Raw genomic sequence first — 113972 nt, forward strand, 5'->3', positions numbered from 1 at the left:
CGATCAGCGGCGACGAGTTGCCGTAGTTGAACAACTCCACGCGCGCGTAGCCGAGCAGTTCCCGGCTGGCCACGGTGGCCCCGGCGAACGCCAGCAGCGACGTGTCCTTGATGAGGAGCACGAGTTCGTTGGTCAGCGGTGGGATGACGATGCGGAAGGCCTGGGGCAACACGACGGAGATCATCGCCCAGCCCGGAGACATGCCCAGCGAACGCGCGGCTTCGACCTGGCCGCGGGGGACGGCCTCGATGCCGGCACGGATCGTCTCGGCCATGTACGCGGCGGCCACGACCACCAGACCGATGACACCGGCCCCGGTCACACCGCCGGGAGCGCGCCAACCGAAGGCGATCGGGATGCCGAACGCGAACAGGAAGATCGTCAGCAGGGCCGGCAGCGCGCGGAAGACCTCGATGTAGAAGGTCGCGACCCAGCGGTAGGGCGCGATCGGCGACAGCCGCATCAGCGCGAGCAGGAGGCCGCCGAGGAGGCCGAAGAAGAAGGCGACGGCCGTATAGACGACCGTGTTCTTCGCGGCGATGGTGACGATGCCCGGGAACATCGCCCGCGAGATCTCGGGATCGAAGAACTGGCTGGCGATGCGCCCCCAGTCCGCAACCAAGAGCAGACCGGCGATCGCGAGGACGAAGACGGCGTAGAGCGTGCCGCGGAAAGCACGTTGGCGTTGGCGGCGGGTCACCGGCGCGCTCCTCCCTCAGTTCGAACGGGGGGCCCGTGCATGGGCCCCCCGTTCGGATCCGGTGCGGCTCCCGACCAGATTATTCCTCGACCGCGAAGTACCGGTCGTAGATCTCGTCGTAGGTGCCGTCGTCGCGCATCGCGGCGAGCTGCTCGTTGACCGCCTCGATCAGCGAGTCGTTGCCCTGCGCGGCGGCGAAGCCGTACTGCTCGCCGGTGTCGTACTCCTCGACGATCTCGAACGACGGGTCGTTGTTGACCTGCTCGACGTTCACCGGCAGGTCCTGCAGCCCGGCGACGATCTGGCCGGCCTGCATCGCGGTGAACAGGTCGGGTCCGGAACCGAACTCGACGATCTCGGTGCCCTCGGGCGCGTTCTCCTGCGCGTACTCGGCCCCGGTCGTGCCCTGCTGCACGCCCAGCGCCTGGCCGGCGACGTCCTCGAGCGACTGGACGTCGCTGTCGGCGAGCACGATCAGGCTCTGCAGCGAGTCGTAGTACGGCTCGGAGAAGTTGAGGTTCTGCTGCCGTTCCTCGGTGATGGTCATCGCCGAGGCGGCGATGTCGCACTGGCCGGCGGCCAGGGTCGCGCCCGACTGCAGACCGTCGAAGCCCACCTCGAGGACCTCGAGCTCCAGACCGAGGCGGTCGGCGGTCTCCTGCATGAGGTCGATGTCGAAGCCGCTGTAGCCGCTGGGGGCGTCGGCGTCTTCGAACTCGAACGGCGGGTAGGGAATGTCCGAGCACACGCTCAGCGTGCCCTCGTTGATCAGTTCCAGGTCAGCGGCCGCCTCGCCGTCGGCATCGGCGCCACCGTTGGTGGGCTCGGCGCCGGTGTCGTCGGTCGTGCCGCCGTCATCGCCACAGGCGGTCAGGACGAGGGTCAGCGCCGCGACGGCCGCAGCGGCCCGGCGGGTGGTGAAGCGCATTCGTTCCCCTTCAGGCTCCAGGGTGGGGGTGCCGCGGCGGATCGCCGGACACGCTCCGCCGTGGTCGCGTCCCCGGCTACGACCGCGGTCGGAGACCGTGCAACCTACGCCACGCGACGCGCCACGGCACGCGGGACGCGCGCGATGTGCGCCCGCTGGCGGGCGGGTCGAGGGCGACGGTCACGCCTCGTAGCGCTCGATGACCTGTTCCGCGACCTGGCGCATCGTGACCCGGCGCTCCATGGCCTGACGCTGCACGAACCGGAACGCCTCGGCCTCGGACATGCGCTCGTGCTCCTGGAGCAGGCCCTTGGCGCGCTCGACGAGCTTGCGGGCCTCGAGGCGGCCCTGCAGGTCGTCGACCTCGCGCTCGAGCCCGGACATCTCGCGGAAGCGGCCGGCCGCGATCTCCACCGCCGGCAGCAGGTCGTGCTTCTGGAAGGGCTTGACGAGGTAGGCCATCGCGCCGGCCCGGCGGGCCTTCTCCACCAGGTCCCGCTGGCTGAAGGCGGTCAGGATCAGGATGGCCGCCAGACGTTCCTTGGCGATCTCCTCGGCGGCCTGGATGCCGTCCATGACCGGCATCTTCACGTCGAGGATCACCAGGTCCGGCTCGAGCTCTCGCGTCAGACGCACCGCGGAGGCGCCGTCGGCGACCTCGGCGACGACCTCGAAGCCCTCCTCCTGGAGCATCTCCTTGAGGTCGAGGCGGATCAGGGCCTCGTCCTCCGCGATCAGCACGCGGGTGGGGCGGCGCTCGGTGTCCGTGGGCTGCTGGCCCGGCGTCGTCTCGCTCACGTGTGATCCCTTCCAGGCCGGGCGGCCTCCAGCTCGAAGAGGCGGTCGAGGAGGGCGTCGCGCTGGTCGATCAGCGCCTGCACCTCGGTTCGGGCTTCGTCGAGCAGTCCTGCGTGTCGGTCCAGGTCCGTGCGGGCTTCGCGCCACTCGCGATCGGCGAGCGGCGTCTGCGCCACCAGCTTCCGGGTCTCGGCGTCGGCGGCGACCTCGGAAAGGTAGGCAACCTGCTCGGCCAGGACGCGCTCGGTCGCACGGACCCGCTTGAGGTCGTCCTGGATCCGGGCGAGGCGCTCACGCACCCGGTTGGTCTCGCGCTCCGTGCCCGTGGTGGCTCCCGTCGTCGTGTCACCGGTGTCGGCGTGCCCGGCGGCGCGACGGCCAGGGTGGCCACCCGGTCACGCGTGCACGCACGCGCGCCCGAGCCGGCCGCTGGGCCACCAAACGGTAGTCGTCGACGCGAAACCGGCCAAACAGCCCACCGTGCGAACCGGTCGATCGTCAGCGGTACCCCCGGTGGGATTCGAACCCACAAGCCCTTGCGGGCAACGGTGTTTGAGACCGTCCTGTATGCCGGTTCCAGCACGGGGGCGCGGAGCTTCAACTGCGAGGCGGACTGTACCCGTTGCCCACGTTGCGACCGGCGAACGTGCCGGTCTGCGAGTGACAGTTGGGGCACAGCAGCCGCAGGTTCTCCAACCGGTTGTCGCAGCGGTCCCCGTTCACGTGGTCGAGCTGCAGCGCGATCGGACGCCCCAGCCAGCGCTCCAGCCCGCAACGGGCACAGCGCCATGCGAGCAGGCCTTCCCGGACCAGGCGCTGCTTCAGCCACGTCGTGTTCAGCGCCGGCGCGCCGACGACGAGGAGCTCTGCCAGCGGCCGGCCGCGGGAGCTCGCGACCACCTCACCGCGTGCCCAGGCCTGCCCGCGGAACCCGTCGGGATCGACACCGACGTCACGGAGGCGACGCTCGACCGCAGCACGCCCCCGTTTGCGTTTCGGGTCGAGTCCGAGCCGTCCCATGACCTGCGCCACCGAGCGCGCGCCCCGTGCGGCGGCCAGTACCTGTTCGTCGCTCCACTGGAAGGAGGGACGAAGCGCGCGCTGCGCCGGCACGGGCCGGTCCCAGTGTGAGGTGTCCAACGCGAGTCTTCGGATGTGGTCCTGCATCGCCAGCCAGGAGCTGCCGCCCACCGTCAGCTCGAGCGCCGTGAAGACCTGACGCAGGTTGGTCGACGCGGTGACCGCCTCGTCGAGCTGTGCGTCGGTCCAGCGCCGCCGGCCGGGCGAAGCCTCGAGGTGGGCGTACTCGAGCCCCAGCTCTGCGCATCGCCGCCGGAGCATCGCCGTCGTGCCACCGCGGTGCGTGAGACCGAGGGCACGACAGACGTCGCTCCACGTCGCGGACGTTGCGAGGGCGTCGCGAAGTTGGGCGTCGGTCCAGCGTCGCTTCGGCATGGGGGTGTCCCGTTTCGTCACCGCCCCCACGGCGACGCACAGGTTGCCATCCGAGCCCACGGCTGCCTGATCCCGGATGCGTCGCGCTGTGGACGACGATCCCCCCGGCGTCCCGCGCGCGCCCCGGACACTGGCGCGCGCAGCTGAAGGCGGGCTGAGAGTTCCGGCGGCTCTTCCCCAACGGACAGGATCTTCGTCACGTACGAGCGACCACTGGCCTCCTAAGGTCTCGCTGTTCACCCGATGTGCGAACGTGCCTCAGTTCGCGGTCTTCACCGGCTCGGGACGGCCGGTGTCTTCCCCGGTAGGGCAGCCGGAACCCACGGTCACGCCTGGTGCGCACGCACGTCGTCCACCCGCCCCTGCGACGAGACCGGACCGTGGCCTTCCTCGACTACCTCGCGGACCCCTCCACCCGCGACGTGCTGATCCAGCAGACCCTGGAGCACGTCGTGCTGGTCGTGGTGCCGCTGCTGCTGGCGCTCGTCGTCAGCCTGGGCCTCGGCATCGCGGCACACCGCGTGCCGCGACTGCGCGCTCCCATCCTCACGACCGTGTCGACGTTCCTCACCATCCCGTCGCTCGCGCTGTTCGCCCTGTTCCTGCCCGTCATGGGCATCGGCGACGGCGCGGTCATGGTGGCCCTGACCCTGTACGCCTTGCTGCCGATCGTGCGCAACACCGTCGCCGGCCTGGGCGGGGTCGACCCGGCGATCGTGGAGGCCGCGCGCGGCATGGGGATGAGTGGGACGAAACGCCTGGTGCGCATCGAGCTGCCGACGGCCTGGCCCGTCATCCTCGCCGGCATCCGCGTGTCGACGCTGATGATCACCGGCATCGCCGCCATCGCTGCCCTGGTCGGCGGCTCCGGCCTCGGCCAGGAGATCTACCGGGGCATCCGCCGCATCGGCAGCGCCGGCGCCCTGGAATCCCTGCTCGGCGGGACGCTCGCCATCGTGCTGCTCGCCCTGCTCTTCGACCTGTTCTACCTGGGTCTCGGCCGCCTGACGATCTCGCGAGGACTCCGTGACTGACGCCATGATCCAGCTCGACGAGCTGACCAAGCGCTACCCCGGTTCGGACACGCCGGCGGTCGACCGGCTCACCCTCGACGTCCCGCGCGGTGAGATCGTCGTCTTCGTCGGCCCCTCCGGGTGCGGCAAGACGACCAGCCTCAAGATGATCAACCGGATCATCGAGCCGACCTCGGGACGGATCCTGCTCGACGGCGAGGACGTGACCCGAAGCGACGCGAACGAACTGCGGCGGCGCATCGGCTACGTCATCCAGCAGATCGGCCTGTTCCCGCACCAGACCATCGCCGACAACGTCGCGACGGTGCCCCGCCTGCTCGGCTGGGACAAGGACCGCGTCCGCGACCGTGTCGACGAGCTGCTCGAGGTGGTCGGCCTCGACCCCGCCCAGTACCGGGACCGCTACCCGAAGGAGCTGTCCGGCGGCCAGCGCCAGCGCGTCGGCGTCGCCCGCGCCCTGGCCGCCGACCCGCCCGTGCTACTCATGGACGAGCCGTTCGGTGCCATCGACCCCATCACGCGCAACCGGCTGCAGAACGAGTTCCTGCGCCTGCAGGCCGACCTGCGCAAGACCATCGTCTTCGTCACCCACGACATCGACGAGGCGATCAAGATGGGCGACCGGATCGCCATCCTGCGCGAGCAGTCGCACATCGCCCAGTTCGCCACCCCGGAGGAGATCCTCACCGCCCCGGCCGACGACTTCGTCGAGGACTTCGTCGGCGCCGGCGCCACCCTCAAGCGGCTCAAGCTGTCCCGCGTGCGCGACGTCGAGTGGCTGACCGACTGCCCCACCGGCACGGTCGACGAGGAGGCCGCCACGCTGCGCCGGCGGCTCGACGCCTCGGACTGGACCGCACTGCTGCTGCTCGACGAACAGCGGCGCCCGGTGCGCTGGCTGCGGGCCCCCGACTTCCGCCACGAGCGGCCGGTCCGCGAACTCGGCCTTCCGGCCCGCGCCACGGTCGAGCCACAGGCCACCCTGTCCGACGCGCTCGAGGAGATGCTGCTCGGCTCCGCGGGCGTCGCCATCGTGGTCGACGGGCGCGGCACCTTCCAGGGCATCCTCGACGTCGACGCGCTGATCACCTCGATGCAGACGCTGCGTGACGCCAACGTCGACTACTACCGGGCCGCCAAGCTGATCGATCCGGCCACGACGGTGACGCCGTCATGAGCGCCCCCGCCCCACCCGACATCGCGGCGCCCGGTCCCACGACCGCCGTCGGGTCCGACGACGCGCCCGGCCGCAGCCGGCTCGGCACCGCCCTGCACTACCTCGGCATGCCGGTGTTGCTCGCGCTGGTGCTGCTCGCCCTGTACGTGTGGGTACAGGGCCTGGAGCTCGACGCCATCGAGGCGCGCCAGCTGCGGCGCGCGGTGCTGGTGGGCCAGACGACGCAGCACGTGCGGCTGACCGTCTACTCGACGCTGATCGTGCTGGCGCTGGCGATCCCGCTGGGCATCATCGCCACCCGGCCCGGCACCCGCCGCCTGGCGCCGGCCATCATCGGGCTCGGCAACGCCGGGCAGGCGATCCCGTCGCTCGGTCTGCTGGCGCTGATCTTCTTCATCGCCCGCCAGACCCCGCTGCTGCCCAGCACCGGCACCGTGCCGGTCGTCGCGGCCCTCGTCGGCTACTCGTTCCTGCCCATCCTGCGCAACACCATGGTCGGCCTCGAACAGGTCGACGCGTCCGTGCTGGAAGCCGGGCGCGGCATGGGCATGTCGTCGTGGCTGGTGCTGCGCCGCCTCGAGCTGCCGCTGGCCGTACCGGTCATCCTCGCCGGCGTGCGCACCGCCCTGGTGCTCAACGTCGGCACCGCCACGCTCGCGTTCCTGTTCGGCGGCGGCGGGCTCGGCCGGACCATCTTCCAGGGCTTCGGGCTGCAGCGCCTGCCGCTGCTGGTCACCGGCGCGGTCCTCGTGTCCGTGCTGGCCCTGTTCGTCGACTGGCTCGCCGGGCTGGTCGAGGAACGCCTCACCCCCCGCGGGCTCTGAGGCCCCCACGACCCGTCCCGCCTCCGCCGACCGCTCCCCCACCACGTCACGATGTCACCGAGACGAAGGAAATCCGTGCGACACCTGCCACGCATCACCGCCGGCGCTGCCGGCCTGGCCCTGCTCCTGACCGCCTGCGGCGCCGACGACTTCGACGACGGCGGCGGTGACGACGCCGCCAGCGGCGAGGCGACCGACACCGGCGGCGCCGACACCGACGGCGCCGACGCCGCCGCCGAGGGCGTCGAACCCGGCACCGAGAGCCTGGACGGCGCCACCATCACCGTCGGGTCCAAGGACTTCGACGAGCAGTTGATCCTCGGCGAGATCTCGAAGCTGCTGCTCGAGGACGCCGGCGCCTCCGTCGTCGACGAGATCGACCTCGGCAGCACCTTCGCCGCCCGCGAGGCGCTGACCGGCGGTCAGATCGACCATTACTGGGAGTACACCGGCACGGCCTGGATCGAGTTCTACGGCGAGACCGAGCCGATCCCGGACCGCGTCGAGCAGTACGAGGCCGTTCGCGACCTCGAGGTCGGCGAGGGCCTGTACTGGCTGGACCCGTCCCCGTTCAACAACACCTACGGGCTCGCGATGTCACGTGAGGCGCACGACGAGTTCGGCGTCGACACCCTGAGCGAGCTCGGCGACTTCATCGAGTCCAACCCCGACGACGCCACCCTGTGCGTGGAGTCGGAGTTCGAGGCCCGCAGCGACGGCCTTCCGGGCATGGAGGCGCACTACGGCTACGAGTTCGATCCGTCCAACGTCAGCGTGCTCGACACCGGCGTGATCTACGGCGCCACCGCCGACCGCGACCCCTGCACGTTCGGCGAGATCTTCACCACCGACGGGCGCATCGCCACCCTCGACCTCGTCGTGCTCGAGGACGACCAGGCGTTCTTCCCGCTGTACAACGTCTCACCGGTGTTCGTCGAGGACGTCTACGAGCAGTACGGCCAGACGCTGGCCGACCTGTACGCCCCGGTCACCGAGGCGCTCGACGACGAGACCATGGCCGAACTCAACGCCCGTGTCTCGTCCGAGAACGAGCGGCCGATCGACGTGGCCCGCGACTGGCTCACGGAGAACGGCTTCATCGGCTGACCCGCCCCGCCACGAAGCGACGCCCTGCGGTCCGACCGCGGGGCGTCGTCGTGTCCGGGGACGGTGGCCGGGTTCAGCCGCGTTCCACGCCGGCCCGCAGTTCGCGGACCAGCGCCGCCACCCGCTCGGGCGCACCGGCCGGGTCGCCGTCGGCCACGGCCTTCACGACCGACGAGCCGACGATCACCCCGTCGGCGTAGGCGGCCACCTCGGCGGCCGAGGCCCGGTCCTTCACGCCGATGCCGACCGCGACCGGCACCGACGTGCGCGGCCGGAGGCGCTCGACGAGGTGCCGGGTGACGTCCTGCGACACGCCCTTCACGCCGGTGACCCCGAGCAGGCCGGTGGCGTACACCCAGCCCTGCGAGGCCGCGCCGATGGCGTCCAGGCGCTCGTCGGTCGACACCGACGAGGCGAGGAACACGGTCGCGAGCCCCGCCCGCTGCGCCTCGCCGCGCCAGGCGTCGGCCTCGGGCACGGGCAGGTCCGGCAGGATCACGCCCGACAGCCCCGCGGCCGCGCACTCGTCGGCGAAGTTCGCGTACCCGCGCGTGTCGGCGATGGTCACGTAGGTCATCGCCAGCTTCGGGACGTCGAGGTGCTCCAGCCCGCGGATGAGGGCGAGGTGGTCGGCGACACGGGTGCCGGCGTCCAGCACGTGCTGGTTGGCGGCCTGGATGATCGGCCCGTCCATCATCGGGTCGCTGAACGGGATGCCGACCTCCAGGACGTCCGCGCCGGCCTCGACGGCCGCCTCGAAGCACGCCCGGGACGTGTCCGGGTCGGGGAAGCACGACGTCAGGTAGACGATCAGCGCCGCGCGCTCCTGCTCGCGGGCGCGGTCGAACGCGGCCTGGATGCGTTGGGCGCCGGCGACGGTCACGGTGCTCACGGCGTCACCTCCGTTGCGGCTTCGCTGCCGCCTTGGCCAGCGGGCGCACGGTCGCCGCCGGAGGTGCCGAACGCCTTGGCCACCCCGAGGTCCCAGCCGGCCACCTCGACGACCTCGTCCACGTCCTTGTCGCCGCGGCCGGACATGGTCAGGATCACCCGCGCGCCGTCGCCGAGCGCTTCACGCCCGTGGCGCAGCAGCCACCCGACCGCGTGCGCCGGCTCGAGCGCGGGGATGATGCCCTCCAGTTCGCAGGTGCGGCGGAAGCCCTCGAGCGCGTCCTCGTCGGTCGCCGCCACGTAGGTCGCACGGCCGGTCGAGGCGAGCCATGCGTGCTCGGGGCCGACGCCCGGGTAGTCCAGCCCGGCCGACACCGAGTGGGCGGGCCGGACCTGGCCGTCGTCGTCGACGAGCACGATGGAGCGCGACCCGTGCAGGACGGCTTCGCGGCCCTCGCTGATGGTGGCGGCGGAGCGGCCGGAGCCGACGCCCTCACCGGCGGCCTCCACCCCGATCAGGCGGACCTCCGGCACCTCGATCCACTCCGCGAACGACCCGATCGCGTTGGAGCCACCGCCGACACAGGCCAGCACGGCGTCCGGCACGCCACCGGCCTGCTGCGCGAACTGTTCCTTGGCCTCCACGGAGATGACCTTCTGCAGCTCGCGCACCATGGTCGGGAACGGGTGCGGCCCCATCGCCGAGCCGATCAGGTAGTGCGTGTCGTCGACGTTGGTCACCCAGTCGCGCATCGCCTCGTTGATGGCGTCCTTGAGGGTGCGGGTGCCGGATTCGACGGGCACGACCTCGGCGCCCAGCAGCTGCATGCGCACGACGTTCAGGCGTTGGCGCCGGCAGTCCTCGGCACCCATGTAGACGGTGCACCTCAGGCCGAACAGGGCGGCGGCCGTCGCCGTGGCCACGCCGTGCTGGCCGGCGCCGGTCTCCGCGATGACGCGGGGCTTGCCCATGCGGGTGGCCAGCAGCGCCTGCCCGACGACGTTGTTGAGCTTGTGCGAGCCGGTGTGCGCGAGGTCCTCGCGCTTGAGCCACACGTCGAGGCCGGCCGCCTCGGACAGCCGCGCGGCGTGGTACAGGGGCGTGGGGCGGCCGCCGTAGTCTCGGCGCAGTGCATCGAGCTGTTCGCCGAAGGCGGGGTCGGCCTGCGCGTCGTGCCAGGCGTCGACGAGCTGCGCGAGCGCGTCGGACAGCGACTCGGGGACGTACTGGCCCCCGAACGCGCCGAAGTAGCCCTCGCGCACAGCTTCGGTCGTGGCGGCGGTGGAGAGGTCGGACGCGGTCATCGTGGCTCCGATCCGACGGCGTCGGTGCTGCCGGACGCCGGCGTGGTCGTCGGCTGACGGCCGGCCGCCACGAGCGCGGCGGCGGCGGCCTCGGGGTCGTCGGCGCGGACGAGTGACTCGCCGACGAGGACGGCGTCGGCACCCTCGGCGGCGGCGCGGCGGACGTCGTCGGGGTCCCGCACCCCGGATTCCGCGACGGCCAGCACGCCGTCGTCGAGGTGCCCGCGCAGGCGGGCGAAGCCATCGCGGTCGAGTTCGAAGGTGCGCAGGTCACGGGCGTTGACACCGACGATGCGGGCGTCGATGCGTGACGCCGCGGCGGCCTCGGCCGCGTCGTGGACCTCCACCAGCACGTCGAGCCCGGCCACCAGCGCCTCCTCGTGCAGCAGCGCGAGGGTGGGCTCGTCCAGCGCGGCGACGATCAGCAGGACCGCGGCGGCACCGGCCGCCCGCGCCTCCCACACCTGGTAGGCGTCGACGAGGAAGTCCTTGCGCAAGGCCGGCACGCCCAGCGCGGCGACGTCGGCGAGGTCGAGCAGGCTGCCGTCGAACCGGTCCGGTTCGGTCAGCACCGACACCGCCGCCGCGCCGCCCGCGACGTAGGCCGCGGCCTGCGTCGGCGCGTTCAGGTCGGGGGCGAGCGCCCCCTTGGACGGCGAGGCCCGCTTGATCTCCGCGATCAGGGACACGCCCGGGCCGGCCAGGGCATCGTGGAACGACGGCCCGCGTGGGGCGTCGACGGCCCGCTCGCGCAGCGCCTCCAGCGGCTCGCGCGAGCGCGCCTCGTCCACGCGGCGGCGGGCTCCGGTCAGCAGTGCGTCGAGGTAGGTCGCCATGTCAGGCCTCCGGCGTCGCGGCCGCGGTGGCGGCGTCCACGGTCAACTGCTCGGCGGCGTGCACGGCCGCCAGGACGGCGCCCGCCTTGCTGCGCGTCTCGCGTTCCTCGGCGTCTGGTCGGGAGTCGGCCACGATCCCGGCGCCCGCCTGGACGTGGGCGCGGCCGTCCTGCAGGACGACCGTGCGGATCGTGATGCAGGTGTCGAGGTTGCCGGCGAAGTCGACGTAGCCGACCGCCCCGGCGTACGGACCGCGGCGGGTGGGCTCGAGTTCGTCGATGATCTCCATCGCGCGGACCTTCGGCGCGCCGCTGACCGTGCCGGCCGGGAACACCGCCCGCAGCACGTCGACGGGACCGAAGCCGTCCTTCAGCGTGCCGGTCACCGAGCTGACCAGGTGCATGACGTGGCTGTAGCGCTCGATGTGCATCAGGTCGTCGACCCGGACGCTGCCGACGTCACAGACCCGCCCCAGGTCGTTGCGGGCCAGGTCGACGAGCATGACGTGCTCGGCGCGTTCCTTGGCGTCGGCCAGCAGCTCCTGCTCGTGCTGGCGGTCCTCGGTCGGCGTCGCCCCCCGCGGCCGGGTGCCGGCGATGGGCCAGGTCTCCACGTGGCGGCCCTGGACCTGTACCAGCGCCTCGGGCGAGGAGCCGACGATCTGGGTCGGTGCGGTCCCATCGGAGCCGCCGATCGGGCCGAGGTCGAGCAGGTACAGGTACGGCGAGGGGTTGATGACCCGCAGCACGCGGTAGATGTCGAAAGCGGAGGCGCTCGTCGGCACGGAGAAGCGTTGGCTGACGACGGTCTGGAAGGTGTCGCCGGCGGCGATGTGGTCCTTCACCGCGTCGACCATCCGCTGGTAGCCGCCCGCTTCGAGGTTGCTGGGCGCGTCCGCCGGCCTGACGTCGGCGGCCGGTGGCGTCGCCGCGGGCAGTGGCGTGGCGGCCTCGGAGAGCCGGGCGACGACCGCGTCGGTGGCCTTGGCGGCCGTGTCGTACGCGGCTTCGAGCTCGTCCGCCGTCAGGCCGTCGACCACGACGTTGGTCACGACGGTGAGCACCTGACGCAGGTGGTCGAGCGCGACCACGTGACGCGGGAACATCATGGCCAGGTCGGGCAGGTGCAGGTCGTCGTGGCCGGTGTCGGGGATGCGCTCGACCTCGCGCACGGCGTCGTAGCCCACGTAGCCGACGGCGCCCCCGTGGAGCGGCACGTCGAGGAGCGACGGGGCCCGCAGCGCGGCGGTCACCCGCGCCAGCGCGTCCAGCGGCCCGCGCGCCTCACGGACGGCCGCCGGCGGTGTGCCCTGCCAGCGCACCTCCCCGTCACGGCCGTGCAGCACCAGGAACGGGTCGACGCCGACGAACGAGTACCGACCCCAGCGCTCGCCGTGCTCGGCCGACTCCAGCAGGAAGCTGGGGCCGTCCCCGGCGAGCCGGGCGTGGACCGACAGCGGCGTGTGAAGGTCGGAGAGCACCTCGCGCCAGACCGGCACCACCCCGTACTCGGCGGCGAGACGGACGAACTCGGCACGGGCGGGTCGCACGGTCACTGCGGTTGGCTCCTGGCGGACGGGAGTCGGCGGTGGAAGCAGCTGCGTTCACCGGTGTGGCAGGCGACGCCGTCGCCGCCCTGGTCGACCAGCACGAGGAGCGTGTCACCATCACAGTCGACACGCAGGTCCACGACGCGCTGGGTGTTGCCGGAGGTGGCGCCCTTGTGCCACAACTCGCCGCGCGAGCGGCTGAAGAAGACGGTCTCGCCCAACTCACGGGTGCGCTGCAGCGACGCGGCGTTCATCCAGGCCACCATCAGGACCTCACCGGTGTCGTGCTGCTGCACGACCGCGGGCAGAAGTCCCTGCTCGTCGAAGCGCAGGTCCGCGTCCGAGGCGTCGGGCAGCATGGGCAGTTCCTTGTCGGATCGGCGTCACGGCGCGGGATCGCGGTGGTCGGCGTGACGGGCGTCCGGTTCGGGCGGGACCGTCGAGCCTACCCCCGGGCAACGGGGCACCCCTGTCGGCCTCGCGAAGGACGCCGGTCGTCTAGCGTCTCGGGTAGACGCGAACCACCGCCGGAGGACGACACACGCATGAGCAGCCCGGCCGCCTGGCACCCCGATCCCACGGGCAAGCACGACCACCGCTGGTGGGACGGCACCAACTGGACCGAACACGTGGCCGACGCCGGCGAGGCGAAGGTCGACCACCTCGCTCCCGGCGAGTCGCCCGCGCCGCCGGCCGGCGAGCCGCTCGCACCCGGCGGCGACCAGACCCAGCGCCTGGACACCGGTGGCAGCACCCCCGCGGGTGACGACGCCACGGCCGGCACCGGCGGTGACGAGGGTGCGGGTGGGTTGTCCGGCGGCGGTGCGTGGGAAGGCACCGCGAGCCCCGACCAGGGCCAGTGGCAGCAGCCCGGGGGCGGCACCGGCGCCGCGGGCCAGCCGTCCTGGCAACAGGGCGGGTCCGGCCAGCAGGGCGGGTCCGGCCAGCAGGGCGGCTACGGCCAGCAGGGCGGCTACGGCCAGCAGGGCGGCTACGGCCAGCAGGGCCAGCAGGGCGGCTACGCCCAGCAGGGCGGCGAGCCGGGGCAGTACGGCCAGCAGCCCGCCTGGGAGCAGGGCCAGTACGGCCAGCAGGGCGCCTACGGGCAGCCGGGCCAGTACGGCCAGCAGCCGGCCTGGGAGCAGGGCAACCAGTACGGCTACCAGCAGCAGACCGGCGCCACGGACGGCGTGGCGATCGCCGCGCTGGTCATCGGCATCTTGTCGCTGCTGACGTCGTGGTTCGTGCTCGGCGGCCTCGGCGGCATCATCGCCCTGGTGCTCGGCTTCATCGGCCTCGGTCGGGTGAAGCGCAACCGTTCCAAGGGCCGGGGCATGGCGATCACCGGCATCGTCACCGGCGCGCTGTCCATCGTCGTCGCGATCGTGGTCGTCGCCGTCGGTTTCACGATGTTCGGCGACATCTTCGGCGACGCCCAGCAGCGCTACGAACAGTGCCTGGAGGACAACCCGCGCGAGGTCTGCGACCAGCAGCTCGAGCAGGACCTGCGCGAGCAGTTCGGCGGCTGACGCGTGGACTGTCCGACGTGCGGGGCCGGGATGTCGCCCGACCCCGCGCCGGGCGGTGAGGCCACCAACGGGACCGTCGCCGCGGTGCTCGAGTCCCGACCACGCTGGCGCTGTGTCAACGGACACGACGCCGGGCCGGTGATCGACCACGAGCGGGCTCGCCAGCAGGTCGAGACGGCGGTGCCGGTGGCACGGCGCCGCCGCCTGCGGGGTGGTGACGTCTGCGTCGCCTGCGGCAGCGTCCTGTCGATGCCGGTCCGGCGCACGGTGTGGCCGGTGACGCTGACCGACCCGGCGCGGCGCGCCGCCGTCACGCTCACCTACGACGTCCCGGTCACCCGGTGCCCGTCGTGCGGCAGCAGCCAGGTGCCCACGCGGTCGGCGGACGACCTGCTCGCCGTCGTCGACGAACTCGTGCCCCGCGAGTGACGCGGGAACGACGACACCGCCGGCCGATGGCTTCGGCCGGCGGTGTCGCTTCCCCCAGGGGTCAGCCCAGCTCGGCGATCAGGGCCGCGATGGCGTCGCGGACGTCGTCGGCGTCGGTCGCACCGAGGTCACGCTCGGCGTTGCGCAGCTGCGTGACCGCCTGCTTGGCCTTGCCGCCCTGCGCGAAGTCCTCCGCCCGGTCCAACGAGCGGGTGACCTGCGTCAGGGTGCGCTGGTCGATGCCCTCGCCACGCACGAGCTGGTCGAGGTAGGCCCGGACCAGCACGAAGGTCGCCGGGTGGTCGTAGCGCGCCTGCGTCTGCGGGTTGGTCTGGTCCTCGCGGACCGTCCGAGCCGCGTCGACCTCGTTCTGGGTCAGCTCGTCGCTGCCCGAGAGCTCGAGCACGTCGAACCCACGCGTGATGTCCGTGCCGTAGATCAGTCCGTCGTACCAGTAGGTCGACCAGAAGCCGCCGCGCTGCTGCGCACCCTCCGGGTCGGTCTGGATGGGCCCGCGGTCGAACCATGCGAGCTCCACCGGGTTGGCGGAGTCCGTGAAGTCGAACACCGTCATGCCGCCCTGGTACCAGGCCTGCACCATGATGTCGCGACCCGGCACCGGGATCAGGTTGCCGTTGTGGGCGACACAGATCTCGTTCCACTCCTGGTCGGGCGGGATCTTGTAGTAGCTGCGGAAGACCAGGTCGACCGAGCCGTCGTCACCGCGCTGGATGTCGTAGATGCCGTTGGCACCCCACTCGGGCCGCTCGGCCTCCGTGCAGTAGCCCTGACCGCCGCCGCCCCACTCGTCGGTGAAGACGACCTTGGTGCCGTCGTTGTTGAACGTCGCCGAGTGCCAGTAGGCGAAGTTGCCGTCGGCGGCCGCCGCGACGCGGACCGGGTTGCGCGGGTCCGTGACGTCGATCAGCAGGCCGTTGCCCTCGCAGGCACCGGCGGCCAGGCCGATCTCCGGGTAGACGGTGATGTCGTGGCAGGAGTCCGACACGGGCCGAGGCGACCAGATGCCCCCGCGACGGTGCTCCGGGCCCGAGGGGTGCAGCGGCGTCGGCGGTGCCTGCTGGAGGCCGTCGATCCGGTCGCCCTCGGCCATCAGCCGCGGACCGTCGTCGAGCAGCACGGCGTCCTGCGGGCGCTCGAGCGGTACCTCGACGATGTCGATACGCCAGCGGGCGTCGTTCTCCAGCGGCTCGGCGCCCGAGGCGGCCGTGGCACAGCCGAGCGCCTGCCCGGGTGCGTCACGCCGGACCGACGAGGTCCCCGACACGTAGATGAACGCGCTCTCGCCCGCCGGGTCCGGGACGAGCGTGTGCGTGTGCGAGCCGCGGCACGTCTGCACCGCCGCGACCTGCTGCGGACGGGCCTTGTTGCTGATGTCGAACACGCGGATGCCGGCGAACGGCTCGTTGGTCGCGTTCGCCGAGGTGGTGCAGTCGTCGAAGCTGGTGTTGTAGGTCTGCACCGACACGAACAGCAGGTCGCCCTCGACCGAGACGTCGTGCTGGTTACCGGGGCAGCTGACGGTGGTCACGAGCCGCGGGTTGTCCGGGTTGGCGACGTCGTAGATGTTGAAGCCGCCGTAGTTGCCGACGATCACGTGACCGTCGGTGAACGCCATGTCGGAGTTGGTGCGGTCCGGCGCCTGCTCCGTCCGCGGCGTCGTGGACAGGTGCGCCACGTTCGGCGTCATGGCCGACTCGGCGTCGAAGATGCCCGGCGCGAGCCCGCGGCGCGTCGGCTCGTCCTGCGCCGTGGCGGCCGGCGCGAGCCCCGCCAGCAACGAGGTGGCGGCGAGTGCGACGGCCGCGGTGCGCAACCGCGACCGGCCTCCCTTCGGTGTGTTCATCGAGGAACAGCCTCCCAGATCTACCGGACGGACCCGACTGGCCGGCCCGGTGGTACTAGTACCTTAGACCCGGTACGAAGGGACTACCTCACCTTCCGTGTCTGGGCGTGCGCTGTGTGCGCCGACGCCGACGGGCACCGTCGGGCCTCGACCGCACGGTCGATCCAACGCCGCACCGGTGCGCCCACCGGTTCGACCGTGCGTCAGTTCGCCGACCTCGTGACCGGCTCCGGCATCTCGGGCACCTCCCGGATGGTGACGCCGCGCTGCGCCATGTGGGCCTTGACATCGCGGATGCGCAGCTCGCCGAAGTGGAAGATCGACGCGGCCAGCACCGCAGAGGCGTGGCCCTCGAGGACCCCCTCGGCGAGGTGGTCCGCGGTGCCCGCGCCGCCCGAGGCGATCACCGGCACGTCGACGACGTCCGTGACGGCCCGCAACAACTCGAGGTCGAAGCCCGCCTTGGTGCCGTCCCGGTCCATCGAGGTCAGCAGGATCTCGCCGGCGCCGCGGTCGGCGACCTGCCGGCACCACGCCACCGCATCGGCACCCGTCGGGGTCCGGCCGCCGTGGATGAACAGCTCCCAGCCGGCGTCCGGGTCGTCGGCGACGCGGCGGCGTGCGTCCACCGCGGCCACGACCGACTGTGACCCGACCGCCGCGGCGCACTCGGCCAGCAGGTCCGGGCGCTGGACCGCGGCCGTGTTGAAGGCGATCTTGTCCGCGCCGGCGTGCAGCATCCGGCGGGCGTCGGCGACGCTGCGCATCCCACCGCCGACGGCGAACGGGATGGAGATCTGCTCGGCCACCCGCGCGACGACGTCGACCATGATGTCGCGATCGTCGCTGGAGGCGGTGATGTCGAGGAAGACCAGTTCGTCGGCACCTTCCGCGTCGTACAGTCGCGCGAGTTCGACCGGGTCGCCCGCGTCCCGCAGGTCGACGAAGTTGACGCCCTTCACGACCCGGCCCGCGGTGACGTCGAGGCACGGGACGACCCGCGCCGCCAGCGTGCTGGCGACCGGCGCGGCGGGCACCGTCATGCCGCGCCCTCGCCATCGACCGTCGCCAGCGCCTCCTCGAGGGTGAACGCGCCGCTGTAGAGGGCCTTGCCCACGATCGCCGCGTCGACGCGCGGGTGGCAACCCGCCAGCGTGCGCAGGTCGTCGAGGGTGCTGACCCCGCCGGAGGCGGTCACGTGGGCGTCGGTGGCGTCCGCGACGCGGGTCAGCATCTCCACGTTCGGGCCCTGGAGCATCCCGTCCCTGGCGACGTCGGTGTAGACGAACCGGGGCACGCCCATCTCCGTGAACCGCTCCAGCGCGGCGAACAGGTCGCCGGCCTCCTCGGTCCAGCCGCGGGCCTGCAGGACGGTGCCACGCGCGTCCAGCCCGACCGCGATGCGCGGCCCGACCCGGTCGAGCACCTCCGCGACGAACGCCGGCCGCGACAGCGCCATCGTGCCGATGACGACACGCTCGGCGCCATAGCCGAGCGATGCCTCGACGTCCGCGAGGGTGCGCACACCACCGGAGGCCTGCACGCGACAGCCGGTGGCCTCGACGATGCCCTCGATGAGGTGCCGGTTGCGGGGCTCCCCGGTGAAGGCGGCGTCGAGATCCACGACGTGCAGCCAGCCCGTGCCGGCATCGGCGAAACGGCGCGCCGCGGCGACCGGGTCGGCGTCGTAGACGGTCTCCTCGTCGGCCCGCCCCTGGGTGAGGCGAACGGCACGGCCGTCCTTGATGTCCACGGCCGGATACAGGGTCAGCACGGTGTTCTCACGCTCCTGGTCGGTGAGGGAACGGTCGCACGCGGCGGAGGCCGCGTCGTACCGTCGCCGGGTCCGGTGCGGCCGGTGGTCAGGCCGCCAGTGTGGCGACCCAGTTCGCCAGCAGGCGCCGGCCGATCTCGCCGGACTTCTCCGGATGGAACTGGGTCCCGACGACGCTGCTCTGGCGCACGAGACTCGGGAAGTCGACGCCACCGTACGCGGTGCGTCCCACGACCGGCGTCTCGTCGGTCGGGACGGCGTAGTAGGAGTGGACGTAGTAGACCCGCTCCCCCGCCACGCCGCGCAACAACGGGTCGTCGTCGTGGCCGTCGGCAGCGTGCAGCACGTCCCAGCCCATGTGGGGCACGACCGCGCCGGTCGGGAACCGCTCGACCCGTCCGGCCAGCAGCCCGAGGCCGGGCTCGTCGCCCTCGTCCGAGGACTCGTAGAGCAGTTGCATGCCGACGCAGATGCCGAAGACCGGCTTCTGCGCGGCGATCCAGTCCTCCAGCAGGCCGTGCAGGCCGCTCCGGCGCAGCGAGGCCAGGCAGGCGCCGAAGTGGCCGACGCCGGGCACCACCAGCCCGTCGGCCTCGGCCGCTGCGTCCGGGTCCGAGGTGATGAACGGGTCGGCCCCGGCCGCCTCGAAACCGTGCTTGGCCGACCGCACGTTGCCGGCGTCGTAGTCCAGCACCGCGATCTTGTGGCGCCGTGCGTGCTCGCTGCGCTCCGCGCCACCGGCGACCCTGGAGCGCAGTGCGCCGTCGGTCACTGGAGGACGCCCTTCGTGGATGGCACGGTGCCGGCGCTGGTCACCGCCACCGCCCGGCGCAGCGCGACGGCGACCGCCTTGAACACCGACTCGTAGACGTGGTGGGTGTTCTCGCCCGACACGTTGTGCACGTGCAGGGTGATGCGGGCGTTGGCCACCACCGCCTCGAAGAAGTGCTTGAGCAGGTGGGCCTCCATCGTGCCGATGAACGGCACCGGCGGGGTCACGTCCCACACCAGGAACGGGCGGCCCGACAGGTCCAGCGCGACCCGGGTGAGCGCCTCGTCGATCGGCACCTGCGAGTCACCGAACCGTTCGACGCCCGCCCGGTCGCCCCAGGCCTCGGCGAGCGCCTGACCGAGCGCGATGCCGACGTCCTCGACGGTGTGGTGCTCGTCGATCTGCAGGTCACCCTGGGCCCGGACGGTGAGGTCGAGCCGGCCGTGACGCCCGAGCTGGTCGAGCATGTGGTCGAAGAACGGCACGCCCGTGTCCACCTCGACGGTGCCGGTGCCGTCGAGATCGACCTCGACCTCGATCTTGGTCTCCTTGGTGTCGCGGGTGACGCGACCGACACGGCTGCTCACGGGAGGGCTCCTTCGGGAAACGGGTGACGGCGGCAGGTGGACGTCGGGGCGGATCGAGGAACTTCGTCAGGCCAGGCTGGCGTGCAGGGCGGCGAGGAAGGCGTCGTTCTCCACCGGCGTGCCGATGGTGGCGCGCAGGCAACCGGCCAGACGCGGCTTCGTCGAGAAGTCGCGCACCAGGACGCCGTGGTCGAGCAGCCGCGAGAACAGGTCCGGCACCGCGGTGCGGAACAGGACGAAGTTCGCGGCCGACGGCCACACCTCGACCCCGTCCAGCGCCTGCAGCGCGGCGGCGACGCGGTCACGTTCGTCGGCGACCCGTCGGCGGTGCTCGAGGAACACCTCCTCGTGCTCGAGTGCCACCAGCCCGGCCGCCTGCTTGACGGCGTCGAGGTGGTAGGGCAGCCGGACCTTCTGCACGTCCTGCACGACCCAGGGCTGTGCGACGAGGTAGCCGAGGCGCAGCCCCGCCAGCCGGAAGGCCTTCGAGAAGGTGCGCACCACGACCAGGCGCGGCAGCCCGGCCAGCGACGGCAGCGCCGAGGCGTCCGCCGGGCCGAACTCCACGTAGGCCTCGTCGACGACGACCAGCGCACGCGTGGTGTCGTGCAGTCGGCGCAGGACGTCGCGCGCGACCGGCGTACCGACGGGGTTGTTCGGGCTGGGGACCAGCACGAGGTCGGGGTGCGCGGCCGTGATGGCGTCGGCCACCTCGGCGGTGAGCTGGAAGTCGTCGTCGAGGTCGACCTCGACCGCTGGCGTCAGCGCGGTGCGACACAGCTCGGGGTACATGGAGTAGCCGGGCCGGACGTGCACGGCGCGGCGCCCCGGCCCGCCGTAGGCCTGCAGCAGCTGCAACAGCACCTCGTTGGAGCCGTTCGCGGCCCAGACCTGCTCCGCGGATACACCGTGGCGCGTGCCGAGCGCCGTGCGCAACGCGCGGTGGGGCCGGTCCGGATAGCGGTTGAGCTCCAGCGACTGGATCCGCTGCGCGAGGGCCGGCAGGAACGCCGCCGGCGGCGGCTCGGCCGTCTCGTTGGTGTTCAGACGCACCGGCACGTCGAGCTGCGGGGCGCCGTAGGGCTCGACGTCCGCGAGTTCGGGGCGCACCGGCAGCCGGTCGGCGGCCGTGCGCTGCGGCGATCCGGTCGTCATCCGGCGTCGCCGTCCGCGAGCGGCGCCTCGAAGCGGACGTCGACGGCCCGCGCGTGGGCCGGCAGGTCCTCGCTGTGCGCAAGCGCGTCGACCGCGTCGGCGAAGTCGCGCAACTGCTGCTCGGTGTACTCCACGTAGTTGACCGGCACCAGGAACGACGAGGTGGACAGCCCGCCCGTGAACCGGGCCGTGCCCGACGTCGGCAGCGTGTGGTTGGGGCCGGCGCCGTAGTCGCCGACCGACACCGGCGTCCAGGGACCGACGAAGGTGGTGCCGGCGTAGCGCACGCGCTCGGCGACCTTACCGGCGTCGGCGGTGTGGACCTCGAGGTGCTCGGCGGCGAACGCCTCCGCCACCTCCACGGCGTGGTCGAGGTCGTCCACCACGGCCACGGTCCCCTGGTTGCGCAGGGCGGTCTCGATGCGCTGGGCGTGCCGGGCGCGCGGGACCTCGCGCTCCAGCGCGGCCTCCACCGGGTCGACCAGCCCGGGTTCGGTCGTGATCAGCAGGGCGACGACCAACTCGTCGTGCTCGGCCTGTCCGACGAGGTCGGCGGCGACGAGGCGCGGGTCGGCCGTGTCGTCGGCGATGATCGCCACCTCGGTCGGCCCGGCGTAGCCGTCGATGCCGACGAGGCCCTGCGCGGCCAACTGCTGCTTGGCGAGGGACACGTAGAGGTTGCCCGGACCGACCACCATGTCGCAGTGCGGCACCGACTCGGTGCCGTGGGCCATGGCGGCGATCGCCTGAGCGCCCCCGACCCGCACGACCCGGTCGACGCCGAGCAGCGCGGCCGTGGCGAGGACGGTGCGGTTGGGCCAGCCGTCGCGCTCACCGGTGGTGATGTCGTCGAAGCCGGTGCCCGTCGGTGGGGTGCACAGCACGATCTCGTCCACGCCGGCGACCTGCGCCGGCACGACCGTCATGATCACGGTCGACGGGTAGGCGGCCTTGCCGCCGGGCACGTAGACGCCGGCCCGGGACACCGGGCGGTGCCAGACACCCATGCGCACGCCGTCGAGGCGGTCCTCCCAATCCTGCGGCCGGCAGCGCTCGTGGTACCAGCGGACCTGGGCGATGGAGCGCTCGAGCGCCGCACGCAGGCGCGGGTCGAGCCGCTCGAGGGATTCCTGCAGGACCTCGCGGGGGACGACCAGCTCGTCGACCTGCTGCCGGTCGAATCGGGCCGTCAGTTCGCGCAGCGCGGTGTCGCCGTGGTCCCGGACCGCATGCAGGGTCGCGTCGACGCCCTCGCGGGCGGCGGCGAGGTCGGTGCGGGGGCGGGGCAGCCGGTCACGGGGATCGGACCGGTCGCCACGCAGGTCGAGGACCGTGAGCCTGGACATGCGGCTGCACCTTGCGGCGGGGACCACCGGAGCGTACCCACGCGCGCTGCACGCCCGGTCGCCCCCGCGGACCGAGGTCCCGGGGATCCGCCATCGGCGGCGTCAGTTGCCGATGATGCCGCCGCCGACGAGCGCGTAGACGAGCAGACCGAGGACCAGGGCGCCGACGATGATCCACATCGTGCCCTTGGAGGCGGTCCCCGACCGCTGCGCCTCGGGGTGCATACCCGGACGGCGGCTGGCGTCCTCACGGTGCTCGGGACGGTCGACGGGCGCGTTGCTGCGGCCGTCCTCGGGTTCGTTCTGGTGCGGGATGGCCATCTCGGACTCCGACGGTTCGCGTACGGGCGACCAGCCTTGCGCGTCCCGCCTCCCCGTGGTCGTGCCCTCCGTCCGTCGTCGGGACGGGGTCGTGGCCGGATCCGAACCAACGGCCGTGACCGCCGGTGGGTGCCGGCGGCCACCGGGTGGTGCGCGTTCGCGGCAGCCGGCGGCGGGCCCGGCGACGCGACGCCGGTCAGGCCACGGACACGATCGTGGTCCCGGAGGACACCAGGTCGTACAGCTCGATCACGTCGGCGTTGTACATCCGCACGCAGCCGTTGGAGGAGGCGCTGCCGACCGAGGCTTCGTTGGGCGTGCCGTGGAACCGGATCAGCGTGTCCCGACCCTGCTTGGTGTTCCAGTTCAGGGCCCGCGGGCCGAGGGGGTTGTCCGGGCCCGGGCCGATGCTGGCCGGCATGTCACGGCCCCAACGGTCCGGCGCCGGGTTCACCCAGGTGGGCTCGAAGCGCTTCGCGCCGATCACGAACGTGCCCGTCGGCGTCGGGCTGTTGTTCGTGCCGACGGCGACCGGCCAGCTGCGCTGCCGCTCGGCACCTCGGTACAGGTGCAGCTCGCGGGCGGACTGGTCGAGCAGCAGCACCGTCCCGAACGAGTCCGCGGTCACGCTCGGGCGGGTCGTGACGAGTTCGAGGGAGACCTCGTCCGTGTCCCCGCGCAGCGCCGCGGCCAGCCGTTCGCGGGCCTGGCTGCGGTCGACGGCGATGCCGGTGCGCTCGGGGACCACCGTGAACTCACCGTTCGCGAACGTGATCTCCGCGTCGCGGCCCGCGACCTCCTTGCCGGCCGCGAGCGAGTCGACGACGGCGGTGAGCGAGCCGTCGGGGAACGCGAGCTCGACGCCGTCGACGGTCACGTCGCCGGAGCCGGCGGCCCGCTCGAGTGCCGCGGCCAGCACGGCCTCGGCGTCGTTGGTGGCACCCACGTCCCGCGGCGTCAGCCGCTGCGTGACGTCCTCGAGGCCGACCGTGACGGTGTGGTCGTAGGCGTCGCGGACAGCGGCCTCGACCGCGTCCGCGACCTCGCGGACGAGCTCGGTGCGGACCCTCGGCGCCACCTCGGTGACCGGGAGCTCGACCGTGTCGGCGTCCGCGGTCAGCAACTCGCGCACGGCGTCGGCGGCTGCGTCGTGGTCGACCGCGCGACCGATCACCTCGTCGGCGACGACGACGTGGTCGCCGGCCCAGGTCGCGTCGGCGTCCACGGGTGCACGATCCACGTCGGTCGCGATGCCGGCCACGAAGGCGTCGATGCCCTCGTCGGGCACCTCGACGCCGACCTCGGCCGAGACGTCGGCGGTGCCGTTGGCCCAGCGCATGCGGGCCAGGTCACCGAAGCCGGCGGACTCCGTGTGGTCGAGGGCGGCGGCCACGGCGGCGGCGACGTCGGCCGTGCCACCCAGCTCCCGGGCGGTCGTCGTCCAGCGGTCCTGACCGTGGGTGACGACCAGGTCCCGGTCGAGGCGCTGCGCGAGGTGCGCCTGGACCGCCTCGACGGCTTCGTCCTCGGTGCTGCCGCCGACGTCCACGGTCGCGACCGTCGTCCCTGGTAGCAACCGGCCCTCGGTGCGCAACTGGTCGCCCCAGGCGACGGTCGCGGCACTCATCGCCGCGGCCACCGCGAGCAGCACCACCAGCAGGCCGCTGAGCACCAGCGCGCGTGCGCCCGGTCGTGACCTCGCGTGGTCCGTGTCCGTGGTCATCCCCATGCCCCCGTCGATCTGATCTCTTTCAACGCATACCAAACAGCATGCGCTGGCTCCGAGGATAACCCGGTCGTGCGACCATGCATCGGACGCGCGTTGCGGCCACCGGACGCAGTCCGATGCAACCTCGCGGCGGTCTCATGCGTCCGCCGTCAGGTCAGCGCGGGCTCGCGGTCCTTGGCCCGCCGCCACCTCGGCTCCTCGTCGTCGCCGCCGAAGGTCCGGTCGCCCGCGTCGTCGTCGACGCTCTGCGGGCCGAACGCCGCCTTGATCTCGCCGAAGAGTCCCGAGTGGCGCTCGACGCGCAGGTCGTCGCCCAGCCGGTAGGTACGCGACGCGCCGTCGAGCGCCTCCACCTGCAGGTGCACCGGCACCGGGCCCTGGTGGTGCACGAGGATGTCCTTGAGCCGGCGCACGGCATCCGCGGTGCACTGCTGGGCGGCGAAGCGCACCACGATCGGTGAGCCCAGCGCCTCCGACAGATCCGGCGCCGACACCCGGTTGGCCTGCAACTTGATCGCCTCGTCGCGAACCTCGAGGCGACCGGTGACCACCAGCACCGCGTCCTCGACCAGGACCTCGTGGGCCGCCCGGTAGGTGTTGGGCCAGAACACCACCTCGACGTTGCCCGTGAGGTCCTCGAGCGTGGCCACCAGGTAGGTGTCACCCTTCTTGGTGAACTTCTTGGTGAGGCCGGTCAGCACACCTCCGACCGTGACGTTGTCGTTGTCCTTGCGCTCGCGCAGACCGGCGCAACTGGTGTCGATGTGGCGCTCGAGCACCCGCTCGGTCCCGAACAACGGATGGTCGGAGACGTACAGGCCGAGCATCTCGCGCTCGAACTTCAGCAGCTGGGACTTGTCGAACTCGTCGGTGGGGATCTCCGGCGCGTCGTCGAGGTCGACCGTGTCGCCGCCGTTGTCGTCGCCGAACAGCGACATGAAGCCGGCGGCCTCGTCCTTCTTCGCCTTCTGGGCGGTGTCGACCATCAGCTCGTAGACGGCGAGCAGCCCCTTGCGGCTGTGGCCGAGCGACGAGAACGCCCCCGCCAGGACGAGGTTCTCCAGGGTGCGCTTGTTGAGCACGCTCGCGTCGACCTTGGCGCAGAAGTCGGCGAAGTCGACGAAGCGGCCCTTCTCCGTACGGGCCCGCACGATCTGCTCGACGATGCCCTCACCGACCCCGCGCACGGCCGACAGCCCGAACAGGATCTGGTCGTCGCGAGGGGTGAAGTCGCTGCCCGACTCGTTGATGTCCGGCGGGAGCACGGGGATGCCCATGCGCCGGCACTCGTTGAGGTAGAGCGGCTTGTTGTCCTTGTGGTTCTTCACGCTGGTCAGCAGCGCCGCCATGTACTCGACCGGGTAGTGCGCCTTGAGCCAGGCGGTCTGGTAGCTGACGACGCCGTAGGCGACCGTGTGCGACTTGTTGAACCCGTACTCGGCGAACTTCTCGATGAGGCCCCACAGGGACGTCATCAGTTGCTTGTCGTAGCCGTTGTCGACGCCACCGCTGATGAACTGGTCCTTGAAGGACTCCATCAGGTCGCGCTTCTTCTTGCCGACCGCCTTGCGCAGCCCGTCGGCGTCCGACATCGTGAAGCCCGCCAGATCGGTGGCGATCTTCATGACCTGCTCTTGGTAGACGATCACGCCGTAGCTCTCGCCCAGCACGGGCTCGAGGTCCGGGTGGGCGTACGAGACGCCCTCCAGCCCGTTCTTGCGGTTGGCGTAGGCGACGTGCATGTCCATGGACAGTGGGCCCGGGCGGTACAGCGCCAGCAGGGCCGAGATGTCCTCGAAGCGGGTCGGCTTGAGCTTTCGGACCAGGGCCTGCATGCCGGTGGAGTCCAACTGGAACACCCCGAGGGTGAACCCGGTGGACAGCATCTCGTAGGCCTTGGGGTCGTCCATGTCCCCGAGCAGTTCCGGGTCGTCGAGATCGACCTCGACCCCCCGGTTGGCCTTGATGTGCCGTTCGGCGTCCGAGATGACGGTGAGGTTGCGCAGGCCGAGGAAGTCCATCTTCAGCAGACCGATGGCCTCGGCCGCGCCCATCTCGTACTGGGTGACGATCTCGCCGTTGTCGGTCTTCAGCAGCGGCACGACCTCGTCCAGCGGCGAGGCGCCGATGATGACCGCGGCCGCGTGGATGCCGTGCTGGCGCTTCAGTCCCTCGAGTTTCTCCGCCGTCTCCAGCACCTTGCGGTAGGTGGGGTCGTTGCGCGACTCGCGCAACTCGGAGGACTTCTCGTAGGCCTCGACGAGCGGCGCCTCCTTGCCCTGCACCGGCGGCGGCATCATCTTGCACAGCGTGTCGCCGACGCTGAACGGCTCGTCGAGCACGCGGGCGGCGTCGCGGATGGCCGACTTGGCCTTGATGGTGCCGAAGGTGACGACCTGCGCGACGTGGTCGTCGCCGTAGCGCGAGGCGGCGTAGCGGATCATCTCGCCGCGGCGGCGGTCGTCGAAGTCGATGTCGATGTCCGGCATCTGGATGCGTGCCGGGTTGAGGAAGCGCTCGAAGATCAGCCCGTACTTGATCGGGTCGACGCGCGTGATGTCGGTGCAGAAGGCCACCACCGACCCGCCGGCCGAGCCGCGCCCGGGCCCGACCCGGATCCCGGCGCTGCGGGCGTACTCGCACAGGTCGGCGACGATCAGGAAGTAGGCCGGGAAGCCCATGTTCTCGATGACGCCGAGCTCGTACTCGATGCGCTGGGCGACCGCGTCCGGGACCGGGTCGCCGTAGCGCTCCTTCGCGCCCTCCCAGACCTTGTGGCGCAGGAACTCGGCCTCGGTCATGCCGGGTGGGCACGGGAACGCCGGCAGCAGGTCGAGGTCGAACTCGATCTTCGCGTCGCACATCTCCGCGATGTCGAGCGTGGCGTCGAGCGCGTCGCGGTACTGGTGGAACTCCTCGCGCATCTCACGGGCGGTCTTCACGTAGAACTGGTCGCCCGAGAACTTGAACCGGTCCGTGTCGGAGAGTTTCGAGCCGGTCTGGATGCACAGCAGGACGTCGTGTGCCTCGGCGTCCTCGGCGTTGGTGTAGTGCGAGTCGTTGGTGATGACGGTGCGCAGGCCGAGCTGCTTGGCCAGCTCCTCCAGGACCGGCCAGGTCGTCTTCTGCTCCGGGATGTCGTGGTCCTGGAGCTCGACGAAGAACCGCTCGGCGGTGTAGATGTCCTTGAAGTCGCTCAGGGCCTGGCGCGCCTTCTCCTCGTCGCCGGCGAGCAGGGCCTGGTTCACCTCGGAGCCGAGGCACCCCGACAGGACGACGATGCCTTCGCTGTGGGCCGCCAGCAGTTCCTTGTCGACGCGCGGCTTGTACCAGTAGCCGTCGAGGTAGGCCTTGGTGGACAGCTTGACGAGGTTCTTGTAGCCGGTGTCGTCGGCCGCCAAGGTCGTCAGATGGAAGTAGCGCTGCCGGCCGTCGGAGCCGCCGAGGCGCTGCTCGTTGCGCGACCCGATCGCCTGGTAGAGCTCGGAGCCGAGGATCGGCTTGACGCCCTTGGCCGTGCCCTGCCGGTAGAAGTCGGCGAGGCCGAACAGCACGCCGTGGTCGGTGATGGCGACGCCCGGCTGCCCGTCCTGGGCGACCTTGTCGAACAGCTGGCCGACACGCGAGGCGCCGTCGAGCATCGAGTACTCGGTGTGGACGTGCAGGTGGACGAAGCTGTCGCGGTCGCCACTGCCCACTGCCGTCCACTCCCCTGCCCCACCACGGGGCACCGCATGCTCGTCGCTCGACCACATCCGGCCGGACCCCACCCGACCATGGCGGTGGGCAGCGTCGGCGCAGGCGGGAGTCCTCGGGGAAGGACCGCCGGGTCGACGCGCCGACGGTGCCAGAACCACACGCCTGTGGTTCGTCACGCTACCAGCCGCGGCCGCAGGCGCCCGGCAGCGCCTGCCACCCCCGCGCCAGGCGCGCAGCCGCCGCTCGGCCCCGCGCACCGCGGCCGAGGGTCTTGGTGCTCGCGCCTAGGGAAGGGTCAGGATCTGCGGGCCGTCGTCGGTGATGGCGATGGTGTGCTCCGCGTGCGAAGCACGGCTGCCATCGACCGTGCGGATCGTCCACCCGTCGTCGTCGATCCGGTAGTCGTCACGACCGCCGGCCATGAACATCGGCTCGATCGCGATGACGAGCCCGGGGCGTAGGCGCAGGCCGCGGCCGGGCTGGCCCTCGTTTGGCACCGACGGCTCCTCGTGCATGGCGCGGCCGACGCCGTGCCCGCCCCAGCCCTGTGGGATGCCGTAGCCGTGGCCACGACCGATCGCGCCGATCGCGGCGCCGATGTCGCCGAGCCGCGCCCCCGGCGCCGCGGCCGCGATGCCGGCGGCCAGGGCGTCCTCGGCCGCCTGGCGCAGGTGCTCGTCCTCGGGCCGCACGGTGCCGACCGAGAACGTCACGGCGGCATCGCCGACCCAGCCGTCGAGGATGGCGCCGAAGTCGATGCTGAGCAGGTCGCCGTCCTTGAGCGGATCGTCGTTGGGGATGCCGTGGACGATGACGTCGTTCTTCGACGCGCAGATGACCCCGGGGAACGGCGTGGGTGCGAAGTGCGGGTGGTAGTCGAGGAACGCCGAGGTGGCTCCGTGCTCGCGCAGGACGTCGCGCGCGACCTCGTCGAGGTCGCGCAGCGTCACACCCACGTCCGCGGCGGCGCGCATCGCCCGGTGCGCGAGCGCGACGACGCGTCCGGCCTCGCGCAGCCCGGCGATGTCCTTGCGCGACTTGCGGATGATCACGATGGTCCTTCCTCGGCGTCGGCGGTGTCGGTGGCGTCGGTGACGGCCGTGGCGCCAGCGGCTCCGTGGTCGATCGCCTCCCACCAGCCGGTCGGGATCCGCAGTCCCAGCCGGTCGCGAAGCGCCGCCAGGTCGTCGGGCAGCGGTTCGTCGACGGCCACCTCGACGCCCGTGATCGGGTGCACGAAGGCCAGCCGGCCGGCGTGGAGGGCGATGCGGGACACACCGAGCCGCTCGGCCAGTGTCGCGGACCCACGATACGTGGTGTCGGCCAGGATGGGATGGCCGAGGGCCGCGAGGTGCACACGGATCTGGTGCGTACGGCCGGTCTCGAGCGCGCAGGCCAGCGCGGCGACGTGCTGGCCGGAGCCGCCGGCCGCGACGTCGTCGAGGACGACGTAGCGCGTGACCGCCGGCTTGCCGTCCGCGCGTACCGCGAACCGGGTGCGGTCGCCGGGCGCGCGGGCCAGCGGTGCCTCGACTCGACCCCGGCGGTTGGGAGGCACGCCCTGCACGACGGCGAGGTAGCGCCGCGCCACCTGCCGTCGCTTCAGGGCCGACACCAGCCCGGCGTGGGCGGCGTCGGTCTTGGCGACCACCAGCAGACCCGAGGTGTCACGGTCGAGCCGATGGACGATCCCGGGCCGTTCGTCACCGCCGACCGCCGCCAGGGGCACGCCGGCGCCGCGCAGGGCGTCGACCAGCGTCCCGTGCGGCCGTCCGTGCCCCGGGTGCACGACCATGCCGGCCGGCTTGGCGACGACCAGCAGGTGCGCGTCCTGGTAACGGACCGGCGGCAGCGGCGGAGGTGCGGGTGGCGCCGCGGCCGGCGCGGCCGCGCGCACCTCGACGGTCTGCCCCGCGCGCACCCGCTGCTGCTTGCCGGCCGGGCGACCGGCGAGCGTGACGTCGCCGGCCGCCAGGCGCGCCGCCGCCCGCGACCGTGACACGTCGAGCAGGCCGGCGACCACCACGTCCAGGCGCTGGCCGTCCTGCTCGTCGGGCACGACGAACCGGCTCACGGCGTCTCCGGCGCCCCGGCGCGCTGCGGGCGACCGTCTGCGACCCCGGATGACCCGGGCGAGTCGCGCTCGACGGCCGCGTCGGCGTCGTCGACGCCTGGCGCGGTGTCGACGGCCTCGTCGCCACGTGCGCTGCGCTCTTCACGCCACAGGGCGAGCGTGAGCAGCACGAAGCCGACCGTGATGGCGGAGTCGGCGACGTTGAAGCGCGGGAAGGTGCCCCAGGCGACGAAGTCGACGACGTCGCCCTGGAAGAACCCGCTGACCTCCCCGACGACGTTGGGTCGCACCAGGCGGTCGATGGCGTTGCCCAGCGCTCCCGCCAGTAGCAGTCCGTAGGCCGCCGCCTGCAGCAGGGAGGTGGTCCGCGGCAGTGCCCGCGCGACGATCCAGGTCACCAGGACCGTCACGATCAGGAACAGCCACGCCGGCGCCGGGATGCCGAACGCCGCGCCCGGGTTGTAGACCAGTTGCCAGCCGATCCGTTCACCGAGGAACGGGACGAACTCGCCGAGCTCCAGCAGCGCCTCGGCCAGTTCCTTGGTGGCCTGGTCGAGCACCACGACGGCGGCGGTGACGAGGACGCCGACCTGCACCGCGAGCCGGGACGCCGCCCGCGGGGCGCCCGCGGCGGGGTCCACGTCGTTCAACGACCAGTCTCGTCCCGGCGCTTGCAGTCCATGCACAGCGTCGCATACGGCAGGGCCTCGAGGCGCGCCTGTTCGATCGGGTTGCCGCAACGCTCGCAGGTGCCGTAGTTGCCGGCGTCCATGCGGCGCAGCGCCTCGTCGATCTGTGCGAGCAGCCGGCGGGCGTGGTTGGACAGCGACTGCGCGGTCTCGCGCTCGAAGCTGGCCGAGCCCGCGTCGGCCGGGTCGTCGTCGAAGCCGCCCTCGCGCCAGTTGTTGACGTCCGCCTCGGCGTCGAGGTCCTCGACCTGGCTGAGCAGCGTCGCACGCTCGTCCAGCAGCTCCTGCCGGAGGCTGGCGAGCTGCGTCTTCGTGAGCGTCTTGTTGCGTGCCATGGCGGCGGACGGTACCAGACCGGATGCGCACCACCGCCCGCTCGGGACGGCCGCGCGCCGTGCGCCAACGGCCCGTCCGACCTCACGCGGCGCCCCGTACCTCCCCATCCTCGACGGACCCCTCGGAGCCCTCTGGGGCACGCGCCGGTCCGGCCTGTGCGAGCAGCTCGAAGGCGTCACGGACCCCCGCCTCGTAGGCGGAGGGGTCCTCGTACAGGAACGCTCGGCGCAGGGCGATCTCCAGCAGGTTCTGCATCGTCTCCGGCTCCCCGTTCGCGTCGTGTCGGCACCGCCGACCCCTGCGGCGCGGGCGGCGATCGGCGGGAACGCTACGCCCGGGCCGTTACCGCGAGGTTTCCCCGCCGTGAAACGTCGATGCGTATGCTGGGCGTGCAACATCCACGCTGTGACGCGGACGCGGCGGCGGGGCCACACGCGCGAGAAGCGAGCCGGGACGGTGGAAGCCGGTGGCGCGTGCCCGACGTCATCACCGCCGAGCGGCCGGCACGAAGCCCGGGACCTCCTGGGTGCGTAGGGCCGGACGGATCCCGCACGACACGCGGGCCGGCCGGGACGTCGAATCCCGGCGGGAGCCAACGAAGTGGGCAGGGACCGCCGCCGGCGGCCCGGCCAACGAGGGTGGTACCGCGGCGCCACGGCGTCGTCCCTCGGGCAGCAGCACCGCCGCGACGCGGACCCGACCGCCCGAGGACGCCATGACCACCTGGCCCACCGTCGCCCCGCAGCCCGACCTGCCCCGGCTCGAGGAGGAGGTCCTCGAGCGCTGGCGCGAGCTTGACGTGTTCGCCCGCAGCCTGCGCCAGCGGGCCGACCAACCCGTCTGGACCTTCTACGAGGGCCCGCCGACCGCCAACGGCCGACCCGGCACCCACCACGTCGAGGCCCGCACCTTCAAGGACATCTTCCCGCGCTACCGGACCATGAAGGGCCACTTCGTCCGGCGCAAGGGCGGCTGGGACTGCCACGGCCTGCCCGTCGAGCTGGAGGTGGAGAAGGAGCTCGGGCTCAACTCCAAGGCCGACATCGAGGCCTACGGCATCGAGAAGTTCAACGCCCGCTGCCGCGAGTCGGTGCTGCGCTACGTCGACGTCTGGGAGCGGCTGACCGAGCGCATCGGGTTCTGGATCGACACCGACGACCCGTACCGCACGATGGACGCCACCTACGTCGACTCGTTGTGGTGGGGGTTGAAGGAACTGTGGGACCGCGACCTCATCTTCGAGGACTACCGGGTCGCGCCCTACTGCGGCCGTTGCGGGACCGCGCTGTCGGACGCCGAGGTCGCGCAGGGCTACGAGACGGTCGAGGACCCCAGCGTCTACGTGCGCTTCCCGCTGCTCGACGGCCCACTCGCGCAGGAGGGCGCTGCGCTGGTCGTGTGGACGACCACCCCGTGGACGCTGGTGTCCAACACGGCCTGTGCCGTCGGTGCCGACGTGCGCTACCAACTGGTCCGGCAGGGCGGCGACCTGCTCGTGCTGGCGGCCGACCTCGCCGACGCGGTGCTCGGTGAGGGCGCCTACGAGGTGGTCCGCGACGTGGCGGTCGACGAACTCGTCGGCTCCCACTACGAGGCGCCCTTCACGGTCGTGACGCCGGGCGCGACCGAGACGGGGGACCCGGCTGGCGGGGGGCAACGAGGGAGCGCAGCGACCGAGACGGGGGACCCGGCTGGCGGGGGGCAACGAGGGAGCGCAGCGACCGAGACGGGGGACCCGGCTGGCGGGGGGCAACGAGGGAGCGCAGCGACCGAGACGGGGGACCCGCCACAGGACTGGCGCTACGTCGTGACGGCGGACTTCGTCACGACGACCGACGGATCGGGCATCGTGCACCTCGCGCCGGCGTTTGGTGCGGACGACATGGAGGTCGGGCGCGCCAACGGGCTGCCCGTGCTGAACCCGGTCGACCGCGAGGGCAAGTTCACCGTGGGACCGTGGGCCGGCACGTTCGTCAAGGACGCCGACCCGGCCATCATCGAGGACCTGCAGGCGTCCGGGCGGCTGCTGCGGGCCGACCGGTACACGCACACCTACCCGCACTGCTGGCGGTGCAAGCGGCCGCTCATCTACTACGCCAAGCCGTCCTGGTACATCCGGACGACCGCGGTCCGCGACCGGTTGCTGGAGAACAACGCCGGCATCGACTGGCACCCCGAGCACATCCGTGACGGGCGGTTCGGCAACTGGCTGGAGAACAACGTCGACTGGGCGCTGTCACGTGACCGGTACTGGGGGACGCCGCTGCCGTTCTGGCGCTGCGCCAGCGGGCACGTCACCGTCGTCGGCTCCCGCGCGGAGCTGTCCGAGCTCACCGGCCAGGACCACTCGGCGCTCGACCCGCACCGGCCCTACGTCGACGAGGTGAAGCTCGACTGCGCGACGTGCGGCGCCACGGCGACCCGCGTGCCGGACGTCGCCGATGCCTGGTTCGACTCGGGTGCGATGCCCTACGCCCAGTGGGGCTATCCGCATCAGGGCCACGAGGAGTTCGGACGCCACTTCCCCGCCGACTACATCTGCGAGGCGATCGACCAGACCCGTGGCTGGTTCTACACGCTGCTGGCGGAGTCGACGCTGCTGTTCGACGGCCGCTCCTACGAGACCGTGCTGTGCCTCGGCCACATCGTGGACGAGGACGGCCGCAAGATGTCCAAGTCGGCCGGCAACATCCTGGACCCGTGGGAGCTGATCGGCCGGCACGGGGCCGATCCGCTGCGCTGGCTCATGCTCGCCGAGGGCAACCCGTGGGTGTCGCGGCGGGTGGGCCACCAGCTGCTCGAGGAGATCGTCCGCCGCTTCCTGCTGACGATCTGGAACACGCACGTGTTCTTCACGACCTACGCGGCGATCGACGGGTTCGCGCTGTCGGCGCCCGCACCGGCCGTCGCCGATCGACCGGCGTCGGACCGCTGGGTCCTGGCCGAGCTCGCGGACGTCGTGACGGTCGTGGATGCCGCGATGGACCGCTACGACGTGTCGACGGCGACCCGCCGGCTGGAGCGCTTCGTCGACGACCTGTCGAACTGGTACGTGCGCCGCAACCGGCGCCGTTTCTGGAAGGCGGCGTCCGACGACCCGGCCGACAAGGCCGCCGCCTACCACACGCTGCACACGTGCCTGACCACGCTCGCGCAGCTGATGGCGCCGTTCACGCCGTTCTTCGCCGAGCGGTTGTGGCAGGACCTGGTCGTCTCCCAGGACACGGACGCGCAGCCGTCGGTGCACCTGACCGACTTCCCGGTGGCGGACCCGGCCTGGGTCGACGACGAGCTGCGCGCGGCCATGGGCACGGCCCGCCGGGTCGTCGAGCTGGGGCGCCAGGCACGCACGACCTCGGCCGTGAAGGTGCGCCAGCCGCTGGCCCGGGCCCTCGTGACCGTCCCGGAGAGCGAGCGGGCCGGCCTGGTCGGCCTGGTGGCGGACATCGCCGACGAGCTCAACGTCAAGCAGGTCGAGCTCACCGACGGCACGGGTGATCTGGTCGAGCGATCGCTGCGGCCCAACTTCCGGGCGCTGGGTCCCGCGTTCGGCAAGCGGTCGCCGGCGGTCGGCAACGCCCTGCGCGACGCCGATCCGGACACGGCCGCAGAGGTGGCCGCGGCCCTCGCGACCGACGGCGCGGCGCGGCTGACCGTCGACGGCGACGAGGTGAGCCTCACTCCGGAGATGGTGGAGGTCGTGGAGACCTCGCGCACCGGCTGGGCCGTCGCCTCGCAGGGCAGCACGTCGTTCGCGCTGGACACCGCGCTGACGCGTGAGCTCGAGGTGGAGGGCGTCGCCCGCGAGCTGGTGCGGGCCGTCAACGACCTGCGCAAGAGCGCCGGCCTGGCGCTCGACGACCGCATCGTGCTGTCGGTCGTCGTGGAGCCGGCCGCACTGGACGGCGAGCTGGCCGACGCCGGGCTCTACGACCTGGTCGCCCGCGAGGTGCTCGCCACCGACGTCGTGCGCGGCGAGGTGGTGGACGACGCCACCGAGGTGGAGCTCGGGCTCGGGATGGCGAGCGTGGCGATCGAGCGGGTCGCATGATCCGCCGCCTGCTGTGGATCGGGCTGCTGGCGACGCTGGCCGCCGGCCTGGTGGGCGCCGCCCGCCAGCGTCGCGAAGTGGTCCACCCCGGGTCCGCCACCCGTCCGCCGACGTCCCCGCCGCCGCGTCAGGGTCCGCTCGGCCGGCGGCTGTCCGCGTGGGTGCCTGCGCCGCCGCGGACGCGGCTGGGACGGGTCGCCGCGTTCGTGTGGGCCTCACCGCTGACGGCGGTTGGCCTGCTCGTCGCGCTGGTCTCCGGTGGCCGACCGCGCTGGCAGCCACAGTACGGCTGCTTCGTCACCGAGGGCGTGCGTGGCCCGTCGGCGGCGGCCCTGCGGATCGTCGGCGCGCAGGCGAACGCGATCGGCCACGTCGTGCTGTCGCGCGAGGGCACCAGCGCGCCGGCACTGCTGGCGCACGAGGCGGTGCACGTCCGTCAGGCCGAGCGGCTCGGCCCCTTGCTGTTCCCGCTCTACCTCTGGTTGTCCGCGCGCTACGGCTACCGCCACCATCCCATCGAGCAGGCGGCCCGACTCGGTGCCCGGCGCGCGACGGGACCGGGTTCTGGCGGCTGACGCCGGCGGGTTCCGGCCGCTCGACCGCACGAGGCACCGGCGGCTGGGAGGGCGCCCCCGACGGGGCCTGCCCGCCCGGTCTCAGCGGTCGAGCTGGGCCTTGACCGCGCGGGCCAACTGCGGGGTGAGTCCGGGCACCTCGGCGAGGTCCGCCTCGCTGGCGCCACGGATCCCGTCCACCGAGCCGAACCGCTCGAGCAGCGCCTCGCGGCGGCTCGGGCCCAGCCCCCGGACCCCGGCGAGCGGGTCGGCATCGGCACCGGCTTCCTCGGCGGACGGGTCGTGGGGGTCGGGACCCGGACGTCCCGGTCGCACCACGGCGGCGCGGCGCGTGCGGGGCGACGCTGCGGGGGCCGGCTCGTCCTCGACCTCGGCGCTCGGCGTGGTTGTGTCGGCAGTCACCGGACGCGCCGGATCCTCGGCCGTCGTCGCTGCGACCTCGGTGTCGGCGGCGTCCTGGTCCGTGCGGTCGGTCGTCGACCGCCCCGCCCCGGGGTCACCAGCCACCGGGCGGGCGCCCGCGTCCGCGGCAGCCGTCGCCTCCGCGCCGGTCCCGACCGGTGTCCGCGCGGCCGCCGGTGATGGCCGTCGCGGGACCGTGACCTCGCCGCCGCGGCGCACCAGGACGCTGGCGCCGAGCAGCAGCATCGACAGCAGGCAGGCGCCGATCGAGAGGTAGACCAGCTGGAGGCCGTCCTGGAACCAGCCGACGACGAGCAGCACCGCGGCCGCGATGACGAGGACGAGGCTGAGAAGGATCACCGGTCACCACCCCTGAGTCGGACGCGCTGCCACCGGGCCGAGGGATGCCGGCGGCGCCACCGCCTAGAACGCGGGAACACGTGCGGAGTGACGGCGCCGTGCGCCTGCTAGCCCCGATCCGCGCCCGGCGGAGGTGCCGCCGACCCTAGTGAGCCGGACTCCTCGGGCAAGGACCAGCGGTCGTGTCCCTCGTCCTGGCCGGATGGCGGCTCCTCGGACGGTGGCGTGTGTGCGGCCGGTTCGGTGACCACATCCTCGGGCGCCCCGTCCTCCACCTCCGGTGCCCCATCACCCGACGCGTCCGCCAGTGCCGCTGCCTCCTCGCCGGAGGCATCGGGCAGCTCCGCCGCTTCCGAATGATCCGAGGCGTCGGGCAGCTCGCGCGCGCCCTCGCTCGGGACGACGTCCAGCACGGGCGCCGGCTCGATCGGCGGCACGAAGTCGAGCGCGGCGCCGGGCGCGCCGTCGAGCAGGCGCAACTGGTCGAGCTGGGCCAACAGGTGCTGCTCGTAGACGGCCCGGTTGCGGTCGGCGAGCGCGCGCAGCGCGTCGATGCGGACCTCGATGGCGGCACGTTGCTCGCGAATATCGGCCAGCTCGGCCTGCGCTTCCGCCTGGGCGGCCTCGATGATGCGCCGGGCGCGGTCCTCGACGCCCTCGGCCTGCCGGGCGGCCGCGTCGAGACGCTCGCGCGCCTCCTGCTCCGCCCGCTCGAGACGTTCCTCGGCGGCCCGCTCGGCCTCGTGCTCGGCCTGCTGCCTCCGCTCGGCGATCAGCCGCTCGACTTCCTGATCGGCCTGCCGGCGACGTTCCTCGGCCTCCTGCTCGGCCGTGGCGAGGCGCTCCGTCGCGGTGCGGCCGGCCTCGGCGAGCCGCTCCGTCGCGGCGCGTTCTGCCTCGGCCAGGCGCTCCGTCGCGGCACGATCGACCTCGGCGAGCCGCTCGGTGGCCAGCCGCTCGGCTTCGGCGAGCCGGTCCTGTGCCTCCTGCTCGCCACGCAGGCGCCGTTGCGCCACGTCCTCGTCGGCCGCTCGCAGGCGGTCGGCGGCCTCCTGTTCGGCGGCGGCGAGGCGGCGGGTCGCCTCCTGCTCGGCCTGTGCCAGTCGCGCCGACGCGGCCTGGTCGGCCTGCTCCACCAGCTCGCGAGCGCGCGTCTCCGCCGCCGCGAGCTGTGAGCGGACCTCGTGCTCGCACGCCTCGCGCAGCTCGTCGGCCTGCTCGCGGGCATCGGCCAGCGCCCGCTCGGCCGCACCCTCGGCCGTCGCCGCCTGGCGACGGATCGCGCTCTCGCTCTCCAGCGCCTGGGCGAGCCGGGCCTCGGACTCGCGGACCCGCCGGCGCAGCTGGTTCAGCTCGGTGTCGGTCCGCTCGATCTGGTCGGCGAGCTGGTCGAGCAGTTCGTCGACCTGGTCGGTCGCATAGCCGCGAAACGACTGCCGGAGCTGGTAGTTGACCACGTCCTCGGGTCGCAACGACATGACGCCCCCTCCGCGTTTCTGCTGCCGTCTACAGACCGACGCTGCGTGTGACCGCCATCAGGATCCGCACCCCGATGAACAGGATGATGATGGACAGGTCGAGGCCGACGTTGCCCAGCCGCAGTGGCGGGATGACCCGCCGGATCGGCGCCGCCACCGGCTCGACCAGGCGCCGCACGCCCAGCACGAACGGCATGATCGGTTCCGGCGGGCGCGGCACCCACGAGAAGATGACGTGGGCGAGCAGGACGACGAGGTAGATCTGCAGGAGCAGGGTGATCATGGTCAGCTTTCACCGCCGGCCGAGACGCGGTAGCCGAGGTCGCCCAGCCGGCGCCGCTCCTCGGCTGGCAGGTGGACGCCGTCGGGGACGAGCAGGAACGCCCGGCCGCCGACCTTGGTGAGCTGGCCCCGCAGGGCGTAGGTCAGGCCGGACACGAAGTCGACGACCCGGCGCGCCTCGGCGGCGCTGGCACCGGACACGTCGAAGAGCACGGCCTGGCCGGTGCGGTAGCGCGAGCCGATCGCCGGGACGTCGTCGAAGCTGGAGATCTCCACGACCGCGGCGCGTGCCACGGGCACGTTGGGCACCGCCCGCACGTGCACGTCGCCCGTCGCCGCCGCCGCGACCGCCTCCTCGCGACGGATCGGCCGCACGGTCGCCTCGTCGTCGCGCTCGTGGACCTCGGCCTCGCGTAGCGAGGCCGGCCGCGGCTCGGGTCGGGGCTCGGGCCGCGGGCGTGGGACCGCCCGGACCTCCTCGCGGGCACGTGCCGGCACCGGGCGCGGCTCGGCGTGCTCGGCGTACGGGTCGTCCTCGGGCACGAACCGCTCCGGGCCGCCCTCGAAGTCGTCCTCCGGCTCTTCCTTGAGCCCGAGGTAGATCAGCGTGCGGTTCCACATGCCGCTGCTCACGTGCCAACCTCCTCTGGGCGCCAGGGCCCCGACTCGCGGGGTCCGAACAGCGCCGTGCCGATCCGGATCATGGTTGCACCCTCGGCCACGGCCGCCTCGAGGTCGGCGGACATGCCCATGGAGAGGTGCACCACCTCCGGGAAACGTGCTCGTGCTTCGTCGCGCAAGCGGCGCAACGTGGCGAAGTGTGGCCTGGCGGCCGCCGACGCATCTTCGCCCGCCGCCGGGAGCGGCGGGATGGTCATCAGCCCCTCGATCGCCAGGTGAGGCAGGTCGCGAGCGTAGGCGACCAGGTCAAGGGCCTCGTCCACCTGGCAGCCGTGCTTGGCGGGATCCTCCCCGACGTTCACCTGCACCAGCACGCGCTGCACGACCCCGGCGGCGGCCGCCCGGCGCGAGAGCGCGTCGGCCAGGGAGCGGCGGTCGAGGGTGTGGACGAGGACGGCGTGCCCGACGACGTCCTTGACCTTGTTGCGCTGCAGGTAGCCGATCAGGTGCCACCGCGCCGAGGGCACCAGCGGCAGCTTGGCCAGCAGTTCCTGGACGCGGTTCTCGCCGAGTTCCGTCACGCCGGCGGCCACGGCGGCCCGCGCGACCTCGGGTGGATGCGTCTTCGTCACGCCGATGAGGCGGACGTCGGCTGGCTTGCGGCCGGCGGCCGTGGCGGCGGCCGCCAGGCGCGAGCGCACCCGCGCGGCGCGGGCCTCCACGTCGGCGAAGGGCATCCCGGTCACGCGGTGGCCCGTTCGCGCACCACGAGGCCGAACTGTCGCCCGGTGGTCGGATCCGCCCGGTGGCTGAACCAGCGGGCGTCCGGGTCGCAGCGCGTGCAGGTGGCGAGTCGCTGCACGCCGCCGACGCCCGCCTTCTCCAACGTCGTGTGCACGGCGGCGGCCAGGTCCAGGGCGTGCGTCCCCCAGGTGGTACGCGCGTCAGCGGCGGGATGCTCGGCGACCACCTCGGTGTGCAGGTCGGCTGGCACCTCGTAGCAGCAGCCGCCGATGGCCGGCCCGATCGCGGCCCGGATGCCGGCCACGTCGTCGCCGAGACCCGCCATGGCGTCCAGCGCGGCGGTCACGACCCCGGTCTGCACGCCGCGGCGTCCGGCGTGTACGGCCGCGACGGTGGTCGCACCGGCCAGCAGGACGGGCACGCAGTCGGCGACGGAGACGGCGAGGGTGCGGTCCGTCAGGCGCGTCACCAGCGCGTCGACGCCCCGCAGTTCGGCACCCGGCGGCACGGTGTCGTCGACGACGCCCACCCGCGCGCCGTGGACCTGGTGCATGGTGTGCCAGGTCGCGGGGGCGCGACCGGTCCGCCGGCCGACCTCGGCGCGCGTGCGCGCGAGCACGGCCGGCTGGTGCGGCCGTCGGTGCGAGAGGTTGCCGGCCGCGCCGACCCCGGGTGGAGACCCGGTCCGGTCGCGGCCGGTGAACCATGCACCGACGCCGTCGGCCAGGTCGACGTCGAGGACGAGCACGGGCACCTCGGCGGTGGGTCAGCGCAGGAAGGACGGGACGTCGAGGTCGTCATCGTCCTCGCCGTCCTGGACCACCAGCGCCGGACGCTCCTCGGCGGGCGCGGGCGCGGGACGGAAGACCTCGTCGGGCTCGTCGTCGTCATCGTCGGCTGCGACCGGCGCCGCGGCCGGAGCGGCCGCGATCCGGCTCGTCGTGTCGGCGCTGGCGGCGACGCTGCCGGCCAAGTGGGCCGGGGCGTCGTACTTGTCGAACCCGGCCGCGATGACGGTGACCTTCACCTCGTCGCCGAGGGAGTCGTCGATCACGGCACCGAAGATGATGTTGGCCTCGGGGTGGGCGGCCTTGGTGATCACGTCGGCCGCCTCGTTGACCTCGAACAGGCCGAGGTCGCTGCCGCCGGCGAGCATCAGCAGCACGCCGCGGGCCCCGTCGATGGAGGCCTCGAGCAGCGGCGAGCTGATCGCCAGCTGGGCGGCCTCGAGCGAACGGGCGTCGCCGCGCGCCTTGCCGATCCCCATCAGGGCGCTGCCGGCGTCCTTCATGACGGTGCGCACGTCGGCGAAGTCGAGGTTGATCAGCCCCGGCGTGGTGATCAGGTCGGTGATGCCCTGGACACCCTGCAGCAGGACCTCGTCGGCCAGCCCGAACGCCTGCACCACCGAGGTCTGCCCGTCGGCGATCTGCAGCAACCGGTCGTTGGGGATGACGATGAGGGTGTCGACCTCTTCCTTGAGCTTGGAGATGCCGTCCTCGGCCTGCAGGGAGCGCTTGCGCCCCTCGAAGGCGAACGGGCGTGTCACCACGCCGATCGTCAGCGCCCCGAGTTCCTTGGCGACCTGGGCGACGAGCGGCGCCGCACCCGTGCCGGTGCCGCCGCCCTCGCCGGCGGTGACGAAGACCATGTCGGCGCCCTTGAGCACCTCGGTGATCTCGTCCTTGTGGTCCTCGGCGGCCTGGCGGCCGACCGACGGGTCGGCACCGGCGCCCAGCCCGCGGGTCAACTCGCGCCCGATGTCGAGCTTGACGTCCGCATCGGACATCAGGAGCGCCTGGGCGTCGGTGTTGATCGCGATGAACTCCACGCCACGCAAACCGGCGTCGATCATGCGGTTGACGGCGTTGACGCCGCCGCCGCCGATACCGACGACCTTGATCACGGCGAGGTAGTTCGACGGGTTCGCCCCCATGGGCTCCTCCTGCGGTTCTCGACCGGGCGGCGCGCTCGCGCACACCACCTGCGGACACGCCGGACCGGGCGGTCCAGCGGCGGGTCGAGGCCGGGCCCGCCCGCACGGGGCTCGCGCACCATGCGAACGGGTCAAGCCTCGACCTCAAGTAGAGGTCTAAACTTATGTCAACCTCTGGTGGCGGGTGACCGTAACGCCCGTGCCCGACCCGAGCAAGCAACCGGCACCGCGGCGAGCCGTCGTCGCGGTCGCCGCCCGTTCACCGCTCGGCAACCGCACGCCGGGAACTCGTCGGTCAGGAGCTGCACGACGTTGGGCCCCTCTGAGCCCTTCCCGTGCCACACGATCGTCCGTACGGGCGGCCATCCCTCACGGTGGTCCGACGCGCCCGCCCATGGTGTGCTGGAGGGGGCCCGCTCCGGTCATCTGGCCCTTCCCCACTTCTCCGGACGTCGGCACGGTGTCGGAGGGTCGTCCCGAGACAGGAGAAGCCGTGAGGACCGCGCGGTGACCACCGGCGCTGGAGCAGCCCGCCCCACGGTCGCGGTCCCGCTGCTCCGTGCCGCGCACGTCGGACCGTCGGTCGCGGTCACGACCATCGTGGCGCTGTTGGCCCTCGCCCTCGGCCTGCCCGGCCGCCAGGCCGCCCTCGTGGTCTTGGCCGTGTTCACCGGCCAGCTGACCGTCGGCTGGGGCAACGACCTCGTCGACGTCGACCGGGACCGCGCGGCCGGCCGAGCGGACAAACCGCTGGCGAACGGTGAGCTGACGCCCTCCTTCGTGCGACGCTGCCTGGTCGTCGCGGCTGCCGCCTGTGTGGTGCTGTCCCTGCTCGCGGGTTGGCGCAGCGGGGCGACCCACCTGGTGGTCCTCGTCGCCTTCGCGCACCCGTACAACCTCTACTTCAAGGCGACGGCCTGGTCGTGGCTCCCGTACGCCGTGGCGTTCGGCTCGCTCCCCGCCATCGCCAGCCTGGCGAATCGCCCGCCCCACTGGCCACCGACGTGGATGGTCGTCGCGGCCGCCATGCTCGGCGTCGCCGCCCACTTCCTCAATGCGCTGCCGGACTTCGACGACGACGCCGCCACGGGCGTGCGCGGGCTCCCACACCGATGGGGTGCCGCCCGGAGTCGCAACGTCGCCACGGCGTTGCTGGTGCTCGCCTCGGTGGTCGCGGTCCTCGGCCCCGCCGGCGCGCCGCCGACCTGGGTATGGGCGGTCCTTGCCCTCGTGGTCGCGCTCGCTGCCGTCGCGCGGTTCGGCAACGGCAAGGCGCCGTTCTACGCCGCGGTCACGATCGCGCTGGTCGACGTCGCGCTGCTCGCGATGGTGGCCGCATGACGGCCTGGGACCTGGCGGTGGTGGGCAGCGGACCAGCCGGATCCGCCACCGCGATCGGCGCGCTGCGCGTGGACCCCTCGCTCCGGGTGGCGCTGCTCGACCGCGCCGAGTTCCCGCGCGACAAGCCGTGCGGCGACGGCATCGCCCCGCAGGTCATCGACCTCCTCGAGGACGCCGGCGTCACGGGGATCGTCGACGGTCATGTGCCGGTGCCTCGACTGCGGCTGGACCGGGGCTCGGCCGGCGTCGACCGGAAGATGGTGCGACCGACCTGGGTGATCCCGCGAACGGTCTTCGACCAGCGCCTGGTCGAGGCGGCGCAAGCAGCCGGCGCGACGCTGCGCCGGCACCGGGTCCGCGAGCTCTCCCAGAGCTGTTCGGTGCTGCTGGACGGCGCGGTGGAGGCGCGGACCGTCGTCGGGGCGGACGGTGCGAACTCGACCGTCCGACGGGCCATCGGGATGACGCCGGGGCCGATGGCGGTCGCGATCCGCGGCTACTCCCCCACCCCTTCGATCCGTCCCAACGCGCAGGTCGTGGTCTTCGACACGGCACGGCAGCCGGCGTACGCCTGGTCCTTCGATCGCGGCGACGGCCTGGCAAACGTCGGGTACGGCGAGCTGCTCGGCCACCGGCACGACCGGCCCGCCAAGGCCCAGTTGCTCGAGCGGCTCGACACCCTGCTGCCAGGTGCGACCGACGGCGGTACCGGCTGGAGGGGCCACCAGCTGCCCCTGTCGACGGGACGCTGGCGTCCACCCACCGGGCCGATACTGCTGGCTGGCGACGCCGCCGGGCTGGTGAACCCGATGACCGGCGAGGGCATCTACTACGCCGTCGCCACCGGACTCGCCGCGGGTCGAGCCGCTGCCGAGGCACTGAACGCGGGCGAACCCTCGAGCGCCGGAGCACGCTACGCCAGGGCCGCCGAGCGGCTGCTCGACGTCCACCTCCGCCACGTCGCGGCGGCCGCGTGGCTCTGCCGGCACGGCAGCGTGATCGACGCGGGACTGCGCGCATCCGCCGCCGACCAACGGGTCTTCGACGACCTGGTCGAACTCGGGCTGGCGCGAGGCCGCATCACCCCCACCATCGTCCGTGGCCTCGTCCGTGAGCTGGCAGGCGCCACCCGGGGCCGGCGCCCCTGACCGCCGGAACGACATCGAGGAGACACCCGCATGCGAATCGTGAGCGTCCAGGGGGTCCTCCCCGAGTACCGGTATCCCCAGGCGGAGATCACCCATGCCTTCACGCACGCGCTGCTGCGCAGCACCGTGGACGAGCGGATCGTGCAGCGTCTGCACGCGAACGCCCGGGTCCGGACGCGGCATCTGGCGCTGCCGCTGGAGCGCTACGCCGAGTTGGTCGACTTCACCGAGTCCAACAACGTCTTCATCGACGCCGGCGTCGAGCTGGGCGCCCGGGCCGTCACCGACGCGCTGAAGGCCGTCGGGCTCACCCCGCAGGACGTGGATCTCATCGTCTCCGCGACGGTCACCGGCCTCGCCGTCCCGTCTCTCGATGCACGCGTCGCCGCTCTGATCGGGATGCGCCCTGACGTCGTCCGCCTCCCCCTGGTCGGGCTGGGCTGCGTCGCCGGCGCCGCCGGCGTGGCGCGGCTGCACGACTACCTGCGCGGACATCCCGGCCACGTGGCGGTGCTCATGGCGGTCGAGCTGTGCTCGCTGACCCTCCAGCGCGACGACGCCTCGATGCCGAACCTGGTCGCCAGCGGGTTGTTCGGCGACGGCGCGGCGGCGGTCGTCGCGGTCGGCGCCGACCGAGCCCGCGAGTTCGCCGACACGCCCGCCGTGCCCCAGCCGGACGTGCTGGCCGCACGAAGCCGGCTCTACCCCGATTCCGAACGCACGATGGGCTGGGACGTCGGCACGACCGGGCTGAAGATCGTCCTGGACAGCAGCGTGCCGGTGATCGTGAAGCGGTACGTCGGGGACGACGTCCGGGCGTTCCTCGCCGACTGCGGCCTGAGGACGGACGACATCGAGTGGTATGTCGCGCATCCCGGCGGCCCGAAGGTGCTCGAGGCCTTGCAGGAGACGCTCGGGCTCGACCGCGAGGCGCTCCAGGTGACCTGGGACTCCCTGGCCCGGATCGGCAACCTGTCCTCGGCGTCCGTGCTGCACGTGCTGGCCGACACCCTCCGTGAGCGGCCGCCGAGGCCGGGTTCCTACGGCCTGATGCTCGCCATGGGCCCCGGCTTCTGTTCCGAACTCGTGCTGCTCCGGGCGCCGGAGGCGGCCGCATGACCTGGTTCACCCTGCTGATCGTCGCCGTCGGTCTGGAGCGACTCGCCGAGTTGGTGGTGTCCAAGCGCAACGCGGCGTGGAGCTTCGCGCGGGGCGGTGTCGAATCGGGACAGCGGCACTACCTCGTGATGGTGGTGCTGCACACCGGCCTGCTGGTCGGCGCACTGGTCGAGGTGTGGCTCCGGCAGCCACCCTTCCTCCCGGTCCTCGGCTGGACGATGCTCGCGCTGGTGCTGGCCGCCCAGGCGCTTCGGTGGTGGTGCATCACCACGCTCGGCCACCAGTGGAACACCCGGGTGATCGTCGTACCCGGGCTGCGACGGGTCACCAGGGGCCCGTACCGGTTCATGGACCACCCCAACTACGTCGCCGTCGTCGTCGAGGGCTTCGCACTCCCGCTCGTCCACTCCGCCTGGGTCACGGCGCTCTTGTTCACGCTCTGCAACGCCGTGCTGCTGGCGGTCCGCATCCGGGTCGAGAACCGGGCCTTGACCTCGATGAGCACGGCGGCACCCGCCGGACCGCCGTCCGCGGACGTGACGCGATGAAGGACCTGCTCGTGGTCGGCGGCGGCCCCGCGGGGCTGGCCAGTGCGCTCTACGCCGCCCGTGCCGGCCTGGACGTGACCGTGTGGGACAAGCGCGCCGGCATCATCGACAAGGCCTGTGGGGAGGGGCTGATGCCCGGCGCGGTCACCGCGCTCGGAGACGTGGGGGTCGCGCCGGCCGGCGAGGACCTCGTCGGGATCCGCTACCTCGCGGGCCACCGCACGGTCGAGGCAGCATTCCGCAGCGGGCTCGGTCGCGGTGTCCGTCGCACGACCCTGCACGCCGCGATGCGGTCCGCGACCCAGGCCGCCGGGATCCCGCTCGAGCAGCGGTGTGCCAGGGAGGTCCTGCCGAGCCCTGACGGTGTCGTGGTGGACGGGCAGCGCTTCCGCTACGTCGTCGCCGCCGACGGGCTCCACTCGCCGGTCCGGCGCCGGCTCGGACTCGACGGGCGACCCTCGCCTCGCCGGCGCTACGGCGTACGACGTCACTACCGGCTCGCGCCCTGGACGTCGTACGTGGAAGTGCACTGGGCCGAGTCGGTCGAGGCCTACGTCACGCCCGTGGCCGCCGACGTCGTCGGGGTCGCCCTGCTCACGTCCGTTCGCGGCTCGTTCGACGACCATCTGACCCGGTTCCCGTCCCTGCGCGGGCGGCTGCGTGACGCCGCGCCCCTCGGCGACGTCCGGGGAGCCGGGCCGCTGCGACAACGGTCCCGGTCCCGGGTGGCCGGGCGGGTGCTGCTCGTCGGGGACGCCGGCGGCTACGTCGACGCCCTCACCGGTGAGGGTGTGGCGATGGCCGTGACGCAGGCCCGTGCGGCCGTTGCCGCGATCCTCGATCACGACCCGATGCGCTACGAACACGACTGGCACACCATCACGCGGCGGTACCGCTGGCTGACGTCCTGCCTGCTGGGCGCCACCCGGTGGAATCCCGTTCGACGGCGGTTGGTCCCGACGGCCGAGCGGCTGCCGGTGGCGTTCTCGGCGGCGGTCAACGCCCTGGCGAGACCGGCGTGACCGCGGAGCCGATCAGCGGCGACGGTGCGATCGGCCCACGGCCCGGCTCGCCGCGACGCCAGCAGACCGAGGTCGAGGCGGGCGTGGCCCGATCATCACCCGACGTCTCGCCCCGCCGATGACCTCAGGGCGGGGTGACCACCGGTGAGGAGGGCGCGCGGACGTCGATGGCCTCCACCTCGGTGTCGCCGAGGTCCTCGAGCACGGCGCCCAGGGAGCGGACCTTCTCGTCGACGCGCTCGGCGCGCCCGAAGCGCACCGTCACCCCGGACGCCAGGCGCAGGTCGAGCTCATCGGGCCCGGACGCGTCGTAGCGCACCACCTCGGCGCGCAGCGGGCCGGACAGCTCACGCCACGCGCGGTGGGCGTTGGCCAGGGCCGGCTGGGCGGTGACGTCCTCCCCCGGCGCCGGCGGAGCCTCGTCGACGCGGATCTGCGGCAGGCCGCGGAGGTTGCCCTCGGCCACGACCACGCCGTCGCGGTCGACCAGGACACGCTCGTCGCCGTGGCGCACGTTGAGGGCGGGCACGCGCTCGGCGACCCGGATCTCGACCGTCAACGGGTCCACGCGTCGCGCGCTCGCGTCGCGTACCAGCGGCAGCCGCTCGACCCGGTCCTCGGCCGCTCCCAGCCCGAGCCGCAGCGTCGAGGTGCCCAGCGGCAGGTCGGCGGCCGCGACCACCTCCTCGACGCTCAGCCGCTGCGTGCCGACCACCTGGACCTCCTCGAGGCCGACGAGGTCGCTGCGCTCGACCACCACCAGGGCGACGACGATGGCCAGCAACACCGCGAGGACGATCGTGCGCCGGAGGCGGTGGCGTCGACGCTGGTCGCGGACCTGCCGCCGCCGTTCGGCGATCCGCTCGTCGATCACGGTTCCAGTCCCCCGTCGTCGAAGTCCCCGAGCATCGCCACCTCGGGCCGTAGCCGGACGCCGAACTGCTGCTCGACCCGCCGGCGTACCTCGCGGATCAGGCCGCGGACGTCCGCCGCGCCGGCCCCCGGCGTGGTGACGATGAAGTTGGCGTGGCGGTCGCTGATGCGTGCCCCGCCGATCACGAGCTGTTTGCCCCCCACCGCCTCGACCAGCCGGCCCGCGCTGTCGCCGGGCGGGTTGGTGAACACCGAGCCGCAGTTGGGCTCGTTCAACGGCTGGTGCTCGCGGCGCCAGGCGCGGATCTCGCGGATCTCGGCCTTCAGCTCCTCGGTCGAGCCCGACTCCAGCGCCAGCGTCGCGTCGACCACCACGGCGTCGTCGGGCAGTGCGGAGTGCCGGTAGGTGAGCCCGAGAGCCGCCACCGGCCACGTCTCGCGGGTGCCGCTGGACAGGCGCACGACGTCGACCTCGACGAGGTGGTCGGCCATCTCGCCGCCGTGCGCGCCGGCGTTCATCCGCACCGCGCCGCCCAGGGTGCCGGGCACGGCGCAGGCCCACGCGAAGCCGCCGAAGCCGGCCTCGGCGACCCGCACGGCCAGGGCGGGCAGCGGCTCGGCCGCGCCCGCGCGCACGCGACCGTCGCCGGTCTCCAGGCCACGGAACCCGCGCCCGAGCTGCACGGCGACGCCCGGCCAGCCGGCGTCGGCGATCAGCAGGTTGGAGCCGCGACCGACGACCGCCCACGGCACGCCGTGGGCCCGGCAGGCGGCGCCGACGGCAGCGAGGTCGGCGTCGCGTTCGGCGACGACGAGCGCGCGGGCGGGTCCGCCGACGCGCAGGGTCGTCAGCTCGGCCAGCGAGGCCCGCGCGCGAACCTCGCCGACGACCTCGCCGCGCAGCTCGGCGACCAGCGGGTCGGTGCTCGGCGCGGCCTCGAGACCGGTCCGGGAGGGTGACGCCGCCATCAGTTGCTGCCGAGCCGGGCGAGCAGGGCCGGACCGACCTGGGTCACGTCGCCGGCGCCGGTGGTCAGCACGAGGTCCCCGGGGCGGACCTGCTCGACGAGTGCGTCGACGACGTCGACGAGGTGCGGCTGGTACAGGACCTTCGCGCCAGCCGCCTCGGCCGCGTCGGCCACCAGCCGCCCGGTAACCCCCGGCACGGGCGACTCGCTGGAGGCGTACACGTCGGTCACGACGACGAGGTCGGCGGCCGCCGCCGCGCGTCCGAGTTCCGCGCCCAGCACCTGCGTGCGCGAGTAGCGATGTGGCTGCACGACGACCACGACCCGGTCCGCGGCGGTCGAGCGGGCGGCGGCGAGCGTCGCCCGCAGCTCGGTCGGGTGGTGGGCGTAGTCGTCGACCACCTCGACGTCGTTGACGGTGCCCAGGCGCTGGAAGCGGCGGGCCGCGCCGGTGAAGCGGGTGAGGCCGTCGGCGGCGGCCTGCAGGTCCACGCCGACCCAGTCGCACACGGCCAGCGCGGCCGCCGCGTTCAGGGCGTTGTGGCGGCCCGGCACGTTGAGGCGCATCGTGCAGACCGGCTCGCCGTCCCGGCGTACCTGGTGGACGCCGTCGTCGCCGAGCAGCAGCCGCAGACCGGCGCGCGGGTCGGTCCCGTAGGTGACCACCGGGCCGGCGATCTGGTCGGCGAGCGCCAGGCTGCCGGGGTCGTCGGCACACAGGATCGCCGGTGCGTCCTCGGATCGGCGCGCGAGGAAGTCCCGGAACGCCGCGACGACGTCCGCCTCGTCACGGAACTCGTCGGGGTGGTCGTGTTCGAGGTTCGTCACGACCGCGAGGTCCGGGCGGAAGTAAAGGAAGGACCGGTCCGACTCGTCCGCCTCGGCGACGAACAGGCCGTCGCTGCCGCCGTGGGCGTTGGTGCCGCTCTCGTTGAGCGAGCCGCCGATCGCGAAGCTCGGGTCCTTGCCGGCGGCCTGCAGGGCGACCACGGCCATCGAGGTGGTGGTGGTCTTGCCGTGGGTCCCGGCGATCAGCACGGCACGCTCGTCGGCCATCAGCGCGGCGAGCATCTCTGCACGGCGCAGCACGTGCAGGCCGCGCGCGCGGGCCGCCTCGACCTCGGGGTTGTCGCGCGGGACCGCGGACGAGATGACGATCACCTCGGCGTCCACGAGGTTGTCCGCACGGTGCCCGACCTCCACGCGCGCACCGAGCATGCGCAGTTCGCCCACGGCCCGGCCCTCCTGCAGGTCCGAACCGGACACGGTGTGGCCGCGCTGCAGCAGGATGCGGGCGATGCCCGACATGCCGGCACCGCCGATGCCCACGAGATGTACCCGTCGCGGCGTGTCCAGCAGCGTCATCGCGGAAGACTCCTTGGCTCGTCGTGCGGGTTGCGGGAGGGGCGCCGGTCGGTCCTGTCAGCGGGCGGCGCGGTCGAGTTGCTCGAGGACCAGCCTGGCGACGTTCGCCGCGGCGTCTGGCCGTCCGAAGGCCCGCGACGCGGCGGCCATGCGGCCACCCCGGTCGGGGTCGGTCAGCAGGGGTTCGGCCGCCGCGACCAGCGCGGCGCCGTCGAGCTCGGCGTCCTCCACGACCACCGCACCGCCGGTCTGCTCGAGCGCGCGAGCGTTGGCGGTCTGGTGGTCGCCGGTGGCATGAGGATAGGGAACCAGCACGGCCGGAAGACCGAGCACGGTCAGCTCGGCGATCGAGGTGGCACCCGCGCGGCAGACCACGACGTCGGCGGCGGCGTAGGCCCGCGCCATGTCGTCGATGAAGTCCAGCACCTCGACGCGGATGCCCGGCCGGGCCGCGCGTGCGGACTCCCAGGCGGCGACGGCCTCGTCGTGGAGGCCGCGGCCCGCGGCGTGCAGGATCTGCAGCGAGTCCACGCCCCAGCGCCCGTGGGCCTCGGTGACGGCCCGGTTGAGCGATCGGGCACCCTGGCTGCCACCGAACACGAGCAGCGTCGGGACGACCGGATCGAGCCCGAATGCTTCGCGCGCGTCGGCACGCTGCGCGTCCCGGTCGAGGTGGAGCAGGTCCTCACGGACCGGGTCACCCGTGACCGCGCAACGTTCGGGGTGCGGGAACCGGTCCGCCGAGCCGGGGAACGTGACGGCCACGCGATCGGCCCAACGGGCGGCGATCCGGTTGGTCAGGCCGGGGACGGCGTTCTGCTCGTGGATGACCAGCGGCAGGCCGAGCCGCTTGGCGGCGCGGTCGAGCGGGAACGACACGTAGCCGCCGAAGGTCGCGACCGCGGCGGCCTGCTCCTCCCGGGCGATCCGCTCGCACTCCCGGACGGCCGCCCGCACGGCGAAGGGGACCTTGAACAGCGCCGGCGACGGCCGCCGCGGGACCGACACGGCCGCGATCTCGTGCATGCGGAAGCCGGCTTCCGGGACCAGCCGCGCCTCGAGCCGGTCGGGCACGCCGACGAACACGGGGTTCACGTCGGCCTGGCGGGCGAGTTCCTTGGCGACGGCGATGGCGGGGAAGACGTGACCGGCGGTGCCGCCGCCGGCCACGAGCACGGTCCGGGTCATGAGTGGTCTCCGGCACGGTGGATCAGGCGGGGCGCGGCCCCCGCCGACCGCAGGCGGCTCACCGGTGGCGGCGTCGCGCGCGCGATGCTGACGAGGAGGCCGAGGGCCACGAGCGTCGAGACCAGCGAGGACCCACCCACGCTGACCAGCGGCAGCGTCACGCCGGTGATCGGCAGCAGACCGGTCACCGTGCCGATGTTGATGAGCGCCTGGCCGACGATCCATGCCGTGACACCGAAGGCGACGGTGCGGCCGAAGCCCTCCGCGGCGGCGTAGGCCACGCGCAGGCCGAGGTAGAGCACCGCGGCGAACAGGCCCAGCACGAACGTGGCGCCGACGAGCCCGAGCTCCTCCCCGATGATGGCGAAGATGAAGTCCGTCTCCGGGTTGGGCACGAAGTTCCACTTCGCGCGCGACGAGCCCAGGCCGACGCCGAACGTGCCGCCCTCGCCCAGCGCGAACAACGCCTGCATGAGCTGATAGCCGGTGCCCAGCGGGTCGGCCTCGGGGTCGAGCCAGCCCGTCACGCGCCGCAACCGGTAGGGCGCCACCACGGCCAGCGCGGCGATGGCCGCCAGCGCCGCGATGCTGGCGATGCCGACGTACTTGCCCGGCAGCCCCTCGACCCACAGCACGGCGCCCACGATCAGGCCGAGCAGGATCGTGGTGCCCAGGTCGGGCTGGGCGAGCACGAGCACCGCCAGCAGGATCAGCAGCGGGATGGCCGGCACGTTGAGGTGCGACGGCCGGTGCAGCGTGCCGTCCTTGGGCCGCTTGCGCTCCAGCACGTCCGCGAGCCAGACGAGCGCCGCGAGCTTGGCGATCTCCGAGGGTTGGATCACGAGCGGTCCGAACCCGAGCCAGCGGGTGGACCCGAAGCGGGTGATGCCGACGCCCGGGACCAGGACGAGCACCAGCCCGACGAGCGAGCCGATCATCAGCGGCCAGGCGATCCGGCGCCACACGCGGTGGTCGAGGTTGGCCACCAGCACGAAGGCCGGCACGCCGATCGATGCCCACACCAGCTGCCGTCGGAAGACGCCGAACGGGTCGCCGGCCTCGGCCGCGTCGACGATGCTGGCCGAGTAGCTCATGACCAGCCCGACCAGCAGCAGCACGATCGTGACGACGGTCAGCCCCGTCGCGTCGCCGTTCCAGGCGCCCGGCCGCCACTGCTCGCGCCACTGACCGAACCGGCCCCGTGCGTCGGTGTCCCTCGCCGGCCTCGTCGACGTCCGCCGCCTGCCCTGCCGCACGCTCATGCCTCTCCTCCGTGACCGCCCTCGGGCGCGGTCGTGGGGCGCAAGGCTTGCACGGCGGCGGCGAATCTCTCGCCACGTTCTGCATAACCGGCGAACTGGTCGAACGAGGCGCAGGCCGGCGCGAGCAGCACGGTGTCTCCCGGACGGGCCTGCCGGGCGGCCGCGACGACGGCGTCCTCGATCGAGTCGGCGATCTGCGCGGGGACACCGGCGCCCGCGCAGACACCAGCCAGCTCCTCTGCCGCGGTGCCGATCAGCACGGCGTGACGCACGGCGCCGAGGTCGGCGGCCAGCGCCGAGAGGTCCACGCCCTTGGCCAGTCCCCCGGCGACCCAGACGATCGAGGGCGCGGAGTGCAGTGCGGCCGCCGCGGCGTGGACGTTGGTGGCCTTGGAGTCGTCGACGTAGCGCACCCCGTCGAGCTCCGCGACCAGTTCGAGGCGGTGGCGGCCGGGGTGGTAGGCGCGGGCGGCCCCGGCGACGGCGTCGGCCGGGACGCCGGCGAGCAGCGCGGCCGCCGCGGCCGCGGCCACGTTGGCGCGGTGGTGGGGGGCGTCCAGCGGCAGCTCGTCGAGTGCGACGACGCGTCCGTGGAAGGCAGGCGTGTCCGCGACCAGCGCACCGTCGCGGACGCCGACGCCGTGGCCGTCGACGGCTCCGGCGCCGTCGAAGTGCGCGCGCCCCGCCGGCGCGAGACGTTCGGCCAGTTGTCGGGTCAGTGGGTCCCGGGCGTTGGCGACCGCCCAGTCACCCGGCTGCTGGGCGTGCCACAGCCGCGCCTTGGCCTCGCCGTACGCGGCCAGGCTGGGGTGCCAGTCGAGGTGGTCGGCGGCGAGGTTGAGCAGCACCCCCACCTCGGGACGCAACTGCTGCACGAACCGCAGCTGGAAGGAGGACAGCTCGGCCACGAGGACGGCGTCGGCGGGCGCCTCGGCGGCGGCCGCGGTGAACGGGACACCGATGTTGCCGCACGTCCGCGCGTCGAGCCCGCCGGCGCGCAGCATGGCGGCCAGCAGCTCGGTGGTGGACGTCTTGCCGTTGGTGCCGGTGACCGCGAGCAGGCGACGTGGGAACAGCCGGGCCCCCAGTTCCGGTTCGCTCCACACCGGCACGTCCAGCTGGTCGGCCCGGACCAGCACCGGGGCGTGTTCCGGCACGCCCGGGGAGGGCACGACCAGATCGGCCCCGTCGACGCGCTGCACCGGCGCGACGCCCAGCGCCACCTCGATGCCGCTGTCGGCCAGTTCCGCGGCGGCCGGGTGGTCCGGCCGGTCGTCGACCATCGTCACGGCGACGCCTGCATCGCGCAGTGCACGGGCGGCGGCGGCGCCCGAGGCACCCAGACCGATGACCAGGGCCCGCTCGACCCCCGCCAATGGCGTGCGTGGCTGGTCGGGCGTGGTCATCCCAGCGGCCCGAAGCGCGACAGGTACTCGGCGTAGAACGAGCCGAGGCCGAGCGCGATCCCGATCCCGGCGATGATCCAGAAGCGCACGATGATCGTGGTCTCCTGCCACCCGAGCAGCTCGAAGTGGTGGTGCATGGGGGCCATGCGAAAGACGCGCTTGCCGCTGGTGCGGAAGACGGCGACCTGCACGATCACCGACAGGGTCTCCAGCACGTACAGCCCGCCGAGCAGGACCAGGAGCACCTGGGTGTTGGTGACGACCGCCACGGCGGCCAGCAGCCCGCCCAGGGCCAACGAGCCGGTGTCACCCATGAAGATGCGGGCCGGTGGGGCGTTGTGCCACAGGAAGCCCGCACAGGCGGCCATGACGGCCGCGACGATGATGGCGACGTCCAGCGCCTCGCCTGCGTCCATGGGATAGGCGAACGGGTTGCGGAACTGCCAGAACGCGATGAGCGTGTAGGCCCCGAAGATCAGCGCGCCGGAGCCGGCGGCCAGGCCGTCGAGCCCGTCGGTGAGGTTGACGGCGTTGGACGCCCCCGCCAGCAGCAGGAACATCCAGAAGAAGAACGCCCAGTTCGGCAGCTGCAACTCGATGGCACCCACCACCGAGACGTTGGTCGGCAGGTCCGCCAACGCCGGCCCGGCGAACGCGAACACGGCCGCGATGATGGCCTGGCCGAGGAACTTGGTGGTCTTGTTGAGGCCGAGGTTGCGGCGCATGCGCAGCTTGATGAAGTCGTCGGCGAACCCGACGGCGGCCATGCCGACGAACACGAACATCACCAGCCAACCGGCGCTGGTGAACGACACCGAGGTCATGTGCGCGACGAGGAAGCCGACCAGCGCCGCCAGCACGATGGCGGTGCCGCCCATGGTCGGGGTGCCGGCCTTCGCGTGGTGCGCCTCGGGGCCCTCCTCGCGGATGAACTGGCCGAAGCCGCGCTCGCGGAAGTAGCTGATGACCAGCGGCGTGCCGGCCAGGGCAGCGATCAGGGCGATCGTGCCCGAGATGAGGATGGCGATCACGGCAGGTGGGCCTCCGTGTCGGAGTCGTCCCCCCGTACCGGTGCGTCGCCCGGACCCGTCGAGGTCCGGTGGGCGACCAGACCGTCGGCCACGCGCTCGAGCCCGCCCACGCGGGACGCCTTGACGAGCACGACGTCGCCGTCGTCGGCAGCGTCCAGCAGGTGCTTCAGCGCCGCGTCGGCGTCGGCGACCTCGTGGATGCGGTCGAGCGGCAGGCCGGCCTCGCGGGCGCCCTCGGCGATGCCGGCGGCGTCCTCGCCGACGACCACCAGGTCGTCGAGCCCCAACTCGGCGCACCGACGGCCGACGACGACGTGCTCGGCGTGATGGTCGTCGCCGATCTCCGCCATGACGCCGAGGACGGCGTGGGTCCGCCCGGTGCGCTCGACGGCCACCAGCGTGTCCAGCGCGGCGGCCACGGAGGTCGGGTTGGCGTTGTAGGCGTCGTTGACGACGACCACCCCGCCAGCGTCGACCACCTCGCCGCGCCAGCGGCTGACGGGTGCGGCGGCCAGGGCGGCCGCGGCGGCATCGAGGTCGACCCCGAGGTGGCCGGCGACGGCCAGTGCGAGCAGCGCGTTGCCGATGTGGTGGCGCCCGGCGATGGGCAGGGTGATCTGGGTGCGGCCCCACGGCGTGACGGCGGTGGCGCTCGGGCGGGCGTGGCGGTCGAGGACCACGTCGACGGCGTGGACGTCGGCGCTGGGGTCGTCCAGCGCCACGCCGATGACGGCCGGCGCGTGGGGCGCCATCGCGGCGACGCGCGGATCGGCGACGTTCAGCACGGCGGTGCCGTCGTCGCCCAGCGCCTCGACCAGCTCCCGCTTCGCGATCGCGATCTGCTCGATGGTGCCGAAGATCTCCAGGTGGACGCCGGCGACCGCCGTGACGATCGACACGTCGGGTGCGGCCAGCGGGGCCAGCTCGGCGATGTCACCGACGTGGCGGGCGCCGATCTCCGTGACCAGCGCCTGGGTGTCCTCGGCCAGCCCCAGGAGCGTGAGCGGCACGCCGAGCTCGTTGTTGAACGAGCCCTGGGCCGCGACCGTGCGGCGCTGAGAACCCAGCGCGGCGGCGGTGAAGTCCTTGACGGTGGTCTTGCCGACCGAGCCCGTGACGGCCACCGTGACGGGGTCGACCCGGCGGCGCACCTCGCCGGCCAGCGCACGGAGGGCCTGCCAGGTGTCGGCGACGCGGATCTGTGGGACGTCCAGTTCCAGGGGTCGCGAGACCAGCAGCGCCCCGGCGCCCTGCGCGAGCGCACCGGCGGCGTGGTCGTGCCCGTCGGCCTGCTCGCCCGGCAGCGCCACGAACAACGCGCCCGGGCTCAGCTGCCGTGAGTCGGTGCCGACCGCGCTCACCTGCCGCGTGCCGTCACCGGTGAGTTGCCCGCCAACGGCGCGGGCGACTTCCTCGAGGGTCATCCGGATCACGTCGTCACTCCGATCAGCAGCTCGCGGGCGACCTCCCGGTCGTCGAAGGGCAGCGTCCGGTCGGCGAACTCCTGCCCCGTCTCGTGGCCCTTGCCGGCGATGACCACCACGTCCCCCGGACGCGCGAGCGCGAGCGCCTGCCCGATGGCGGCGCGCCGGTCGAGCTCCCCGTACACCTCGGCCGTGGCACCGTCGGCGACCGCCCGCCGTGCGCCGGCGACGACCGCGTCCAGGATGGCGGCGGGCTCCTCGGTGCGGGGGTTGTCGGACGTCAGGACCGCGACGTCCGCGGTCGCGGCCGCCGCGCCCATCGGCCCACGCTTCTCCCGGTCGCGGTCGCCACCCGCGCCCAACACGACCAGCACCCTCCGGCCCGGCTCGAGCAGCCGACGGACGGTGAGCACGACCTGCTCGACGGCGTCGGGCGTGTGGGCGTAGTCGACGAGGACCGTGAAGGGCTGGCCGACGTCCACGCGCTCCAGCCGGCCCGGCGCCCCGGGACAGGCGGCGATCCCGGCGGCCGCCGCCTCGACGGGCACGCCGGCGGCGACGGCGGCCACCAGCCCGGTGGCGGCGTTGGTCAGGTTGAACCGGCCGGGGAACCGCGTGGCCACCTCGACGTCCAGGCCGGCGCCGACCAGGCGGGCACGGGAGCCGCCGACGTCGGCGTGCTCGGCCACGATGCGCACGTCGGCGTCCTCGTCGCGGCCGACCGTGGTGACCGGCACCTCGCTGCGCTCGAGCAGGCGGCGTGCCCACGGGCCGTCGAGGTGGACGACGCCCTGTTCGGCGAACTCGCGCGTGAACAGGCGCGCCTTGGCCTGGAAGTAGGCCTCCATCGTCCCGTGCCAGTCGAGGTGGTCCTGGGTGAGGTTGGTCCAGACGGCGACCGTGAAGCGGGTGCCGTCGACGCGGTGGAGGTCGAGGCCGTGCGACGACACCTCCATCGCGACCGCGTCGGCCCCCTGGTCGTGCATGCGCCGCAGCAGCCGCTGCAGGTCCGGCCCCTCGGGGGTGGTGCGCACGCCCGGCTGGGCCTCGCCGTGGATGCGCGTCTCCACGGTGCCGATCACCCCGGTCCCCTGCCCGGCGGCCGCGAAGGCCGCCTCCAGCAGGTAGGCGGTGGTGGTCTTGCCGTTCGTGCCGGTCACGCCGACGACCGTCAGTTCCTGCGAGGGCCGGCCGTGCACGACCGCGGCGGCCGGCCCGGCCGCCGCCCGCACGGAGGGCACCAGCACCTGCGGCGCCGGCACGTCGAGCCAGCGCTCCACCAGCAGCGCCGACGCGCCCTGGGCGACGGCCTGCGGCGCGTGGTCGTGACCGTCGGCCGTGGCGCCCCGGATGGCACAGAACAGCCACCCGTCGCCGACCTGACGGCTGTCGTGGGTCGCGTCCACCAGGGCCACGTCGTCGCCACGGAGTTCCGCCTCGGGGAGGGCAGCGGCCACGTCGGACAGGTACGCCGTCACGGAAACGGTTCCTCGGAGCGCTCGAAGGGGGGCGGACGTCGGTCGTGCCGACGGAGCCGCGTCAGGCGCGGCGACGACCCCTCGCCTCGGGCCCGGGTCGGGCACCGAGCGAGAGGCGGGATGCACGGCGACGCGGGAGCCTAACGCCGTCGCGGAGCCCGTCGGTGCACCCCGCAACGGTCGCTCGGCCGTGCCACCGCCCACCGGTCAGTCGCCGACGGGGTCGCCGACCGGCGGAGAGCCCGGATCGTCGGGGGGCAGCGGCGGATCCTCGGTCGCGGCGGCGGCCTCCGCCGCCGCGAGGCGGGCCTCGTCGATGGCGTCGTCGAGGCTGCGCGAACCGCCGTCGGGCACCACCCGGCGTGCGGACAGCGCGGCACCCATCACCTCGCTGAAGACGGGCGCGGCCACCAGGCCGCCGTAGAAGGGCCGCGGCTCGTCGACCATGACCGCCACGACGATCTCGGGCGACTCCACCGGCGCGAAACCGACGAACGTGGCGATGTACTCGCCCGAGTAGCCGCGCGAGTCGGCGCTGGGCTTGCGGGCCGTGCCGGTCTTGCCGGCGGCGGTGTAACCCGGCACGGCGGCGCGGTTGCCGGTGCCGTGCTCGCCGCTGACGACCCGCTCCAGCATCGCCCGGACCTGGGCGGCGGTGTCGGCCGAGACGACCCGTTGCTCGCCGCCGCTGGCGGTCGGCGTCAGACGGCCGTCCTCGCCGACCGTGCCACGCACGATCTTGGGGGTGCGGGCGACGCCGTCGTTGGCCAGCGTGGCGTAGGAGGTGGCGAGCTGCATCAGGGTCACGGCGACACCCTGCCCGATGGAGATCGTCGGCAGCGAGGTGCCCCACCAGTTCTCGGTCGACATCAGCAGCCCGTCGGACTCGCCGGGGAAGCCGACCCCCGTGGACTGGCCGTAGCCGAACGCGCGCAGGTAGTCGTAGAGCCGCTCGGGGCCGAGCTCCTGGGCGAGTTCGATCGTGCCGACGTTGCTGGAGCGCTCCATGATGTCGCCGACCGTCCACGTCTCCCCCGGGTAGGGATGGGTGTCGGTGAACGTCTTGCCGCCGACCCGCACCCCCCGGCTGCTGGGCGTGACGGCGTCGGGATCGACGATGCCCTCCTCCACGGCGGCGGCGATCGTCAGCGCCTTCTGGGTCGAGCCGGGTTCGAACACGTCGGTCACGGCCCGGTTGCGCCAGGTGTCCGGTTCGGTGTTGCCGCGGTCGTTCGGGTCGAAGGTGGGGGTGCTGGCCATCGCGAGCACCTCGAACGACTTCGCGTCCATCACGACCACGCTGGCGCCCTTGGCACCGAACTCCTCGACGACGTCGGCCGCCGACTGCTGGGCGGCGTACTGGATGTCGCGGTCCAGCGTCAGAACCAGGTCGGTCCCGGGCTCGGACGGCGACAGCTCGCGGGTGCCCGAGGTGATGCCGAGCCCGCCGGGCGCCTGTTCGAAGGCCAGCATGCCCGGGCGACCCCGTAGCACGCGGTCGTACTGTGCCTCGAGGCCCTGCAGCCCCTCGCCGTCGATCCCGGTGAACCCGACGATCTGTCCGGCCAGGGGGCCGGCCGGGTACACGCGCTTGGGCTCGCTGAGCACGCCGATGCCGGGCAGGTCCAGGTCGCGGATGCGCTGGCCGAGCTCCCAGTCCAGCTGGCGGCCCAGGTAGACGAAGTGGGCGTCACGTTCCAGCCGGTCGCGGACGTCGGCGACGGAGAGATCGAGCAGCGGCGCCAACTCCTCCGCCGCCGCCTGGCTGTCACCGGCCGCCGGCACGGGTTGGCCGTCCGGAGTCTCGGTGGGCCGGTAGGCCCGCGGGTCGGCGTAGACCGTCGCCGACTGCACGGACGTCGCCAGCACGTCGCCCTCGCGGTCGTAGATGCGCCCGCGGGTAGCCGCGAGGTCCACGATCCGGGCCCGCTGGCGGACGCTGCGGTCGGCGTAGTCCGAGCCCTGGACGACCTGGATGTTCACGAGCTGTCCGAAGGTGAGCAGGAACACCAGGCCGTAGATCAGCAGCAGCCAGCGGATGCGGCGGGTCCCGACGTCACGGGCGGTCCGCTGGACGCGCGGGGCGCCAAGAGCACGGAACCGGCGCGGCTGCTGGGTCATCTAGCGCTCCACCGAGAGGACGGGCTTCAGGGGGTCGGCGGTCCGGCCGGCGCCGTCGAGTTCCGACACGGCGCCATCGGCCGGCAGGTTGCGGGCGAGCTGGACGTGACGGCCGGGCCCGCCGGGGACCAGGCCGAGCTCGGTCGCGGCGGCACGGATGCGGGCCGGGTCCTCCAGTGCCGCGACGTCGGCCACCAGTTGCGCGTAGACCCGCTCGGCCTCGTCGACCCGCCGGTCGAGCTCACGGGCCTGGACGGCGTCGGCGGCCGCCAGCGCGTTCAGGGTGACGGTCCCGAACACGGCGCCACCGAGCACGGCGATGATCAGCAGCGCGAACAACAGCGTGTGCCGCTTCTGCGGCTCGCCGACCACTTCGAGGTGGCGCTGCGGATCGTCGGTGTGGACGTGCTTGCGGGGGGCGGTGAGGGCGCTCAACGTCAGGACTCCAGGCGGCGGACCACGCGCAGGCGGGCCGCGGTGGCGCGGGGGTTGGCGGCGGCCTCGTCGGGCGACGGCCGCTCGGGACGACGGATCAGGTGCTCGACCTGCGGGGTGCGGCCACAGGCACACACGGGCAGGCCTGGCGGGCAGACGCAGCCGGTGGCCGCGTCGGCGAAGGCGCGCTTGACGGCGCGGTCCTCCAGGGAGTGGTAGCTCAGGACGGCGAAGACGCCGCCGACCGCCAGGCGGTCGAGCGCGACCGGCAGGATCTGCTCCAGCGCGTCGAGCTCACCGTTGACGGCGATGCGCAGCGCCTGGAAGGTCCGGGTGGCGGGGTGGCCGCCGGTGCGGCGTGCCGCCGCGGGGATGGCGTTTCGGACCACCTCGGCCAGCTCGACCGTGCGCGACAGGGGACGTGCCGCCACCACGGCACGCGCGATGCGGTCGGCGAAACGCTCGTCGCCGTAACGGCGCAGGATCCGCGCCAGTTCGCGGGCATCGAGGTCGTTGACCAGGTCGGCGGCCGTGCGCGGCAGGTCCGGGTCCATCCGCATGTCGAGCGGCCCGTCCTGGCGGTAGCTGAAGCCGCGCTCGGCCTCGTCGACGTGCATGGAGGAGATGCCCAGGTCGAGGAAGACGCCCGCGACCCGGTCGATGCCGAGGTCGTCGAGCACCTCGGCGATCCCGTCGAAGCGCGTGCGGACCAGGTGCACCTCGACGGCCCCGCCGACCTCGGCCAGGTGGGCCCGCGCCAACGCGAGCGCGTGCGGGTCGCGGTCGAGGCCGACCAGCGTGGCGTGGCCGTACCGATCGGCACGGGCCTGCAGCACGGCGGCCGCGTGGCCGGCCGCGCCGAGCGTGCCGTCGACGTACACGCCGTCGGGCGCGTCCGCGAACAGCGCGACGACCCGGTCGAGCAGGACCGGGACGTGAGGGGCGCCGTCGCGTGGCTGGGTCATGGGGCTCGCGATCATGTGAAGGTGAACGGGGCGTCGAGGCTGGCGAACGCCTCCTCGGCCGCTTCGCGGTACTGGTCCCAGGTCGCGCGGTCCCAGATCTCGACCTTCTCGTCCGCACCGTTGACGGTGAGGTCCTTGTCGAGTCCGGCGTAGGTGCGCAGCCGCGGCGGGATGGTGACGCGGCCCTGGGCGTCGGGCTTCTCCTCGTGGGCGCCAGCGAGGAACACGCGCAGGTAGGCCCGTGCCCGCTGGTCCTCGCGGGGCACGGCACGCAGTTCCTCGACCCGGCGCTCGAAGGCGGTCAGGGGGTAGACGTCGATGCAGCGGTCCTGCGAGGGAGCGAAGACCAGGCCGCTGGAGAGCCGCTCACGGAAGCGCGCGGGCAGGATCACGCGCCCCTTGGCGTCCAGCGTGTGCTGGTGCTCTCCGAGGAACAACCCCGTCCCTGCCTGTTCGTTGCCTCGTGCTCCCCCGGCCGGGAAAGCCCTCCACTTCGCGCCACTCTACGTCACCCGGACACCAGTCGGCAACGACCCGGGTCACGAAAGCGCAGGTCATCGCCGACTTCTGGCCGACCTCGCCCGACGGTGGTCGGCCCGCCGCCGGGCTGGCGAGCGGACGGCCTGGATCGGGCGAACGCGGCGAAACGCCGAGTCGGTCGCACGGAGTGGCGCGAAGTGGCGCGCCCGCGTGGCGCGAAGTGGCGCGCCCTCGCGCCGAGACGGTTGCGTGCATCCGGGCGCGCACGGGCGGCGGGTCCGGATGCACGCACGACTCGCGGGTGGCGAGGTCGTGCGTCAGGCGGTGGGGTCCATCAGCCGCAGCAGACCGCCGAACCAGATCGACGACAGGGTCCGCACCACCGAGGCGCGCTGTGCCTCGTCGTCGGTCGTCATGCCCTGGGTCGCGTAGCCCTCCACCATGGCGACCAGCGCGGCGGCGGCCACCTCGGCGTCGTGCGGGGTGGCGTCCAGGGCCGGGGCGAGGTTCTCCGCCACCCGTTCGACGTAGCCGACCCGGACCTCTCGGAGCCGGTCGCGGAAGTGCTTGTCGTGGGCGCTGGCCTCCAGCCAGGTGCGCACCACGTCGGCGTGCTGGGAGAACACGTCGACGAAGCGGTCGATGACCGCGGCGATGGTGGCGAGGACGTCGGGGCCCTCCCACGGCTCGTCGACCACCGACTGCAGCTGCCCGGCCGTCTCCTCGATCAGGGCGTCGAGCACGGCCGCCTTGTTCTCGAAGTACGTGTAGAAGGTGCCGTGGCTGACGCCGGCCCGGGCGACGACGTCCTCGACCCGCGCCGCCGCGTAGCCACGCTCTGCGAACACCGCGCGGGCGGCCTCGCGCAGACGCGCGGCCGTGCGTTCGCCGCGGGTCGTGCGCGGCGCGACGGGCTCGCCGGTCACGGCCTCTCCTGGTTCACCGGTGCGGGCACCGTAGTGGCCGGACGGCCTCACCCGCGAGGTGGCACCACGTCCGTTGACACCGATGTCGACGTCAGGCACCGTGCGGCGAGCCAGCGATCGGGATGCAGCATGGCGTTCGACTGCGACGGCTGCGGGCGGCAGCAGGACGGTCGGCGGGTCGTGTTCAGCACCGAGGCGACCGACGAGACCGGGCTGGACGTCGAGGTGACCAAGCGCTGGGTCACCTGCCCGGACTGCGCCGACGAGGTGTTCGGCCGGATCGGCATGCGCTCGCCCTGGGACGACGCCGACGGTCGGGCCCTGACGTATCCGGACCAGGTGCTCACCGAACCGGCGCTGACGCCCGTCCACCCCGGCTGAGCCGATCCGCCGTCGCCGCCCGCCGGCCGGAAGGCCGTGGGTACCATCGGCCAGCCGACAGGGAGGGACGCGGGCATCGTGTTCCGCGCGCCGTCCCGCCGCGGAGCGTCCGCGGCCCCGACCACCGGGCAGACGGGGAGGACCGTGTGACCACGACCGACGGCGCGACACGCCCGCGACCGGATCTCGGGACCGTCGCCACGACGTTGAAGGCCATCGAGGACAACGTCACCCAGGTGGTCCGCGGCAAGGCCGCCGAGGTCCGGCTCGCGCTCACCACACTGCTCGCCGAAGGCCATCTGCTGGTCGAGGACGTCCCGGGCGTCGGCAAGACCCTGCTGGCCAAGGCATTGGCGCGCTCCATCGACTGTTCCGTCGCCCGCGTGCAGTTCACGCCCGACCTGCTGCCCTCCGACGTCACGGGCGTGACCGTCTACTCGCCCGACACCGGCGAGTTCGAGTTCCGGCCCGGTCCGGTCTTCGCGAACCTCGTGCTCGGTGACGAGATCAACCGCGCCGGACCCAAGACCCAGTCCGCGTTGCTGGAGTCCATGGAGGAGCGCACCGTCACCATCGACGGGACGACCCACGAACTCGCGCGTCCCTTCATGGTCATCGCCACCCAGAACCCCATCGAGCTCGAAGGCACCTATCCCCTGCCCGAAGCCCAGCGGGACCGCTTCTTGATGCGGATCTCCATCGGGTACCCGCACCAGGACGACGAGCTCGACATCCTGCGCACCCACGGGGCCGACGACCGGATGCGGGCCCTGCAGCCGGTCGCGGACGCCGCGGCGGTCGCCGAGGCGATCGTGGCCATCCGCGACGTCCACGTCAGCGAGGCCGTCGCCCGGTACCTCGTCGCACTGTGCCGGGCCACCCGCGCGCACACCGAGGTGGAGCTCGGGGCCTCGCCGCGCGCGTCGCTGGCGATGCTGCGCGCCTGCCGGGCCGCGGCGGCCGTCGACGGACGTGACTACGTCACGCCGGACGACGCCAAGCGCCTGGCGGCCCACGTGCTCCCGCACCGGCTCATCCTGCGTCCCGAGGCGCAGCTCGCGGGCCACGACCCCTCCCACGTCGTCGCCGACGTCGTCGACGGCGTGCCGGCGCCGACGGAGTGACCCACATGCCCCGGCGGCCGACCCGAGGGCCCTTCGGGCTGTTCACCCAGCGCGGGCTCGGCCTGCTGGGCGGCGCGGTCGCGCTGTGGGTCGCGGCGCGCGGCTTCGGGGTACGTGAGTTGCAGATGGCGGCGGTCGCGCTGCTGGCGCTGCTCCTGTTGAGCCTGCTGTTCCTGCTGTTCACCTCGACCCGCCTGCACGTCGACCGGCTGGTGCGTCCCGGACGGCTCTTCCACGACGGGGTCGGCGAGGTGGAGCTCACCATCACCAACACGGGGCGGCTGCCGACCGCCACCATGGAGGTCCGTGACACGGTCCCGGCGATGCTGAGCTCGCGGTCCGCGGCGGTGGTCCCGCCGCTGCGGGCGGGGACGCGGACGACGGTCCGCTACCCCGTCCGAGGGCTGCAGCGCGGCCGGTTCACGGTCGGGCCGGTCGTGGTGGCGATGCGCGACCCGTTCGGCGTCGTCACCCGCCAGCGCGTGCTCGGCAACGCCGGGGAGCTGGTCGTCTACCCGCCCATCTGGCGCCTGCCGGACGGCGTGCCGCTCGGCGGCACCACCAACATGGGCGGCGAGGGACGTCCGCGGCCGCTGCCCAGCGGCGAGGACCTCGCCAACGTTCGCGAGTACGTGCGCGGCGACGACCTGCGGACCGTGCACTGGCCCACCACCGCCCACCGCGGCAAGCTGATGGTCCGCCAGGCCGAGTCGCCACAGGACCCGCGCGTCGTGCTGGTCCTCGACGTCCGTGGCGACCGGCATACCGGCCGGGGCCCGTCCGCGAGCTTCGAGACCGCCGTGTCGGCCGCCGCGAGCATCACCTACCACGTGTCCGCCCGCGGGCGCCAGGTCGTGCTCCTGGACCGGCCACTGCCGGCGCCACCACGGTCGCTGCCGTGGCAGGAGTGGCTGGAACGTCTCGCCGACGCCACCCCCGCCGAGGTGGACCTGCCGGCCCTGCTGCAACAGGTCGGCCAGGGCACCGCCGGTGACGGCACATTCATCGGGGTGCTGACGATCCCCGACCCGCTGGAGTTGCGCACGCTCGTCCGCGCCGGCCGGGGCTTCTCCACACGCATCGCGGTGCTCGTCGACGCGGACAGCCACCAGGGCCGCGCGAGCGCCGCATCGCGCGAGCACACCCAGGCCACCGCGGCCGCGCTGCAGGCGGCCGGCTGGCGGGTCACGGTGGTGGCGGCCGGCGAGCGACTCGACGAGCGCTGGCAGCAGTTGCTGCGACGCCCCCGGCTGGCGGTCACATGAGACGTCGCGACGGGATCCTCGCGGTCGTCACCCTGCTGGTGGTGCTGGCCACGCTGCCGGCGTACGGGCGCGTCTTCGGCGACCCCGCCTGGCGTGGGCCGGTGATCGTCGCCGCGCTGCTCGCGCTCGTCACCGCCGCGGCCCTGCGGGCCCTGCGCGTGCCGTGGTGGGTGGCCCTGGTCGTCTCCGCCGGGGCACTGGCGATGCTCACCTACGTCCTGCACCTTCCGCCCGACGGGCTGCTGCCCGGCACCGAGCAGTGGCAGCAGGCACGGGAACTGTTCGCCGAGGCGCTGGTCGAGATCCGCGAGACCCCCTCCCCCGCACCGGTCCTCCCGGGGTTGCTGTTGCTCCTGACCACGGGTTTCTGGGCCGTCACGCACCTCGCCCACGAGGTCGTGGTCCGCTGGCGCCGGGCCGGGCTCGGCCTCGTGCCGGTGCTGGTGTTGTGGGCGGTGCCACTGGCGATCACCGCCGGCGACGGCCCGACGTGGCGGGTCGCCGTGCCGTTCCTCGCCGGCGCCGGCCTGCTCCTCCTGCTCTCGGCACCCGACGCACTGCCAGCAGGGCAGCGCCCGGTGCCGCGGGCGACGACCAGCGGACTTGCCGTCGGCACCGCCGCGATCGTGGTCGCCGTCGTGGCCCCCGGCGTGCTCCCCGGCTACGACGCCGAGGCCTGGATCGACCTCGGTTCGGCCGCCGACCCCCGGGGCTATCAGCCGATCGTCGACGTGTCCGATCGCCTCAAGCTGCCGACCGAGCGCGACGTGCTGCGGGTGCGCACCGAGCAACGCACCTACCTGCGCCTGGCCGGCCTCGACAGCTTCGACGGCTTCACCTGGCGCCTCGGCCCCACCGGCGAGGGCTCCTACCGGCCGGATCCGTCGTCGCTGTTCTCCGCCCGCGACGTCCTGCCGCCCGAGGCCGACGCCTCCGCCTCCGAGCCGCTGTTCGTCGACGTCGAGGTCCTCGAGCTGCAGAACATCTACGTGCCGGTCCCCTACCAGCCCGTCCAGGTGCTGGGCCCGCAGCGCGACGAGATGGTGTGGTCCACCGAGGGCGGCTTCCTCGCGACCTGGGACACGGTCGACGGTGAGCTCGCCGGCCAACCACGTGTCGGCGTGCGGGAAGGCGTGACCTACCGCGTCCAGGCGTCCCGACCCACCCCGAGCTACGAGCAGCTCCGCGAGGTGGAGATCGACGACGCGACGCGCGAACGGCTCACGCAGTTGCCGCGCGAGTACGAGGGGCTGCGCGAACAGGCCGAGGAGGTCTACGCCGCCGCGGACGCGGACACGACGGTCGACCGCGCGCTGGCGCTGCAGGAGTGGTTCATCGGCGACGAGGGCGGATTCACCTACGACCTCGACGTCCCGGCGCTGCGCGGCGACCGTGCCCTCGAACGGTTCGTGCTCGAGGACAAGGTCGGCTACTGCGAGTACTTCGCCACGGCGATGGCGGTCATGCTCCGCGAGACCGGCATCCCCGCCCGCGTGGCCGTCGGGTTCCTGCCGGGCCGGTTGTCGGCGCCGGCCGATCCCGCACTGGGGCGCGAGATGGACGAGTACACCGTGTCCACCCGCGATGCCCACGCCTGGGTCGAGGTGCTGTTCCCCGGGTACGGGTGGGTCACGTTCGAGCCCACCCCCCGCGACGACCGCACCCAGATCGTGCCGCGCGAGGCGGACCTGACGCCACTGGAGAACGAGCGTGAACGCGCCGCACGCCTGCGCGCCGAGGAGCGCGAGGAGCAGGGTCCCGACGCGCGCGACAACACGACGCCGAACGTCCCGCTCCCGCTGCCCAACGAGGACACCGCCCCACCACAGGCGACCTCACCGGAGGCGGGCACGCAGGCAGGACGCACGGCGATCTGGCCGCTCGCGCTGATCGGCCTGGGCCTGCTCGGCGTGGCCCTCGTGACCGTCCGCTCCCAGCGGGGCCGAGCCCGGTCGGCCGGCGACGGACCGGCCGGTCGGGTCCTCATGTCGCAGCGTCGCCTGCTCGCGGGCGCGGCGTCGTTGGGGCTCGTCCGCCGCCCGTCCGAGACCACCCCGGAGCTGGTCGCCCGCTGGCAGGCCGAAGGGCGGGTCGACGGGGCGGGCACGCGGTTCGCTCAGCTGGCGCAACGCGCCGCGTTCGGCGGCGACGTCGACGACCGCCTCGCCGACGAGGCCGAGGTGCTGGCCACCGAGCTCGAGGAGGACCTGCGGGCGTCGGTGGACACCCGCGACCGGCTGCTGTCGCCCGTGCGCGTGCCCGTCACGCAGGGTGTGTCACGGACCCGCGAGCTCGTCGGCGCCGTCCGCGACCGCTGGCGCGGGTGAACCGACGGAGGCGCAGCAGGCGGCATCGCGGCGACACCGGACCCGCCTGAGGGAGCGGGCCGGACGTCAGCTGGACTCGTCGGGAGGAACCGGCGCGGGCGTCGGCTGTTCCGGACGTTCGCGGAGTGCCGTCGCACCGAGGAGGATGGCGCCCAGCAGCAACGCCATGCCGACGACACCGAAGGCGATGCTGAACGTCAGCCCGAGCAGCGACAGGACCCCGAGCACCGCCATCGCGACGGCCAGGCGAAGCCGCAGCGTGCGGGACGGGCCTTTTCGGGTTCGGCGCGCACGGGCGACGAACCGTGGATCCTCGGCGGCGAGCTGACGCTCGATCTCCGCGAGGATCCGCTCCTCGTGCTCGGACAACGGCATACGGATTCCACGTGGCCGACGGTCGTGAGAATGTACCGACGGGCCGGGGGCGGTGCACCCTGTCGTGTGGCCGATGCGCGCCCCGGCCGACGTCGCGGCGCCAGGGGTGCGCGACACCGATCCGACCGGCCCCGCGGCTCCGGATGCCTCGTCTCGGCGAGGTCGGTCAGGCGCCGACGAAGCGTGGCAGCCTGCCGTGCCATCTCGCGGTCACCGCTTCGGTGAAGTCGGGTCCGGAGAGGCAGGCGAGCTGCGTGGCGGCCTCCGCACCCAGTGCCTCGGTGCGGCCACGTTCGAGGTTCTCGCGCAGCAGCCGGGGCGCACGGCGGAGGGCGCCGGGACCGGCCGCGAGCCGTGCGGCCAGTGCATGCGCCTCCCCTTGCGGGTCCTCGCCGCCCAGCCGGAGCTCGGCCAGCCCCATCGCGAGTGCCTCGTCGGCCTCGACGGTGCGGGCGGTGAGCGTCAGCTCCGTCGCCCGGCCGAGACCGACCAGGCGCGGCAGTCGCCACGTGCCGCCGAGGTCGGGTACGAGGCCCCAGTCGGCCTCCTTGACGGCGAGGCGGGCGGTCGGCGCCACGGCGCGGAGGTGGCAGGCGAGCGCCAGCTGGATGCCGCCTCCGAAGCAGTATCCCTCGATCGCGGCCAGCGTCGGCTTGTCGAGGTCTTCGAACGCGGAGAAGGCGTCCTGGAGCCCGCCGATGAACTCGGGCGTCACGCCGCCCTGCACCTGGTCGCCGAACACGGAGACGTCGATGCCCGAGGAGAACGTGCCGCCCTCGCCGGCGACGACGACCGCGCCCACCCGGTGGTCGTCGGCTGCCCGGCCGGCGGCGTCGCGAAGTCCCTCGAACACCTCGAGGGACATCGCGTTGCGCTTGTCGGGTCGCTGGATCGTGACGTGCGCCACACCCTCGGCGATCTCGTAGCCGACGGCCTCGCTCATGTGTTGCCCTTCGCGTCACAGGGGACCGCGATCCTCGCAGGTGGCGTCCGCCGGTGACGAACCATCGGCGGGTCGCCCCGTCCGCGGACCCGGATCTGGCGTCGCGAGCGGGCCAGTAACTAGGATCGCCCGGCGACGATCGCAGGGCCATGAGGGGCCGCCGGAGGGGACGCCGGCGACATGGCCGGACTCGGGGACGTCTTGCAGCACTATCAGGGGGAGGACCGTCGTAACGCGCTGGTGTGTGCGTCGGTCGGTCCGGGGTGGACGCTGGCCTGGTTGCCGCTGGTGGTGGTCGCGGCCCTGCCGGCGATCACACTGGCGGACCGACTGAACGAGTTGGCGCTGCTGGGTCGGCCGACCTGGCGTGCCGTGACGGTGGCCTTGGCCGTCGTGCTGTCCCTGGTAGCCGCCCTGCTCCACCGGGCGACGGGTGAGGCGCGCGCGGTGCGCCTGTGTACTGCCACCGCGCTCCTGGCCGCCGCGAGCCTGCCCGCCTCGGTGCTCGGTGGCCGCCAACCGCGGCTCGGCGACGCGCTCGTGGTGGCGGGCACCGCCGTGGCGGGCTGGTGGTCGGTGCGCCTGTCCGACACCGCGGAGGTCGACACCTCGCTCCGCCCCGCGCCGGACGTGGTCCGTGGCCTCGGTGCGCTCGTCGTCGCGATGCTCGCGATCGTCGGCGCCGGCGAGGTGATGGGCGCCGTGCCGGTGCCGGTGCTGGCGGCAGCGGTGGCGACGATGCTGTGGACGGTCGCCGCCGCGCGTCTGCTGGTTCGTTGGCGCAGCCGCAGCGCGACCGCCCTGCAGGCCTGGACGGCCACCTTCGCGGTCGGCATGGCGGTGGCAGAGGCGGCTCGGCTCGTGGCCCGGTGGTCGCTGCAGCCGGGGTGGTTCCTGACCAGCGCGGTCGTGCGCTTGGCGGGTCTGCTCGTGCTGACGGTCGGCGTGGTGTACCTGCTCACCCAGTCGCTGGAGGTGCGTCGTTCCGAGCTGCACCTGCTGCGGGTCGAGCGCGTCCGTTCCGAGCGCGACCGCGAACACCAGCAGCTGCAACTCCAGCACGAGGTCCGCAATGCGCTGCTGGGTCTGGAGGCCGCGACCGCCGTCCTGCGCGGCGGGGAACGCCTGGCCCCGGACCGGCGCGAGGAGATGACCGCCGCGCTGGCCACCGGTCTGTCCCGGCTGCGTGTCCTGTTGCTCCCGGACGGCCAGCGGACGGCGGCGACGACCGTCCCCATCGGCCAGATCGTCGTGCCGACGGTCCTGCTGGCCCGGGCACGCGGTACGCAGCTCCTCCTCGACGGCGACCTCGACGCGACCGTCCAGTGCGTACCCGGGGCCCTGGCACAGGCACTGGACAACCTGCTGGTGAACGCCGACCGCCACGGCCGTGCCCGGGAGGTGCCCGCGCTCGTCCAGGTCGACCGCGACGGCGACCGCGTGCTCGTGCGCGTCAGCGATCGTGGTCCCGGCGTGCCCGACGGCCTGCGGGAGCAGGTCTTCGCGCCGGGCGTGACGCTCGCCGCCACCGGCGGTCACGGCGTCGGCCTCCCGCTCGCGCGTCGGCTGGTGCGCGAGGCCGGCGGTGAGCTGTGGGTCGATGCAGGCCTGGATCACGGCGCCTGCTTCGTGATGTCACTCCCCCTGGCTGGCTCGATGGACGCCGCCGGCGCCGGCGCCGGTGAGGAGCAGCGTGATCAACTCGTCTGAGGCGACCGAGCCCAGGTACCGGCCGTCGCTGGCGGTCAGTGCCGCGCCACTGCCGGTACCGCCGGTTTCGTCCAGAGTCGCGTACAGCAGCGCTCGGATGTCCGTGCGGTCCTGCGGGTCGAGCACGACCGCGACGTCGAAGACCTCCTCGGTGCCGACCGGCGCGACCGCCACCTCGACACCGCCGGCGCGCAGCACGGTGCACAACGTGTCCACGAGCAACGGCGGACGGGCCGCGAGCACGACGCGGCGGGGTGGAGGCGAAACGGCTGTCACACCCGCAGTCGACCATGCCCACTCCACGGCCGCATCACACGAATTGGGGAAACGCGCGTGACCAGTCGCCTGGCCATCGTCGAGGACCACGGGCTGATCGCGCACACGGTCGCGTCGGCGTTCCGCAGCCGCGACGTCGAGGTCACCGTCGTGCCGCCGGCGTCCGCCGACGCCCTCGTGACGACGGTCGTCGGCCTCGCCCCCGACCTCGCGCTGGTCGACCTCGACCTCGGTGACGACGTCAGCGCGCTGGACCTGCTGCCCGCCCTGGCCGAGCACGAGGTCCCCGCCGTCGTGCTGACCGGCGTACGTGACCGCGTCCGTCACGCGCAGTGCGTCGCCGCCGGCGCCCGTGCGGTGCTCACCAAGGACGGTTCGTTCGATGAGCTGGCGGCGACGGTGGACCGGGCGCTGGCGGGCGAGCCGCTGCTGTCCCGCCACGAGCGCGAGGAACACCTCGCGTTGCTGCGCCAGCACCAGCGCGCCGAGGAGGCCCGGTTGGCACCGTTCCGCGAGCTCACGCCGCGCGAGGCCGAGGTGCTGGCCGGCCTGATACGTGGCCGGTCCGTGGAGCAGATCGCGACCGAGTGCGTGGTGGCGGTGTCGACCGTTCGCAGCCAGGTGCGTGCCATCCTGCGCAAGCTCGGCGTCAGCTCACAGCTGGCCGCGATCGCCCGCGCCAAGGAAGCCGAGTGGCAGCCGCCCAGCGGCTCCTGAGGCGGCGATTCGCCGACGTTCCTCAACTTTGAGGATGTCACGAGCGTCGACGCCCGGGAGTCTTCGGCCTGTCAGAGCGCGGGTGCGACGGCAATGACGCACCGACCGAGAACTGGTCGCCAGGTCCGTGTCGAGCCAAGTGGCGAATCCACCCCCCGCGCACAGCTCGCCACACGGGCGAGCAATCAAGGGGTGAAACGTGAACAAGAAGATTCTGGGCTCCGGCGTCGCCGTCGTTGCGGCCGCCGCACTGCTCACCGGCGGCACCTTCGCCGCCTGGAGCGACTGGGACACCATCGAGGACAACAGCTCGGGTGCCGACCACCTCACGCTTGACCTCAACGGCAGTGGCATTGAGGGCTTCTCGAACGTCAAGCTCGCGCCGGGCGTCGAGGTCGAGCGCCAGTTCGTCGTCGCTAGCCGCGACGGTGAGACGGTGCCGGCGGCCGATCTCTACATCTCGATGGAGGAACTCGTCGGCAAGGAAGACGGCTGCCGCGGCAACAGTGAGCGAGAAGAGCAGGAGGCGATTTACGAGACCACCTGCGACGCGGAGTTCGAGACTGAGGAATTCCGGTTCGACGAACACGGTCAGTTCATCAAGGAGGCGCGCATCAACATCACCTCCACGAACGTGCCGACGGACGACCTCGACACCGCCTGCAACTCGACCCTCAACCCGCGGGGTGGCCGTCTGAACTCCATGTCGCTGCAAGACTTCGCGGCGAAGGATCGTGTGAGCCTCCTCAGCGCGGGCGAGACGCTCGGTAAGGGCGAGGGCGTCTGTGTGGGCGTCGTGATCCAGCTCCCGCAGAACGCGACCAACGCTTCCCAGGGCGACAGCGCAAGCTTCGATCTGCGTTTCGACCTCGAGCAGGCGATCAGCTGAGGCTGAAGCCGACGACCGGGTGGGCTGAGGCCCGCCCGGTCGCTCCATGTTCGGTTGCTTGGAGGAGATGTCGACCATGACGGCCATCGCGCGCGCGGCCAGCAGGCTGGCGACAGCCGCAGCGGTGCTGCTGGCTGTTCTCGTTCTCGCGGTGGCCTTCGTGATTCCTCGCCTGACCGGTGGCGCGGCGCTCACCGTGTTGAGCGGATCGATGACCCCCACGTATCCGGTGGGATCAATCGTCCTCGTGGTCCCGGCGAACCCGACCGAGATCGTGCCGGGTGACGTCATCACCTTCCAGACGCAGCCGGGCGTCCAGGAGTTCGTCACCCACCGTGTCGTTCGCGTGCAGGACACTGATCCGCTCAGTTTCGTCACCAAGGGCGACGCCAACTCCGGCGAGGACCGGGAACCGGTCCCCGCGGGCGCCGTTCGCGGCACCGTCCGGTTTCACCTTCCGTACCTGGGGTCGATCTCCGACTTCGTGCGGACGCCGGCGGGGATGCTGACCCTCGGTGGGCCGCTCCTACTGCTCTTCATGGTCCAACAGTTCGCGAACATGCGAAGCGAACTCCGCCGCGAGCGGACAGACGCCTCCCACGACTCCCCCACCGCGACGGAGAAAGTGGACAGCCGTGCCTGACTCTCGCAGCGCTCCCGTTGCGCGAACGCGGCGCGCCGACCGGCCGCGTCGGCGACGCGCACGCTGGCGTCGCTGCAGCGCCGCTACGGCGTCGCTCGCCCTCGTGCTGGCGACCGCGAGCCTCGTCGTACCCGGCACGTACGCCGCGTGGTCCGACTTTGACGTCATCGAGGGGAATTCGGTCGGCGCCGACGTCTGGGAGCCGGACGAGGTCGAGTTCCGGATCATCGTCTGCCAGACGATCAACGTCGGCGAGCAGGGCCGCGTCCGCGTGCTGATCCCACAGACGGCGGCCTTCAACCCTATGGATCTCGACGTCACGACCCTCCGCTTCGGCGCGGAGGGCCACGAGGTGGCGCCCGTACTCGAGGACAAGGGCCTTGGCGGCGTGTGCGAGCCAGGCCCGGCTCGAGGCCGCGTCCTCTACTTCGACATGCCGGTACCGGAGCTGACCCCTGACGACACGCACGGCTGCGTCATCGGGGCGCTGCTCGATGGATCTCCTGGCCGTGGCTGCACGACCCTCGAGTACTCGAGCAGTCCTAGGCCCGCGTTACTCGAGGATTCCGAGGTAGAGCAAACGCGCGATGACCTCGAGAAGTCTGCGGCCGAAGCCGAGGCTCCGACGGACGTGCCGGTGCCGGACGGCGACGTCACCGACGACGAGCGCCCTCTGGATACTTCAGGCGACGGCACCGGGCGGACGACGGAACAGCGCCCCGGCGAGACCGACCGAGGGGCATACCTCGATGACACCACTGTCGAGGAGAGCCAGCCCATCCAGCCGGCCGAAGCCCCGACGGTGGACGTCGATGTCGACGAACCCGCAGGTGTCGAGAGACGACCGTGATGCCACCGTCAGCTCCTTTCACGCGGCGTCTGACACTGGTGCCCACCTTGACGATGCTGCTCCTGGCATCAGCGGCCGTCGTCCACGCGCAGTCGCCGGCGATTGACATCCGGATCCTCGATGCACATGGCGACGTCGTGCCGGCGATCGAGGTCGAGGGGATCTATCCCACCGCTACCGCCGAGCACCTCGTCTTCCTGACCGTCGGCGCGTCGGGTGGCGTCGGCCCCTCGAACGTCGACGTGGAGATCCGCGACCTGCGTGACTACGAGAACGGGTGCTCACGTCCGGAGGTGCGAGCGGGCGACACGACGTGCGGACCCGGCCCGGACCAGGGCGAGCTATCCGGGCAGCTGGAGATGACCTGGCAACGAGGCGTCGCTGACAGCGACGACACGTGCGCGGTCGACGAGACTCTCCTCTCCGGATCGACCCTGCGCGACCTCGAGGGGGTCCGCATCGGCATCGGCCAGGTCGGGACCGATGAGCGCATCTGCCTCGCCCTCACGCAACACTTCCGCGCGGATCCGAGGAACAACCTGGCACAGGGCGACTCCTCCGTGTTCGACCTACGCGTCCATGCCGAGCAGGTGCTCGGGGACGCCCGCGACGCACCTGATACCTCGCCCGAAGTGGTTCCGCCGGAGGACGTCGACGGCGGTTCTGTCCCTGAGGGCAAAGACGACGAGAGTGCCGATGGCCGGCAGGAGACGGTCCTGTCAGAACGCCATGATCGGACGGCCCGGACTTCACCAGACTCGGTACCCGACACCCGCGGCCTGCCGCGCACCGGTTTCGACCTGTCAGTGCTCGTCGCGGTCGCTGCCCTCGCACTGTTGGCCGGGCTCCGCGTGCTGCGCCGCCCACGGAAGCCACCGGGGTAGGGTGGAGGGCTGCCGTCGGAGCGAGGTACCGATGCTCGAACGCGAATGGGTCAGCGTCCGTGATCCCGCCGACGACCATCGGCGCTACACCTTCGACGTCTCGTTCCTGCTGTCCAACTACACCTGCATCTACGGCGCCGGCTGCCAGGGCATCACCGCGGACGACGACCCGATCCTCGGGTGTTGCATCCACGGCGCCTACCTCAACGAGGACGACGACGCCGAGGAACTGCTGCGCATCGTCGAGGAGGATCTCGACCCCGCGACGATGCAGTTCCACCGGCAGGCGATGCGCAAGGGACTGCTGGTCGAGGACGAGGAGGGCGAGCAGCACACGCGCGTGCACAAAAGCGCCTGCATCCTGTTGAACCGGGCCGGATTCCCCGGCGGGGAAGGGTGCGCGTTGCACCACCTCGCCGAGCGGCAGGGTGTCCACCACATGACCCACAAGCCGGTCGTGTGCTGGCAGGTGCCGCTGCACCGCACGGTCTCCGAGGAGACGGCCGACGACGGGGCCACCCTGGAGGTGCACACCATCGCCGCCTACCAGCGCGGTCACTGGGGCGAGGGCGGCGCCGATTTCGGCTGGTGGTGCCTCGACGACGACCAGGCCTTCGTCGGCCGGCGACCGGTGTACCGCTCCATGGAGACGGAGTTACGCACCATGGTGGGCGACGACGTCTACGACACCCTGGCGGGCTTCCTGGACCAGCGACGTGGACAGCGTGGACGGGTGCGGTTCCTGCCGATGCTCTGACCGTTCAGCGGTCGTCGAGCCGACGGTCGTCCGCGCTGGGGGTGTCGTCCGGCTCGTCCTCGTCGAGCAGCGCCGCGTACGAGACGCCGATGCCGCGGAAGCGCTCGGCGACCGAGTCGGCGACCCGTTCGACGTCCTCCCAGCGGCGATCGCCCCAGCCCGGCTGGGCATCGGTGGCGTCGGCCGGGAACAGCTCCTTCGGCGCATCCAAGGCGAGCTGTCGGGCGGCGTCACCGTCGCCGAGGTTGGACACCCCCACGCCGAGCAGGCGGACCCGTGCCCGCTCCAGGCGCAGCCCGTCGAGCAGGTCGGTGGCGACGGTGACGAGGTCGTGCGTCCGGTCGGTCGGCGCCGGCAGGGTCGAGGACCGGGTGACCGTCTCGAACGAGCCGAAGCGGACCTTCAGCGTGATGGTGCGCCCGGACAGGCCGGCCTTGCGCAGACGGCGGCCGACCTTCTCGCACAGGCGCAGCAACTGGCGGCGCAGGACGTCCGGATCGTCGATGTCCTCGTCGTAGGTCTGCTCGGCCGAGACGGACTTCGTCGGTTGGACCGGGGTGACCGACCTGGGGTCCTCACCGCGCGCGAGGCGATGCAGGTTGTTGCCGGCGACGTCGCCGACGACCCGCTGCAGCGTGCGCAGGTCCGCGTCGGCCAGTTGCCCGACGGTCGTGAACCCGTAGGCGGTCAGCCGCTCGACGGTCTTCGGGCCGGCGCCCCACAGTTCGGCGACCGGCAGCGGGCGCAGCCGTCGCCGCACCTCGTCGCCGGGCCAGTGCAGCAGACCGTCCGGTTTGGCCTTGGCCGACAGCAGTTTCGCGACGGACTTGGTCGGGCCGATCCCGACCGAGCAGGGCAGGTCCAGGCGCCGACGCACGTCGGCGCGGATGTGCCGCGCGATCTCCACCGGCGGCCCGAACAGCCGGACGGCGCCGGAGACGTCGAGGAAGGCCTCGTCGAGCGAGAGCGGCTCGACCAGCGGCGTGTAGCTCTGCAGGATCGTCATGACCTCGCGCGAGACGTCGCGGTAGACGTCGAACCGCGGGGCGGCGACCACGAGGTCCGGACACAGGCGCCGGGCGCGGACCATCGGCATGGCGCTGCGGACGCCGAAGCGGCGGGCCTCGTAGGAGGCGGCGGCAACGACGCCCCGGCCTCCTGCACCGCCGACGACGACCGGACGTCCCCGCAGGCCCGGGTCGTCGCGCTGTTCGACCGAGGCGTAGAACGCATCCATGTCGACGTGGAGGATCGGCTCGTCGACACGGGCGGTCACGACCTGCTCCTCCTCGCGCGGCACGGCCCGGCGCGGTTCCCGTTCGTGATGCGGGCGACCGAACGCACGTTCGCCGTAGCGTACCGGCCGGGGGCCCACGTCCGTGGCGAAGGGGCTGCGGTGACGGATGAGCATGCGAATGTGAACGATCACTAACCTTTGCCGTCCGACTCCTCTTCCCCCGCTGCGACGAAGGGCTCCACCGATGCCGATCCAGGCCGTATCCGACCACGTCGCGGTGGCTGTGCCGTCGATCGAGGACGCGGCCGGCCGCTGGCACGACGCGCTCGGTGGTGGGTGGGTGACGCCGCGCTTCGCGGCCGAGCGTGCCGGGTTCGCGACCCGGCAACTGCGCTACCCGGGCGGCGCGAAGCTGGAACTGCTGGAGCCGACCGACGAGGACGGGTTCGCCGCTCGTTTCCTGGAGCGTTTCGGGGCACGGATCCACCACGTCACGCTCAAGGTGCCGGCGCTGCTGCCCGCGGTTGAGACGCTCGAGCAGGACGGGTTCGACGTGGTCGACGTCTTCGCCGAGGGTGACGTCTGGCACGAGGCGTTCCTACGGCCGACGCAGGTCGGCGGACTCATCGTGCAGGTCGCCTGGGCGGGGCGAACCGAGGAGGACTGGGCACGGCTGACGGGCACGTCGCCGGAATCGCCGCGTCCGGACGCTGCGACCCTGTTGGGACCGACGCTGCAGCATCCGCGCCCGAGCGAGGCCGCGCAGGTCTGGAAGTGCCTGGGTGCCGAGGTGGTGGGTAGCGATGACGGCATCGTCGCCCGCTGGCCGGACGCACCGCTGGACGTCGTGGTCGAACCGGGTGCGGCGGCCGGCCCGGTGGGCCTGCGCTTCACCGACGCCTCCCCCATCGCCGCCGACGATACGCACGGGCCGCCGGTCATCTCCAGCTGACTGATGGCCGCTTCCGTCATCCAGACGAAGCGCGCCGTGCGACGGTGCCGTGATCGCCCGTCGGTTCAGGGCTCGGTGATCAGGCCGGCGAGGTCGAGTGCCTGGGTGAGGGTGTCGACGACCGGCACGCCGGTCGCCTCGAGTTCCTCCCGGGGATGCGACCCACCGTCGTAGAGCACGCAACGGGCACCCACGTGCTGGGCGGCGACGGCGTCGTCGATCGCGTCACCGACGACCAGGATCTCCTCCGGAGCGGCGCCGGTCACCGGCAGGATGTGCTCGAGGTGCGCTTCGAGGTAGGGCGCCTTGCGGCCACCCCCGGCACCGCGCAGCCCGTCGATGCGCAGGAAGTGATCGTCGATCCCGAGCTGCTGCACGAGCGGCACCAGCTGCTCGTGGCGGTACATCGACAGCAGCGACTGCGACCGACCGGCACCGGCCACCCGGTGCAGTGCCACCTCCGCGTCGACGGCCAGCTGGGCCCGCTCCAGCGCGGAGGCGTAGCCGTGGTGGTAGACGTCGTCGAGGTGCTCCCACTCGTCCGGCTGGATGGGCCGGCCGAACAGACGCTCATAGAACGTCTGCACCGGGCGGGTGTACAGCCGCTGATAGGTCGCCAGGTCGGTCGGCGGCAGGCCGCGATCGGCCAACACCGCGTTCAACGCCTCGACGACGACCAACTGGTCGTCGAGCAGCGTGCCGTTCCAGTCCCAGACCACGTGTCTCATGCGGCGAAACGGTACCGCCACAACCTGGTGGTCAGAACCGCACGGCGGCGAACGCGAGGGAGGCCGCCGTGAAGATGGCACCCACCATAGAGAAGAACAGCAGCCGGTTCTGGGTGATGATCTCGTGGCGGAACTCGGCCAACAGTCGGTTCTCCAGGGAGACGAACCGTTCGTCGATGCGCACGAGGTGCTGCTCGACCACATCCATGCGTCCCTCGATGCGGTCGAAGCGCTGATCCAGGTGCTCGAAGCGCTGGTCGATCTTCTCGAAGCGCTGGTCGACCGCGTCGAAGCGCTGCCCGATGCGCACGAACTCGCGATCGATGGCCCGCAGGTCCTCACGCGTGGCGAGATCGTCCCATCGTCGCGGAGGAAGCTGTTCCATGAGGGCTCGCGCCGGTTCGGTTCCGAGGGCGCGTTCGAGCGCCAGGAAGAGCTCGTGTCGTTCGTGTTCGGTCGGGGACATCGTGCCTGCCGGAGGTCGGGGTCGCAACGGACACCCAACCGGCCCAGCCCGGCGACGTCCGGTTCGGTCGCGGCGGTGCTGTGGACGACGGCCTCAGCGGCTGCCGCGGCCGAACTCGGAGGCGTTCAGTCCGGCCGGTCGCGCGACGGCGCGCTCGTGCGGTGCCGGGGTGCCGCGCTCGGCCAGCGCCGCCTCCAGCCAGCCCTCCTGCCAGGCCCGCCACAACCTCGACAGGTCCCACGCCCGCGTGCCGGTGACCGTGGCGCCCATGTGCCCGCGGCGCGACACCCGCCCCTCGGCGACCACCAGCCAGGCGTGCAGGACCGTCCAGGCACAGTCGTCGAGGTGCCGCTCGAAGTAGGTGGTCTGGGTGGTGCCGGTGCGGTCGTCCAGCGACAGGAACAGCACCCGCTGTCCGGAGCGCTGCGCCGGTGACTGCACCGCGACCTTCACGCCCGCGACCCGGACGGTGGTCTGCGTCGGCAGGGTCTGCAGGTCGCAGGCACGCACCACCCCGAGCACCTCCAGCAGCGGCTCGTAGAAGCTGATCACGTGGCGGGTGACGTCCATGCCGGACACGGCCAGCTCGGCGCGCACGCGGTCGGCGTCGCGGTCCTCGGGCAGCTGCGGGGTGTGGTCGGCGTGCAGGTCCAGCGCCGTCTGCTCGGCGCGCCGCTCCTCCCCCGCCCCGCGCCGGCGTCGCCGTCCCGTGCCCGCCCACAGCTCCTCGACGGCCAACCGCAACGCCCGCCGGCCGGCGGGACCACCCTTGCGTCCCACGCCGGCGAGCTGGTCGAGCGCACCGACGTCGACGAGCGCCTCGGCGGTGGGACGCGACAGCCCGGCCCGCTCGCGTAGGTCCGCCAGGGTCGTGAACGGCCGGCCCTCGAGCAGCCTGGCCACCTCGGCGTCCGTGATGCCCTTGACGTCCTGCAGGCCGATCCGCACGGCGTAGCGGTAGCCGCCGCCCGCGTCGCCGCCGTCGAACCCGGTGGGCGGCACGGGGCGCGGCACCCGGACCGGCCGGGGTGGCGCTCCCGCCTTGGGTCGCGGCACCCGACCGGCCGGCACCTCCTCCGGCCAGGTCCAGCCCGGCGGCAGGTGCGGGGCCGGGTCCTCGCGGCGCTGGACCGCCCGCACCGCCGCGGTCAGCCCCAGCAGGTGGTCGGCCAGGCCGCGGTCGAGCACCTCGACGGTGTAGGGGCCGACCGAGCGGTTGACGTCCGGTGGCAGCACGGCGATGCCGAACAGTCGGCACTCGTCCAGGATCATGCGTCGCGGGTACATCCCGGGGTCGTGGGTCAGCAGCCCGGCCGCGAACTCCGGGAACACGTGCGCCTTCAGGAACGCCGAACGGTAGGTCGGCACCGCGAACGCCGCGGCGTGGGCCTTGCAGAACCCGAACGCCGCGAACGAGGCGAGCTGGTCCCACACCCGCTCGGCGTCCTCGCGGGTCAGTCCCCGATCCAGTGCCCGGGCCACCACCCAGCCGCGGATCGACGACGCCTTGCGGGGATCGGCCAACTGCCGGCGCAACAGGTCGGCGTAGGCGAGGTCGCAGCCGGTCAGCGCCGCGAGCACCCCCATGACCTGCTCGTGGTAGACGATCACCCCGTGGGTCTCCGCCAGCACCGGTTCCAGACACGGGTGCAGGTACGAGGTCGCTTCCTCGCCGTGCCGGCGCGCGACGAACGGCGTCACCATGTCGGCCTTCACGGGCCCCGGCCGGAACAGCGAGATCTCCGTGACCAGGTCACCGAACCGGTCCGGCTGCAACCGGCCGAGCAGTTCGCGCTGGCCCGGCGACTCGATCTGGAACACCCCGACCGAGTGGGTCGAACGGATCAGCGCGTAGGTGTCCTCGTCGCCGTTGGGGATGGCGTCCACCGACAGCCGGCCCCGCGCGTCGCGACCGGGCAGCGTCGGGTCCGGTTCGCGGGTCGCCGGCAGACACGACGGCCTCGGCGCCTCGCCCCGGGTCAGGTCACCGGTCGCGGCCGAGGGCGGGGCGACCTCCAGCGTGCCGTTGACCAGCCCCAGCGCGTGGGACATCGCCGACAGCATCCGCACGCCGAGGACGTCGAGCTTCAGCAGGCCCAACGCGGCGACGTCGTCCTTGTCGAACTGGCTCATCGCGTAGCCGTGGGCGGACCGCTCCAGCGGCGTGCGCGCCGTGAGCGTGGTGTCGGCGAGCAGGATCCCGCACGGGTGCATGGCGAGGTGACGCGGGAAGCCGTCGATGCGTTCCACGAGGTCGAACAGGCGCGTGAGCTGGCCGGCGTCGAGGCGGCTGTTCTTGAGCTCCGGCAGCCGTTCCAGCGCCGTGCGCACGTCGCGGGCGCGGGCGTGGTGGAAGCCCTTGGCGATGAGGTCGAGCTCCTCGGGCGCGATGCCCAACACCTTGCCGACCTCGCGGACCGCCATGCGGGCCTGGAAGGTCTCCACCATCGCCACGCAGGCGGTGCGGTCCTCACCGAAACGGGCCATCACGAGGTCGTAGACGTCCTCGCGCCGGTGCGACTCCACGTCCAGGTCGATGTCGGGCAGCTCGTCGCGGTAGGGGTTCATGAACCGCTCGAACGCGAGCCCGTTGGCGATCGGGTCCACGTCGCTGATCCGCAGCGCGTAGCAGACCAGGCTGCCGGCGGCCGATCCGCGGCAGGCGACGAGGATGCCGAGATCGCGGACGTCGGCGACGATGTCGGCGACGGCGAGGAAGAGGTCGTGCAGGCCGAGCTGGTCGATCATCTCCAGCTCGCGCTCGAGCCGTTCGCGTACGGCCGGGGTGATCCGGGTGAACCGCTCGGCGGCGCCCGCCCAGCAGCGACGGTGCAGCTCGCCCGCCGCGGTCTCCGCCGACAGCCCCGACAGCCGCGGCACGTGCAGGCCACCCAGGCCGAGGTCGACCGTGCAGCTGGTGGCCAGCTCGTGGGCGGCCGTCAGCAGGTCGGGCCGTTCCCGGAACCGCTCGTGCTGGTCGGCGGCGCTGGTGAACCATGCCTCGGCGGTCGAGCGCCCGAGGTGGTGGCGGCCGAGCGGTACCTGCTGGCGAACGCAGCGCAGCACGTCCGCGACGGCCGCGTCGTCGCGGGTCAGGTAGCGCACGTCGTTGACGGCGACGGCGCGCACCCGCAGACGCTGCGCCAGCTCCAGCGTGCGACGGATGCGGGTGTCGTCGCCGGGTTCGGTCGCGTCGTGACCGCCCGCCCCGCCGGCCAGCGACCGCCGTCCGCCCGGCGCGACCCGGTGGTTGCGTACGCCCAGGACGACGCCGTCGCGGCCGAAGACCTCCAGCCAGGCACGCAGTTCCTGCTCGGCCGTGTCGAGATGGCCGCGTGCCAGCAGCCGGCCGACCGGCGAGTCGACCCCCAGCACCGCGACGACCCCGCTGGACGCCGCCGCGGTCGCGAGTGCCTCGGCGGGCAGGTGCGGGTCGCTGCGGGCGTCGGCGTGTGCGGCCGACACGGTCCGGCACAGGTCCCCGTAGCCGTCCTGGGTCCGGGCCAGGAACGTCACGCGCGCGGCGTCGTCCTCCAGCCACCCCGGCCCGCGGCCGGGACGGGCGTCGCCGGCGTCGCGGGTCCGGCCCCCGCGGGTGCGCTCCCAGCCGGGCCGCTCGCCCGGGCGCAGCGCGAGGTCGCTGCCGAACACCGGGGTGACCCCCTCGGCGACGCAGGCCTGCGCGAACCGGACCGCGCCGTACAGGCCGTCGCGGTCCGTGACCCCGACGTGCGTCATGCCGGCCGCGGCGGCCGCGGCGGCCAACTCGCGGGGACGGATCGCCCCGTCGCGCAGCGAGTACGAGGTGCGGGCCGTGAGGTGCGCGAACGGTGGCGTGCCCGGCGGCGCCGGACGGGTCTTGCCCGCCCGGTACAGCGCCTCGGCCGCCTCGGCGGCGCGTCGGACGTCGACCTGGTGGTCCTCGACCGACGCCTCGTGTTCCTGCGGCGACCAGCGGCGGGTGGCCGGCATCAGTCCCAGACGCGGTCGAGACGCCAGGTCTCGCCGCGCCGGACCAGTTCGTAGACCCCGCGGGTGGGCTTGCCGTTGCGCGCTTCGACGCGCCACAGGTCGGTCTGCTCGATCTGGACGGGCTCGCCGTCGGGACGCCGCCACCAGCCCGGGTCCTCGCGCCAGTGCCCGAGGACCTGCAGCACCTGGTAGCGCTGGCCACGCCACCTGAACGCGGTGGGGGCGGCGTCGCCGTTCGCCTGGGTGGGGGGAAGTTCGACCTCCTCGAGGTGCTCGCGATAGCGCTTGGTCATGGTGTCTGCCATCCGGTCCCGTCACGCCCTCGGCGTGTCTCGAAAACTCGCCCTCGTTCGGCCCGCCGCGTCCGCCCTACGGTGGCCGGCGCGCCTCCCGAGCAGCGCTCGAACGTGTGTTCGATTGAAGGACGGCACCGTACGACTCGGCTGCGACACCCGCCAGCGAACGACCACCGCCGGCCGCGCCGCGCGCGACCCCGCGCACCACTTGGCGCACCGCCGCGGGGAAACCCGGGCGGGACGCGCACCGGCCGTGCCACGGGACCCCGCGCACCGGTCAGGCCGCGGGGCCATCCTCCGGCAGAGTGCGACCGGCGCGCAGGAGCAGTTCGCGGGCGGCTTCGTCGGCGACCTGCTCGATCGGTTCGCCCGCCACCACCCGGGCGTTCCAGGACCCCAGCAGCGCCGTCGTCAGCTGCGCGGCCATCGGCCCCAGCGCCACCCGGACGCCCGGCTGCTCGGCCAGCAGATCGGCCCGGATCTGCGGCAGCGGCACGAAGGCCGGGAAGACGCGCAGGTCGTCGACCAGGGGCCGCAGGCCGGCCTGCCAGGCGTTGCCGTCGGTCGCGGTGGTCAGGCCGGCGAGGCAGTCGCCCGCTGCCACACCGCGGACCGCCTCCTCGGGATCGGCGGCCAGGAACTCGCGGTCGCTGCGGACGCTGTAGGCCTCCAGCACCGCCCGCAACCCGTCCACGCGCGTGCCGAACTCCCGGTCGACGCACACCCGGGCGTCGGGCTGCTCGGACAACCGACGCGCCAGGTCGGAGAGGGTGCGCAGGTCGGCGCCGACCGATGGCGGTCCCTGCACGACGAACGCGAAGGTGGCGTTGGCCGGCGGCTGCTCGAGGCTGCCGTCACCGAAGCGGGGCCGCAGCCAGATCAGGTCGTCGGGCTCGTCGTGGTCGCGCACCGCGACGAAGCTGGCGCGCGGGTCGCCGGGCGGATCGGCGCGGCCGAGCACCTCCAGCCACGCCTCGCCGGTGTAGGCGGCCTGCACGTCGACGTCGCCGAGCTCCAGGGCCTGCCGCGCGTCGCGGGCGTCGGTGAACGCGACGATCTCCGCCGACTGGCCGGACAGCTCCAGCAGCGCCAGCATCGTGCGGGCGAGGACCTGCGTCTCCACCTCGGTGCCGCCGGCGATCCGAACCGGCGCCACCGCCGGGGCACGCTCGTCGCTGCCGGCGGGCACGCCGGAGCCGACCTGGGAGCTGCAGGCGACCAGGAGCAGCAGGAGCGACAGCCAGCGACGCACGCGCCAAGGCTGCCACACCGCCGCCGCCACCGCCCCCGGCGAGGTCACCGGCGCGCGGTGGCGCGAACCGGCCGCAGCGCGTCACGGAGCCGCGTCGCGTGTGGTGGCCCCCGGCCGTCGCCCTACACTCCCGGACATGCGTTCACGACTCCCCCGCCTGTCCGCCCTCGTGGCCCTCGCCCTGCTCCTCGCCGCCTGCAGTGGCGGTGGCGCCCAGGACGAGCCCGAGTCCGCCACGACCGAGGAGGCCGGCGAGGCCGACGCCGACCGCCAGCTCGCGGTCGCCGTCGCCAGCTTCGACCTCGCGGTCGGCGAGGACCAGCGCCTGCTGACCGGCATCTACACCTCCGAGCGGCAGCTGCTCGGGTTCGGGGAGGTCACGTTCGACCTCGGCTACCTCGGCGAGGAGGCCGGCGGCGAGGCCGAGCTGACCGAGTCGGTCCAGGCCGGTTTCCTCCCGGTGCCGGGCGCGGAGCCCGAGGGCGCGTCCAGCCAGCCCACCGTGCTGATGGGACAGGACGGCGCCGGCGTCTACCAGGCGCGCGTCGATCTCGACCAGGCCGGCTGGTGGGGCGTGCGCGTCACGGCCGAACTCGCCGACGGCACGGTCCGCGAGGGCCAGACCACCTTCGAGGTGCTGCCGGAACCGGCGGTCCCCGCGGTCGGTGACGAGGCGCCCGCCACGGAGAACTTCACGATCGCCGACGTGGAGGCCGGCAACGCCACGCCGGCCGCGCTGGACTCGCGGGCCGAACAGACCGGCGACATCCCGGCGCCGATCCTGCACCGCGCGACCATCGCCGACGCCGTCGAGCAGGGCCGCCCGGTCGTCGCGATCTTCTCCACACCCGTCTACTGCGTGAGCCGGTTCTGCGGGCCGCTGGCCGAGACCGTCGAGGACCTCGCCAACCGCTACGAGGACCGCGCCGACTTCGTGATGGTCGAGGTGTGGGAGGACTTCGAGCAACAGCGGCTGAACGCCGCCGCGGCCGAGTGGATCCAGACCGAGGCGGGCGGCAACGAGCCGTGGACCTTCCTCGTGGGCGAGGACGGCCGGATCGCCGCGCGGTGGGACAACGTGCTCGACGTCGAGGAGCTCGAGGCCGAGCTCGAGGCGTTGCCGGCCATCCCGCCGCGCGCCGAGGGCACCCCGGCCGACGACCTCGTCGAGGACTGACCGACGCGGCGATGCTCAGACGGGGCGGTCGGCGGCGTCGACCTCCTCGTTGTCGAGCTGCTGCTTCATGAACCGGATGACACCGCCGGACAGCACCCGCTCCACCTGGGTCGGTGACAGGCCGTGCCGGACGCGCAGCGTCGTGCCGCGCGTGACGTTCTCGATCTCGAACTCGGGGCCGGCCTGGAGGGCGTCCCGCAGGCCGGTCAGCCGCAGCACGTCGTCCTGCTCGACGGCGTCCAGGCCCTCGGGGTCGGCGAAGGTCAGCGGCACCACCCCGAAATTGGCGAGGTTCTGCTCGTGGATGCGGGCGTACTCCTCGACCAGGACCACCCGGAGGCCGAGGTAGCGCGGTGCGAGCGCGGCGTGCTCGCGCGAGCTGCCCTGGCCGTAGTTGCGTCCGCCGACGACGGCGTGCCCGTCGCCGTCGCGGTGCGGCAGGGCGCGGTCGTGGTAGCTCGGGTCGATGCGGTCGAACGCGAACCGGGCGATCTCCGGGATGTTGGACCGATAGGGCAGGACCTCGGCACCGGCCCGCAGGATCTCGTCGGTGGACACGTCGTCGCCCATCTTGAGCACGACCGGCAGCTCCAGCGTGTCGGGCAGCGGTCCGACGTCCGGCAGCGTCGCGATGTTGGGGCCCTTGCGCAGCTGCACGTGCAGCGCCTCGTCGGGCGGGGGCGGCGGCAGCAGGTTCGCGGTGTCGACGAGCAGATCGGTCGGCTCGCCGATCCGCGGGTACCGGATCCCGAAGCGCTCCTCGAGGTCGCGGGGATCGGTGATCTCGCCCGTGATCGCACTGGCGGTGGCCGTCTCCGGCGAGCACAGGAACACCCGGTCCTCGCGGGTGCCGGAACGGCCCGGGAAGTTGCGCGGCGTGGTCCGCAGCGAGTTCTCGTGCGTGGCGGGCGCCTGCCCCATGCCGATGCAGCCGTTGCAGCCGGCCTGGTGGATGCGCGCTCCCGCGGTGACCAGCGACAGCAGGTGCCCGTCACGGATCAGGTTCCCGAGGATCTGCCGGCTCGAGGGGTTGACGTCGAAGGACACCCGATCGGAGACGGGCCGCCCGACGGCGGCGACGATCTCGGCGGCCACCGCGAAGTCGCGGTAGCCCGGATTGGCCGACGAGCCGATGTAGGCCTGCGCGATCGGCTCCCCGGCCACCTCGCCGACCGGCACGACGTCGCCCGGCGAGCTCGGCCGTGCGATCAGCGGCACCAGCTCGGCGAGGTCGATGCGCTCGGTCACGTCGTAGCCGGCGTCGGGGGCCGCCACCAGCTCGCGGAAGTCGTCCTCGCGGCCCTGCGAACGCAGGAACCGACGGACCTCGTCGTCGGCCGGGAAGATCGAGGTCGTCGCGCCGAGCTCGGCGCCCATGTTGCAGATGACGTGCCGGTCCATCGCGGACAGGCTCGCCACGCCCTCGCCGTGGTACTCGACGATGCGGCCGTTGCCGCCGTCGACCCCGTGGCGGCGGAGCAGCTCCAGGATCACGTCCTTGGCGGACACCCAGTCCGGCAGCTCGCCGACGAGTTCGACGCCCCAGATCTCCGGCATCCGGATCCGGAGGGGCTCGCCGGCCATCGAGGTGGCCACGTCCAGCCCGCCGGAGCCGATCGCGATCATGCCCAGTGCCCCGGCCGCCGGCGTGTGCGAGTCGGCACCGGCCATGGTCGCGCCGGGCTTGCCGAAGCGTTCCTGGTGCACCGGATGGCTGATGCCGTTGCCGGGTCGCGAGTACCACAGCCCGAAGCGCGTCGCGGCCGAGCGCAGGAACAGGTGGTCGTCGGGGTTCTTGTGGTCCTCCTGGATGAGGTTGTGGTCCACGTACTGCACCGACACGTCGGTGCGGACGCGGTCCAGGCCCATCGCCTCGAGCTCCAGCATCACCAGCGTGCCGGTCGCGTCCTGCGTCAAGGTCTGGTCGATGCGGATGCCGATGGGCGTCCCCGGCGTCATGTCGCCCTCGACGAGGTGCTCACCGATCACCGTGCGCGCGACGTTCTCCCCCACCGTCGACTCCCTCGTCGTGACATCCGGGTCGCGAGAACGACCCTAGGAGTGCGACGGCGACCCGGTCCGGCCGGTCGGCCGAGGCCGCGAGGGGGCAGCCTCGTCCGGAGGCACGCCGCGGGGCAGGGACGCGTCAGCGGCGCCGGGAGGCGTCAGCGACGCCGGGCCGCGTCAGCGGCGCCGGCGGCGCAACTGGGGCGGCAGCAGGGAGACGTCGGCGCTGGCGAGCCGGTCGCCGCGTTCACCGGCCGCCAGCAGGCCGCGCACGGCCGAGCCGCCGACCACGACCACCTCGGCGACGAACGCGAGCAGGATCCCGAAGCCCACGAGTTCGCCCAGCAGGCGCAGGGTGAGCCGGTCGCCGCCGATGCCGACGACCAGCCAGGTCACGAGGACGAGCAGGCCGATGACGGCCAACTGCCAGCGCAGGCGCCGGGCCGTGCGTCCCCAGTCGACGATCGGGTGCTGCCCGGTGTCGCGGGCCTCGACGCGCGGCGAATCGGACGAGGCCGGGGACGGCACGGGGCGCGGGTCGGTGGCGGTCAAACGTGGCCTCGGGCGGGACGGGGATCGGCGTGGCGGGACGGGGTCGGCGTGAGGGTACCCACGCCGGCGCCCCCGCCCCGTCCGGGCCGGGAAGGCGGCGCGCCGCCTAGCCGCGTGCCTTCTCGATGAGCGCGATCGTCTCGCGGTCGAAGGCCTCGAGGTCGTCGGGCTTGCGGCTGGTCACGAGCGGGCCGGGGCCGTTGTCGTCCACGACGACCTCCTGGTCGACCCAGGTGCCGCCGGCGTTACGGATGTCGGTCTGCAGGCTCGGCCACGAGGTGAGCGTGCGCCCGCGCACGCAGTCGGCCTCGACCAGCGACCACGGCGCGTGACAGATCGCCGCGACGGGCTTGCCGGACTCGACGAAGTCGCGTACGAACGCCACGGCATTGCCGTGCATCCGCAGCTGGTCCGGGTTCGCGACCCCGCCAGGGAGCACCAGCGCGTCGAAGTCGTCGATGCTGACGTCGTCGACCACCTCGTCGACCTCGAACGTGTCGGCCTTGTCGAGGTGCTCGAAGCCCTGGACGGTGCCGTCCTGCGTGGACAGCAGGACCGGGGTGCCGCCGGCCTGCTTGACGTCGGCCCACGGCTGGGTCAGTTCGACCTGCTCGACGCCCTCGGTCGCCACGAGGAAGGCGACCTTGGCTCCGTCGATGCTCGCCATCTGCTGCTCCTTCTGCGATTCGGTTGTGCCTGCGATGGTCGGCGTGGACGCGTCAGTGCGGGAGCGCCCCTCCTGCACGAACGGTCCAGTCAGGGGGACCACCCCCGTGCGGGCGGTCGGCGACCCATCCGGACCCGTCGTCACTTGCCGCGTCAGCCGCTACAGCGCGGGATCGCCCAGATCCAGGCGCAGCGTCGTGAGCACGCGGGTGATCTCCCCGTGGAGCGCGGTCACGTCCAGCGGTAGCCGCACGTCGTGCTGCGGGTAGAGCTCGGTCGTCGAGGTGTCCGTGGTGCTGACCTGCCAACCGCGTTCCAGCAGGTAGTCGCCGAGCGAGAAGGACCACGTCAGCACGATGGCGTCGTGGTAGTCGTGCAGCATGAAGGTGAGGAAGCGGTTGAACGGCAGCGTCCACATCCGCCCGCCGCGTCGGGACACGCCCTGTGGCCGGAACCCGAGCGCCTCCAGCTCGTCGTCGAACGTCTGCGGCCCCCCGCCGTTGCTGCCCACACCCGGCTCCTGCTCGTCGTGACGGGGCACGCTACTGGGAGCTGCACGCCGGACTCCCTACGCTTCGGGCCCATGTCCGCGCTCAGAAGGTCCGTCCTCGCCCTCGCCGTCGTGCTGGGCGCCGTCGCCTGTTCCGCCGATGCCGCCGAGCAGGACCCTGTCCTCGCGGAGATCCGGTCCGAGTTGGCTGCCCGCTCGCAGGCCGAGACCGCCCTGGTCGAGCGCGTCGAGGAACTGGAGGCCCGGCTCGAGCGGGTCACCAGCGACCGTTCTACGGCCCAACGCCTCGGCGACGTCGACGAGCAGCTGTCGTCGCTGTCGGATGCGGTCACCGCGCTCGACGAGCGGCTCGCCAGCGAGGCCGAGGCCCGCGACGCCGTGGCCGAGGAGGCCGCCGGCGCGTCCGCGGACCTGCGCCGCAGCCTGACGGACCTGCAGGGCCGCCTCGACCAACTGCAGGGCGAGACCGACGAACTGCGCACCCTGTACGGCACGCTGCGCGACCGCGTGGACCGCCAGCAGCGCGAATAGCACGGGGAACATGGGGTACGCGGGCCTGCCCACCCGGCTGCCCTACCATCCCGGTCGTGTCGAACTCGTCCCCGTCGCCCGATGTGACCCCCACCCGCGTCGGTGGTCGCTACGTGCTGCGCGGGGAACTCGGCCGCGGTGGCATGGCCACGGTGCACCGGGCGGTCGACGAGGTGCTCGAACGCGAGGTGGCCGTCAAGCTGCTGCACGCCCACCTCGCGACGGACCCGGCGTTCCTCGACCGTTTCCGCCGGGAGGCGCGCGCGGCAGCCGCGCTGGCGCATCCCAACGTCGTGGCCGTGCACGACTGGGGCGAGACCGCCGACGGCGCCTACCTCGTGCTGCAGCTGGTCGACGGCCCGTCGCTGCGGGAGGTCCTGCGCCGGCACGGCCGTCTCACCCCGGAACAGACCCTTGGCGTGCTGGCGCCGGCCGCCGCGGGCCTGGGCAGCGCCCACCGGGCCGGGCTGGTGCACCGCGACGTCAAGCCCGAGAACCTGCTGCTGGGCGCCGACGGCCAGGTCCACGTCACCGACTTCGGTCTGGCGCGGGCGGCGGCGAGCGCCACGTCGACGTTCGGGGCCGACGTACTGGTCGGCTCGCCGCACTACCTCTCCCCCGAGGCCGTGCGTGGCCGACCGCTGGACCCGCGCGCCGACGTGTACGCCCTGGGTGTCGTGCTGTTCGAGTGCCTGACCGGCCGGCCGCCCCACGAGGGCGAATCGCCGTTCGCCACCGCCGTCGCCCACACCTCGCAGCGGGTCCCCGCTCCCTCGACGCTCGTCGCGGGCGTCTCACCCGAGCTCGACGAGCTGGTCCTGGCGGCCACGGCCCACGACCCGGACGAGCGGCCCGAGGACGGCGCGGCGTTCGCCCGGGAGCTCTCGCTGGCCATCCCGGCGGGCATCGCCCCGCTCGACCTGGACGAACTGGCCGGCGACACGCTGATCACCCGGCGTCCGCCACCGCCCAGCGGTTCGACCCGGGCCCTGGACGGCGCCGAACCCACCAGGGTCGTCGGCGCGCGCGGCACCACGCCGCCCGACGCGCCGCCACCGCGTCCGACGGCCGTCGTGCCGGCCGACGACGCGGAGGCCGACGACGCGGAGGCCTACGACGAGGGCGCCTACGACGACGTCGGCGACGGCCGTCGCCGCGGTCGCGGCTGGCTGGTGGCGCTGCTGGTGCTCGGGCTCCTGGCGGCGTCCGCGGCCGGCGGCTACCTCGTCTGGGACCGGTACCTGGCCCCGATCACGCCGATCCCGCAGGTGGAAGGCCGCGCCCACGGCGACGCCGTCGACGAACTGGAGAGCGCCGGGTTCGTGGTCGACGTGGACCGCGAGCGTCCGCACGACCTCGACGTGCCCGCCGATCACGTCCTGGTGCAGGACCTCACCGGGACGGCCCGCCGCGGCGCCAGCGTCACGCTGACCCTGTCCGCCGGACCGCGGCAGGTGACCATCCCCGACGTGGCGGGCGACACCCGCGAGGTCGCCGAGGCACGCCTGACCTCCGCCGGCCTGAGCCCGGAGGTGACCGAGCGTCACCACGAGGAGGTCGAACGCGGGCTCGTCATCCGCACCGAGCCGGCGGCCGGCGAGGTGCTCGACGAGACCAGCCAGGTCGAGGTCCGCGTGAGCCTCGGCCCCACCCCGATCGCCGTGCCGGACGTACGCGGCAGTGCGGAGCAGGACGCGGCCGCCGCCCTCGAGGACGCCGGGCTGCGCATGCGCGTGTCCGGCCGCGAGCACGACGCCGAGGCCGCCGAGGGCACGGTCATCGGGCAGGACCCGGCCGACGGCGAACTCTTCCGGGGCGACACCGTCGACGTCGTCGTGTCGCTCGGACCGGCGCCGATCGAGGTCCCCAACGTCCGCAACATGCTCGTGGAGGAGGCCGTGTCCGTCCTCGAGGAGCAGGGGTTCGACGTCGAGGTGGAGCGGCGCGGCGGCTTCGGTGCGTTCCTGCGTCCCAACCGGGTCTTCGAACAGGACCCCGGGCCCGGCGCCGAGCGGCTGCCCGGCGGCACCGTGACGATCTACGCCTACGAGGGCTGACCGCTTCGCTCCGAGCCCGCTCCGGGGCCGTGGTGGCCGCCTGCGCGGGGGTCGCTTCGCTCGCTCTCGGTGCGCGCCCTGGGGGCGCTTCCGAGATAGCCCCTGCTGCGGCGCCCACCACACCCCTCCGCTCCCTCCGGCTCCCCCGGTGCGTCCCGTCGCGGGAGGCGGCAAGGGTCGCGGCTCGCTGCCTGCCCGGGGCGGTCAGGCGCGACCGTTGCGCGCAGACGCGACCGGACGACCTCGTCGCGCGGACCCGCGACCAGGCGCCGGGCGCGGCGTCAGGAGGAGGGAGAGGCGGTCGCTGGTCGGCCTTGGGCGCGTTGGCGGGCGACCTGCACGTCGTCGCCCTGGGCGGCCCAGCCCTGCAGTTCGAGGTCGGACACGGCCAGGTCCGGGTGCGTGTCGCCCGGGAAGGTGTCGAGCACCTCGATGCTGACCCCGGTGGTGAGCACCGGCTCGGTCAGTTCCACGGCCTGCGGCGCCAGTCCCTCGTCGAGCAGGTTGATGAGCAGGACCACGCCGCCGTCCATGGTGACCTGGGCCCGTTGGATGCGGGCGTTGGCGGCGTAGGTCTCCGCGTCGCGCTGGTCACCGTTGCGCACGACGAAGCGGTCGACCCAGGCGGGCTCCTCGAGGAACAGCTCGATCCGCTCGCCGACACCGTCCTCGACCTCGTCGACACGACCGTCGGAGTTCCAGGCCGTACCCGGGTCGTCGTCGACCATCTGCGACGCCTCGTAGGAGATCCCGCCCTGCGGTTCGAGGGTGGTGCGGGTCGCGATCTCCGCGATGGGCAGCCGTTCCGGCGGCCCGGTGTAGGTCTGCTCGTCGAAGCGGGCGGACGGCACGGACGCCTCGGCGTTGCCGAACGGTCCGATGCCCGCCAGACCGAGCCCGGCGACGACCAGGACGACGAGCAGCAGCACCGCGAGGCCGGCACCCAGCCACGAGCGCGGTTCGTCGTCGTCCGACCCGGGCTGCCCGGGGAAGGCCAGCGCGCGGGCGTCGGCGCGCGGCGGCACGCTGCCGGTGTCGAGGTCCGCGCCGCAACGGCCGCACAGTTCCCGGCGGGGGCTGTTGGGGCCGCCACAGTTCGGGCACGACCGCAGGGCGAGCGCCCCGACCGGTGGCGAGACGTCGGCGCTGCCGCGGGTGATGCGGTCGAGTTCCCCCGTGGTCTCGTCGTCCTCGACCGGCGCGCGCGCCGGCGGCGGGGCCGGCTCCGGGTCCTGCAGGGCGACGCCGCAGGCCCGGCAGAAACGCGCACCCGGGGTCGCCGGGGTCCCGCAGTCCTGGCAGGCGCGGGGCTGCGAAGTCGCGGCGGCGTCGCTGGTCACACGGGTCTCGACGGGTCGGGCCTGACGGGCAACGAAGAGGTCGCGGGCGAACGCACGATCGCCCCGACACGGCGGCGCAGCCTAGGCGCCCCACGACCGGACGGCCGACACGTGCCCCGGTGCGGGCGCCGACGCACGGGACGGTCGGGGGTCTCCGCGGTGGGCGGTGCGGTCTCCGCGGTGGGCGGTCGAGCGCGAACCTGGCGCGCGACGAGCGGTCAGCCCCTGCCCGGGTGCGCACGCCGGCTGCCGCAGCAGGGACACGATGGTGGTGGCCCCGAACACGCTGCTACCCTCCGCCGGTATGCCGCACGCGACCTATTACTTCTGGTTCCAGGGCCGGTTCTTTGCCGGGCCCGGGACCGAGCGCGCTGCGGACAGGACCTAACACCACACCGCACCGAGACTCGAAGCCCCGGGGAAGCTGCCTCCGGGGCTCAGACGTTTCCGGGGGTCGTCGACCGGGGAGCGGGTCAGTGACCAGAGAGGACACCACGATGGTCGTGGTCATGCGCTCCGGCGCCAGCGACGCGGACGTCGACAAGGTCGTCAAGGCGATCGACGAGGTCGGGGGCGACGCGTTCGTCTCCCGCGGCAAGCACCAGACGATCATCGGACTCGTCGGCGACCTGACCCAGTTCACCGAACTGCCGCTGCACGCCTTCCCGGGCGTCGAGGACGTCATCCGGGTCAGCAAGCCGTACAAGCTCGTCAGCGTGGAGACCCATCCGCGACCGTCGACCGTGTGGGTCGGTGACACCCCCATCGGCCGGGACACCGTCACGCTCATCGCCGGTCCCTGCGCCGTGGAGAGCCAGGAGCAGACCGAAGCGGCCTGCAAGATGGCCAAGGAGGCCGGCGCGTCGATCCTGCGCGGCGGCGCCTACAAGCCACGCACCTCGCCCTACGCCTTCCAGGGGCTCGGCGAGGCCGGTCTCGACATCCTCCACGGCGTGGCCCGCGACGTCGGTCTGCCGTTCGTCACCGAGGTGGTGACCCCCGCCGACGTGGAGACCGTGGCCGCCAAGGCCGACATGCTCCAGATCGGCGCCCGCAACATGCAGAACTTCCAGTTGCTCAAGGAAGTGGGCATGGCCGGCAAGCCGGTGCTGCTCAAGCGTGGGCTGACCGCCACCATCGACGAGTGGATCATGGCGGCGGAGTACATCGCCCACACCGGCAACCTGCAGGTCGTGCTGTGCGAGCGGGGCATCCGCACGTACGAGCCGATGACCCGCAACACCCTCGACGTCTCGGCCGTCCCGGTCGCGCAGTCGTTGACCCACCTGCCGGTCATCGTCGACCCGTCGCACTCGGGCGGCAAGCGCGACCTGGTGCTGCCGCTGACCCGCGCCGCGATCGCTGCCGGCGCCGACGGGCTCATCGTCGACGTCCACCCGCGGCCGGAGATCGCGCTGTGCGACGGGCCCCAGGCGCTGGTGCGCGACGACCTGCTGCACCTGCGCGAGGCCGTGTCCAAGCTGTCGGCCACGATGGGCCGCGAGGTCGCCGCACCGTCCGAGGAGCACCGCGTCGGCGCCTGGGGCCGCTCGGCCTCCGCCTGACCGGTCCGGCCTCGCCGATCACCCCGGTCCGGTCGGAGCGACCGCCAGCGCGTCGCGGATCGCCTGCCGGACCGGGGTGCCCAGCAGGTCGCCGTACCGTTCGCGACCACGCGGATCGCGCACGACCGTGTCCTCCTCGACCGACTGCAGCAGCCCGAGCGTGAGCACCGGGTCGACGCCGGCCCGCACGGCGGCTGCGACGGCGGTCACCTCGGGCGGCAGGTAGGGCACCCGCAGCCGCCGCGGGTCCGGCGCTCCGATCTCGTGGCGCACGAGGTCGACCAGCTCGCCATAGGCAACGACGTCGGGTCCGCCGATGTCGAGGACCTCATGGGCGGCAGCGGGGTCGGTCAGAGCGGCCCGCAGGACGGCGAGCAGGTCGTCGAGCGCCACCGGCTGCACCCGCGCCCCACTCCACGGCGTCTCCAGGGCGATGGGCGCCCGGGCGGCGGCGACCAACAGCTCGAAGGACGCGCTGCCGGCGCCCAGCACGATCCCGGCGCGCAGTTCGGTGACGGGGACGCGCCCGGCCCGCAGCTCCTCGCCGGCCTGCTGGCGCGCGTAGAGATGGTCGGAGACGCGGGCCAACCGGTCTTCGTCGACGAGACCGCCGAGATAGACGATGCGGCGCATGCCGGTCTCCTCCGCACCTGCCGCGAAGCCCGCCGCCATGGCGCGTTCCCGCTCGACCAGGCCCCGCAGCCGTTCCTCCATGCCGTGCACGAGGTAGAAGGCCGCGTCGCAGCCGTCGCCCGCCCGCCACACCGCCTGACGGTCCTCGGCGCGGCCCTGCAGCACCTCGACGCGGTCGCGCCACGGCACGTCGAGACGGTCGGGGTCACGCACCAGGCAGCGCACGCGGTGACCGTCGTCGAGCAGGGCCGGGACGAGAGCGGCGCCGACGAAGCCGGTCGCGCCGGTGACGAGCAGGTCCATGCGTGCGCCGCTGTCCTGTGGTGGCTGGGTCACGGCGTCTCCGGAACCGCGGCGCCGTCCGGATGCAGGTCCGCCCGCTCGGCGATCCGCGACGCCAGCTGCGAGCCGGCGGTCGCGATCGCCGCCGCGGTGGTCGCCTGCGACCACCCCAGGGGCCCGAGCGGGCGGCAGCCGAAGAACTGGCTCACCCCGGGAGTCTGCACGATGGCGGCCAGGCCGGCGGCGGACCCGAGCCCGGTCAGCAGCGTCGTCGGACGCTTCCAGCCGCCGGCCGCGACGGTCTGCCCCAGCTGCGTGCCGACCAGCGCCACCAGGCCGACCGTGCTGGCGTGCCTACGGGTGCCCGTCAGTCGTGCGGCGGTCCAGGCGGCGGTCGCACCCAAGGCGGTGGCCGTGCCGCGGATCGTCACGTCGCGGCGCAACGCGGTGCCCAACGACGCCTCCGGACCCTCTCGCAGCAGCGTCTCGGTCGACACGTCCTCGGGCGGGCGCACCGCGATCGCGACGGCCGGTGCCAGGTCGGTGAACAGGTTCACCAGCAGGAACTGGCGCGGGTCCAGCGGCGCGGCGCGGCTGAACAGCGACGCCAGCGCCGTGAAGCCGATCTCGCCGAGGTTGCCGCCGACCAGCACGGCCAGGGCCTCGCGTACGGACCCCCACAGCGCGCGGCCCTCGGCGACCGCGTCGATCAGCGTCTCGATGCGGTCGTCGGTGACGACGATGTCGGCCGCGTCACGGGCCGCCGGGGAGGACCGCTCCCCGAGCGCGACACCCACCTCGGCGAGCCGTATCGCCGCGGCGTCGTTGGCGCCGTCCCCGGTCATCGCCACGACGTGCCCGCGGGCCTGCAACGCCTTGACCACACGCAGCTTGTGGGCCGGGCTGACGCGCGCCACGACGGCGACGTCCTGCAGCGCGTCGGCCAGCTGCTCGTCGTCGAGGTCGTCGAGGTCCGTGCCGGTCAGCGCCCGTTCGCCGTCGAGCCCGAGCTCGCTCGCGATGTGCAGGGCCGTGTCGGGGTGGTCGCCGGTGACCATGATCGTGCGCACGCCGGCCTCGCCGATGCCGCGAACGGCCTCCGCGGCGGTCTCGCGGACCGGGTCGGACAGGGCGATGAGACCGATGAGTCGGAGCCGTTCGAGACGGTCCTCCTCGAGTTCGGGCCGCGACGACGCGTCGCGTTCGGCGACGGCCAGCAGCCGGTGGCCGCGACGGGCGAGCGTGCCGATCTGCTCGAGCACCTGCGACCGGGAGGCCTCGTCGAGCTCGACGTCGTCGCCGCCCTCGTTGCGCCAGGTGGTGCACGCCTCCAGCACGACCTCGGGGGCACCCTTGACGACGAGGTGGTGGCGGCGGCGGGCCCGTCCGAGGACGGCGTGGACGCCCCGGTTCGAGTCGAACGGCAGCTCGGTGACGACCGTCCAGCCCGGCAGGCCGTCGGCGGCGGTGACGTCCAGTGCCTCGGCCGCCCGGTGCAGGGCCTCGTCGGTCTCGTCGAGCCCGTTGCCGTTGGCCTCGGCGTCGGCGGGAGCGCTGGCGCGCAGGCCGGCGGCGAGCACCCGTCGCAGCAGCGGGTCGTCGTGTTCGCGGCGGTGGACGTTGCGGCGGCCGTCGGAGACGCCGGTGAGACGTACGCGTCCCTCGGTGAGGGTCCCGGTCTTGTCGACGCACAGCACGTCGACGCGTCCGAGCGCCTCCACCGTGCGGGGGTTCCGCACGACGGCGTTGTTGGCGGCCAGCCGGCGGGCGCCGGCCAGTTGCCCCGCGGTCGCGACGAACGGCAGGCCCTCGGGCACGGAGGCGATCGCGAGGCTGACGGCGGTACTGGCCACGTCACGCAGCGGCCAGCGCCGCAGCAGCCCGACCCCTGCGGTGCCGCCGGCGGTCGCCAGCGCGGCCGGCAGCAGCCGCTTGGTCAGTTCTTCCAGCCGCAGCTCGACACCCGTCGGGGGCGGCGGGCCGGCCAGCGCGAGGCTGCGCGCCACCTCGGTGTGCTCGCCGGTGGCCACCACCACGGCGCGCACGGAACCGCTGGAGATCGTCGTGTCCTCGTAGAGCATGCAGGCGCGGTCGCCGATGGCCGCCTCGGGGCAGGGGTCCGCCGTCTTCGCCACGGGCAGCGACTCGCCGGTCAGGCTGGACTCGTCGACCTCGCAGCCGTCGGACACCAGGATCCGCGCATCGGCGGGAACGGCGTCGCCGGCGTGCAGCACGATGACGTCGCCGCGGACCAGCCGGTCCTCACGAACCCGCTGTTCGCGGCCGTCACGGACGACCGTGACCTCCTCGACGTCGCGCTCGAGCAGGCCGCGGACCGTGCGGTCCGCACGCAGCCGTTGCAGCCCGCCGACGAGGCTGTTGATCCCGATCAGGCCGAGCACCATGCCGGCGTCGGTCATGGAGCCCACGGCCGCCGACAGCCCGGCGCCGACACCGAGGATCGGGTTGAGCGGGTTGGCCAGCTCGGCCAGGAACGGCTCACCGGGCGACACCTCGGCGCCCCCGATCGTGGACACGGTCCGGCGCTGTCTCGCCTCGTCCACGGTCAGGCCACGCTGCGCGTCGGTGTCCAACAACTCGACGGCGCGATCGGCGCTCAGCACGTGCCAGCGCACGCGGTCCGGTACGTAGGGGCGCGGGCGGTGGGCCAGGCGCACGGCGGCCCAGGTCCCGGACGCGAGCGCCGCGGCGGCCGCGCCGTTGACCATCGCGAGCCCGCGCGAGCCGGCCGCCGCACGCGGCCCGGTGCCGGCGACCAGGGCACCCAGCGCCGAGCCGCCGACGGCGAAACGGGCCGAGCGGCGCGACACCTCGCGGGCCACGGCCGTGGCCTCGACGATGGTCGCGGCGTCGGCCAGCTCGCGACCCAGGATCAGGTCGGCGCCCCACGACGGACGGCCGGTCGGTGCGACGACCCCCAGTCCGACGTCGGCGGCCGCCAGCCCCCGGTGGCCCTGCCGGCCGATCAGCATCACGACCGCGCCGTCGGCCTGCAGGTCGCGGACCGCCTCGCCGAGCGCGCGACCGCCCGGCAGGGTGCCGTCGGCGCCGATGCGGTCGGCGACGCGCCCGGCGCGGCCGGCGACGAGCAATCGGTGCCCGCACGCACGCACGGCCGCGACGACGGCGTCGAGGCCCGGATCGAGTTGGTCGACGGCGTCGACGACGGCGGCGACCTGCCCGTCGTTCACGAGCGCGAGGGCGCGGCCGCCCCGGGCGGTGATCTCGCGGGCCCGGGCCCGGGTGCCGCGTGGCAGCGCGACCTGACCCCCGTCGGCCACGAGCTTCACCGGCGCCAGCCGCCAGCCGTCGGCGGTCCGGTCGGCGTCGACGTCGTCGGCGTCCAGCAGCCGCTCGGCGTGGTGGACCACGTCGGAGGGCGCGTCCCGCCCGTCGGGCGTGCAGGCGCCGCGGATCTCCCACCGGGGCGAGCGCACCACGTCGGCGTCCAGCACCACCGTGTCCACCCGGTCCAGCCGCCGGAGTGCGGAGGCGTCCAGGGGCACGATGCCGCGGTAGGCCAGCGTGCGCCCGAGGTGGGCCGCGAACCCCTCGCGCCCCAGTCGGGCCGCCTTCGGCGTGGACACGAGGAAGGCGTCGGCGGCGCGGCGCGGGTCGCGCGTCGCCAGGAGCGTCCCACCGAACCCGGCCAGGGAGAGCTGCCCGAGCCGCTTGCTGGCGAGCTCGACGGGACCGTCCGGCATGGGGACGGGCCGCGGGTCGAGGTCGGGCGGCTCGATCGGCTCGTCGCTGCGGATGGCGTAGAACTCGGGCTCACGCTGGCACCACACGCGACGGCGGGCCCGGACCTCACCCAGCACGGTGGCCTGGTGGGCGAGGTCGAGCATCGCCCCGAGCGGACCCTGCGCCAGCCCGCCGGCGGCGGCGCTGCCCAGCGGCAGGACCAGGGCCGCGACGCGGCGGCCGAGGATCTTCTCCGCCTGCAGGCGCAGCCACGGGTTGTTGTCGACGACGGTGACCAGCCCGCCGATCTCGATGGGCAGTTGCCGGAAGCGGGCGAGCTTGGCGCCGACGGCCCAGCCGATGCTCAGCAGGTCGCCCGCCATGATCGCGAGCACGCGGTGCACCGGTTCGTCGTCGGCCGGGTGCTCGGCACGGTCGCTGCAGTCCCAGCCCGGCCGCGGCGTCTCGCCGTGGCGCATGCCATGGGCGTCCTCCAGCGACTCGATCACGTCGAGCAGCGTGCCCAGGGTCGGCTGGCCGCCGTCGAAGGCCACGGCGACGCGGCCGGTGATGGCGTTGACCTCCGCCCAACGAACGTCGTCCAGGCGGCTGAGCGCCTGCGCGATGCGGCGACGGAAACCGACCGCCGACGGGTCCTCGAGTCCGTGGACCTCGATCTGGGCGTGTTCGTGGTGCCCGTCCTCCCACACCCGCCGGTGCGAGCCGAAGGCGTCGCCGACCAGTTCGACGCCCTCATCGAAGGCGTCGCCGACCAGTTCGACGCCCTCCTCGACGAGGTCACCGACCCGCTCCGCGCCCTCCTCGAAGAACTGGCGCACGTCGTCGAGGTGGACGTCGGCGAACGGGTTGTCGAGGTGCAGGTCCGCCAGCGGGCCGCCCTCGAACAGCGTGCTCAGGTCGAGGTCGAGCGGGCCGACGTGCAGACGGCCGTGCCCGTTACCGTCGACGTCGGCCCGGGTGCCGTTGGCGGACGTGAGGAGTGTCGTCGCGTGCTCCGCGGCCACCTCGCCGGTGGCCGCGTCACCCGGGGGCGTCGCGCTGGTCGGGGCGGCGTCGTCGGGCGCCGAATCCTCGGCCGTGAATGCCTCGCTCGCGATGCGGGCGGGCATGGTCGCCACACTCCAGGTGAGCGCAGCAGCCTGCCGCAGCGGCCCGAGCACCATCGACGGTCTCCTTGACCGGCCGCGGGAACGGGAGGCGGCCGACCGAGGAGTCTCCGAGGCCGGGACACCGTCGGGCAAGCGCCTACCGGGTCCGACCGGTCACCCGTCCGACAGCACCTTGGCCAGGACGTCGGCCGCACGGTCACAACCGGCCGCGTCTACGTCGAGGTGCGTCACCAGTCGGACCAGGTCCTCGCCCATCGCCCCGGCCAGCACCCCGGCCTCGCGCAGCCGCTCGAGGACCGCCGCGGCCGGCACGGCACCGGTGTCGACGTAGACGATGTTGGTCTCCACCTCCGCGGGGTCGCAGCTACCCGGCACGGCGTCGGCCACCTTGCGGGCCATGGCGCGGGCGTTGGCGTGGTCCTCGGCGAGGCGCTCGACGTGATGGGCCAGCACGTGACGTCCGGCAGCCGCCAGCACGCCGACCTGGCGCATCGCGCCGCCCAGCCGGCGGCGCCACTCCCGCGCCGACGCCACGACGTCCGCGTCGCCGACGACCACGGAGCCGACCGGCGCGCCGAGCCCCTTCGACAGGCAGAAGCTGAACCCGGTGAACAGCGCGCCGTACTCGCGCGGCGCCACCCCGCTGGCGACGATGGCGTTGAACAGCCGTGCGCCGTCCCCGTGCAGCGGCACGCCACGCTCGTCGGCGAGCGCCCGCAGGGCCCGAAGCCGGTCCAGGCCGTGGATGGCGCCGCCGCCGCGGTTGGTGGTCTCCTCGACGCTGATCGCGCCGACCGCCGTGTAGGGGAACGTCGGGGGACGCAGCCGCGGCCTGACCAGGTCCACGTCGAGCCGGCCACGGTCGCCGTCGATCGTGCGGAACTGCACGCCCGCGTGCAGCGCGCCGGCACCTGCCTCGTAGGCGACGAGGTGGGCGTCGGACTCGCACACCACCTCGCTGCCGGGCGGTACCAGGGCCCGCAGCAGCACCAGCGTGCCCATCACCCCGGACGGAACGAACAGCGCGGCCTCGCGGCCGAAGCGGTCCGCGACCTCCTCCTGGAGCGCCTCGACCTCGGGGTCCTCGCGGTAGACGTCGTCGCCGACCTCCGCGGCAGCCATGGCGCGACGGACTGCCTCGGTCGGGCGGGTGACGGTGTCGGAACGCAGATCGATCACGAGGTACCTCGGCATGTCGCGGTGGTCGGCGGTGGCGCGGACGCGGCGCCCGTCACCAGTCCGGGCGGCCGCCGAGCCAGGCGGCCAGCCCGTCGTGTGCCGCCCGGCCGCCGGCGAGGACCCCGACGCGGGGCTCGCCGCCGAGCCGGCGGGTGGGCCGACTGACGACCCCGCCGGCCTCGGTGACCAGGAGGCGGCCGGCCGCCCAGTCCCAGGGTGCCAGACCGAACTCCAGGTAGGCGTCGAAGCGCCCGGCCGCGGTCCATGCGAGATCCAGCGCCGCCGCGCCCACGCGCCGGACGTCCCGTACGGTGCCCAGCAGTTCCGCCACGTCCTCGGCCCAGTCGCGGCGGGTGTCGGCGGCGTAGGCGTAGCCGGTGGCGACCAGGGTGCGGTCGAGCGTCGCCGCGTCCGTCACCGCGAGCGGGGCACCGTCGCGCACCGCCCCACCGCCGCGCACGGCCACGAAGGTCTCCTCGCGGGTGGGATCGTGTACGACGCCGACCAGCGAGCCGTCGTCGTCCTCGCACGCGATCGAGACGCACCAGGCCGGGATCCCGTACAGGAAGTTGACCGTGCCGTCGAGCGGGTCGACCACCCAGCGCAGGCCCGTGGTCCCGCGTCGCTGCGCCTGGCCCTCCTCGCCCAGCAGGCCGTCGTCGGGACGCGCCTGCGCCAAGCGGTCGGCAATGAGCCGTTCGGCGGCACGGTCGGCCTCGGAGACGGGATCGCTGACCGTCGTCTTCGTGGCGAACCCCAGGTCGTCGCCTGCAGCGTGGCGGGACGCGAAGCCGGCCAGCGCGGCACCGGCCTCGCAGGCGGTGTCGACGGCGAGGTCGCGCAACAGGGACAGGTCCGGCTCAGCCAAAGAACGTCTCCGCGACGTGGTACAGCGAGGCGGGCACGGTCTTCAGCCGAGCGGTCGCCTCGGCCAGCGGGACGGGCACGACCGCGTGGTTCTGGAACGCCGTCATCTGCCCCCATCGCGAGTCGATCGCGAGCTCGGCGGCCTTGACGCCCATCTGCGTGGCGAGGACCCGGTCCATGGCGGTCGGCGAGCCACCGCGCTGGACGTGCCCCAGGATGGTCACGCGCGCCGGGAAGCCCGTGCGGGTCTCGATCTCGTGGGCGATGGCATGGCCGATGCCGCCCAGCCGTGGTCGCCCGAACTCGTCCTTGGGCGGCTCCTCGATCTCCAGCGTGCCGTCGAGCGGCAGCGCGCCCTCCGCCACGACGACGATGGAGAAGTCACGGCCCGAGCCGGCACGGTGCTTGAGGTGGCGGCCGACGGCGTCGATGTCGAACGGCACCTCGGGGATGAGGATGGCGTCCGCCCCGCCGGCCATGCCGGAGTAGGTTGCGATCCACCCGGCGTGACGGCCCATCACCTCGAGCACCATCACCCGGTTGTGGGACTCCGCGGTGGAGTGCAGCCGGTCGACCGCCTCCGTGGCCGTACGCACGGCCGTGAGGAAGCCGATGGTCAGCTCCGTCGCGGCGACGTCGTTGTCGATCGTCTTCGGGATCCCGACGATCGGGATGCCCTCCTCGGTCAGGCGGGTGGCGGCCGACAGGGTGCCCTCACCGCCGATCACGACCAGGCCGTCGAGGCGGTGCACCTCGAGTGCCTCGCGAATGCGTTCGACGCCGTTGGGCTCGCGATAGGGGTCGACCCGGGACGTCCCCAGGATCGTCCCGCCGCGGTGGAGCAGCCCGCGGGTCGTGGACAGGGTGAGCTGGTCGACCTCGAGGTCGAGGACGCCCTTCCAGCCGGCGCGGAAACCGAACGTCAGCACGTTGGCCTGGTCGGCACGCCGGACGACGGCGCGGATGGCGGCGTTGAGACCCGGGCAGTCTCCACCGCCGGTCAGGATGCCGATGCGGGAGACCATCAGTACGCGTCCAGGGAGGTGGGAGCGGGGGCGGCGGCGCGGGGCGGGAGCCGACGCGTCCGGCGGATCGTAGACAGCCGGCGGCGAGCGCGTGATCGGCGGTCAGCCGGTGAGCCACACCACCAGCGCCGCGACCCAGGTCGCGGCCATGGCCGCGACGCCGAGGGGCAGCGCCCGGAACCCGAGTCGGGCGGCACGGTCGCCGGCCGGGCGACCGCGGCGCACGGCGTACGCCGCCGTGGCGAGGGTGGCGGCACCGCAGGCGGCACCCAGCGCCGCGAGCGCCTGCACGAGGAGCGACCGGCTGACGAGCCCGGGCACGACGGCGAGGAACACCACCGCGACGCCCGAGGCGACCAGTGTCTGGCGCGCTTCCGTGGCCCGATCCTCGCGGCCGTCAGAGCAGGCGACGGCACAGCCCAGCGAGCAGCCCGAGCAGCCGCCGAGATCGATCGTGTCGCCCGTGCGGTCCGGAGGGGGCGTGCGGTCCGTCATGCGGACTCCGAGGCCGCCTCGTCGGCGAAGCCGGGGGCAAGCTCGTCCCACATCTCCTCGAGCGCCCGTGGCAGCACCCTGGCCGCGCCCACGACGGAGATGAAGTTGGTGTCCCCGACCCAGCGCGGCACGGCGTGCAGGTGCAGGTGCTCGGCGATGCCGGCGCCACCGGCAGCGCCGAGGTTCATGCCGAGGTTGACGCCCTGGGCGTTGACCTGCTGCTTCAGCACAGCGACCGAGCGGCGGGCCAGGTCCCACAACTCGTACGCGGCGTCGTCGGGCAGCTCCTCGAGTTCGGCGACGTGCTGGTAGGGCACGACCATCAGGTGCCCGGGGTTGTAGGGGTAGGCGTTGAAGATCACGAAGCAGTGCCGACCGCGGTGCAGGATGAGGCTCTCCCGGTCGCGGTCGGGACCCCGCTGCGGCAGGACGCAGAACGGGCAGCCCTCCAGTGGCTCCGCACCGGCCACGTACCCGAATCGCCAGGGCGCCCACAGGCGCTGCAGGTCGTCCACGCCGAGCCCGGCCTGGTCGTGCCGTGCGTCACGCCCGATCTGGCCGACCGAGTCGGTGTCGTCCTCCACACGTCGCTCCTGGCGGGTCGGCTGTCCACGTCTCACGTGGGATCACGTGGCCACGTCGCGGCGTGAGCGTACGCTGCCGCTCCCGGCCCGGGAGACCACGCCATGCCGACCTACGCCGCCTTCCTGCGTGGCATGAACGTCGGCGGTCACCGCATCACCAACGCCGAGTTGGCCGCGGCGATGGCCGCGCTGGGGTTCGCCGAGGTCGGGACGTTCCTCGCCAGCGGCAACCTGCACTTCGCCGCCCCGCACGACGACGCCGGCGAACTGGAGGGACTGGTCGAGGCGCACCTCCAGACCCTCCTCGGGTACGCCGTCCCGACCTTCGTGCGGACCCGGGAGGAGGTGACGGCGATCGCCGCCGCGCAGCCGTTCCCTCCCGAGGCCGTCGCGGCGACCGCCGGCAAGGTGCAGGTGGTGTTCCTGCGTGACGAACCATCCGCGGCACAGCGCAACCGGCTGCTCGGGCTGGCCACCGACGACGACCGCCTCGCCATCGTCGGTCGGGAGCTGTACTGGCTGCCGCGCGGCGGCATCAGCGACGCCGGCATCGACCTGATGCAGCCGTCGCTCTACCCCGGCCCGGCGACGATGCGCACGAAGCGGACGGTCGAACGCCTCGCCACCCGCCTGTGACGGCACGGCGACACGCGGAAATGGCCGGGGCACGCGTGCGGTGGCGCGGTCGGGCGGTCGACGGATGTCACCGCAGTGCGCGGTCAGGCGGTGAGCGGATGTCGCCGCAGCGGCGAGGTCAGGCGGTGAGTGGATGTCGCCGTAGCGGCGGGTCGGAGGTCGCGCGCCGGCGTCCGCGTTTGACGGTGACGGTCCCGTCGGCGGTCATGTCGAGTTGCCAGCGGCCTTCGGTGACGGCGGTGTGGTGGCGGCGGCAGAGCGCGACCAGGTTGTGCACCACCGTGTGGCCGCCGTGTTCGCGTGGGATCACGTGGTGCAGGTCGGTCCAGGCGGCCGGCATCCGGCAGCCCGGGAACCGGCAGCCCTGATCGCGGGCCAGCACCGCCTGACGCAGCCGGGCCGGGATCGACGCGGTCGGGGCGCTGATGCCCAGCACCTCGTGCCCGTCGGTCAGCACGAACTGCATCCGGCAGTCATCCGCCAGCCGCCGCAACGCCAACGGGGTCAGCGCCGGCGGTGCGCCTGGCAGCCGCCACAACAGCCGCGCCCGCCGGGCCTGCTCGGTGTCGCCGACCAGGGCGTGGATGTCGGTGACCACCGTCATCGACGGGCGGGCACGCACCATGGTGCCGTCGGCCCGGTGGCCGGACAGGAACACCTCGGCCAGCTTGACGAACGCATCCGCCAACTGCCGGCCCCGCGGCCGATCGAACCCCTCACCCAGCGGATCCGACACGTCGCCGTCACCGGTCGCGGCGTCGGGGGCGTTGCCGTCACGGCTGGCGGCGCGGTCGCTTCCGCTCGCGGCGCCGTCGGTCGCGTCGTCCGGCATGGGGTCGAGGGCGTCGCGGGTCACGTCGCGGTCACCGGTGGGCGGTGCGGCGGCGGCTTCGAGCGCCTCGCGGATCAGCGCACCGTCGGTAGCCGGGAACGCGAAACCGCGTACGCCGCCTTCGAGGTCGGGTTGGACGTGCAGATAGCGCCGCTCGACCCGCCGGACACTGCGGGCCTGCTCCAAGTCTTCCCGTAGCCGGCCGGCCGCGACCCGCACGTGGTCGACCAGCTCGTCGGCCTGCAGCCGCCGTATCTCGTCGAGATCGGCGAACCGCTGGTCGAGCTCGGCCCGCAGCGCCACCGTCAACGGCCCGGCCTCGCACACGATCGCGCGGACCTGCCCCCACCCCAGCGCACCCGCATGGAACGCGGCCCTGACGTTGGGCATACAGGCCAGCACGTCCCGGACCGTGTGCAAGAACCGCCGGTCCCCGAACGTGGCCTTCGACTGCAACGCCAACAGCCCCTCCAACGGCAACCCCGCCCGACGCTCTGACAGCGAGCCGGCCTCGATCCGGTCGACCAGCTCCACCACCGCGGCCTGACAGGTGTCAGCGGTGGCGAGCAGTTCCAGCAGCCCGGCCAGCTCCCCGTTACCAGACACGGCCCGGTCGGCCGCCAACACCCGGACCCGCTCCACCGCGGCGGCCGCGTGCCGGATCGCCAGGCGCAGGTCGCCGCCGTCACCATCGGTGTGGCCGGGCACCGGAGCGGCGTCGGTCGTGTAGTCCGGGGCGTGTTCGCGGGCGACGCTGTGGTGTCGCCGGAGCGTTGCTCGATACCCCGCGCGAGACGTGGTCGCGGGCACCGCGGTGCAGGTGCTGGGCGAGGTGGCGGGGGGTGTGGGCATGGTGGGTAGTGTACGCGGCGGAATGACGATTCAGCGGCTGGATCTGCCGTTCCTTGTGGATTCGGCGGTCAACGTTCCACAGCCTGCAGCACCGCACGACCAAGACACGCTGCACCGTTACTGCCGAGGATCCCGGCCAGACCGCACGTTCGTCCGTGTGGCAGCGGCCGGTGGGCCGCCCGCGTGCGCCTCATCGAGTTCGAAGCAGAATTGGCGGCCCATCTCGCGGTAGCCGAGACGTCGCGCCACCGTCCTGGAGGCGAGGTTCGAGGCCGCTGCTCGCCACTGTGGCGTCAGGCCCTGATCCAGCACACGCCGGGTCGCTGCCGCCGCCACCGCCGTCCCTACGCCGGCCCCACGGGCGTCGGGGGCGACTAGGACACCAACGTGGCCGATTCCGGCGGGCCAGCCGAGATGACCGGCGGCGCCGAGCACGATCCCTGCCCGACGGAGCACGAGGGCCTGCTCCATCTCCGCCACGGAACTCTCGTCCACGTCCTCGTCGGGAAGCGCGGCGAGCCAGTCACGAAGCGTCGAGACGGGGACCTCCTCCACGTGGCTTCGGTCTTCGAGGTCGGGCACCCGAGCGCGGCCGGGGAGATAGGCCAACAGAGCCGGTCCCATGGTGCGGTCGGGCTGCAGCGCCGCCTCGACCTGGGCAGGGTCGCTGGGATCGTCGAGTGCCCGCAGGCGGGCGATCGACGCGTCATCGGCTTGACCTGCCTCGATCAGGCTGGCGTCACCGAACCGGACGACTCCGACCCATCCCGCGGGAGCGATACCTCGCGATCCGCGCACGACGGTGGTCGTGTGCGGATGCAGCGCTCGGTCGTCGGCGGCCAGCGTGCGCCAGAGCCGACGCGCCGGTTCAGGAACCACGCGCCGACCCCGAGTGGCGGCCGATGAGCAGACCGCGGCCCATGCCGAGGCCGTCGACCTGGTCGCGCCACTCCCCCGCCAGACCGGCGTGCTCGACGGCCGCGAGGTAGCGCTCGGCGGTGAACAGCGGCATGCGGTGGGTCTCCTCGGCGGTCGCAACACCGCCGGGCGTGGCCACGGCCCAGGCGAACTGCAGCACCAGGACGTCGTCCTCGCGATGGGAGCTGGCCGCCCGGGCCACGACTCCGTCGTCGTTCTGGGCCGTCACCAGGTCGCGGACGCCGCCGTCGCAGACCCGATCCGGCGTCAGCCACGGCTCGACCAGCAGCGTCCCGCCGGGTGCGACGTGGCGCGCCATGGCGGCCACGGCCGCATCCAGTTCGTCGGCGTCGGCGACGTGGCCGATGGAGGAGAACAGGCACGTCACGATGTCGAACGTCCGGCCGAGATCGAAGTCGCGCAGGTCGCCCTCGGCCAGCGGCACGCCACGGTCGAGCCGGCAGCCGGCGATGGCCAGCATGTCCGACGACCGGTCGAGCCCGGCGACCTCGTCGAGGGCAGCCGCGAACCGCTGCAGGTGCCGGCCGGTGCCGCACGCGACATCGAGGAGGGAGCGCGGCTGGCGGCCGTCCTCGCGGGCGACCGCCAGCAGCGCGGCTGCCTCGGCGTCGTAGTCCTTGCCGCGCGCGTCGTAGAGCGCGTCGTACCAGGCGGCCAGGTCGTGGTAGCCGACCGCCTGGTCGAGGGGCTGGGCGGTTCCGCCGGTCACGCCTCGAGCGCGACGCGGCGCTCCCGCACCTCCTCGGCGACCTCGGCGACGAAGTCGTCCAGCGGCACGTCCTTGCGCTGGTCGCCGCGGTAGGGCCGGACCGCGACGGTGCGGGCGTCGCGTTCCGAGCCGCCGACCACCAGGGCGTAGGGCACCTTCGAGGTCTGGGCGCGGCGGATCTTGGCGCCGAGGGTGTCGTCGGAGTGGTCGACCTCGACCCGCAGGTGCTGTGAGCGCAGGGCTGCGGCGACCTCGTCGGCGTAGCCGTCGAATTCCGCGGCGACCGGGACGACGGTGGCCTGCACGGGTGCGAGCCAGGTCGGGAACGCGCCGTTGAACGACTCCACCATGACGGAGAAGAACCGCTCGATCGAGCCGAACAGGGCCCGGTGCACCATGTAGGGCCGGTGCTTGGCGCCGTCGTCACCGACGTAGGTGATGTCGAAGCGCTCGGGCAGGTTGAAGTCGACCTGCACCGTGGTCAGCTGCCACTCGCGGCCGATCGCGTCGCGGGCGTGGATGTCGATCTTCGGCCCGTAGAAGGCGCCCTCGCCCGGGTCGATCTCGTAGTCCATGCCGGTCTGCTCGACGGCCTCGATCAGGGCCCGCTCGGCGGCCTCCCACTGCTCGTCGTGACCGGCGATCGACTTCTCCGGGCGGGTCGAGATGGCCACGCGGGAGGGTTCGCCCAGCCCGAAGGCCCGGTACAGGTCACGGGCGAACTCGACGCAGCCGGCGACCTCGTCGACGACCTGGTCGGGACGGCAGAAGATGTGCGAGTCGTCCTGGGTGAAGCCCCGGGCCCGCAGCATCCCGTTCACCACGCCCGAGCGCTCGTAGCGGTAGACGGTGCCGAGCTCGGAGATGCGGATCGGCAGCTCACGGTACGAACGGGTCCGCGAGGTGAACGCCAGGATGTGGAACGGGCAGTTCATCGGCTTGAGCCGGTAGGCCGCGTTGCCGGCGTCCTCGAGCTCCATGCCCGGGTACATCAGCTCGCCGTAGTTCTCCAGGTGCCCGGAGATCCGCCACAGGTCTTCCTTGGCGATGTGCGGGGTGTAGACGGGCAGGTAGCCGCGCTTCAGGGTCTCGTCGCGGATCCAGTCCTCCATCTGCTTGCGCACGATCGCACCGTTGGGCAGGAAGATGGACAGCCCGGGACCGAGCTCGTCGGGGAAGTGCACCAGCTCCAGCTCGCGACCGAGCTTGCGGTGGTCGCGCTTGCGAGCCTCCTCGAGCATCTCCAGGTGCTTGGCGAGCGCCTTGCGCGACTCCCAGGCGGTGCCGTAGATGCGCTGCAGCATCGGCTGGTCCTCACGCCCGCGCCAGTAGGCGCCGGCCGTCCGCAGCAGCTTGAACGCCGGGATGCGGTCGGTGGAGGGCACGTGCGGGCCACGGCAGAGGTCGGACCAGGCGACGGAGTCGGTCCCGTCCCGGCCCACCCGCACGTTGCGGTAGACGGTGAAGGTGACCTCGCCGTCGGTGACGTCGGGCGCGTCGGGGGCGTCGACGGTCGAGGCGATGGTGCCGTCACCGACCAGTTCGATGATCTGGGTCTTGTAGGGCTGGTCGGCGAACTCGGTCAGCGCGTCGTCGCGTGCGACCTCCTCGCGGACGAACCGCTGCTTCTCGCGCAGCAGTTCGACCATGCGGGCCTCGATCTTCTCCAGGTCCTCGGGGGTGAACGGCCGCTCGACGTCGAAGTCGTAGTAGAAGCCGTCCTCGATCGGCGGGCCGATGGCCCACTTCGCGTCCGGGAACAGGTCGGTGACGGCCTGTGCCATGACGTGGGCGGTGGAGTGGCGCAGGATGGCACGCCCCTCCTCGGTGTCGGCGGCGATGGCCTCGACCTCGGCGTCGTCGGGCACCTCGCGGTCGAGGTCCCACGGCTGGCCGTCCACGCGGGCGGCGACGATCTGCCCGCGGACGGCCTCGAGGGCCTTCAGGGCCTGGATGGCGGTGGCGCCGGCGTTCAGCTCGGCGGTCGCGTCGCCGTGGCGCACGGTGATGGTCGAACTCACTGCGAAGTCTCCTGTGCTCGCGCGGAGCGTACTCGGGTGGCCGGACGGTCCCCGGCCCGCCGAGGCTGGCGGGGATGCGGGGCACGAGCTCGCCGGGCGGCGGCGTGTCAGGCCGTCGAGGGCCGCCCGGCGCGGAGCGTTCGCGTGCACGCCGCCGGACCCCGGTGGCGGGGGGCAGGCGCGACGTGCGACGTGGTCGACATGCTCGTCACGGTGCCACCCGGAGACGGCCGAGGCAACCCCGTGCGCCAGGCCGTCCCCGAGGCGCCGGTGGCAGCGGCCGCTGGTCCCCGCGCGCCGGTGGCGGTGCTCGCCGCTCCCCACGTAGGGTCGCCGTCCCCGCCGACGAACCGCTCCGGAGTCGAGATGGACGTCCGCCTCGCCACCCGCTGCCTCGCCGCGACCCGGATCGGGTTGGGGCTGGCGCTTTTCCTCGCCCCTCGGCGCGTGGCCCGGGGGTGGATCGGCGACGACGCCGACCGGCCGGGGGCGGCGGCCGCGGTCCGCGGCCTGGGCGCCAGGGACGTCGCGCTGGGGGTCGGCATGTTGGCGGCCATCGACGACCGACAGGACGACGCGGACCTGCACCGCTGGATCGAGGCCGGGATCGTCGCCGACCTCGCCGACGGTGCGGCCACACTGCTCGCCGGCCGGACCGACCACATGGGCCGACTGGTGGTCGCCATGGCGGCGTCGGGCGCCGTGTTCGGCGGTTGGCTGCGCTCGCGGCTGCGGTAGTCCCCGCCCGACCGGTCGCCGACGCCGACATCGAGCGTCCCTTCGGCCGGGGTCGCGGGCCCTGTTCGCGGCGCGGCGCCGCACCCTGACGCGCGACCGGGACGTCGTCAGCGAGGGACACCTGTGTCAGAGGAGCAGGAGCAGGCGTCGTCGGCGTCGTCGAATGGACGCGCGTGGGTGAAGCACGCCCTGCGCGCCGGTGCCGTGATCGGAGTGCTGGCCGTCATCGCCGCTGCCGGCGTGGCGCTGGCGTTCTGGCGCATCCACAGCACCACCGCCATCCCGGCGGCCGAGGAACTGCAGATCCCGGATCCGACGGTGGTCCTGGACCAGGACGGCGAGCTGATCCAGACGCTGGAGCCGGCGGCCGTACGCGCGAACGTGGCCCTGGACGACCTGCCCGACCACGTGCCGGCGGCGATCCTCGCTGCCGAGGACCGCGGCTTCTACGAACACCAGGGCTTCTCCACCCGCGGGATCCTGCGCGCCTTGTGGGTCAACCTGACGGAGGGCGAGCGCCAGCAGGGCGCCTCGACGATCACGCAGCAGTACGTCGCCATGGCCGTCGCGGACATCGACGACAGCTACACCGGCAAGTTCCGCGAGGTCGCCGTGGCGACCCGACTGGAGCGTGAGTTGTCGAAGGACGACATCCTCGAGATGTACCTGAACGCGGTGCCGTTCGGTCGGACCGCGTACGGGATCGAGGCAGCCGCGCAGACCTACTTCGCCGTCCCAGCGTCCGAGCTGGACGTCGAACAGGCAGCGGTGCTGGCCGGGATGATCGCGGCACCCACGGCGTACGACCCGGCCGACAACCCCGACGGTGCGGCGGCCCGCCGCGACTTCGTCCTCGACGGCATGGTGCAGACCGGGGCCGTGCCGGAGGAGAAGGCCGACGAACTGATCGGCTCCGAGCTGCCCGAGTTGCGCACCGAGCCGCTGTTCGAGTTCGGGCCGCACGCCTACTTCCTCGACGCCGTCCGCGACGCCGTACCGACACTGCTCGGCGAGGACCAGGACCTCGGCGCCGGCCTCGTGATCCACACCACGATGGACCGCCGCGGGCAGGATCTGGCGCACGAGACGCTGAACGACCAACTCGACGGCACCGAGCACACGGGCGCCGTCGTGACGGTCGAGGCGGAGACCGGCGCGGTCCGCACCCTGCTGGGTGGCCGCGACTACGAGCAGCAGCAGTTCAACGTCGCGCTGCATGGTGAGCGGTCGATCGGCTCGGCGTTCAAGACCTTCACCCTCGCGGAGCTGGTGGCGCAGGGCTATGACCCGGACCAGACCCGGATCGACGCCCCCGAGGAGTTGGTCGTCGAGCAGGACGGCTCTCAGGACGATGCCACGATCGGCAATTACAGCGGGCACGGGCACGGCGAGGTCGACCTGCGACAGGCCACCGTGGAGTCCATCAACACCGCCTACGTCCGCATCGCCGAGGAGCTCGGGTACGAGGCGGTGGCCGAGCGCGCCGAGGACCTGGGCATCGACCAGGACCTGCCTGCGTTCCCGAGCCTGACGCTCGGCAGCATCGGCGTCTCGCCGCTGCGGGTGGCGGCGGCGTATGCGACGCTGGCGAACGACGGCGTCCGGGCCCGTCCCTACGTGGTCGAACGGATCGAGAGCCACGACGGCGAGATCCTCTACGAGCACGAGCCCGAGACCGAGGAGGTGTTGGCGCCCGAGGAGACGGCGGTGGTGTCGGACGTGCTGCAGGACGTCGTGATCCGGGGCACCGGCACGGCCGCGGCGATCGGGCGTCCGGTCGCGGGCAAGACGGGCACGACCAACGACAACGTCGACGCCTGGTTCGCCGGCTACACCCCACAGCACGCCACGGTGGTCTGGGTCGGCAACGAGGACAACTCGCCGATGGAGGGCGTCACGGGCGGGTCCCTGCCGGCGATCTCCTGGGGCGCCTACATGGGGGCCTACGTCGAACCGTTCGACGTCGAGGAGTTCCCGGCCCCGGACACCTCGGGGCTGCAGGCGTGGCGGCCCGTCGAGGAGGAGAACCTGCCGCCGCCGCCCGAGCCGGAACCCGAGCCCGAGCCGGAACCCGCGCCGGAGCCCGAGGAGACCGAGGAGCCGGAGCCGGAGGAGACGGAGGAACCGGACGAGCCCGAACCGGAGGAGACCGAGGAGCCGGACGAGCCCGAGGAGACCGAGGAGCCGGAGGAACCGGACCCCGGTGAGGGCGACGGCAACGGCAACGGGAACGGCGACGGCAACGGCGACGGCGGCGGGAACGGCAACGGCAACGGCAACGGCGGCGGGAACGGCAACGGCGACGACGACGGCGAGGACGCGAACACCGACGCGGCCGGGGGCGGAGACGACGACACCGAGGACGACGGCGAGGACGCGAACGCCTGACCGGCCCGATCCGCGAGGTCGCCGGCCGCCCTCAGCGGGTACGGGCGTCG

General features: G+C 73.2%; 103 protein-coding genes, 1 tRNA gene and 1 pseudogene (2 of these 105 only partly in view). 32 read left to right on the top strand and 73 right to left on the bottom strand.

The window, feature by feature from the left end; genetic code table 11:
- From ACERM0_RS01640 to ACERM0_RS01665, 6 genes are all read right to left on the bottom strand, one after another.
- Nucleotides 1-700, bottom strand: the 5' portion of a protein-coding gene (locus ACERM0_RS01640; protein ID WP_373676749.1) for an amino acid ABC transporter permease. The gene continues 86 nt to the left of window position 1, outside the view; the window shows 700 of its 786 coding nt (coding positions 1-700); it begins with the start codon at nucleotides 698-700; its stop codon lies beyond the left edge, outside the window.
- A gap of 79 nt (nucleotides 701-779) precedes the next feature.
- Nucleotides 780-1628, bottom strand: a complete 849-nt coding sequence (locus ACERM0_RS01645; protein WP_373676750.1) for a basic amino acid ABC transporter substrate-binding protein — start codon at nucleotides 1626-1628, stop codon at nucleotides 780-782.
- Between the two features lie 180 nt (nucleotides 1629-1808).
- Nucleotides 1809-2426, bottom strand: coding sequence for an ANTAR domain-containing response regulator (locus ACERM0_RS01650; protein ID WP_373676751.1), 618 nt, complete (start codon nucleotides 2424-2426; stop codon nucleotides 1809-1811).
- Nucleotides 2423-2725 carry a hypothetical protein gene (locus ACERM0_RS01655; RefSeq protein WP_373676752.1) on the bottom strand — a complete coding sequence of 101 codons (303 nt, stop codon included), beginning with the start codon at nucleotides 2723-2725 and terminating at the stop codon, nucleotides 2423-2425. The genes ACERM0_RS01650 and ACERM0_RS01655 overlap by 4 nt, the downstream gene beginning before the upstream one ends.
- 206 nt (nucleotides 2726-2931) lie before the next feature.
- Nucleotides 2932-3015 (bottom strand) — tRNA-Leu (locus ACERM0_RS01660).
- A gap of 8 nt (nucleotides 3016-3023) precedes the next feature.
- Nucleotides 3024-3881, bottom strand: coding sequence for an HNH endonuclease (locus tag ACERM0_RS01665; protein WP_373676753.1), 858 nt, complete (start codon nucleotides 3879-3881; stop codon nucleotides 3024-3026).
- Between the two features lie 380 nt (nucleotides 3882-4261).
- On the opposite strand from ACERM0_RS01665, the gene ACERM0_RS01670 reads away from it, so the two are divergent.
- From ACERM0_RS01670 to ACERM0_RS01685, 4 genes are all read left to right on the top strand, one after another.
- Nucleotides 4262-4915, top strand: a complete 654-nt coding sequence (locus tag ACERM0_RS01670) for an ABC transporter permease (protein WP_373676952.1) — start codon at nucleotides 4262-4264, stop codon at nucleotides 4913-4915.
- Entirely contained in the window at nucleotides 4908-6092 is a 1185-nt protein-coding gene (locus tag ACERM0_RS01675) for an ABC transporter ATP-binding protein (protein ID WP_373676754.1), read from the top strand. The genes ACERM0_RS01670 and ACERM0_RS01675 overlap by 8 nt, the downstream gene beginning before the upstream one ends.
- Nucleotides 6089-6916 (top strand): ABC transporter permease, encoded by an 828-nt coding sequence (locus ACERM0_RS01680; protein WP_373676755.1) that lies wholly within the window; start codon nucleotides 6089-6091, stop codon nucleotides 6914-6916. Before ACERM0_RS01675 ends, ACERM0_RS01680 begins: the two co-directional genes overlap by 4 nt.
- Before the next feature lie 75 nt (nucleotides 6917-6991).
- Nucleotides 6992-8023, top strand: coding sequence for a glycine betaine ABC transporter substrate-binding protein (locus tag ACERM0_RS01685; protein WP_373676756.1), 1032 nt, complete (start codon nucleotides 6992-6994; stop codon nucleotides 8021-8023).
- A gap of 73 nt (nucleotides 8024-8096) precedes the next feature.
- On the opposite strand, the gene trpA is transcribed toward ACERM0_RS01685, so the two are convergent.
- The 5 genes and pseudogenes from trpA to hisI form a co-directional block, all read right to left on the bottom strand.
- Nucleotides 8097-8915, bottom strand: a complete 819-nt coding sequence (trpA, locus tag ACERM0_RS01690) for a tryptophan synthase subunit alpha (protein ID WP_373676757.1) — start codon at nucleotides 8913-8915, stop codon at nucleotides 8097-8099.
- The gene (trpB, locus tag ACERM0_RS01695) at nucleotides 8912-10219 is read right to left on the bottom strand and encodes a tryptophan synthase subunit beta (RefSeq protein ID WP_373676758.1); all 1308 of its coding nucleotides are present in this window, start codon (nucleotides 10217-10219) and stop codon (nucleotides 8912-8914) included. The genes trpA and trpB overlap by 4 nt, the downstream gene beginning before the upstream one ends.
- Entirely contained in the window at nucleotides 10216-11055 is an 840-nt protein-coding gene (locus tag ACERM0_RS01700; protein ID WP_373676759.1) for an indole-3-glycerol phosphate synthase TrpC, read from the bottom strand. The genes trpB and ACERM0_RS01700 overlap by 4 nt, the downstream gene beginning before the upstream one ends.
- Before the next feature lies 1 nt (nucleotide 11056).
- A complete protein-coding gene (trpE, locus tag ACERM0_RS01705) occupies nucleotides 11057-12610 on the bottom strand; it encodes an anthranilate synthase component I (RefSeq protein WP_373676760.1) in 1554 nt (517 codons plus the stop codon).
- Between the two features lie 2 nt (nucleotides 12611-12612).
- Nucleotides 12613-12963, bottom strand: a pseudogene (gene hisI, locus ACERM0_RS01710) (phosphoribosyl-AMP cyclohydrolase); the annotation flags it as partial.
- A gap of 186 nt (nucleotides 12964-13149) precedes the next feature.
- On the opposite strand from hisI, the gene ACERM0_RS01715 reads away from it, so the two are divergent.
- A complete protein-coding gene (locus ACERM0_RS01715; protein ID WP_373676761.1) occupies nucleotides 13150-14133 on the top strand; it encodes a DUF4190 domain-containing protein in 984 nt (327 codons plus the stop codon).
- A gap of 30 nt (nucleotides 14134-14163) precedes the next feature.
- Entirely contained in the window at nucleotides 14164-14562 is a 399-nt protein-coding gene (locus ACERM0_RS01720) for a hypothetical protein (RefSeq protein ID WP_373676762.1), read from the top strand.
- A gap of 61 nt (nucleotides 14563-14623) precedes the next feature.
- On the opposite strand, the gene ACERM0_RS01725 is transcribed toward ACERM0_RS01720, so the two are convergent.
- From ACERM0_RS01725 to ACERM0_RS01795, 15 genes are all read right to left on the bottom strand, one after another.
- Complete coding sequence (locus ACERM0_RS01725; RefSeq protein WP_373676763.1) at nucleotides 14624-16426, bottom strand: LVIVD repeat-containing protein; 1803 nt, start codon at nucleotides 16424-16426, stop codon at nucleotides 14624-14626.
- A 203-nt stretch (nucleotides 16427-16629) separates the two neighbouring features.
- Nucleotides 16630-17469: an imidazole glycerol phosphate synthase subunit HisF gene (gene hisF / locus ACERM0_RS01730; RefSeq protein ID WP_373676764.1), complete on the bottom strand. Its 840-nt coding sequence runs from the start codon at nucleotides 17467-17469 to the stop codon at nucleotides 16630-16632.
- On the bottom strand, nucleotides 17466-18200 hold the full coding sequence (gene hisA / locus ACERM0_RS01735; RefSeq protein WP_373676765.1) for a 1-(5-phosphoribosyl)-5-[(5-phosphoribosylamino)methylideneamino]imidazole-4-carboxamide isomerase: 735 nt from the start codon (nucleotides 18198-18200) through the stop codon (nucleotides 17466-17468). Before hisA ends, hisF begins: the two co-directional genes overlap by 4 nt.
- A gap of 88 nt (nucleotides 18201-18288) precedes the next feature.
- On the bottom strand, nucleotides 18289-18972 hold the full coding sequence (gene hisH, locus ACERM0_RS01740; protein ID WP_373676767.1) for an imidazole glycerol phosphate synthase subunit HisH: 684 nt from the start codon (nucleotides 18970-18972) through the stop codon (nucleotides 18289-18291).
- Entirely contained in the window at nucleotides 18969-19559 is a 591-nt protein-coding gene (gene hisB, locus ACERM0_RS01745; RefSeq protein ID WP_373676768.1) for an imidazoleglycerol-phosphate dehydratase HisB, read from the bottom strand. Before hisB ends, hisH begins: the two co-directional genes overlap by 4 nt.
- Nucleotides 19560-19625: 66 nt before the next feature.
- Nucleotides 19626-20714: a histidinol-phosphate transaminase gene (gene hisC / locus ACERM0_RS01750; protein WP_373676769.1), complete on the bottom strand. Its 1089-nt coding sequence runs from the start codon at nucleotides 20712-20714 to the stop codon at nucleotides 19626-19628.
- A complete protein-coding gene (gene hisD / locus ACERM0_RS01755) occupies nucleotides 20711-22060 on the bottom strand; it encodes a histidinol dehydrogenase (protein WP_373676770.1) in 1350 nt (449 codons plus the stop codon). The genes hisC and hisD overlap by 4 nt, the downstream gene beginning before the upstream one ends.
- A 102-nt stretch (nucleotides 22061-22162) precedes the next feature.
- The gene (locus tag ACERM0_RS01760; RefSeq protein WP_373676771.1) at nucleotides 22163-22381 is read right to left on the bottom strand and encodes a hypothetical protein; all 219 of its coding nucleotides are present in this window, start codon (nucleotides 22379-22381) and stop codon (nucleotides 22163-22165) included.
- Nucleotides 22382-22577: 196 nt separating this feature from the next.
- Nucleotides 22578-24110: a peptidoglycan binding domain-containing protein gene (locus ACERM0_RS01765; RefSeq protein WP_373676772.1), complete on the bottom strand. Its 1533-nt coding sequence runs from the start codon at nucleotides 24108-24110 to the stop codon at nucleotides 22578-22580.
- 149 nt (nucleotides 24111-24259) lie between these two features.
- Entirely contained in the window at nucleotides 24260-27808 is a 3549-nt protein-coding gene (dnaE, locus tag ACERM0_RS01770; RefSeq protein WP_373676773.1) for a DNA polymerase III subunit alpha, read from the bottom strand.
- A 285-nt stretch (nucleotides 27809-28093) separates the two neighbouring features.
- Nucleotides 28094-28861 carry a type I methionyl aminopeptidase gene (gene map / locus ACERM0_RS01775; RefSeq protein ID WP_373676774.1) on the bottom strand — a complete coding sequence of 256 codons (768 nt, stop codon included), beginning with the start codon at nucleotides 28859-28861 and terminating at the stop codon, nucleotides 28094-28096.
- A complete protein-coding gene (locus ACERM0_RS01780) occupies nucleotides 28858-29883 on the bottom strand; it encodes an RluA family pseudouridine synthase (RefSeq protein WP_373676775.1) in 1026 nt (341 codons plus the stop codon). Before ACERM0_RS01780 ends, map begins: the two co-directional genes overlap by 4 nt.
- The gene (locus ACERM0_RS01785; protein ID WP_373676953.1) at nucleotides 29880-30524 is read right to left on the bottom strand and encodes a signal peptidase II; all 645 of its coding nucleotides are present in this window, start codon (nucleotides 30522-30524) and stop codon (nucleotides 29880-29882) included. The genes ACERM0_RS01780 and ACERM0_RS01785 overlap by 4 nt, the downstream gene beginning before the upstream one ends.
- A gap of 5 nt (nucleotides 30525-30529) precedes the next feature.
- Nucleotides 30530-30907 (bottom strand): TraR/DksA family transcriptional regulator, encoded by a 378-nt coding sequence (locus tag ACERM0_RS01790; protein ID WP_373676776.1) that lies wholly within the window; start codon nucleotides 30905-30907, stop codon nucleotides 30530-30532.
- Nucleotides 30908-30989: 82 nt separating this feature from the next.
- A complete protein-coding gene (locus ACERM0_RS01795) occupies nucleotides 30990-31163 on the bottom strand; it encodes a hypothetical protein (protein ID WP_373676777.1) in 174 nt (57 codons plus the stop codon).
- Between the two features lie 460 nt (nucleotides 31164-31623).
- Here ACERM0_RS01795 and ileS point away from each other — a divergent pair, with 460 nt between their 5' ends.
- Together ileS and ACERM0_RS01805 are read left to right on the top strand one after the other, a co-directional pair.
- Entirely contained in the window at nucleotides 31624-34959 is a 3336-nt protein-coding gene (ileS, locus tag ACERM0_RS01800) for an isoleucine--tRNA ligase (protein WP_373676778.1), read from the top strand.
- Entirely contained in the window at nucleotides 34956-35534 is a 579-nt protein-coding gene (locus ACERM0_RS01805; protein WP_373676779.1) for a hypothetical protein, read from the top strand. Before ileS ends, ACERM0_RS01805 begins: the two co-directional genes overlap by 4 nt.
- Nucleotides 35535-35615: 81 nt before the next feature.
- Here ACERM0_RS01805 and ACERM0_RS01810 read toward each other — a convergent pair whose 3' ends face one another.
- The 7 genes from ACERM0_RS01810 to ftsZ form a co-directional block, all read right to left on the bottom strand.
- The gene (locus tag ACERM0_RS01810) at nucleotides 35616-36296 is read right to left on the bottom strand and encodes a helix-hairpin-helix domain-containing protein (RefSeq protein ID WP_373676780.1); all 681 of its coding nucleotides are present in this window, start codon (nucleotides 36294-36296) and stop codon (nucleotides 35616-35618) included.
- 107 nt (nucleotides 36297-36403) lie between these two features.
- The gene (locus ACERM0_RS01815) at nucleotides 36404-37774 is read right to left on the bottom strand and encodes a DivIVA domain-containing protein (protein ID WP_373676781.1); all 1371 of its coding nucleotides are present in this window, start codon (nucleotides 37772-37774) and stop codon (nucleotides 36404-36406) included.
- Between the two features lie 28 nt (nucleotides 37775-37802).
- The gene (locus ACERM0_RS01820) at nucleotides 37803-38057 is read right to left on the bottom strand and encodes a YggT family protein (protein WP_373676782.1); all 255 of its coding nucleotides are present in this window, start codon (nucleotides 38055-38057) and stop codon (nucleotides 37803-37805) included.
- Between the two features lie 2 nt (nucleotides 38058-38059).
- Nucleotides 38060-38689 (bottom strand): cell division protein SepF, encoded by a 630-nt coding sequence (locus tag ACERM0_RS01825; RefSeq protein WP_373676783.1) that lies wholly within the window; start codon nucleotides 38687-38689, stop codon nucleotides 38060-38062.
- A complete protein-coding gene (locus tag ACERM0_RS01830; RefSeq protein WP_373676784.1) occupies nucleotides 38686-39414 on the bottom strand; it encodes a YggS family pyridoxal phosphate-dependent enzyme in 729 nt (242 codons plus the stop codon). The genes ACERM0_RS01825 and ACERM0_RS01830 overlap by 4 nt, the downstream gene beginning before the upstream one ends.
- Nucleotides 39415-39419: 5 nt before the next feature.
- Nucleotides 39420-40175, bottom strand: a complete 756-nt coding sequence (locus ACERM0_RS01835) for a polyphenol oxidase family protein (RefSeq protein ID WP_373676785.1) — start codon at nucleotides 40173-40175, stop codon at nucleotides 39420-39422.
- 12 nt (nucleotides 40176-40187) lie between these two features.
- The gene (gene ftsZ, locus ACERM0_RS01840) at nucleotides 40188-41357 is read right to left on the bottom strand and encodes a cell division protein FtsZ (RefSeq protein ID WP_373676786.1); all 1170 of its coding nucleotides are present in this window, start codon (nucleotides 41355-41357) and stop codon (nucleotides 40188-40190) included.
- 507 nt (nucleotides 41358-41864) lie between these two features.
- On the opposite strand from ftsZ, the gene ACERM0_RS01845 reads away from it, so the two are divergent.
- The 5 genes from ACERM0_RS01845 to ACERM0_RS01865 are packed head-to-tail and all read left to right on the top strand — an operon-like array spanning nucleotide 41865 to nucleotide 46535.
- Nucleotides 41865-42698: a UbiA family prenyltransferase gene (locus ACERM0_RS01845; protein WP_373676787.1), complete on the top strand. Its 834-nt coding sequence runs from the start codon at nucleotides 41865-41867 to the stop codon at nucleotides 42696-42698.
- A complete protein-coding gene (locus ACERM0_RS01850) occupies nucleotides 42695-43846 on the top strand; it encodes a geranylgeranyl reductase family protein (protein ID WP_373676788.1) in 1152 nt (383 codons plus the stop codon). Before ACERM0_RS01845 ends, ACERM0_RS01850 begins: the two co-directional genes overlap by 4 nt.
- A gap of 30 nt (nucleotides 43847-43876) precedes the next feature.
- Entirely contained in the window at nucleotides 43877-44965 is a 1089-nt protein-coding gene (locus tag ACERM0_RS01855) for a type III polyketide synthase (RefSeq protein WP_373676789.1), read from the top strand.
- Entirely contained in the window at nucleotides 44962-45513 is a 552-nt protein-coding gene (locus ACERM0_RS01860) for an isoprenylcysteine carboxyl methyltransferase family protein (protein ID WP_373676790.1), read from the top strand. Before ACERM0_RS01855 ends, ACERM0_RS01860 begins: the two co-directional genes overlap by 4 nt.
- Entirely contained in the window at nucleotides 45510-46535 is a 1026-nt protein-coding gene (locus ACERM0_RS01865) for an NAD(P)/FAD-dependent oxidoreductase (RefSeq protein WP_373676791.1), read from the top strand. Before ACERM0_RS01860 ends, ACERM0_RS01865 begins: the two co-directional genes overlap by 4 nt.
- A 124-nt stretch (nucleotides 46536-46659) precedes the next feature.
- Here ACERM0_RS01865 and ACERM0_RS01870 read toward each other — a convergent pair whose 3' ends face one another.
- The 14 genes from ACERM0_RS01870 to ACERM0_RS01935 all read right to left on the bottom strand — a co-directional run bounded on the left by ACERM0_RS01870 (nucleotide 46660) and on the right by ACERM0_RS01935 (nucleotide 62457).
- Complete coding sequence (locus ACERM0_RS01870; RefSeq protein ID WP_373676792.1) at nucleotides 46660-47409, bottom strand: cell division protein FtsQ/DivIB; 750 nt, start codon at nucleotides 47407-47409, stop codon at nucleotides 46660-46662.
- Nucleotides 47406-48377: a UDP-N-acetylmuramate dehydrogenase gene (murB, locus tag ACERM0_RS01875; protein ID WP_373676793.1), complete on the bottom strand. Its 972-nt coding sequence runs from the start codon at nucleotides 48375-48377 to the stop codon at nucleotides 47406-47408. Before murB ends, ACERM0_RS01870 begins: the two co-directional genes overlap by 4 nt.
- Nucleotides 48377-49741, bottom strand: a complete 1365-nt coding sequence (gene murC / locus ACERM0_RS01880; RefSeq protein WP_373676795.1) for a UDP-N-acetylmuramate--L-alanine ligase — start codon at nucleotides 49739-49741, stop codon at nucleotides 48377-48379. The genes murB and murC overlap by 1 nt, the downstream gene beginning before the upstream one ends.
- Nucleotides 49742-49798: 57 nt before the next feature.
- The gene (murG, locus tag ACERM0_RS01885; protein ID WP_373676796.1) at nucleotides 49799-50929 is read right to left on the bottom strand and encodes an undecaprenyldiphospho-muramoylpentapeptide beta-N-acetylglucosaminyltransferase; all 1131 of its coding nucleotides are present in this window, start codon (nucleotides 50927-50929) and stop codon (nucleotides 49799-49801) included.
- On the bottom strand, nucleotides 50926-52191 hold the full coding sequence (ftsW, locus tag ACERM0_RS01890; RefSeq protein WP_373676797.1) for a putative lipid II flippase FtsW: 1266 nt from the start codon (nucleotides 52189-52191) through the stop codon (nucleotides 50926-50928). Before ftsW ends, murG begins: the two co-directional genes overlap by 4 nt.
- Nucleotides 52188-53597 carry a UDP-N-acetylmuramoyl-L-alanine--D-glutamate ligase gene (gene murD / locus ACERM0_RS01895; RefSeq protein WP_373676799.1) on the bottom strand — a complete coding sequence of 470 codons (1410 nt, stop codon included), beginning with the start codon at nucleotides 53595-53597 and terminating at the stop codon, nucleotides 52188-52190. Before murD ends, ftsW begins: the two co-directional genes overlap by 4 nt.
- Nucleotides 53594-54628, bottom strand: coding sequence for a phospho-N-acetylmuramoyl-pentapeptide-transferase (gene mraY / locus ACERM0_RS01900; RefSeq protein WP_373676800.1), 1035 nt, complete (start codon nucleotides 54626-54628; stop codon nucleotides 53594-53596). Before mraY ends, murD begins: the two co-directional genes overlap by 4 nt.
- The gene (murF, locus tag ACERM0_RS01905) at nucleotides 54625-56052 is read right to left on the bottom strand and encodes a UDP-N-acetylmuramoyl-tripeptide--D-alanyl-D-alanine ligase (RefSeq protein ID WP_373676801.1); all 1428 of its coding nucleotides are present in this window, start codon (nucleotides 56050-56052) and stop codon (nucleotides 54625-54627) included. The genes mraY and murF overlap by 4 nt, the downstream gene beginning before the upstream one ends.
- Before the next feature lie 5 nt (nucleotides 56053-56057).
- Nucleotides 56058-57530, bottom strand: coding sequence for a UDP-N-acetylmuramoyl-L-alanyl-D-glutamate--2,6-diaminopimelate ligase (locus ACERM0_RS01910; protein WP_373676802.1), 1473 nt, complete (start codon nucleotides 57528-57530; stop codon nucleotides 56058-56060).
- A gap of 207 nt (nucleotides 57531-57737) precedes the next feature.
- Nucleotides 57738-59651 carry a peptidoglycan D,D-transpeptidase FtsI family protein gene (locus ACERM0_RS01915; protein WP_373676803.1) on the bottom strand — a complete coding sequence of 638 codons (1914 nt, stop codon included), beginning with the start codon at nucleotides 59649-59651 and terminating at the stop codon, nucleotides 57738-57740.
- Nucleotides 59652-60086, bottom strand: coding sequence for a hypothetical protein (locus ACERM0_RS01920; protein WP_373676804.1), 435 nt, complete (start codon nucleotides 60084-60086; stop codon nucleotides 59652-59654).
- A gap of 2 nt (nucleotides 60087-60088) precedes the next feature.
- Nucleotides 60089-61051, bottom strand: a complete 963-nt coding sequence (rsmH, locus tag ACERM0_RS01925) for a 16S rRNA (cytosine(1402)-N(4))-methyltransferase RsmH (RefSeq protein WP_373676805.1) — start codon at nucleotides 61049-61051, stop codon at nucleotides 60089-60091.
- 11 nt (nucleotides 61052-61062) lie between these two features.
- Complete coding sequence (gene mraZ / locus ACERM0_RS01930; RefSeq protein WP_373676806.1) at nucleotides 61063-61488, bottom strand: division/cell wall cluster transcriptional repressor MraZ; 426 nt, start codon at nucleotides 61486-61488, stop codon at nucleotides 61063-61065.
- Nucleotides 61489-61848: 360 nt separating this feature from the next.
- A complete protein-coding gene (locus ACERM0_RS01935; protein WP_373676807.1) occupies nucleotides 61849-62457 on the bottom strand; it encodes a TetR/AcrR family transcriptional regulator in 609 nt (202 codons plus the stop codon).
- A 129-nt stretch (nucleotides 62458-62586) separates the two neighbouring features.
- On the opposite strand from ACERM0_RS01935, the gene ACERM0_RS01940 reads away from it, so the two are divergent.
- The 4 genes from ACERM0_RS01940 to ACERM0_RS01955 all read left to right on the top strand — a co-directional run bounded on the left by ACERM0_RS01940 (nucleotide 62587) and on the right by ACERM0_RS01955 (nucleotide 67554).
- Nucleotides 62587-62838 carry a hypothetical protein gene (locus ACERM0_RS01940; RefSeq protein WP_373676808.1) on the top strand — a complete coding sequence of 84 codons (252 nt, stop codon included), beginning with the start codon at nucleotides 62587-62589 and terminating at the stop codon, nucleotides 62836-62838.
- A 206-nt stretch (nucleotides 62839-63044) separates the two neighbouring features.
- Nucleotides 63045-63962 (top strand): AAA family ATPase, encoded by a 918-nt coding sequence (locus tag ACERM0_RS01945; protein ID WP_373676954.1) that lies wholly within the window; start codon nucleotides 63045-63047, stop codon nucleotides 63960-63962.
- 5 nt (nucleotides 63963-63967) lie between these two features.
- Nucleotides 63968-65227 (top strand): DUF58 domain-containing protein, encoded by a 1260-nt coding sequence (locus tag ACERM0_RS01950; protein ID WP_373676809.1) that lies wholly within the window; start codon nucleotides 63968-63970, stop codon nucleotides 65225-65227.
- Nucleotides 65224-67554 (top strand): transglutaminaseTgpA domain-containing protein, encoded by a 2331-nt coding sequence (locus ACERM0_RS01955; RefSeq protein WP_373676810.1) that lies wholly within the window; start codon nucleotides 65224-65226, stop codon nucleotides 67552-67554. The genes ACERM0_RS01950 and ACERM0_RS01955 overlap by 4 nt, the downstream gene beginning before the upstream one ends.
- A gap of 66 nt (nucleotides 67555-67620) precedes the next feature.
- On the opposite strand, the gene ACERM0_RS01960 is transcribed toward ACERM0_RS01955, so the two are convergent.
- Nucleotides 67621-67929 carry a DUF3040 domain-containing protein gene (locus tag ACERM0_RS01960; protein ID WP_373676811.1) on the bottom strand — a complete coding sequence of 103 codons (309 nt, stop codon included), beginning with the start codon at nucleotides 67927-67929 and terminating at the stop codon, nucleotides 67621-67623.
- A gap of 166 nt (nucleotides 67930-68095) precedes the next feature.
- The gene (locus tag ACERM0_RS01965; RefSeq protein ID WP_373676812.1) at nucleotides 68096-68872 is read right to left on the bottom strand and encodes an enoyl-CoA hydratase/isomerase family protein; all 777 of its coding nucleotides are present in this window, start codon (nucleotides 68870-68872) and stop codon (nucleotides 68096-68098) included.
- A gap of 180 nt (nucleotides 68873-69052) precedes the next feature.
- Between ACERM0_RS01965 and ACERM0_RS01970 the strand changes: the two genes are divergently transcribed.
- Complete coding sequence (locus tag ACERM0_RS01970) at nucleotides 69053-70582, top strand: sensor histidine kinase (RefSeq protein ID WP_373676813.1); 1530 nt, start codon at nucleotides 69053-69055, stop codon at nucleotides 70580-70582.
- On the opposite strand, the gene ACERM0_RS01975 is transcribed toward ACERM0_RS01970, so the two are convergent.
- Nucleotides 70508-70825, bottom strand: coding sequence for a hypothetical protein (locus ACERM0_RS01975; protein ID WP_373676814.1), 318 nt, complete (start codon nucleotides 70823-70825; stop codon nucleotides 70508-70510). The genes ACERM0_RS01970 and ACERM0_RS01975 overlap by 75 nt on opposite strands.
- 90 nt (nucleotides 70826-70915) lie before the next feature.
- On the opposite strand from ACERM0_RS01975, the gene ACERM0_RS01980 reads away from it, so the two are divergent.
- The 6 genes from ACERM0_RS01980 to ACERM0_RS02005 all read left to right on the top strand — a co-directional run bounded on the left by ACERM0_RS01980 (nucleotide 70916) and on the right by ACERM0_RS02005 (nucleotide 75598).
- Nucleotides 70916-71575: a LuxR C-terminal-related transcriptional regulator gene (locus ACERM0_RS01980; RefSeq protein ID WP_373676815.1), complete on the top strand. Its 660-nt coding sequence runs from the start codon at nucleotides 70916-70918 to the stop codon at nucleotides 71573-71575.
- A 199-nt stretch (nucleotides 71576-71774) separates the two neighbouring features.
- Entirely contained in the window at nucleotides 71775-72464 is a 690-nt protein-coding gene (locus ACERM0_RS01985; protein ID WP_373676816.1) for a TasA family protein, read from the top strand.
- 76 nt (nucleotides 72465-72540) lie between these two features.
- Nucleotides 72541-73107, top strand: a complete 567-nt coding sequence (locus tag ACERM0_RS01990; protein WP_373676817.1) for a signal peptidase I — start codon at nucleotides 72541-72543, stop codon at nucleotides 73105-73107.
- 103 nt (nucleotides 73108-73210) lie between these two features.
- Nucleotides 73211-73957, top strand: coding sequence for a hypothetical protein (locus ACERM0_RS01995; RefSeq protein ID WP_373676818.1), 747 nt, complete (start codon nucleotides 73211-73213; stop codon nucleotides 73955-73957).
- Nucleotides 73958-74004: 47 nt separating this feature from the next.
- Nucleotides 74005-74841 (top strand): hypothetical protein, encoded by an 837-nt coding sequence (locus ACERM0_RS02000; RefSeq protein ID WP_373676819.1) that lies wholly within the window; start codon nucleotides 74005-74007, stop codon nucleotides 74839-74841.
- A 31-nt stretch (nucleotides 74842-74872) separates the two neighbouring features.
- On the top strand, nucleotides 74873-75598 hold the full coding sequence (locus ACERM0_RS02005; RefSeq protein ID WP_373676820.1) for a hypothetical protein: 726 nt from the start codon (nucleotides 74873-74875) through the stop codon (nucleotides 75596-75598).
- 4 nt (nucleotides 75599-75602) lie between these two features.
- Here the strand turns inward: ACERM0_RS02005 and ACERM0_RS02010 are convergent, their stop codons facing one another.
- Nucleotides 75603-76874 (bottom strand): DNA polymerase IV, encoded by a 1272-nt coding sequence (locus ACERM0_RS02010; protein ID WP_373676821.1) that lies wholly within the window; start codon nucleotides 76872-76874, stop codon nucleotides 75603-75605.
- 205 nt (nucleotides 76875-77079) lie between these two features.
- Here ACERM0_RS02010 and ACERM0_RS02015 point away from each other — a divergent pair, with 205 nt between their 5' ends.
- Complete coding sequence (locus ACERM0_RS02015) at nucleotides 77080-77787, top strand: VOC family protein (protein WP_373676822.1); 708 nt, start codon at nucleotides 77080-77082, stop codon at nucleotides 77785-77787.
- Nucleotides 77788-77852: 65 nt separating this feature from the next.
- Here the strand turns inward: ACERM0_RS02015 and ACERM0_RS02020 are convergent, their stop codons facing one another.
- From ACERM0_RS02020 to ACERM0_RS02040, 5 genes are all read right to left on the bottom strand, one after another.
- Entirely contained in the window at nucleotides 77853-78515 is a 663-nt protein-coding gene (locus ACERM0_RS02020) for an HAD family hydrolase (protein WP_373676823.1), read from the bottom strand.
- A gap of 31 nt (nucleotides 78516-78546) precedes the next feature.
- Nucleotides 78547-78900 (bottom strand): hypothetical protein, encoded by a 354-nt coding sequence (locus ACERM0_RS02025; protein ID WP_373676824.1) that lies wholly within the window; start codon nucleotides 78898-78900, stop codon nucleotides 78547-78549.
- Between the two features lie 174 nt (nucleotides 78901-79074).
- A complete protein-coding gene (locus ACERM0_RS02030) occupies nucleotides 79075-82953 on the bottom strand; it encodes a DNA polymerase III subunit alpha (RefSeq protein WP_373676825.1) in 3879 nt (1292 codons plus the stop codon).
- Nucleotides 82953-83258 carry a DUF6504 family protein gene (locus ACERM0_RS02035; protein WP_373676826.1) on the bottom strand — a complete coding sequence of 102 codons (306 nt, stop codon included), beginning with the start codon at nucleotides 83256-83258 and terminating at the stop codon, nucleotides 82953-82955. The genes ACERM0_RS02030 and ACERM0_RS02035 overlap by 1 nt, the downstream gene beginning before the upstream one ends.
- 268 nt (nucleotides 83259-83526) lie before the next feature.
- On the bottom strand, nucleotides 83527-84501 hold the full coding sequence (locus ACERM0_RS02040; RefSeq protein WP_373676827.1) for a glycine betaine ABC transporter substrate-binding protein: 975 nt from the start codon (nucleotides 84499-84501) through the stop codon (nucleotides 83527-83529).
- A gap of 136 nt (nucleotides 84502-84637) precedes the next feature.
- Here ACERM0_RS02040 and ACERM0_RS02045 point away from each other — a divergent pair, with 136 nt between their 5' ends.
- The gene (locus ACERM0_RS02045; protein WP_373676828.1) at nucleotides 84638-85678 is read left to right on the top strand and encodes a hypothetical protein; all 1041 of its coding nucleotides are present in this window, start codon (nucleotides 84638-84640) and stop codon (nucleotides 85676-85678) included.
- Between the two features lie 15 nt (nucleotides 85679-85693).
- Here the strand turns inward: ACERM0_RS02045 and ACERM0_RS02050 are convergent, their stop codons facing one another.
- The 4 genes from ACERM0_RS02050 to ACERM0_RS02065 all read right to left on the bottom strand — a co-directional run bounded on the left by ACERM0_RS02050 (nucleotide 85694) and on the right by ACERM0_RS02065 (nucleotide 89414).
- Nucleotides 85694-87691 carry an aconitate hydratase gene (locus ACERM0_RS02050; protein WP_373676829.1) on the bottom strand — a complete coding sequence of 666 codons (1998 nt, stop codon included), beginning with the start codon at nucleotides 87689-87691 and terminating at the stop codon, nucleotides 85694-85696.
- A 171-nt stretch (nucleotides 87692-87862) separates the two neighbouring features.
- Nucleotides 87863-88213 carry a hypothetical protein gene (locus ACERM0_RS02055; protein WP_373676830.1) on the bottom strand — a complete coding sequence of 117 codons (351 nt, stop codon included), beginning with the start codon at nucleotides 88211-88213 and terminating at the stop codon, nucleotides 87863-87865.
- 130 nt (nucleotides 88214-88343) lie between these two features.
- Nucleotides 88344-88904 (bottom strand): type 1 glutamine amidotransferase domain-containing protein, encoded by a 561-nt coding sequence (locus tag ACERM0_RS02060; protein ID WP_373676831.1) that lies wholly within the window; start codon nucleotides 88902-88904, stop codon nucleotides 88344-88346.
- A 159-nt stretch (nucleotides 88905-89063) separates the two neighbouring features.
- Entirely contained in the window at nucleotides 89064-89414 is a 351-nt protein-coding gene (locus tag ACERM0_RS02065) for a hypothetical protein (RefSeq protein WP_373676832.1), read from the bottom strand.
- A 72-nt stretch (nucleotides 89415-89486) separates the two neighbouring features.
- Between ACERM0_RS02065 and ACERM0_RS02070 the strand changes: the two genes are divergently transcribed.
- Together ACERM0_RS02070 and pknB are read left to right on the top strand one after the other, a co-directional pair.
- Entirely contained in the window at nucleotides 89487-89945 is a 459-nt protein-coding gene (locus ACERM0_RS02070; protein ID WP_373676833.1) for a hypothetical protein, read from the top strand.
- A gap of 56 nt (nucleotides 89946-90001) precedes the next feature.
- The gene (gene pknB / locus ACERM0_RS02075) at nucleotides 90002-92002 is read left to right on the top strand and encodes a Stk1 family PASTA domain-containing Ser/Thr kinase (protein WP_373676834.1); all 2001 of its coding nucleotides are present in this window, start codon (nucleotides 90002-90004) and stop codon (nucleotides 92000-92002) included.
- Between the two features lie 281 nt (nucleotides 92003-92283).
- Here pknB and ACERM0_RS02080 read toward each other — a convergent pair whose 3' ends face one another.
- Nucleotides 92284-93342, bottom strand: a complete 1059-nt coding sequence (locus tag ACERM0_RS02080; protein ID WP_373676835.1) for a zinc ribbon domain-containing protein — start codon at nucleotides 93340-93342, stop codon at nucleotides 92284-92286.
- A 497-nt stretch (nucleotides 93343-93839) separates the two neighbouring features.
- Here ACERM0_RS02080 and aroF point away from each other — a divergent pair, with 497 nt between their 5' ends.
- Nucleotides 93840-94907 carry a 3-deoxy-7-phosphoheptulonate synthase gene (aroF, locus tag ACERM0_RS02085; protein ID WP_373676956.1) on the top strand — a complete coding sequence of 356 codons (1068 nt, stop codon included), beginning with the start codon at nucleotides 93840-93842 and terminating at the stop codon, nucleotides 94905-94907.
- A gap of 18 nt (nucleotides 94908-94925) precedes the next feature.
- Here aroF and ACERM0_RS02090 read toward each other — a convergent pair whose 3' ends face one another.
- The 7 genes from ACERM0_RS02090 to ACERM0_RS02120 all read right to left on the bottom strand — a co-directional run bounded on the left by ACERM0_RS02090 (nucleotide 94926) and on the right by ACERM0_RS02120 (nucleotide 104807).
- Nucleotides 94926-95876, bottom strand: coding sequence for an NAD(P)H-binding protein (locus tag ACERM0_RS02090; RefSeq protein ID WP_373676836.1), 951 nt, complete (start codon nucleotides 95874-95876; stop codon nucleotides 94926-94928).
- On the bottom strand, nucleotides 95873-100711 hold the full coding sequence (locus ACERM0_RS02095) for an HAD-IC family P-type ATPase (RefSeq protein WP_373676837.1): 4839 nt from the start codon (nucleotides 100709-100711) through the stop codon (nucleotides 95873-95875). The genes ACERM0_RS02090 and ACERM0_RS02095 overlap by 4 nt, the downstream gene beginning before the upstream one ends.
- Before the next feature lie 99 nt (nucleotides 100712-100810).
- A complete protein-coding gene (locus tag ACERM0_RS02100) occupies nucleotides 100811-101836 on the bottom strand; it encodes a low specificity L-threonine aldolase (RefSeq protein WP_373676838.1) in 1026 nt (341 codons plus the stop codon).
- A gap of 52 nt (nucleotides 101837-101888) precedes the next feature.
- Entirely contained in the window at nucleotides 101889-102704 is an 816-nt protein-coding gene (locus ACERM0_RS02105) for an inositol monophosphatase family protein (RefSeq protein WP_373676839.1), read from the bottom strand.
- Complete coding sequence (locus ACERM0_RS02110; RefSeq protein WP_373676840.1) at nucleotides 102697-103728, bottom strand: 6-phosphofructokinase; 1032 nt, start codon at nucleotides 103726-103728, stop codon at nucleotides 102697-102699. The genes ACERM0_RS02105 and ACERM0_RS02110 overlap by 8 nt, the downstream gene beginning before the upstream one ends.
- 102 nt (nucleotides 103729-103830) lie before the next feature.
- Complete coding sequence (locus ACERM0_RS02115) at nucleotides 103831-104223, bottom strand: hypothetical protein (protein ID WP_373676841.1); 393 nt, start codon at nucleotides 104221-104223, stop codon at nucleotides 103831-103833.
- Nucleotides 104220-104807, bottom strand: a complete 588-nt coding sequence (locus tag ACERM0_RS02120) for an HIT domain-containing protein (protein WP_373676842.1) — start codon at nucleotides 104805-104807, stop codon at nucleotides 104220-104222. The genes ACERM0_RS02115 and ACERM0_RS02120 overlap by 4 nt, the downstream gene beginning before the upstream one ends.
- A 102-nt stretch (nucleotides 104808-104909) precedes the next feature.
- Between ACERM0_RS02120 and ACERM0_RS02125 the strand changes: the two genes are divergently transcribed.
- On the top strand, nucleotides 104910-105443 hold the full coding sequence (locus ACERM0_RS02125; protein WP_373676843.1) for a DUF1697 domain-containing protein: 534 nt from the start codon (nucleotides 104910-104912) through the stop codon (nucleotides 105441-105443).
- A gap of 118 nt (nucleotides 105444-105561) precedes the next feature.
- Here the strand turns inward: ACERM0_RS02125 and ACERM0_RS02130 are convergent, their stop codons facing one another.
- From ACERM0_RS02130 to thrS, 4 genes are all read right to left on the bottom strand, one after another.
- Nucleotides 105562-107127, bottom strand: coding sequence for an HNH endonuclease signature motif containing protein (locus tag ACERM0_RS02130; protein ID WP_373676844.1), 1566 nt, complete (start codon nucleotides 107125-107127; stop codon nucleotides 105562-105564).
- A 117-nt stretch (nucleotides 107128-107244) separates the two neighbouring features.
- Nucleotides 107245-108006: a GNAT family N-acetyltransferase gene (locus ACERM0_RS02135; RefSeq protein ID WP_373676845.1), complete on the bottom strand. Its 762-nt coding sequence runs from the start codon at nucleotides 108004-108006 to the stop codon at nucleotides 107245-107247.
- Nucleotides 107996-108775: a class I SAM-dependent methyltransferase gene (locus tag ACERM0_RS02140; protein ID WP_373676846.1), complete on the bottom strand. Its 780-nt coding sequence runs from the start codon at nucleotides 108773-108775 to the stop codon at nucleotides 107996-107998. The genes ACERM0_RS02135 and ACERM0_RS02140 overlap by 11 nt, the downstream gene beginning before the upstream one ends.
- Entirely contained in the window at nucleotides 108772-110796 is a 2025-nt protein-coding gene (gene thrS / locus ACERM0_RS02145; RefSeq protein ID WP_373676847.1) for a threonine--tRNA ligase, read from the bottom strand. Before thrS ends, ACERM0_RS02140 begins: the two co-directional genes overlap by 4 nt.
- A 366-nt stretch (nucleotides 110797-111162) precedes the next feature.
- Here thrS and ACERM0_RS02150 point away from each other — a divergent pair, with 366 nt between their 5' ends.
- Complete coding sequence (locus ACERM0_RS02150) at nucleotides 111163-111534, top strand: hypothetical protein (RefSeq protein WP_373676849.1); 372 nt, start codon at nucleotides 111163-111165, stop codon at nucleotides 111532-111534.
- A 177-nt stretch (nucleotides 111535-111711) separates the two neighbouring features.
- Complete coding sequence (locus tag ACERM0_RS02155; RefSeq protein ID WP_373676850.1) at nucleotides 111712-113922, top strand: transglycosylase domain-containing protein; 2211 nt, start codon at nucleotides 111712-111714, stop codon at nucleotides 113920-113922.
- Between the two features lie 31 nt (nucleotides 113923-113953).
- Here the strand turns inward: ACERM0_RS02155 and ACERM0_RS02160 are convergent, their stop codons facing one another.
- On the bottom strand, nucleotides 113954-113972 hold the final stretch of the coding sequence (locus ACERM0_RS02160; protein ID WP_373676851.1) for a TerC family protein. 1067 nt of this gene lie beyond the right edge of the window; the window shows 19 of its 1086 coding nt (coding positions 1068-1086); its start codon lies beyond the right edge, outside the window; the stop codon is at nucleotides 113954-113956.

Origin of the sequence: Egicoccus sp. AB-alg2 (genome assembly GCF_041821065.1) — a bacterium.
Lineage (GTDB): Bacteria > Actinomycetota > Nitriliruptoria > Nitriliruptorales > Nitriliruptoraceae > Egicoccus.

Excerpts from the sequence above, each read along its gene's own strand:
- ACERM0_RS02015 (WP_373676822.1), top strand. The coding sequence starts at position 77,080 with ATGCCGATCCAGGCCGTATCCGACCACGTCGCGGTGGCTGTGCCGTCG.
- ACERM0_RS02150 (WP_373676849.1), top strand. The coding sequence starts at position 111,163 with ATGGACGTCCGCCTCGCCACCCGCTGCCTCGCCGCGACCCGGATCGGG.
- murB (WP_373676793.1), bottom strand. The coding sequence starts at position 48,377 with ATGGCGGCGTCACCCTCCCGGACCGGTCTCGAGGCCGCGCCGAGCACC.
- aroF (WP_373676956.1), top strand. The coding sequence starts at position 93,840 with ATGGTCGTGGTCATGCGCTCCGGCGCCAGCGACGCGGACGTCGACAAG.
- ACERM0_RS01760 (WP_373676771.1), bottom strand. The coding sequence starts at position 22,381 with ATGGCCATCCCGCACCAGAACGAACCCGAGGACGGCCGCAGCAACGCG.
- ACERM0_RS01865 (WP_373676791.1), top strand. The coding sequence starts at position 45,510 with ATGAAGGACCTGCTCGTGGTCGGCGGCGGCCCCGCGGGGCTGGCCAGT.
- murF (WP_373676801.1), bottom strand. The coding sequence starts at position 56,052 with ATGACCCTCGAGGAAGTCGCCCGCGCCGTTGGCGGGCAACTCACCGGT.
- ACERM0_RS01805 (WP_373676779.1), top strand. The coding sequence starts at position 34,956 with ATGATCCGCCGCCTGCTGTGGATCGGGCTGCTGGCGACGCTGGCCGCC.
- ACERM0_RS02060 (WP_373676831.1), bottom strand. The coding sequence starts at position 88,904 with ATGGCGAGCATCGACGGAGCCAAGGTCGCCTTCCTCGTGGCGACCGAG.
- ileS (WP_373676778.1), top strand. The coding sequence starts at position 31,624 with ATGACCACCTGGCCCACCGTCGCCCCGCAGCCCGACCTGCCCCGGCTC.
- ACERM0_RS01815 (WP_373676781.1), bottom strand. The coding sequence starts at position 37,774 with ATGTCGTTGCGACCCGAGGACGTGGTCAACTACCAGCTCCGGCAGTCG.
- ACERM0_RS02110 (WP_373676840.1), bottom strand. The coding sequence starts at position 103,728 with ATGGTCTCCCGCATCGGCATCCTGACCGGCGGTGGAGACTGCCCGGGT.
- ACERM0_RS01765 (WP_373676772.1), bottom strand. The coding sequence starts at position 24,110 with ATGGGGATGACCACGGACACGGACCACGCGAGGTCACGACCGGGCGCA.
- hisD (WP_373676770.1), bottom strand. The coding sequence starts at position 22,060 with ATGTCCAGGCTCACGGTCCTCGACCTGCGTGGCGACCGGTCCGATCCC.
- ACERM0_RS01990 (WP_373676817.1), top strand. The coding sequence starts at position 72,541 with ATGACGGCCATCGCGCGCGCGGCCAGCAGGCTGGCGACAGCCGCAGCG.
- ACERM0_RS01680 (WP_373676755.1), top strand. The coding sequence starts at position 6,089 with ATGAGCGCCCCCGCCCCACCCGACATCGCGGCGCCCGGTCCCACGACC.
- ACERM0_RS02070 (WP_373676833.1), top strand. The coding sequence starts at position 89,487 with ATGTCCGCGCTCAGAAGGTCCGTCCTCGCCCTCGCCGTCGTGCTGGGC.
- ACERM0_RS02030 (WP_373676825.1), bottom strand. The coding sequence starts at position 82,953 with ATGCCGGCCACCCGCCGCTGGTCGCCGCAGGAACACGAGGCGTCGGTC.
- ACERM0_RS02025 (WP_373676824.1), bottom strand. The coding sequence starts at position 78,900 with ATGGAACAGCTTCCTCCGCGACGATGGGACGATCTCGCCACGCGTGAG.
- trpB (WP_373676758.1), bottom strand. The coding sequence starts at position 10,219 with ATGACCGCGTCCGACCTCTCCACCGCCGCCACGACCGAAGCTGTGCGC.
- ACERM0_RS01855 (WP_373676789.1), top strand. The coding sequence starts at position 43,877 with ATGCGAATCGTGAGCGTCCAGGGGGTCCTCCCCGAGTACCGGTATCCC.
- murG (WP_373676796.1), bottom strand. The coding sequence starts at position 50,929 with ATGACCCGGACCGTGCTCGTGGCCGGCGGCGGCACCGCCGGTCACGTC.
- ACERM0_RS01820 (WP_373676782.1), bottom strand. The coding sequence starts at position 38,057 with ATGATCACCCTGCTCCTGCAGATCTACCTCGTCGTCCTGCTCGCCCAC.
- ACERM0_RS02095 (WP_373676837.1), bottom strand. The coding sequence starts at position 100,711 with ATGGTGCTCGGGCCGCTGCGGCAGGCTGCTGCGCTCACCTGGAGTGTG.
- rsmH (WP_373676805.1), bottom strand. The coding sequence starts at position 61,051 with ATGACCCAGCCACGCGACGGCGCCCCTCACGTCCCGGTCCTGCTCGAC.
- ACERM0_RS01960 (WP_373676811.1), bottom strand. The coding sequence starts at position 67,929 with ATGCCGTTGTCCGAGCACGAGGAGCGGATCCTCGCGGAGATCGAGCGT.
- ACERM0_RS01795 (WP_373676777.1), bottom strand. The coding sequence starts at position 31,163 with ATGCAGAACCTGCTGGAGATCGCCCTGCGCCGAGCGTTCCTGTACGAG.
- ACERM0_RS02115 (WP_373676841.1), bottom strand. The coding sequence starts at position 104,223 with ATGACGGACCGCACGCCCCCTCCGGACCGCACGGGCGACACGATCGAT.
- ACERM0_RS01645 (WP_373676750.1), bottom strand. The coding sequence starts at position 1,628 with ATGCGCTTCACCACCCGCCGGGCCGCTGCGGCCGTCGCGGCGCTGACC.
- ACERM0_RS01665 (WP_373676753.1), bottom strand. The coding sequence starts at position 3,881 with ATGCCGAAGCGACGCTGGACCGACGCCCAACTTCGCGACGCCCTCGCA.
- murC (WP_373676795.1), bottom strand. The coding sequence starts at position 49,741 with ATGACGCTGCTGGACACGCCGCGACGGGTACATCTCGTGGGCATCGGC.
- ACERM0_RS01915 (WP_373676803.1), bottom strand. The coding sequence starts at position 59,651 with ATGACCCAGCAGCCGCGCCGGTTCCGTGCTCTTGGCGCCCCGCGCGTC.
- ACERM0_RS01965 (WP_373676812.1), bottom strand. The coding sequence starts at position 68,872 with ATGAGCGAGGCCGTCGGCTACGAGATCGCCGAGGGTGTGGCGCACGTC.
- ACERM0_RS01830 (WP_373676784.1), bottom strand. The coding sequence starts at position 39,414 with ATGCCCTTCGCCGACGTGGAGGCCCGCGCCGCGCGGGTGCGCTCGCGC.
- ACERM0_RS01720 (WP_373676762.1), top strand. The coding sequence starts at position 14,164 with ATGTCGCCCGACCCCGCGCCGGGCGGTGAGGCCACCAACGGGACCGTC.
- ACERM0_RS01970 (WP_373676813.1), top strand. The coding sequence starts at position 69,053 with ATGGCCGGACTCGGGGACGTCTTGCAGCACTATCAGGGGGAGGACCGT.
- ACERM0_RS01715 (WP_373676761.1), top strand. The coding sequence starts at position 13,150 with ATGAGCAGCCCGGCCGCCTGGCACCCCGATCCCACGGGCAAGCACGAC.
- ACERM0_RS02005 (WP_373676820.1), top strand. The coding sequence starts at position 74,873 with ATGCTCGAACGCGAATGGGTCAGCGTCCGTGATCCCGCCGACGACCAT.
- ACERM0_RS01725 (WP_373676763.1), bottom strand. The coding sequence starts at position 16,426 with ATGAACACACCGAAGGGAGGCCGGTCGCGGTTGCGCACCGCGGCCGTC.
- ftsZ (WP_373676786.1), bottom strand. The coding sequence starts at position 41,357 with ATGGGGGCGAACCCGTCGAACTACCTCGCCGTGATCAAGGTCGTCGGT.
- ACERM0_RS02130 (WP_373676844.1), bottom strand. The coding sequence starts at position 107,127 with ATGCCCACACCCCCCGCCACCTCGCCCAGCACCTGCACCGCGGTGCCC.
- ACERM0_RS01790 (WP_373676776.1), bottom strand. The coding sequence starts at position 30,907 with ATGGCACGCAACAAGACGCTCACGAAGACGCAGCTCGCCAGCCTCCGG.
- ACERM0_RS01700 (WP_373676759.1), bottom strand. The coding sequence starts at position 11,055 with ATGGCGACCTACCTCGACGCACTGCTGACCGGAGCCCGCCGCCGCGTG.
- murD (WP_373676799.1), bottom strand. The coding sequence starts at position 53,597 with ATGACCACGCCCGACCAGCCACGCACGCCATTGGCGGGGGTCGAGCGG.
- hisC (WP_373676769.1), bottom strand. The coding sequence starts at position 20,714 with ATGACGACCGGATCGCCGCAGCGCACGGCCGCCGACCGGCTGCCGGTG.
- ACERM0_RS01860 (WP_373676790.1), top strand. The coding sequence starts at position 44,962 with ATGACCTGGTTCACCCTGCTGATCGTCGCCGTCGGTCTGGAGCGACTC.
- ftsW (WP_373676797.1), bottom strand. The coding sequence starts at position 52,191 with ATGAGCGTGCGGCAGGGCAGGCGGCGGACGTCGACGAGGCCGGCGAGG.
- hisF (WP_373676764.1), bottom strand. The coding sequence starts at position 17,469 with ATGACGGTGCCCGCCGCGCCGGTCGCCAGCACGCTGGCGGCGCGGGTC.
- ACERM0_RS02045 (WP_373676828.1), top strand. The coding sequence starts at position 84,638 with ATGCGTTCACGACTCCCCCGCCTGTCCGCCCTCGTGGCCCTCGCCCTG.
- ACERM0_RS01950 (WP_373676809.1), top strand. The coding sequence starts at position 63,968 with ATGCCCCGGCGGCCGACCCGAGGGCCCTTCGGGCTGTTCACCCAGCGC.
- ACERM0_RS02035 (WP_373676826.1), bottom strand. The coding sequence starts at position 83,258 with ATGGCAGACACCATGACCAAGCGCTATCGCGAGCACCTCGAGGAGGTC.
- ACERM0_RS02020 (WP_373676823.1), bottom strand. The coding sequence starts at position 78,515 with ATGAGACACGTGGTCTGGGACTGGAACGGCACGCTGCTCGACGACCAG.
- ACERM0_RS01955 (WP_373676810.1), top strand. The coding sequence starts at position 65,224 with ATGAGACGTCGCGACGGGATCCTCGCGGTCGTCACCCTGCTGGTGGTG.
- ACERM0_RS01850 (WP_373676788.1), top strand. The coding sequence starts at position 42,695 with ATGACGGCCTGGGACCTGGCGGTGGTGGGCAGCGGACCAGCCGGATCC.
- ACERM0_RS02125 (WP_373676843.1), top strand. The coding sequence starts at position 104,910 with ATGCCGACCTACGCCGCCTTCCTGCGTGGCATGAACGTCGGCGGTCAC.
- ACERM0_RS01940 (WP_373676808.1), top strand. The coding sequence starts at position 62,587 with ATGGCGTTCGACTGCGACGGCTGCGGGCGGCAGCAGGACGGTCGGCGG.